Raw genomic sequence first — 107,654 nt, 5'->3', positions numbered from 1 at the left:
CGTCGACTTCGGGATCGCCCGCGCGCTCGCCACGATCGCCCAACCGGACCGCGACCGGCGAGGGACGCCCCCGTACATGGCGCCGGAGCAGGTCACCGGCGGACCGCTGGGGCCGCACACCGACGTGTTCGCGTGGGCGTCGACGATGGTCTACGCCGCGACGGGCAAGCCGCCGTTCGGGTTCAGCGACGACGACTACGGCCACGGCGTGATGTACCGCATCACGCACGACGAGCCCGAGGTCGGCGGGGTGCCCGAGCCGCTGCGCGACATCGTCTCGGTCTGCCTGCTGAAGAACCCGGCCAAGCGGCCCAGCGCCACCGACGTGGTGTCCATGCTGAACCACCGGACCACGTCGGGTTCGCTGCCGGCCGGCACGCCGATCGGCGACCCGCTGACCGGGCACACTCGTACCATCGCCTGCGCGACGTACGGGCGGCTCGGCGACCGCCCGATCGCGGTGACCGGCGGGCACGACCGCACCGCGCGGGTGTGGGACCTGGCCGCGCACCAGCAGTACGGCCCGCCGCTGCGGCACGACACCGCCGTCCTGGCGGTGGCCTGCGGACGGCTGGGCGACCGCTCGATCGCGATCACCGGCTGCCAGGACCACGCGCTGTACCTGTGGGACCTGGAGACCGGGAAGCCGGCCGGCGAGCCGCTGCGCGGCCACACCGGCGCGGTGGTCTCGATCGCGCTCGGCGTGCTCGACGGCCGCCCGGTGGCGGTGAGCGTGAGCGACGACCGGTCGGTACGCCTGTGGGACCTCACCGAGCGCCGCGAGGCCGGCCCTCCGCTGGTCCACAACAACAGCGTCATGTCGGTGGCGTGCGGCCAGGTCGACGGGCGCACCGTCGCGGTCGTCGGCGGCGCATGGGACCAGTCGGTGCGCGTCCTCGACCTCGGCGACCGGCGTCCGACCGGACTGCCGCTGACCGGGCACACGAACTCCGTCATGTCGGTGACGTGCGGACGGCTGGCGGGCCGGCCGGTCGCGATCACGGGCGGGTACGACCAGACCGTACGCGTGTGGGACCTGGCCACCCGGCATGAAACGGGCGAGCCGCTGGTGCATACCTGCGCGGTCATGTCCGTGGCGTTCGGCGTACGCGGCGGGCGGCCGACCGTGCTGACCAGCGGCGCCGACCGCGCCGTCCGCGTGTGGGACCTGACCACCCGCGAGCAGCTCGGCGACCCCCTCCCCGCCGGCCCCTCGCCCGCCGAGCCGACCGTACCGGTCGCCTTCGGCGAACTCGCCGGTCACCCGATCGCCATCACCTGCGGGGAGAACCTCGCGATCACCCTGTGGAGCCTCGGCGCCTCCTGAGGCTCCCGGCCCGGAGCGCGCCGGGCCCGCACGTCGCCGACCTCGCGCGATGCCTGTCCGAGCGGCCCGTTTACGCTCGTCACAACGGCGACAGAATCGGGGTCCACTCATGCTTACGGCCATTGCCACCGCGGTCGATGAGCCGCTCACACTCACCGAACGCGAGGTGCCCGAACCCGGACAGGGTGAGGTCCTCGTCAAGATCACCGCGTGCGGGATCTGCCACACGGACCTGGACCTGCTCCAGGGGCAGTGGCCCATCGCCCGCTTCCCGGTCGTCCCCGGCCACGAGATCACGGGCGTGGTGGCCGCCACCGGTCCGGGCGTGTCATGGCCGGAGGTCGGCGTCTCCGTGGGCGCGCAGTTCCTCGGCGACTCCTGCCGCCACTGCGACTACTGCGTGCGCGGTGAGCAGATCCTCTGTCCTCAGAAACGCATCACGGGCATCGTCATGGACGGCGGTTACGCCGAATACGCCGTCCTCAAGGCCGACTTCGTGACCCCGCTGCCGGAGGGGCTCGACCCGGTCGCCGCGGCCCCGCTGATGTGCGCGGGCCTGACCGCCTTCAACAGCCTGCGGCAGGCCGGGACCACCGCCACCTCGCGCGTCGCGGTCATCGGCGCCGGCGGCGTCGGCGCGCTGGCGGTCCGCTACGCCGTCGCCATGGGAGCCCGCGTGGCCGTCATCGGCCGGTCGAACCGGGGCGAGGGGGCGGCGAGGGAGATGGGCGCCGAGCGGTTCATCGCCACCCAGGACTCCGACCCGGCCGAGGCCCTCCGTGCCTGGGACGGCGGCGCGAACGTGATCCTCAACGCCACCCCGTCCACCGCGGCCGCGTCGGCGACGCTCACCGGCCTGGCACCCGACGGCACGCTCGTGCTGTGCGGGTACGACTCCGAGCCGCTGACCCTGCCCACCCAGCCGATGGTCCTCAACCGGCTGCACGCCATGCTCAACCCCTCCGGCTCCCCGCACGACGCGCGCGACACCCTCGCGTTCTCGGCGGCGCACGGCATCCTGCCCGAGTTCACCTCGATCGGCCTGCGCGACGCCAACACGGTGCTCGACGCCATGGCGAAGGGCCGGTCCGGCAAGCGGTCGATCATCACCTTCGACTGATCGGTGCGGACCTTCAGGGGACGCGGGACTGCTCGCGGAGGACACCGGCCACGTCCGGCGGCGTGTAGCGGGCGGACTTCATGACCTTGCCGTCCTCGCGCAGCACCGCGCGGCCGTCGGCGTCGAACTTGGTCATGTTCGAGCGGTGGACCTCGGCCAGCACCGCGTCGAGGTCGATCCCGTAGGTCACGGCCGCGCCGTAGGCGACGTAGACGATGTCGGCCAGCGCGTCGGCGATGCCCACGATGTCGCGGTCCTCGGTGGCGGCGGCGAACTCCTCGACCTCCTCGACGAGCAGGCGCACGCGGAGCTCCGCGAGGTCGGCGGGCACGTCGGCCGTGGGCGCGTCGTTGCGCGGCAGGCCGAAGGCGGCGTGGAACGCGGCGACGTCGGACGCGACGCCCCCGGAGCGAGACGATGACATGCGGAAAGCCTGGCACAGCGACGGCGGGGGCCGCTGCCGGTCGCGAATGCGAGGGGTGGCGTTCCCGTCCCTGTGGCGGGCGCGCGCTCTCAGTGGCTCTTTAGCGTCGAGCCACCACAAATTTCGCAATTCCGTACAACACTGGGTCCTGGCCGCATCGCCGAACCAACGGCCGGGAGGTCAGGATGAAACGTCCGACGAGGCGCCGTGCCTGAGGGGATCGACTACGCCTTCGGGCGTCCCTCCATGTCCGCGCTCACGTCCGCCGGTGTCAAATTCGTCTGCCGGTACCTGTCGCACAGTCCATCGAAGAACCTCACCGCGTCCGAGGCCCGCAGGCTGACCGACGCCGGCATCTGGATCGTCGTCGTCTGGGAGACCACCGCCAAGCGCGCGCTCGCCGGGAGGGCGGCCGGCGCCGCGGACGCCAGGGACGCACGCACCCAGGCGCGGGACTGCGGGATGCCCGACGGCCGCCCGGTCTACTTCGCCGTCGACTGGGACGCCTCGTCGGGCCAGCAGAGCGCCATCAACGCCTACCTCGACGGCGCCGCCTCGGTCCTCGGCCGGGACCAGGTCGGCATCTACGGCGGGTACGGCCCGGTGAAGCGCGCCCTGGACGGCGGCCACGCCACCTGGGCGTGGCAGACCTACGCCTGGTCCGGCGGAAAGTGGGACAAGCGAGCCCACCTGCAGCAGTACAGCAACGGCCACACCATCGGCGGCGTCGACTGTGACTACGACCGGGCCGAGAAGAGCGACTACGGACAGTGGCGCGTCGGCGCCACGCCGGGAGGAGACGACGACATGGCCCTGGTCTGCAGTCTCGGCGTCGACGGTACGCAGGTCATCGACGCCGGTACGAACGCCGACATCAAGTTCACCAAGGAGTACAGCGACAAGCACGGCCTCCACGGCGAGAACGGCGTGTCGGTGGCGATCGCGACCGCGGCGTACTGGGTCAACGCGGACGCGCTGTTCGAACTGCGCGGCCTCGCCCCCGGCACGAAGATCGACGTGGCGTGGACCAGGGTCAAGGACGACGGGACCTTCATCGATGACCCGTGGCGGCTCACCTACACCGCCGACGAGAACGGCACGATCCGCGACCAGATCGGCGGCCAGTTCGGCGTCGACGCCACGAACCGGCTGCGGATGTGCGTCTACAACACCTCCGACCAGGCCGTCACCGTGCAGAGCTGCCTGGCCAAGGTCTCGCTGCTGAAGTACTAACGCAGGTAGGAGGCGCCGTTGAGGTCGATCACCGCGCCGCTGGCCCACAGCGCGTCCGGCGAGGCGAGCCAGGCCACCGCCGCGGCGACCTCCTCCGGCTCGGCGACGCGTCCGAACGGGCTCTGCGCCCGGACGCCGTCGCCCGCCGGGCCGGACAGCAGTGCCTCGGCCATGTCCGTCCGTACGAACCCCGGGGCGACGGCCGCGACGCCGATGCCGTGCGGCGCGAGGGCGACCGCCAGCGACTGGGTCATCGCGTGGACCGCCGCCTTGCTCGCCCCGTACGCGACGGCGACCGGCTCGCCGCGGTAGGCGCCGCGCGAGCCGATGTTGATGATGCGTGCGCCCTCGGCGCCCTCGGGGCGCGTGCGGAGGTGGTCGACGACGCACCAGGTCACGTTCGCCGTGCCGTGCACGTTGACGTCGATGACACGCCGCCAGCCCTCGTGCCACTCCTCGTAGGAGGTCGCGTCGATCGGCCGGCCGCCGTGGGCCGCCGCGTTGTTGACCAGCACGTCCACACCGCCGAGACCGGCGATCGCCTCGGCGACGAACCGCTCGACCCGCGCCGGGTCGGCGAGGTCGCCGGAGACGACGACGTGGCCCTCGCCCGGAAGGCCGGCGGCGACGGCCCGCGCGGCGGTGAGGTCGGATCCGCAGTGGACGGCGACGGTGAAGCCGTCCGCCGCCAGCCGCGCGGCCACCGCCGCCCCGATGCCTCGCGAACCACCAGTGACGAGCGCACGCTTTCCGGACACGCGATTCCTCCCTCGAAGACGCCCGACAAACGTAGCCTGCCGCCGTGTAAGAAACCGGTCCCACCCGTCACTGCACCCATAAAGGCACCAACCACAACGAAGGGGCCCGATGGTGACAGACCCGGACGCGGTCGGCCGGTTCACCGCCCTGTACGACGAGTTTTATCCGCGCGTGCACGCCTACGCGGTGAGCCGTACGGGGCGGACGCTCGCCGAAGAGGTGACGAGCGAGACGTTCTGCGTCGTCTGGCGGCGTTTCCACGACCTGCCGGACCCGCCGCTGCCCTGGATCCTCGGCGTCGCGCGGAACCTCCTGCGGGAGAACTACCGCGCCAAGGCCCGCGAGGAGTCGCTGGCCGCCGAGCTGCGGCACTGGGCCTCCTCCGTCCCCGACATCGGAGAGGACGTGGAGGAGCGCACCTCGGTGCTGCGAGCGCTGGCGACGCTTTCTGACGCCGACCGGGAACTGCTGACGCTCGTGGCCTGGCACGGCCTGTCGACCGACGAGGCCGCGAAGGTCATCGGCTGTTCGCGGGCCACGTACTTCGTACGGCTGCACCGGGCACGCAAGCGGCTCGAACGGGCGATGACCGACGAGACGCCCGAGACCGTAGGCCGCCGGGCCGCCGCTTACCGAACGGAGACGACACGATGAAGATCCTGGATGCGCTGGCCGCGGCACGACCGGCGGACCTGGAGGCCACCCCCGACGCGGACCGCCGCTACCGTGACCTGGACAAGGCGCTCTCCCAGCCGGTCGAGACCCCGCGACGTCAGGGACGGCCGGTGAGGCGGCTGGCGATCGGCGTCGTGGCGGTCGGCGCGGCCGCGGCGGTGGCCGTCGCGATCAGCGGCCAAGGACCGGGCAGGTCGCCCGCGCCGAAGAAGACGCCAGGCGACGGGAAGGTGGGCGCCGAGCCGATCATGCTGGCCGCCGACAAGGCCGAGTCGCAGCCGCTGGGCCGGTACTGGACCTCCGACACCGTCTGGGGCGTGTCCTACATCGTCTCGGCGAAGACCGGGAACTACGCGATCACCGGTGCGGCGTGGGAGACCTTCGAGTGGACCGCCGTCAAGGCCGGGGGCGGCAACCTGTTCTACGGCCGTGACCTGCCCGCGCGGCCACAGACACCCGAGGACAAGGCGGCCTGGCGCAAGGCCGGGTCGCCGAGCAGCTTCCGCGTCTGGTCCAACGACCACTACCAGACCTACTCCCGGTCGACCGGACGCTGGGAGGCCGACCACCGGCAGGCCAGGCCCGGCGGCCGGTTCGACTTCTCCGGCATGGGCAGCAAGTCGAGCCCCAACGGCGTGACCTTCGAACAGCTAAGGCATCTGTCCACCGACCCTGATCAGCTGCGCCAGAACTATCTCCAGAACCCCCAGAACCCGGCGCAGCGGCTGCTCTCCATCTCCGAGGACCTGATGAGCGCGCCGGTGCCGCCCAAGCTCCGGGCCGGCATCATGCGAATGCTCCCGCGACTGCCGGGCGTCTACTCGGTGGGCACCGTGACCGACCCACTCCGCCGGAAGGGCATCGCGTTCGCCGCCGACTGGCCGACCAGCGGCCCGCTCTACCACGGGTACGGCAACCGTACCGAGATCGTCTTCAGCGAGGACGGGGAGTTCCTCGGCACGGAGAACGTGCTGACCGAGCCCGGCGCTGAGTACGCCGAGCAGCGTCCCGGCTTCGTGATCAATTATCACGTCGCGCGGGGATCGGCGTGGACGGACAAGAAGCCGTCCCCGCCCACCAAGCTGCCCTTCTGACTTCCAGCCGACATCGCCCGTTTGCCAAAGGACGGGCGATGCCGACATTAGCGACAATTTCCTACAATACAAAAACGATCACATTGCCATTTCTTGATCCGGGTATTGCCGACGTCGCCATGGGGTAAGTCTTTTTCCATGCAGCCTTTCGTGATGCCTGACTTCTACATGCCGTATCCCGCCCGAATCAACCCAAATCTGGAGCGTTCACGAGAGCACAGCACCACCTGGGCCCGAAAGATGGGAATGCTCGACGCCCCCAAACCCGGAGGCGGCCTCGTTTGGGACGAAACCGACTTGGCGCGGATGGACTACGGCCTGATGTGCGCCTATACCCATCCCGACTGCGACGGCCCGACGCTGGATCTGATCACCGACTGGTACGTCTGGGTGTTCTTCTTCGATGATCAGTTTCTCGAGGAGTTCAAGTACTCACGGGATCTCCCGGCCGCCAGGGCGTACGTCGACCGGCTCGAACTGTTCATGACCGAAACCCCGCCGGAGCCGGAGAACGCCGCGGAGGCCGGGTTGAAAGACCTGTGGGAGCGCACCGTCCCGGCGATGTCGGACGACTGGCGGCGCCGGTTCATCCTCAGCACCCACAACCTGATGGTCGAGTCGATGTGGGAGCTGGACAACATCGATCAGGGCCGGATCGCCAACCCGATCGAGTACGTCCAGATGCGGCGACGCGTCGGCGGCGCCCCCTGGTCGGCCAATCTCGTGGAGTACGCCGCGGGCGCCGAACTGCCCGAGCGGTTCGCCCGGACGCGGCCGATGCAGGTGCTGTCGGACACCTTCTCCGACGCCGTCCACCTGCGCAACGACCTCTACTCCTACGAGCGCGAGGTCCGGCAGGAAGGAGAGAACTCCAACGCCGTCCTGGTCTTCGAGCGCTTCTTCGGCTGCCCGACGCAGGAGGCCGCCGAACTGGTCAACGACCTGCTGACCTCGCGGCTCCAGCAGTTCGAGACCACCGCGCTGACCGAGGTTCCGAGCCTGCTCGCCGAGGGCGGCGCGTCCCCCGCCGAGCAGATCTCGGTCGCCGCGTACGTCAAGGGCCTGCAGGACTGGCAGTCCGGCGGGCAGGAGTGGCACGCCCGGTCCAGCCGGTACATGAACGACGCATCATCGCTGCCGTCCGGGCCGACCGGCCTGGGCACCTCGGCCGCCACCGTCGCGATGGGTCTGCGGCATCGCATCCGGCAGCACTCCTTCCGCCCGTACGAGCCGGTCGGCCCCCTGCCGCTGCCGGAGCCGTACATGCCCTTCACGCACCGCATGAGCCCGCACCTCGACGACGCGCGGCGCTACTCCGTGGGGTGGGCGCGGGCCATGGGCTTCTTCGACCCGGCGCCGGGAACACGGGCCGGCGTCTGGGACGAAAAGCGTTTCATCGGCCTCGACCTGGCCCACTGCGCCTCGATGATCCACGCCGACGCCGAGCCCGAGCAGCTGCACCTGTCCACCGACTGGCTGTCCTGGGGCACCTACGGCGACGACTACTTCCCCGCGGTCTTCGGATCGAGCCGCAACCTGCCGGCGGCCAAGGCCTGCAACGACCGGCTGTCCCTGTTCATGCCGCTGGAGGACGGCCTGCCGGTCCCCGAGCCGGCGAACCCGCTCGAACGCGGCCTGGCCGACCTGTGGCGCCGTACGGCCGGGCCGATGACGGACCGCGCGCGGCGCCGGTTCCGTACGGCGGTGGAGGACATGACGGCGAGCTGGCTGTGGGAGCTGGCGAACCAGGCGCTGGGCCGCGTGCCGGACCCGATCGACTACGTCGAGATGCGGCGCAAGACGTTCGGCTCGGACATGACGAGGAGCCTGGCCCGCCTCGCCCACGCCGAGACCGTCCCGGACGAGATCTACCGGACCCGCGTCATGCACGAGCTGGAGACCGCGGCCCAGGACTACGCGTGCTTCACCAACGACCTGTTCTCCTACCAGAAGGAGATCGAGTTCGAGGGCGAGCTGCACAACATCGTCCTGGTCATCCAGAACTTCCTCGGCGTCGACCGCATCACCGCCCGCGACATCACGGCCGAGCTCATGACCGCCCGGATGCACCAGTTCGAGCACATCGCGACCGCCGACCTGCCGGTGATGTTCGAGGAGCACGACCTGGACGAGGAGGCCCGCGCCGTCATCGCCCGCGACGTCCAGGACCTGAAGGACTGGATGTCCGGCATCCTGGAGTGGCACCGCCGATGCGTCCGCTACACCGAGCCCGAGCTCCTGCGCCTGCGCAGCGAGGCGATGACCCCACCACTCCCGCACCCACCCCACGCCGGCCTGGGCACCTCGGCCGTACGCGTGCCCGCACACCCCACCCGCGAGTCCCGTCCCTGACCGGGGGCCGCCGGCGTGCCCGTCCCGTGCGGGCGCGCCGGTGGATCACCGGACGGAGAAATGGGCTCGGCTACAGCGTGCGGATCGGCGCGCCGTTCAGGAAGGCGGCGATGTCCTCCACCGCGTGCGAGTAGAAGATCCGGTAGCTCTCCTCGGTGACGTACCCCATGTGCGGCGAGAGGAGCGTACGCGGCGAGGAGCGCAGCCAGTGGTCCTCCGGCAGCGGTTCGACGTCGAACACGTCGAGCCCCGCCCCGGCGATCCACCCTTCTTCGAGCGCTCTCCGGAGGGCGTCCTGGTCCACCAGCCCGGCACGTGAGGTGTTGACGAAGAACGCGCTGGACTTCATGGCCCGCAGGTCGGGCTCGCCGATCAGGCCTCGGGTACGGTCGCTCAGCGCCATGTGCAGCGACACGATGTCCGCCGAGCCGAACAGCTCACGCCTGTCCGCGAGCGTCACCTCGTGCTCGGCGGCCCGCTCCGCCGTCAGGTTCGGGCTCCACGCGATGACGTTCATGCCGAACGCCAGGCCGACCCGGGCCACCCGCGCGCCCAGCCGGCCGAGGCCCACGACGCCGAGCGTACGACCCTCCAGGTCGAGGCCGACGGCCTCCTGCCAGCGACCCGCCCGGATCCGGGCGTCGTCGGCCGCGACGGTCCGTACGAGTCCGAGGATCAGGGCCCAGGTGAGCTCGGCCGTACCCCCGGCGCTGCCGCGGGTGCCGGAGACGACGACGCCGAGTTCCCGCGCCGCGTCCAGGTCGATCGAGGCGTTGCGCATACCCGTCGTGACCAGCAGCCGCAGCCGCGGCAGGCGCGCGAGCACGTCGCGGGGAAAGGGCGTGCGCTCCCGCATCGCCACGATCACCTCGAACGGCTCCAGCACGGCCACCAGGGCGTCGGGGTCGGCGATGTGCTCGGCGAAGAAGCGCGTCGAGACGCCGGGCAGCCCCTCCCAGTCCGCCATGGAGGCGGCCACCTGCTGATAGTCGTCCAGAACGGCGACCCGAACCTCACCCACGCCTACTCCTTCGCCAAGCGACCGGGGAGCCTGCGCCCCGGAAGATGAGCGTAGGAGCCGTGGCACGACGCGCCGTCTCCGGGTCGGAGGTCCCGCCTCGGTGCCGAGGCCCGCAGCCGACGCGCCGCCCGCACGGTGCTGCCACCCGGGCCAGGGTGACAGGCCGAGCGTCGGAGCAGGCACCACGCCGACGCGGCCGGCGCCCGTGCGGGTTTACGCTGCTGGGCATGCCCCCCGCTGGACTGGACACGATCGGGCTCCCGGCGGCGTCACGGCCGATGCCCGGGCGCGGACGCTGGCTGGCCTGGTGCTGGGGCTCGTTCGCCGTGTCAGTCGCGGTGACGGCGGTCGTCGTGGCGGCCGGGTTCTCCGCGGCGTCGCTGTTCGTCGAACCGCTGGCCCAGCTCGTCGTCTTCGCGACACTTCCCGTCATCCGGCACCTGCGGCTGGCCGGCCTGCGGGGCGACGGCCGGTACCGCACCGTTCCGGCGCCCGCGCTGAGTGCCGCGATGCTGGCCGTCGCCGGGCCCAGCGGCGTGCGCGAGGTCACGGTGCGCGTCGGCCAGGTCGGTGGGTTCGCGCGCTGCTTCCGCGCCGGCGGGCGGACCGTCGTACTGGTGCACGAACGCCTGCCGGTGGTACCGGAGGCCGCGCGGTTCTTCCTCGCGCACGAGGCCGCTCACCTGGCCCGTTACGACGTCTTCCGGCGGCCGGCCGCCCTCATGACCGCGCTCGTGTGCCTCTTCGACCTGGGCGCGGTGTGGCCGCCCGCGCTGATCCCGGGCGTGGTCGCGGTCGTCGCCGTCGTCGCCGTCGTCAACCGGGCCGGTGAGCGCGACTGCGACCGGCTGGCCGTACGCTGGGTCGGCCTCGCCGCGGCCGAGCGGGCGTTCTCGGTGGTCCAGCGGGCGTACCGCCGTTCGGTACGGTCGCTGTTCGTCCATCCCACACCGGCACAGCGGCTCGCCGCCTGCCGGATCAGCGCGGAGGCGTGAAGGTCCAGCCCTTGCCGAGGAGGGTGTCGATCGCGTCGACGGCCTCGCTCAGGCGGCGCTCGTGCGGGCCGGTCACGGCGATGTGCGGGAGGCGGCGTCGCCGCAGTTCTTCGGCGAACCGCGCGGACATCGCCTCGCGGATCGTCTCGCCGTCACGCCAGCCGTCCTGCTCGAACGGCACACCGGCCGTGCCGGTGAGGATCCACAGGTCATGATGGGCACGCGCCAGCGGCGGCGCCGGCGTGCCGACGTAGCGCTCGTGCCACAGCTCGGTGGCGAACGCGTCGGTGTCGCAGACCAGCAGCGGTGAGCCGGCCCGGGCGGCGGCCTCCTCCCCGGCGAGCTGGCGTTCGGCGATCAGGGCGAACTCCTCCGAGGCCCAGCCGAGGTCGCCGAGCCACAGACGCGGGTCGCGGCGGCGGGCCAGGGCGAGCTTCTCCTCGCAGTACAGCCGCCCGTACTCCGGCACCCACCGCGTCGCCGCCCACACCCCGCCGCGCCGCGCGTAGTGGGCGGCGAGGGCGCGGGCGAGTGTCGTGGTGCCCGACGACTCCGCGCCGACGACAACGACGCGGCGTGCCAGGTACGCGCGGACGGGCGGCGACAGCCACTCCCAGCAGGCCGCCGGATCCGCGCGGACGGCCGTGCCGCTGATCGGGTGACGCGTACGCGCCGGGTCGACCGGCACGTGCTCGGCGTCGAGGCGCCGGGCCAGCTCGGGGCCGTACTCCTCGGAGCTGAACACCACGTCGACCGGGTCCCCGGCGGCGGCGCGGAACACCGAGACGTGCGCCGCCCAGACCGCGTCTGAGCCGTAGTCGACCTCGTGGTCGTCGACCGCCGCGACGATCTCGACGTGCGGCTGCGGATGGCGTTCGCGCAGCCAGGCGGCGCGCAGGGCGATCGGGATGGTCTCCGCCGGGGAGGCGGCGACCACGACGGTCAGCCGGTCGCACCGCGCGGCGGCGGTGTCGATGAGGTGGTGGTGACCGGCGTGCGGCGGGTAGAACTTGCCGACCACCAGGCCGTGGCTCACGTCGCCGCCGGCACGGGCGTCGCCGCCTGCCGCGCCGCCCACTCGCGCCGCCACGCGACCAGCCCGGCCACGCACAGCGCCAGGAACAGCACGTACAGGACGCTCGTCAGGTACAGGTGCTTGTAGGCGTACAGCGGGATGTAGATCAGGTCGGCGGCGATCCACAGCCACCACGACTCCAGCAGCTTGCGGCTCTGCCCGTACGTCGCGGCGAGCGAGATCGTGGTCGTCAGCGCGTCCCAGAACGGCACGGTGGAGTCGGTCCAGGCGCTGAGCATCCAGGTCAGCAGGGCGGTCGCGGCGACGCCGGCCACGGCGAGCCCGGCCCACTCGGCGCGCGAGGTGCGCTGGGTGACGAGTTCGGTACGCCCCTGGCCGCCGTACAGCCACTGCCACCACCCCCACGCCTGGAGGACGACGTAGACGCCCTGCAGGCCCGCGTCGGCGTACAGCCCGCCGTCCACGAAGATCAGGCCGAGCAGGAGGACGTTGGCGATGCCCACCGGCCAGTTCGCGATGTGCTGGCGGACGACGAGCCAGACGTTGACCGCGCCGGTGACGAAGCCGAGCACCTCTCCCCAGGACGTCGGCGTGCTCCCGAGAGTGAACGCCGGATGGAGCAGCGGCCCAAGAAGGTCGTGCAGCGACATGACCTTGAAATTACCTGTTGATGACGGTGGCCACCTCGACGCACTCGCCGCCGTTGCTGCCGGAGCGGCTGCTCTTACGCCACTCGTCGTAGGCCGAGGTCACAGCCGCTCCCGCGTCCGCTTGATGAGTTCGAGGGATGCCGCGGCCGTCTCCGTCACCAGGTGCAGGGCCTGGTAGACGGCGAACCAGCCGTGGACCTGCTCGGGCCGTTCCTGGAAGTGCCCGCGCTGATGGTCTTCGGTATAGGCGACGTCCGGTTCGTCGGCGAAGCTCAGGATCGTGAACGCGGACGTCAGCCCGGCGTGCGCGCCGGTCGCCAACGGGATGACCTGAACGGTGATGCCCGGGCGCTGTGCGGCCTCCACCAGGACGTCGAGCTGCGCGCGATGGATCTCCGGCCCGCCGATCGGACGCAGGAGCGCGGTCTCGTCGATGACCAGCCACAGCGTGGGAGGGTCGTCGCGGGCGAGGATCTCCTGACGCTCCAGCCGGGCGGCGAGAAGGCTCTCGACCGTCTCCGGCCGGGCGCTCGGACGACCCGCCGCGATCAGCGCACGCGCGTAGTCGGGCGTCTGGAGCAGGCCGGGCAGGACCAGCGCGTGATACTGGCGGATCACGGCGGCGCGGCTCTCGGCGTCGATGTACCGGTCGAAGGAGATGACCGGGTGCGGCTCCTCGTACCTGATCAGGTCGAAGATGTCGAGGAGGACTTTTTCCGGCAGTCCGAGTACCTTTTCCAGCTCGATGACCGCCTGCTTCTGCGGGCACAGCTGGCCGGTCTCCAGGTTGCTGAGCCACCCGTTGCTGTAGTTGACGAGACCGGCGAGATAGTCCTGTGTCATGCCGGCCGCCTCGCGGTGCCGCCGGATCGCCGCACCGAGGGTCCGGAGGGAGGGACTGATGGGCTTGTTCATGGACGGCATTATCGAGCGTTACCTGATGAGGACTCAGCGTAATCGCGAGATGGCCGGCTCTTCGCCGTCCTCTCCCCGATGAGGGCGCTGCTCTGGGTGCGCGTGCTCAACCAGGTCGGCGCGTTCGCGCTCGCGTTCCTGGCGGTGGTGGCCGGTCCGCGCCTGGTCACGCCGGTGCTCACGGTCTTCGGCGTCGCGGCGCTGGCCTCGCGCTGGGCCGGCGGCGTGCTGCTCGACCGGGTACGGCCACGCACGCTCGTGGTCGCCGGCCTCGCCGCGACCGGCGTGGCGCTGCTCGCGCTCGCCGCCGCGCGCACGCCGTGGCAGATCCTGGCCGCGACCGCGGCGACGGGCCTCGCCTTCGAGCTGTACGAGCCCGCCACGAGCGAGTTCCTCGCCCGGCTCGCCGAGGGCGATCGGCGGCGCGACGCGTACGCCCTGCTCGGCACCGCTCTCGCCGCGGCGGGCGCGGTGTCCGGGCTGCTGGCCGCGGTGCTGCTGCCGTTCGGGGTCCACCGGCTGCTGCTCGCCGACGCCGCCACCTGCCTGGCCGCGGCGGCGGTCGCGCAGGCGTTCCTGCCCCGGCCGCCGGTCGAGGCGCCCGTACGCCGGAGGGAGCGCTGGCGTCCGCCGGCCCGCCTGGTCCGGTTGACGGTCTCCGCCACCGCGTACGCCTTCGGGTACCTGGCCGTGCTGATGTTCGCGCCGTTCGTGTTGCTCCAGCGCGGCGCCCCGGCCTGGCTGCCAGGCCTCATGCTGGCGGCCGCCGCCCTGCTCGCGCCGCTGTCCCGGCGTCCGCTGTCGGGCCGACCGCGCACGGCGCTCCTGTTCTCCTGCGCCCTCGCCGTGACGATGGCCCTCGTACGGGACGTCCCGCTGACCGTGACGGCCTACCTGGCGTGGGTGATGGCGGGCAGTGCGCTGCTGGGTCACTGGCCGGCGCTGGCGGCCGACGCGGCGCCCGCCGCCGACCGGCCGCGGTGGTTCGCCTTCCTCGGGCTGTCGTGGGGTGTGGCCCAGCCGGCCGTGCCGGGCGTCGTCGGCCTGGTCGCGGCGGTCGGCGGGCGTACCGCCGCGGCGCCGCTCGCCGCCGCCGTCGCGTTCCTCGTCGCGGTCGGCGTGGATCCGCGCCGGTGACCGAATGTGGCGTGGATCACCATCCGCTCTGTCACGCCGGAGGGTGCTCCCCCGTCCTGTTGCCGTAGTCGACGCACCCGGCGTGGACGCCGGGACGGACGGAGGAGTGACCATGCGAGTTCTCGTCGCGGGAGCCACCGGAGTGATCGGCGCGCGGATGGTTCCGCTGCTGGGCGCGGTGGGCCACGAGGTGCTGGGCCTCGCCCGGCCGGGAGGCGACACCGCCACGCTGGAGGCGGCGGGCGCGGAACCGGTCGTGGCGGACGCGCTGGACCGGGACGGGCTGTGCCGGGCGGTCCGGCAGGCGGCGCCGGACGCGGTGGTGAACATGCTCACCGCGATCCCGGCCGAGATCGACCCCCGGCATCTGTCGCGTGACTTCGCGCCGACCGGCCGGCTGCGGATCGAGGGCACCCGGAACCTGATCGAGGCGGCACCCGGAGCACGGCTGATCAGTCAGGGCCTGGCCTACGGCTACCAGCCCGGAGAAGGGCTCGCCGACGAGGACGCGCCGCTGTGGCGGACCGGCACGCCCAGGCAGTTCGTGCCGGTGCTGGACGCGCTGGCCGAGCTGGAACGCCTGACCACACAGGCGGGCGGGCTGGTGCTGAGGCTGGGCCACCTGTACGGGCCCGGCTCGATCTACGCCGCCGACGGGTCGTTCGTCCGCCGGGTACGGGACGGGAAGGTGCCGCTGGTCGGCGGAGGAAACGCGGTGTTCTCCTTCACGCACGCCGACGACGTGGCGACCGCCGTGGCCGCTGCTCTGGACAAACCCGATGTCTCCGGCGTGCTGAACATCGTCGACGACCGGCCCGCGCCGCTGCGTGAGTGGCTGCCGGAGCTGGCCGCCGTCCTCGGCGCACCGGAGCCCAAGAAGGCACCCGCCGCCCTCGCGCGCCTGGCGGTCGGCGGCTGGGGCGTCGCGTTCATGAACCGGCTGCGCGGCGCCGCCAACACCCGCGCCCGGCTCCACCTGGACTGGCGTCCCCGCTACGCGTCGGTGCACGAAGGGTTCCCGGCCGAGCTGGGCGACGGAATGGCCCGGGCCGCGTGAGCGTTGCCGCGATCCGGGCGCGGATTCCGCGACGGCGGATGGGAGCCGGCATGGACACTGACGCCGATGACGAGCGCGGCGCCGTCGAGATCTTCGAGGCGCATCGGCGCCTGCTGCTGGGGCTCGGCTACCGGCTCCTGGGCAGCATGTGGGACGCCGAGGACGTCGTGCAGGAGGCGTTCCTGCGCTGGACGAACGCCGACCGGTCGCGGATCCGCGAACCGCGCGCGTTCCTGGTGACGGTCGTCACCCGCCTCGCACTCGACCAGCTGCGGTCGGCGCGTGCGACACGGCAGGCCTACACCGGGCCGTGGCTGCCCGAACCGGTCGACGGGCAGGCGTTCGGGCCGCTGGAGACCGCCGAGCTGCGCGACACGCTCTCGTACGCGACGCTGCACATGATGGAGCGGCTGTCGCCGCCCGAGCGGGCGGTGTTCGTGCTCCGTGAGGCGTTCGAGCTGCCCTACGACCAGATCGCCGAGATCCTCAACAGTCCCATCGCGACCTGCCGGCAGTGGCACCACCGAGCGGCCCAGCACCTGACCAGGGGTTCCGGGCGCTTCACCCCCGCGCCCGAGGACCACGCCGAACTGCTCACCCGGTTCCTGACCGCCGCGCGGAACGGCGACATGGCCGCCCTGACCGACCTGCTCGCCGAGGACGCGGTCGCCTACAACGACGGCGGGGGCAAGGTCCGCGCCGCCCTGCGCCCGATCGCCGGGCGCGACAACGTCGTGGCGTTCGTGGCCGGGCTGATGTCCCGCTATCCGCTACAGGAGGCCCGCCTGACCCAGGCCAACGGCGAACCGGCGATCTGGACCGTGATCGGCGGGCAGCGGCAACTGGTCACCTTCGACGTCCGCGACGGACGCATCCACGCCGTATACGGCGTCCTCAACCCCGACAAGCTCACGCACGCAGGCCGGTGAAGACGATGGTGAGGGTGCGTTCGCGCAGGTCGGAGTCCCAGCCGCCCTGAAGCGCGCCCTGGCAGGTGGCCGCCAGGAGGGCCATCACCTCATCGATCCGCACGTTCGCGCGGACGGCGCCCGCCTGCTGCGCGCGGTCCAGCAGCGCGGCGATCTGCTGCCGCAGCGGTCGTACGGCATCGGCCATGCTCAGGCCGGCGCCGGTCGCGGACAGCAGCTCGACCACGGTCTTCTTCTCGGCGGCCTGCGCGACCAGGTCGGCGAAGAACGCGAACAGCGCGGTGCCGGGATCGCCGTCGGCGGCGAGTGCGGTCGCCTGCTCGGTGAGCCGCGCCAGCACGTCCTTCATGATCGCCTGAAGCAGTTCGTGCTTGGTCGGGAAGTGCCGGAAGACGGTGCCGATCGCCACGCCCGCGCGTTCGGCCACCTCCTCGGTCGAGGCGGAGGGCCCCTTCTCGGCGAAGACGGCCTCGGCGACGGCAAGGATCCGCGCCCGGTTGCGCCGCGCGTCGGCGCGCAGGGGACGGGAGTCGTCAGGCACGCGCGTACCTCCGGAGGGTTGACAACATGAGTCGCGACTCATGATAGTTGAGAACATGAGTCGCAACTCATATTAACCGGAGGGACGGCCATGCCCGAGAACCCAGGTCCACGCGAGATCTTCGAGCAGATGCAACGGCACTGGCTCGAACCGACCGGCCGGTTCGGCGACCTGCTCGCCGACGACGCGATCGTCGAGACGCCCTTCGCACCGCCCGGCCGGCCCACACGCGTCGAGGGACGGGAGGAGTGGCTCCGCCGCACCGAGTCCGCGCGGGCGAACTTTCCGGTGCGGTTCGAGGAGGTACGCGACGTCGTCGTCCACGAGACGACCGACCCCGAGGTGATCGTCGTGGAGTACGAGCTAGCCGGGGTGATCCCCGCCACCGGCCACCGGGACTCCGCGGCGTTCATCGGCGTCCTGCGCGTCCGGGACGGGAAGGTGGTGCGCTGGCGCGAGTACCAGAACACCCTGGCCATCGCCGCGGCACTGGGCGGGCTGCCCGATCCGGCCGGGAGTTGACCGGTTTTCCTCACATGGCGCGATGGTCCACGATCGTCCTATGAGCGATGCGGGGCGGGCGGGCGGCCGGCACCTCGACGAGGGCCGCCCGCTGACCGCCTACTCGGAACTCATCCACGTCGTGTGCCCGCGATGCGGGTCACGTGCGGCGGTCATGGACCGTCCCGGCCTGCCAGAACTGCGCCACTACGGCGAGCTTCTGTTCCGCCCGCGGCGGCTGGCCTGCGACGACTGCGCCCTGACCCGCGAGTGGACCGCCGAACGCCGGGGCAACGCCCTCATCGGCGTCCGGCTCGGCGGCCCGGACGACCCGTTCTTCGGCCTCCCGCTCTGGTTGCAGACCCCGTGCCGCGGCAAGGTGCTGTGGGCGTACAACGAACGCCACCTCGACGCCCTGGCGGCCTACGTGGCGGCGACGCTCCGCGAACGCGGCGACGGCCCGGCGATGAGCATGGCCGCCTGCCTGCCCACCTGGATCAAGGCCGCGGGCAACCGGGACGACGTGCTGCGGGCCGTCGAACGCCTCCGCGCGCAGCACGCCGACCCGCACCATCGTCCCTCCTCCGCCTACGGCCGGGAGACCCCACGTCGCACGGCCGACAAGTACTTCCGGCCGCCCTACTGACCGAGATCGGCGGCGTACACCGGCGCCGGAGCGGCGGGCGGGGGCGGGGCCGGCTCCTCGCCGTGCGACAGGTTCGGCAGCCAGCCGAGCCAGCGCGGCAGGTACCAGTTCCGCTCGCCCAGCAGCCTCATGGCCGAGGGCAGCAGCACCGCGCGCACCACGGTCGCGTCCAGCAGGACCGCGACCGCCAGTCCCACGCCCATCTGCTTGAAGTCCTGCATCGACAGCGTCCCGAACACCGCGAAGACCGCGACCATGATGGTCGCCGCGCTCGTCACCGCGCCGGCCGTCGAGCGGATGCCCTCCGCGACCGCCCGCGAGGTCGGCACGCCGCGGTCGTACGCCTCACGGATCCGCGACACCACGAACACGTGGTAGTCCATCGACAGCCCGAACAGCACCACGAAGACGAACAGCGGCAGCCAGGCCTCGATCGCGCCGACGCCCTGGGTGCCGACCAGGCTCGCACCCCAGCCGTGCTGGAAGACCGCCACCATCACGCCGTACGCCGCGCCGACCGACAGCAGGTTGAGCACGATCGCCGTCGCGGCGATCGGCAGAGAGCGGAACGAGACCAGCATCAGCAGGAACGTCACGCCGAGCACGAACGCGAAGACCGGGACGATGCTGCCGCGCAACTGGTCGTTCCAGTCGTCGGAGAAGGCGAGCGTGCCGGCCACGTGCGCCTCGGCGACCCGGCCGAACGCCCCGGGAACCATGGCGCGCAGGGTCTTCAGCGCGTGCTGGGAGGTGGCGTCCGACCCGCTCCCGGCCAGCGGCACCTCGACGATCGCCACGTCCGGCCCGGCGTACACCCGGGTGCGCACCGACTGCCCGAACTCGGGATCGCCGCGCACGGCCGACTCGAAGGACGCGATCGCCGACTTCACCGCGGGCGCCTCGATGTCCTTGGCCTTGAGCACCACGGTCGCCGGGTCCGGACCGCCCGGGAACGCGGCCGTGATGTGGTCGTAGGTCTGGATCAGCGGCGTGTCGCGCGGCACCTGCTGGTCGATGCCGAGCTTCTCGGTGTGCATGCCGAGCGCGGGCGCGGCCAGGACCAGCAGCACGCCGGCGGCCAGCGCCGCGGAGATGCCCGGACGGCGCAGCACCGGACGGAGCACGGCGTCCCAGAACCGCCCGGTCGAACGCCGGCGCCGCAGGAACGGAATCCGCCCGAACTCCACCTTGTCCCCCAGCAGCGACAGGAGAGCGGGCAGCACCGTGACCGACCCGAGGACGGCGATGAGCACGACCAGGATCGTCGCCACCGCGAAGCCGTCGAACAGCAGCATCCCGGAGAAGAACATGCCGGCCATGGCCACCATCACGGTCAGCCCGGACACCAGTACGGAACGGCCGGAGGTCGCCGCCGCGATCCGCAGCGCGGTCTCCCGGTCGCGGCCCGCCGCGCGTTCCTCGCGCTCGCGGCGCAGGTAGAACAGGCAGTAGTCGACGCCGACCGCCAGTCCCATCAGCAGCATGACCGAGCTGGCCGAACCGTCCATGTGCAGGCCGTGGCTGACCACCGCGAGCAGGCCGTTGGCGGCCAGGAACGCCGTGACCGCGATGACGACGGGGACCACCGCGGCGAGCAGGGCCGCGAAGGCGACGAGCAGGATGCCCAGCGCCAGCGGCACGGCGGTCAGCTCCGCGCGGGAGAAGTCCTTGCCGAGCGTCTGGTCGAACCAGTGGTCGCCGCTGGCGTCGCCGAACTGCTCGATCCGCACCTCCGGGTGCCGTGCCCGCACCGCGGCCACGGCCTTCTGCACCGGGACGACCCGGTCGCCGGCGGTCTTGGGATCGCCGGTCATGTCGAACTGCACCAGGGCGTCATGACGGTCCCGCGAGACCAGCGGCTCGCGCGGCGCCGTCGTCCGCCCGCTGGAGCGTACGGCCCGCATCACGTCCGGCAGCGCGGCACGGAACCCGTTCACGGTCGCGCTGTGCACCAGCACCATCTCCGACGCCGGCTTGGTGATGCCCGCGTCGTCGATGATCCTCTCGGCGCGACCCGAATCGCCGACGCCGTCCTCTCCGTCGGTCAGCGACTGCTGCCCCACCATCCCGCCGATGAGAACCGCGGCCACCACGAACAGCAGCCACCCGCAGATCGCGGTCTTACGATGGCGGGCGCTCCAGCCGCCGAGCCGGGCGGCCACATTCGATTTCATCAGCGTCTCCTCGCTCGGTGAACACGCTGATGACGCTAGAAATCGCGGCCTCGCGATCCCATCCCGGCGGCCCCCGGATCACTTCGGGGGCAGGCACCGCCCCAAGAGTGGTGCCAGCACCACTGTCTCAGCGGATTCCGGCGAACCGGCCGGGATCATTGCTCGGCGAGGACGAATCGGATGTCGTGGTCGGCGGTCTCGCCCGCGGCGAAGGTGAGAAGGCGGGCGCCCTCGGCGACCAGCGCGTCGCGGGTCGTGGCGTCCAGCGGCTCGTACGGCGTGAGGTGCAGGGCGGCGGCCTTCGAGGAGCGCTCGATTCGCCAGGTGCCGCCGACGAACCCGTCGACCAGGAACGTGCCGGGGAAGACCCCGTTGGGCACGCCGAGGGTCCGCTTCCGCGCCTCCTCCGACATGATCCGACGGCGGTCGGCGTGGGACAGCAGGATGTTGTCGAACTCGGCGACGAATCGCACCGGAGCCTCGGTGTCCGGCCCGGGTCTCGGCGCGTCGGGCAGGTCGAACAGCTCCTTGCCCTGGTCGTCGCGGAACACCGCCAGACGGGACCGCAGCCGGTCCAGGACGGGTTTCAGCCGCGTGACGCCCATCCAGGTCTGCACGTCCTTCACCGTGGCCGGGCCGAACGCCGCCAGGTAGCGCAGCACGACGTCCTCGATCGACGGCTCGGAGTGCAGCGGCCGCCCCAGCCACGCCTCGGCCGAGGTGACCCGCGTCTGCCCGCCCACGCCCCAGATGCCCCGTGGCGGCACCTGCACCAGGGGTACTCCCGCCCGGACCGCCTGGGCCAGGGCGGCGGGGGCCCACCCGGTCCAGCGCGGATCCTCGGCGAGGCGAGCGCCCAGTTCGCTCATCGTGTGCGGCCGGGCCTCCACCAGGGCTCGTCCCGCCGCGAAGAGCGCCGGCAGTTCGAGCCCGTCCAGGGACCCGCGGAAGTTGGACCGCAACGCCCGGTCGAGGATCGGCTGGGTGAGAGGACGGAGCGTCCGGCAGTCCGCGGCGCTCACCAGGTGCACGGTGCCGCGCATGAGGCCGATCCGTACCACCCGGCGATCGGTGAGCAGGTGGACCAGTTCGTCCTGGTGGAAACCTGCCAGCCGCGACCAGAGCCCGTAGTACGGCGGCCATGGGGCCTGAGCCTGCAGACCCACCAGCCGCTCGATCATCTCCAGCGCGGACGCGGCCGACCGCTCCAGCAGCGACTGCCGCGCCAGGAGGGCCCGGTTGAGCTCTTGGACGCCCAGCACTTCGCTCGCGACGTTCATCTGAATCCTCCGAGGAGACCCCGCCCTTGAGGGCGGGGAGGAATCGGTCTGCTGCGGAGCAGGGCATGGGCACCGGATCGCGGTCACGGCGATTCGGCGTCCAGTCCCGAAAAACCCACATGTGGTTACACGCTGACGCGATAGTTTGCGGACTGTGACCACCCCTCGTGTGAAGCGTGCTTTCAAGTACCGCTTCTATCCCACCGATGCGCAGGCAGCGGAACTGTCGCGCACGTTCGGGTGCGTGCGGAAGGTCTACAACCTGGCGCTGGAGGCCCGCACCGACGCCTGGAAGTCGCGGCGGGAACGCGTGGGCTACAACGCCACCTCCGCGATGCTGACGGCCTGGAAGAAGACCGAGGAACTGGCGTTCCTGAACGAGGTGTCCAGCGTTCCGCTGCAGCAGGTGCTGCGGCACCTGCAGACCGCGTTCACGAACTTCTTCGCCGGACGGGCGAGGTATCCACGGTTCAAGGCGAAGAAGAAGTCCCGTTGCCGGCGTAAGGTCGCCCGGATCCACGCGCGGATCGCCGACCGGCGCCGTGACGGTCTGCACAAGCTCACCAATCGACTCGTCCGCGATAACCAAGTGGTCGTGATCGAGGACCTGACCGTTGAGAACATGCTGAAGAACCACGCACTGGCCCGCGCCATCTCCGATGCCGCATGGAGTGAGTTCCGCAGCATGCTCGAGTACAAAGCGCGATGGTATGGCCGCGAGGTGATCGTGGTCGATCGCTGGTTCCCCTCCTCCAAACTGTGCTCGGCCTGCGGAACCGTGGCCGAGGCGATGCCCCTCAACGTCCGCATGTGGACGTGTGGCTGCGGCACGACCCACGATCGGGACGTGAACGCGGCGAAGAACATTCTGGCCGCCGGGCTGGCGGTGTCGGCCTGTGGAGCCGCGGTAAGACCTCGGGTGGGACTCCTCCCGGTCGGGGCCGTCGGCACCGAAGCAGGAAACCCCACGGCGCGAGCCGTAGGAAACCCCCTCACCCACGAGGGGGAGGAAGTCAACCGCGCATTCTGCCGTGCCGTGTCACCGGGTCCAGTCGGGACGACGGCCGAGGTAGCGCAGCAGCCCGGCGACGGAGTCGTCCCCCGGCCGCGGGTCGAGGGCCGGCGCGTAGGCGAAGCCGCGAAGCGGTTCGGCGAGCGTGGTCGCGACGGGCGTCAACAGGGCGGCGAGATCCGCGCTCAGCGGTGAGGGCAGGCCGACGGCGACCGCGATGTCCCAGGCGTGCACCGCGGCGTCGAGCGCGGCGGCGCCGACGGCGGTCTCGGCCGGCAGCGGGCCCTGCGGGAGGGGTGACGGAACGGCCTGCGCACCGGGGCTCACCGTCGCGAAGGCGCGCGTCGAGCCGTCCAGTGCGGTGGCGAGCAGTGCCCGCGGGGCGTCGGGAGCATCCTCGGCGGGCTCGAAGGGATTTTCGCTCGGGCCACCGCTCCCGGTGATCGCAGCGGCGTAGGCGAGTTGGTCGCCGCAGGCGTGCCGCAGCACCTGGGCGACGTTCCACTGCTCGCACGGCGTGGGCAGCTTCCAGTCGGCGTCGGCGACCTCGGCCACGGCCGTCCGCAGCGCGCCGTGGGCCTGGTTCAGCACGTCCCAGGAGATTGCGGTCATGGTCTTCCCCTTCAGTAAAGAACGGAATGGTCCGTTCCGTTTGAATCGACTCTATCGGAACGGATCATTCCGTTCAACTGATAGAGTCCGGAACATGGAGACCAGGGCCGGCCGGCTGAGCGGACGTCGAGCCGAAGCGGCGCGCAACGACGGAGTGATCTTGGACGCCGCGCGGGAGGTGTTCATGCGGGAGCCCGGCGCACCGATCTCCGCGGTCGCCGAGCGGGCCGGCGTGGGCGTGGGTGCGCTGTACCGCCGCTACGCGGGCAAGGAAGAGTTGCTGCGGACCCTGTGCGCGGACGGGCTGCACCGGTTCATCGCCCTCGCCGAGGCCGCCGTGGCCGAGGACGGGGATCCGTGGGAGGCGTTCGCCGGCTTCGTACGGGGCGTCACCGACTCCGACGTGCACTCCCTGACGGTACGGCTGGCCGGCACGTTCACCCCCACGGCCGAGCTGCACGAGTTGGCCGCGCACGCGACCGCGCTGGCCGACCGGGTGTTCCGCCGGGCGAAGGCCGCCGGGGCGCTGCGACCCGACCTGCACGCCAATGACATACCGATGATCTTCGAGCAGATCGCCGCGATCCGTCTCGGCGATGCCGAGCGCACCGCCACGCTGCGCCGTCGTTACCTGGCGCTGTTGCTGGACGCCCTGCGCGCCCATCCGGGCGCCACCCGGCTGCCCGGCCCGCCGCCGAGCTCCGAGGAGTTCGGCGGACGGTGGCGACCCGCGTAGGTCGAGGTTGCGCCGGCCCCGCCCGGAAGGACGGGGCTCGCACGCGGGATCGTCGGTCAGCGGATCCCGGCGAACAGGTCGTCCTCGTCGTCGGGCACGGGGACGTCGCTCTTGACGCGGACGAACGCCTCGAAGCCGAGCACCTGGGGCAGGAGGTCGTCCGGCAGCCGCAGAAAGAAGATGTTGTCGGCCTGGCTCGCGTGCGCCGCGAGCGCCTTGCGCTTGCGATCGACGTACCGCCGCACGTCGATGTACGTGGTGACCTTCTCGTCCGGAGTGCCGAAGTCATCGGGCAGTTCTTCGAAGTCGAAGTCGAAGTCCACACCCGCTTCGCGCAGCATCGGGCCCATCGCACGGAACCGCGACCGGGGCATGGCCGTGTGGTAGACCTTGTGCGGGATGCCGCGTCTGTCCCGCTGTTCCTCCGCCGCGACTCTCGCGATGCGGTGCGCCTGGATGTGGTCGGGGTGACCGTACCCGCCGTTCTCGTCGTAGGTGACCAGCACCTGGGGGCGGTACTTGTCCATCAGGGCGGTGAGCTTGGCCGCCGACCGTGCCAGGGGAACGTTGGCGAAGACGTCGTCGCGGGTGTTGGCGTCCCAGCCCGCCATGCCGGAGTCACGGTAGCCAAGCAGCTCGACGTGCTCGATGCCCAGGTGCGCGACCGAGTCACGCAGCTCGGCGAGCCGCCGCTCGCGTACCGCCTGCTCGTCGTGGCCCGGCTCGCCGGGCTTGACTCCGTCCGGACCGTCGCCCTGCTCGCCGTTCGTACAGGTCACCAGGACGGTACGGACGCCCTCTTCGGCATACCGCGCGAAGACGCCACCCGTGCTCAGCACCTCATCGTCGGGATGGGCGTGCACCGCCATGAGCGTGAGTTCAGATTCCATGCGTTCAAGAATGCCGTGACGCGGTCGGCCCGCACAGCCACCGTTCTGTCCTCCGGCGGATGGGCGGCTCTATGCTCCGGCGGATGAGCGACCACGAACGCCACATCTCCGCCGCCGAGCCCGAGATCGCGCGGCTCGTCGAGGTCGTCGGTCAGGCCGACCTCGCGACACCCGTCCCCACCTGCCCCGGCTGGACCGTCGCCGACCTCATCCGGCACTACGGCACGGTCCAGCGCTGGATCACCCACATCGTGCGCACGCTGCCGGAGGAACGCGTCTCCGTTCGCGACCTCGATCTCGGCCTGCCCGACGACGTCGGCGACTATCCGCGCTGGCTCGCGGCCGGCGTACGGCCGCTGGTGACGACGCTGCGCGCGACGCCGGGCGAGACGCCGGCCTGGACGTTCGGTCCCGACCAACACGTGCGCTTCTGGTCGCGCCGGGTGCTGCACGAGACCGTCGTCCACCGCGCCGACGCCGAGCTCGCCCTCGGCCGCGAACCCGTCATCGACCGCGAGCTCGCCGCGGACGGCATCGAGGAGTTCCTCACCTCCTACCCTCACCATCCACGGGTCGCCGGCCGGATCGCGGAGTTCGGCCGGTTCGGGGCGACGCTGCACCTGCACGCCACCGACGGCGACGGGGAGTGGATGATCACGCTCGGCCCGGACGGCACGCGCTGGGAACGCGGCCACGGCAAGGGCACGGCCGCCGTACGCGGGGCAACGAGCGACCTGCTCCTCCTGCTGTACGGGCGGTACGGACCGGAGCGCTGCACGGTCTTCGGCGATGAGGACCTGCTGTCCGGCTGGCTGGCCGCCGCCGCGCCCTGACCGGCCGACGGGCCCCGGCGGCTCTCAGCGCGACCGGCGCCGCCGGCGCTTCCAGATCGCCGCGCACTCGGCGCAGGTGTCCGGTGGCGGCGAGGCCGACGACTCGCCGCGTACGGTCATGATGGCGCCGCAGTAGGCCACGACAGTCGACCCCACCGGCCGGGCGGGCGGTGGGTAGCCGTGCGTGACCTCGTCGGCGCCGCCTGCGGCAGGCCGGGGAACTGACTCGGTCGAGGACTGCGACGCCACCCCTCAAAGGTAAGCCACCCGGCCCCGCGCCGGTCCAGAACCCGGTACGGCCACCCGCGAAGACAGGGCCCGCTGACTTCGGCGCCAGCTCACCGGGCCGGGTCACGGGCTGAGATGCTTGGTCCATGGTCGATGACGAACGCTGGAAGGCACGGTTCCGCGCGGCGCGCGTGAGCCTGCCGAGCTGGGCCCATGACGCACCGCACCGCAGCGTCTACCGCTCCAACGCCACGGGCACCTGGGAGATCTACTCCTGGGACCGCGAGACCGACGTCAAACGCCAGGTGACCGACCGGCCGAACGGCACCTGGATGGGCGGTGTCGACCCGACCGGTGAGTGGATCTGGTGGTTCGCCGACACCGACGGCGACGAGTTCGGGGTGTGGCGGCGCGAGCCGTTCGGCGGCGGCGAGGACGCCGCGCCCAAGCTGGAGCCGGCGTACCCGGCCGGGCTGGCGGTGGGCTCCAGCGGGCTGGCGGTGATCGGCCGGACCACCGAGAACGGCTCGACCATCCACTGGTGCGCTCCGGGCGAGGAGCCGCGCGTCCTGTACGCGCACGACGAGGACGCCTACATCATCGACCTGTCCGAGGACGAGTCGCTCGTCGCGATCAACCACAGCGAGCACGGCGACAGCCGCCACATGGCCCTGCGCGTCGTACGGCCGGACGGCTCCACCGTCGCCGACCTGTGGGACGGGCCGGGCAAGGGCCTGGGCGCGGTCGCGTTCTCCCCGGTCGCGGGCGACCAGCGGCTGCTCGTCGAGCACGAGCGCCGCGGCCGGTCCGAGCCGCTGATCTGGGACCCGGTGAACGGCACGGTCGAGGAGATCGCGCTGGACCTGACCGGCGAGGTCGGCGCCGACTGGTACCCGGACGCGTCGGCGCTGCTGGTCTCCCGCTCCCATCACGCGCGCGACGAGCTGTACCGCTACGACCTGTCCACCAGGACCCTGCGGCAGATCGACACGCCGCGCGGCGTGATCGGCTCGGCCACCGCGCGCCCGGACGGCACGGTGGAGTTCTCCTGGTCCTCCTCGGCGTCCCCGCCGGTGATCCGCTCGACGTCCGGCGCGGTCGTGCTGACCCCGCCCGGCGAGCCCGCGCCGTCTTCGGTGACGGTCGAGGACGCCTGGGTCACCGGTCCGGGCGGCGAGATCCACGCCCTGGTCTCCAAGCCCGCGGGCCCCGGCCCGTTCCCGACCGTCTTCGACGTCCACGGCGGCCCGGCGGCCTACGACGACGACTCCTTCGCCCCGGACGCCGCGGCGTGGGTGGACCACGGGTTCGCCGTCGTCCGGGTCAACTACCGCGGCTCCAGCGGCTACGGCAGCGACTGGCGCGACGCGATCGAGGGCCGCCCGGGGCTGGTGGAGCTGGAGGACATCAAGGCGGTGCGCAACTGGGCGGTCGCCACGCATCTCGCCGACCCGGCGCGGCTGGTGCTGACCGGCGGCTCCTGGGGCGGCTTCATCACGCTGCTTGGCATCGGCGTGCAGCCGGACGACTGGTCGGTCGCGATCGGCATCGTGCCGGTGGCGGACTACGTCGCGGCGTACGAGGACGAGATGGAGGCGCTGCAGGCGTTCGACCGGTCGCTGTTCGGGGGATCGCCGGCCGAGGTGCCGGACCGGTACGCCGCCTCGTCGCCGATCACGTACGCAGACCGGGTCACCACGCCGGTGCTGGTCATGGCGGGCGAGAACGACCCGCGCTGCCCGATCCGGCAGATCGACAACTACCTGGCGCGGCTGCGTGAGCTGGGCAAGGAGCACGAGGTCTACCGGTACGACGCGGGCCACGGCTCACTCGTGATCGAGGAGCGGATCCGCCAGATGGCCGCGACCATCGACTTCGCCCGCAAGCACCTCGACCTGGTCTAGGCGCCGGGCGGTCGCCGGCACGGCCCGGCCTCGGAGACCGCCCGGCGTCCCGGGCGGTCTCCGCACGATGCGACCGGGTCAGGCGGTGGCCCGCATGTGCGTCCGCGCCCATTCCTCGAAGCCGGTGAGCGGGATGCCGAGGGCCCTCGCGTACTCCGGCCGGGCCGGCTGGCCGGACACGTTCATGTACGCGTGTGAGGCGCCCATCGCCGGCATGCCGGCGGCGAAGGCCTCCTCCTCGGTCATGTCCGGGGCGGACAGCCGCGTGCCCAGGACGCGCGAGAGGACCTCGGCGATCTCCGCCATCGACAGGTAGTCGCTCGCCAGCTCCAGCTCGACCCGGTCGAACCGCTCCGGCTCGGCGATGGCCGCGGCGGCCGCCCGGCCGATGTCCTCCGCGGCCACCAGCGACAGCCGGGTCTCGGGCTTCAGGAGGCTGACCAGGCCGCCCTCGATGCCGCGCGGGAACAGGAACGCCATGGACGGCAGGAAGTTCTCCATGAAGAAGGCCGGCTTGAGGAGCGTCCAGCGCGGGAAGCCGGCCTCGCGGAGCCGATTCTGAATCGTGGTCTTCGCGCCCAAGGGGGGTTCCAGCGCGGACCACCGGCCTTCGGCCCAGCCGGGAATCTCCGTCTGCCGTCCGGCGCCGCTGACGGACGTGTGCACGAACTGCGGCACTCCGGCCGCCTTCGCGCCCTCGATGAGGTTGACGCCCTGGGCGATCTCCCCGTCGAAGTCGAAGCCGTCCCCGGTCATGGCGGGCATCTGCACGGAGAAGACGGCGCGGACGCCTTCGGCGGCCCGGATCACGGAGTCGCGGTCATGCAGATCGCCGGTGACCAGTTCGGCGCCGAGCGCCTCGACGGCCTTGGCCGCGTCCGTGCCGGGGTCGCGCACCAGGGCGCGTACGGGAACGCCCGCCGCGCGCAGTGCGCGGGCGGTGGCCCCACCCTGCCGGCCGGTGGCGCCGGTGACCAGGACGGGCGCGGAGTCGGTGGACATGAGTGCTCCTCGGGTGCTTCGCGAATAAGTGGCGGGCCCCGCCGTTTACCCGCGATACGATACGGCGGGGCCCGCCACTTAACAACCGTGGAGATGACATGCCCGACCGTCAGCGCGCGGACGCGCGGCGCAACTACGCACGCATCCTCGCCGTGGCCGAGGACGAGATCGCCGCCCACGGCGCCGACGCCTCCCTGGAGCAGATCGCCCGTGTCGCGGGGGTCGGCTCGGCGACCGTGCGCCGGCACTTCCCCACACGGCAGGCGCTGTTGGCGGCGGTGTCACGGAAACGGATCGAGGCGTTGCAGGCCCGCGCCCAGGACCTCACCGGCGGAGACGACAGCCGGAGCGCGCTGCTGGAGTGGCTGGGCGACGTCGTCGCCTACTGCGCCTCCACGCGGGGGCTGGCGGCGGCGCTGGCCTACGACGGGCCCGAGCCCGACCCGGTGCAGGGGAACTCCTGCGCGGCGGCGCTGGAAGAGGCGGGGGATCCCCTCCTGCACCGCGCGATGCGGGACGGCGCGGTGGCCGGATCCGTCACCATGACCGACCTGCTCACGCTGATCGTCGGCATCGTCCTCGCGACGGAGCGCCACCCGGACCCGGCCGCCTCGGCGGACCGGCTGTTCGGGCTGACCGTGGCGGGACTGAGCCCGCAGCGCTGAACGTCGGCACGCCGCGGACCTGAGGGATCTACCCCTGTTTCTCCTGCCCGGTGATGCCGGCGACCATCCGTATGACCGCGTCACGGACCTCGTCGTCAGGCAGGTCGGCGGAGGGGTTGGCGGTGCTCCCGAAGGGGAAGTCGGGGGACCACGCGGTGGCGAGCGCGAGCACGGCCATCAGAAGGAGGACCGGCGAGATGTCGTCGCGTACGGCACCCGCCTCTTGCCGCTCGCGCAGGAGCGCGACCTTGCGGTCGTGTTCGCGCTCGCGCGTCGGCGGCAGGGCGGTGGTGCGTTCGAGCGTCGCCCACGCCAGCAGCCGGTAGACGCCGGGGTTGGACCGGGCACGGTCGAACACCCGGCCCGCCAGGCCCGGCAGGTCGTCGGGGTCGAACGGAACGCCGTCGTAGGCGTCGAAGAGGTGGCGCTGGAGCACCGCGCCGAACAACGTCTCCTTATTCTCGAAGTAGACGTAGATCAGGTTCTTGTTGCACCGGGCCTTCTTCGCGATCCGGTCGACCCGTGCTCCCGCGACGCCGTACTCGGAGAACTCCGCGAACGCCGCGTCCAGGATGCGGTCCTTGGTCTCGGCTGCGCTCACAAGGTCAAGAGTAGTGCCAGTTGACTAAATGGTTAGTCCTGCCCATAGTGAGTTAGGTAACCGGTTAGTTAACCGATGCGGAGAGAAGGCTCAACGTGACCACAGCTCCAGGCGGGACACTCACGCTCGCCGAGGACCTCACCATCTCGCGCCTGGGGTACGGCGCCATGCAACTCGCCGGGCCCGGGGTGTTCGGCCCACCGCGCGACCGCGACGAGGCCGTCGCGGTGCTGCGGGAGGCCGTGGACCTCGGCGTCACGCACATCGACACCGCCGACTTCTACGGCCCGACCATCACCAACGAGCTGATCCGGGAGGCCCTGCACCCGTACCCGTCCGGCCTGCACATCGCGACGAAGGTCGGGGCGCGGCGCGGGGACGACGGCTCCTGGATCCACTCACTGGACCCCGATGACCTCGTCGCCCAGGTGCACGACAACCTCGACCACCTGCGGCTCGACGTCCTCGACGTCGTGTACCTGCGGCTGGAGACGCGCACCGCGCACGGAGGCATGACGGACGACTCGATCGCCGAGCAGTTCGGCGCGCTCGCCGAGCTGCGCACCCAGGGGCTCATCCGCCATCTGGCGCTCAGCTGCGCCTCCGACGCGCAGCTCACCGAGGCGCAGGGCATCGCACCGGTGGTGGCGGTCCAGAACCTCTACAACCTCGCCGAGCGCGACGACGACGCCATGGTCGAGCGCACCGCGCGCGAGAACATCGCCTACGTCGCGATCTTCCCGCTCGGCGGGTTCTCACCGCTACAGTCCGAGACGCTGAACAAGGTGGCCGCCGACCTCGGCTTCTCCACGCAGCAGGTCGCCCTGGCATGGCTACTCCAGCGGTCGCCGACGATGACCCTCATCCCCGGCACCTCCTCTCGAGCGCACCTTCGCGAGAACATGGGCGCCGCCGAGATCACCCTCCCCGCCAACGCGCTCCGTGAGCTGGACGCGATCGCCGCTCACTGAGCGGCGAGGCCCAGGACGAGGCAGACGAAGCCGAAGGTGCCGCGGTACGCGCGCAGCCATTCGTCGCGATGCGTGGTCGCCAGCGCGAGCGCCTCGACGGCGTCGGGCTCGTCCGGGTGGTCGAGGGCCCAGGAGGTGAGGGAACCGGTCCAGGACCACTCGTAGGCGTCCAGCTCCTGACGTGTGCTGATGTGGCCGTACACGGGGACCCAGCCGTCGCCGGTGACCCGGTCCACGGTGGCCGGCAGATCCTCCAGCCCACCGAAGATCTCGACGGCGGCGGGGCCGGGCGGTTGCTCCCAGAAGCCGTCGCCGACGATGACCCGGCCGCCGGGCGCCAGGTGCCGCCGCGCCGCCGCGAGCGTGGGAAGCAGGCCGCCGAACGCGTGAGTCGCCCCCACGCTGAGCACGACGTCGAACGGCTCGGCCGCCTCGTACGCCGTGGCGTCGGCGTGGTGGAGGACCAGCCGGTCCCGTACGCCGAGTGCCGTGGCGGCCTCTCCGGCCTGCGTGAGCGCCGGAGCGGAGAGGTCGACGCCCTCGGCCCGTACGCGGGGATGGTCGGCGAGGGCGCTCAGCAGCCACGCCGCACCGCCACAGCCGAGGTCGAGGAGCCGCTCGTCGCCACGCCGGATCGTCTTCGCGATCAGCTCCCGTACGGACGCGGGATCCAGCGGAGCGGCGATGGGATGGTCGGCGTGGGCGAGCGCGGAGATCGTCTGGCGGTCCATCCGGGTCACCCTCGCAGCACCGTACGGTCCGCCGCATCTGGTTTTCCGTGCCGCCCCGACACCGCGGGTGCCTCGTCGGCGTCGTCCGGTGTCTTGGTTCCCCTCCGCGGATGCCGGTCAACCGAGCGGGCCGCGGCTGGACGGTCTTTTTACCTCCGCAGGTCGCGGTAGGTGGACAGGGCTTCGCGGACGACGCCGCGCATGCCGGGCAGGCGGGCCATGCCGACCAGCCGGTCGATCAGCGGCACGGTGCGTTCGACCAGGCGATAGGTGTTCTCCGCGTCCGGGCTGCTGTCGTAGACCCAGTAGAGGACCACGCCCATGGAGTAGAGCCACAGCAGCTCGGGGAGTTCGGCCCGGATCTCGGCGTCCGTCTTCAGCGTCGAGCCCTCCACGACCTCGCGGTAGAGCGTGATGGACGCCTCGCGGACCGGGCCGGACTCGGTGCTGAACGGGCTCAGCGGGCTCGACGGCTCGGCCGCGTACTTGAAGAACTTGCCGGCGAACTCCTTGTACGGCTGAAGCGTGTCGATGCGGGCGCGCAACACGCCGAGCAGCCGGGCCCGGAACTCGCGCTCCCCGGCCAGGACGCCGCGGGACGCCTCGGTGTGGTCCTCCTGGGAGTGCTCGAAGTAGAGCTGGATCAGCTCTTCCTTGGAAGCGAAGTAGTAATACGCGTTTCCCACCGAAACGCCCGCCTCGGTGGCGATGGCCCGCATCGTCGTGGCCTCGTAACCGCGCTCGCGAAAAAGCCGCAAAGCGGTCTTGGCGATCAGATCCCGGGTCTGCTCGGACTTGGTCGGTACGGCCACAGGCGACACTGTACGTCTCTTCACGCACCGAGTCGGCGCAGGCCAACAACGAGCCAGGGTTCCGGCCTCGTTTCGCAAAACGGCGCGTCTCCTGCCACGCGATCGCGTGACACGTGGCAGATGCTGCCGCTGGGCGCATGCGACGGCACAGGGAGGTTGGATGTCGACACGGCTGACCGTCATGACCGGCTGCGCCACGGCGTTCTTCGCCTTAACGGCCGGTACGGCCCAAGCATGGACGCACGACCGGAAAACACCGTCGGAACCCCTGCACCAGCAGGAGGCCGGCTCTCTGCTTCGTGCGGCGGGACTTCGCTGGGTCTCCTCCGGGCACTGCACGCGCCGGAGGAACCCGCACTGCACCTCGTTCGAGGGGCTACGACCGTCCACACTCGACGGCGTGCTCCGGCTGAAGGAGGCGAGCCGCTGCGGCCTGGTGATCTCAGGCGGCACCGAGAGGGGCCACGCGCACGGCCACTACAGCCATGGCGCGGGCTACAAGCTCGACATTCTGCCCAGCCGCTGCCTCAACCGCTTCGTCCGCCACCACTACCACCGCATTCACCGGCGAGGCGACGGCGCGGCGCAATTCCGGACGGCCAACCGGAGCCTGTTCGCTCGTGAGCCGTCACACTGGGACGTCACATTCATGTGATCGATGTTTCTCGTGAAACGTGGAGGCCCGGTCGGGCACCGGGCCTCCATCGCTCAGCGAGTGAACTCGGCGGGCCGAGCCGGTGAACTCAGCCGGTGAACTCGGCCGCGACCAGTTCGGCGATCTCCGCGGCGTTCAGGGCCGCGCCCTTGCGCAGGTTGTCGCCGCACACGAACAGGTCGAGGGTGTTCGGGAAGTCGATCGCCTGCCGGATCCGCCCGACGTACGTCGGGTCGGTGCCGACGACGTCCGCCGGGGTCGGGTACACGGAGTTCGCCGGGTCGTCCATGACCACAACGGTCGGGGCGGCCTCCAGGATCGCCCGCGCGCCCGCGACGTCGACCGGACGCTCGAACGTCGCGTGCACGGCCAGCGAGTGCGTCGTGATCACCGGCACCCGTACGCAGGTGGAGGAGACCTTCAGGCCGGGGATGCCGAGGATCTTGCGGGACTCGTTGCGGAGCTTGAGCTCCTCCGACGCCCAGCCGTCGTCCTTGAGCGAGCCCGCCCACGGCACGACGTTGAGGGCCATCGGCGCCGGGAACGGCGACTCCGCGTCGCCGAGCTTGTCCTCGATCGCCTTGCGCACGTCACCGGCGGTCTGGCCGAGCGTACGGTCGCCGGCGACGGCCTCGATCTCGGCGTACAGCCGCTCGGTGCCGGCCACGCCCGCACCGGAGACCGCCTGGTACGAGGCGACGACGAGGGCGCTCAGGCCGTACTCGGCGTGCAGCGCGCCCATCGCGGCCATCATCGACAGCGTCGTGCAGTTGGGCGTGGAGATGATGCCACGCGGCCGCTCGCGTACGGCCTCGGGGTTGACCTCGGGCACGACGAGCGGGACGTCCGGCTCCATCCGGAACGCGCCTGACTTGTCCACGACGACCGCGCCGCGCTCGGCCGCGATCGGCACCCAGGTCTTGGAGACCTCGTCGGGCACGTCGAACATCGCGATGTCGACGCCGTCGAAGACCTCCGGGGTCAGCTCCTGGACGACGAGCTCCTCGCCGCGTACGGGCAGGCGGCGGCCGGCCGAGCGGGCGGAGGCGACGAGACGGATCTCGCCGTAGACGTCCTCGCGGGACGAGACGATCTCGCGCATGACGGTGCCGACGGCGCCGGTGGCACCGACGAGGGCGAGAGTGGGCTTCCTGTTCGCGCTCATCGGCCGGTCCCTCCGTAGACGACGGCCTCGACCTGGTCGGAGTCGAGGTCGAAGGCGCGGTGCGCGGCGGTGACGGCGGCGTCGACGTCGTCCTGGTCGACCACCACCGAGATCCGGATCTCGGAGGTGGAGATCATCTCGATGTTGACGCCGGTGTCGGCGATGGAGCCGAAGAACTTGGCCGTCACGCCGGGGTGGGAGCGCATGCCGGCGCCGATCAGCGAGACCTTGCCGATCTGGTCGTCGTACCGCAGCGAGTCGAACCCGATGCGTTCCTTGATCTTGTTGAGGGCGGCCATCGCCGTCTGCCCGTCCGTGCGCGGGAGGGTGAAGGAGATGTCCGTACGGCTCGTCGCGGCGGCCGAGATGTTCTGCACGATCATGTCGATGTTGATCTCGGCGTCGGCGAGCGTCTGGAAGATCGTGGCCGCCTCGCCCACCTTGTCGGGCACGCCGACGACCGTGATCTTGGCTTCGCTCCGGTCGTGGGCGACGCCGGAGATGATCGCTTGTTCCATCGCGTTTCCCTCGATGCTGGACTTGACCCAGGTGCCGGTCTTGTTGCTGAACGACGACCGCACGTGGATGGGCATGGCATAGCGCCGGGCGTACTCCACGCAGCGCAGGTGCAGGATCTTGGCGCCGCAGGCCGCCATCTCCATCATCTCCTCGTAGGAGATGTCGGGGATGCGCCGGGCGGCCGGAACGATGCGGGGGTCGGCGGTGAAGATGCCGTCCACGTCGGTGTAGATCTCGCAGACGTCGGCGCCGAGCGCGGCGGCGAGCGCGACCGCCGTGGTGTCCGAGCCGCCGCGGCCGAGCGTCGTGACGTCCTTGGAGTCCTGGGACACTCCCTGGAAGCCGGCCACGATCGCGATCAGTCCGTCGTCGAGGGCCCCGCGGATGCGGCCGGGCGTGACGTCGATGATCCGGGCCTTGCCGTGGCTGCCATCGGTGATGACGCCGGCCTGGGAGCCGGTGAACGACCGCGCCTCGTGACCGAGGTTGGCGATGGCCATGGCCAGCAACGCCATCGAGATGCGCTCTCCCGAGGTGAGCAGCATGTCGAGTTCACGTGCCGGCGGCAGGGGGCTGACCTGGTTGGCCAGATCGATCAGCTCGTCCGTCGTGTCCCCCATCGCGGACACCACGACGGCGACGTCATGTCCGTCGCGTTTGGTGTTGGCGATGCGCTGGGCGACGCGCTTGATGCTTTCCGCGTCCGCGACGGAGGAGCCACCGTACTTCTGCACGACTAGAGCCACGCGTGTGCACTCCTCGGTTCAGGCGTAGTTTGACGCGCCGAGTCTACCGAGGTCAGGGGCCTGCACCGCGAAACGATATCCCGCTATGCGAGATTTGCGTCTTTCTCGGCGAGCCGCGGGAAACCTTTCGTCAACCCGCGACCTGTTCCTCCATGACGTCCAGGCGAGCACTCGCCGAAACCGCGTAAAGGGCACGCAGCGCCGCCCCGGCGTGGTTGCCCCAGTGGTTGAAGTAGCTGTACTGCCACCACCACAGCGCCTCGAGCTTGCGGTCGGCCTCGTAGTGCCGGCGGCCGTGCACCAGGTCGCTGGCGACGTCGACGAGATCGTCCGAGAGCCGGTACGGCGTCGCCTCGGTGTCCTTGTACGGGTCGAAGACCTCCATGTAGTCGTCGACCTGCGTGAGACGCTCGGCCAGCCCCTGCCGTACGGCGTCCAGATCGGGGTCCTCGCCGACGTCCGGCTCCCAGTTGTCCGGGAGGATCACGTCGGTGCTGGCACCGAGGCGCGCCCCGGCCATCGCGATCTGCGAGACCTCCAGCAGCAGGTAGGGCACGGCGTGCTCGCCGGCCTCGCCCTTGGCCACGGCCTCGAGCCCGGCCAGGTAGGTGTCGACATGCTTCGCCACTCGATCGGCGAGCGTGGTCCAGCTGTTCTCAGACATCGAGCAGCCTCCGTCCTTCGAACGCACGGCCGAGTGTGACCTCGTCGGCGTATTCCAGGTCGCCCCCCACGGGCAGGCCGCTGGCGAGCCGCGTGACGGTGAGACCCATCGGTTTCACAAGCCGGGCGAGATAGGTCGCGGTCGCCTCACCTTCGAGGTTCGGGTCGGTGGCCAGAATGAGCTCGGTCACCTCTCCGTCGGCGAGCCGCTGCATGAGCTCCCGGATCCGCAGATCGTCGGGGCCGACCCCTTCGATCGGGCTGATCGCACCACCGAGCACGTGATAGCGGCCACGGAACTCGCGCGTCTTTTCGATCGCGACGACATCCTTCGGCTCCTCGACCACACAGATCACATGCAGGTCACGGCGAGCATCCCGGCAGATCCGGCATTCCTCTGCCTCGGCCACATTACCGCAGACTTTACAAAATCTGACTTTATCTTTGACCTCCCGCAACGCCTCGGTCAGCCGTGAGACGTCCGCGGGGTCCGCCGCGAGCAGATGGAAGGCGATCCGCTGCGCGCTCTTCGGCCCGACCCCGGGCAGCCTGCCCAGCTCGTCGATGAGGTTCTGAACGACCCCCTCGTACACGGCTCCCTCCCTTCTGTCGGTGTTGTTCTGGGCGAAGATCGTAGGGTGTGCGGCACCGGCTCGTCAGAGCTCGGTGAATCGGTGCGCCAGAGCCCGTTCGTCAGGACCTGTTCATGTTCGTCACGGCCTGTTTCGTCAGGGCCTGAGCACCGGTGTCATCAGAGCCCGGGCAGGCCGAGCCCGCCGGGCAGTCCTCCTCCGGCACCGCCTCCGAGGCTGCCCAATCCCTCGGTCAGCGGCCCCATCTTGGTCTCCTGGAGCCGCTGCGCCTCCTCGCCGGCGTTGTGGATCGCGGCGACCACCAGGTCGGCGACGGTCTCAGCGGTGTCCTGCGGGTCACCCGGGTCGATCGCGGCGGGATCGATGACGAGCTTGACCAGCTCGTTCTGACCGTTCACCGTCGCCGTGACCAGCCCGCCTCCCGCGGTGCCCTCGATCTCGGCCTCCGCGAGCTCACGCTGCAAGTTGATGAGCTGCTCCTGCATCCGCTGCGCCTGCTGCAGCATCTGCTGGATATTCGGCTCGCCTCCGGGTTCCACGGCGTCTCCTCGTTCGATCGTCCGATGGCACGAGACTACGGGGTTCGCCGCCGATGCGGTACGCGCCCACCCGTGATCGAAATTCCGGGCATCTCCCGTGCCGGTGACCGCGTACGACACGCGGGACCTGATCCCGGCAGCTGCCGGGATCAGAGTGACCTACGGACGCGGCAAATGGGCTTCATCCGGAGGTCAAGCGTTGTCGATCTCCTGAATGACCTTTCCTCCGAGTACCTGCTCGATCAGCGCCATGCCGGTCAGCGCGCTGTCCGCGCCGGCGTCGGCGTCACCTTCCGGATCGACCTCGTCGGCCTCGTCCATCGGCCCCGGCGGCGGGGGCACGAAGCCCGGGGGAGCCGCCGGCGGCGGAGGCTCGGGCTGCCGGTGCTGCTGCTCGCGGGGTGGTTGCGGGGAGGCGGGAGCCGAGGGGGCGGAGGAGCCCCAGCCTCCGCCGGTGTCGGGCGGCGGCTGCGGCGGCCCCTGACGACCTCCGCCACCGCCGTTGTCGAGGACCGCGTCGATGCGCCAGTCGACGCCGAGGATCTCCTTGAGCGCATCGCGGAGCACGGCGTCCTTGCCGCCGGTGGTGAACCCCCGGCGCTTCCCCTCGTTGGCGAACGCGAGGGTGAGCACGTTACCGTCGAGGGAGGCGATCTCGACGCCTTCCATGAGGACGATCCAGGCGACCTTGCTGCGCTGCTTGACCGCCTCGAGAATGTCGACCCACATGCGGCGAATGGCGCCGACGTCGACCCCTCCTTGCTGTGGAGGGGCCGAGGGTGCCGTAGGCGGCTGCGGCTGTCCGCCCGGCTGTGTGGGCGCCGGCCAGCCGTCGTCGCCCGCCGCGCGGGAACCTCCGCGCTCACCGGCCCGGGCGGCCTGCCCGGACCGCTCCGGACGGCCTTCGTCCCGTCCCGCCGAGGCCCGCTGCCCGGGGGAGGCGCTGGGCGAGCCCCACGAGGCCGCCGCGGAAGCCACCGAAGGCGGACCCGCCGGAGCCTCCGGCCCCGAACCCGCCGGAGACGCCGAGCCGGCCGGAGATGCCGAAGCCGCGGGAGCCGCGGGAGCCGAACCCGATCCCGAGGAGCCGGAGCCGTTCGATCCGCCCGAACCGGTGGGGCCGCCGCCCGAAGCCGCAGGCGAGGACGCCGAAGGCGAGCCCGAGGAAGTCGCGGAGGTCGCGGAGGCCGCCGCGGAGTTATCCACAGCCCCTCGCGCACCTCCCCCCTCGCCGGCTCCGCGCTGGACAATGGAAGTGGGGTCGCCCCCCTGGGCGGGCGGGGGTTGGCCCTCTCCCCGCACGGCTGGGTCGGTGCGGGGGGTTCGGCCTGGGGCGTGGCGTTCGTCGGCGGGCTGGGGAGGCTGGGGGCGGCGGATCGGGGGCAGGTCCGCGGCCGGGGCGCCGTCGCCGATCGCCAGGCGACGCTCCAGGCGGTCGAGCCGGGTCAGGAGCGACGCCTCGTCGTCGTACGCTCCCGGCAGCAGGATGCGCGCGCAGATCAGTTCGAGCAGCAGGCGCGGTGCGGTCGCCCCGCGCATCTCCGTCAGGCCCGTGTGCAGCAGGTCCGCCGCGCGCGTCAGCTCGGCCAGGCCGAGCCGTGACGCCTGCGCCTGCATGCGCTCCAGCTCGTCCGGCGGCACGTCGAGCAGGCCGGTCGTGCCCGAGTCGGGCACGTTCGACAGGATCACCAGGTCGCGAAAGCGTTCGAGCAGGTCGGCCGCGAACCTCCGCGGATCCTGCCCGCCCTCCATCACCCGGTCGATCGCGGCGAACACCGCCCCGCCGTCGCGGGAGGCGATCGCGTCCACCACCTCGTCCAGCAGGGTCGCGTCGGTGTAGCCCAGCAGCGAGACCGCGCGGGCGTACGTGATGCCCTCCTCGCCGGCGCCCGCGAGCAGCTGGTCCAGGATCGACTCGGAGTCCCGCGCGGACCCGGCCCCGGCGCGTACGACGAGCGGGATCGCGGCCGGCTCGTACGGAACGTTCTCCTTCTGGAGGATCTCCTCGAGCAGCTCGCGCAGCGTGCCCGGCGGGATCAGGCGGAACGGATAGTGGTGCGTACGGGACCGGATCGTCCCGATGACCTTCTCCGGCTCGGTCGTCGCGAAGATGAACTTCAGGTGGGCCGGCGGCTCCTCGACGAGCTTCAGCAGCGCGTTGAACCCTTCGCGGGTCACCATGTGCGCCTCGTCGATGATGTAGATCTTGTAGCGCGCGGCCACGGGGGCGAAGAAGGCGCGTTCGCGTAGATCGCGGGCATCGTCCACACCACCGTGAGAGGCCGCGTCGATCTCGATCACGTCGATGTGCCCGGCGCCGGACGGCCCCAGCGCGATACAGGACTCACAGGTGCCACAGGGCTCGGGCGTCGGCCCCTGCTCGCAGTTCAGCGAACGCGCCAGAATCCGCGCGCTGGAGGTCTTCCCACAGCCGCGCGGCCCGCTGAACAGGTATGCGTGATGGATGCGCCCGTTGCGCAACGCCTGCTGAAGCGGCTCGGCGACGTGTTCCTGCCCCTTGAGCTCGGCGAACGTCGCTGGCCGATACTTGCGGTATAGAGCCAGACTCATCGGGGGTCCGTCCTCGTCAGAAGCAAAGGACCCCCCGCACACCCGCCAGAGCCTGCTTATCCTTGCTGCCTTCCGGCCCTGGGGAGGTTCACAGGATGACGCCATGCGAGGGGTCTCGACTGAGTCTATGGCATCCCGAGGACGTCTTCGGCCCGTACGCTCTCCTCGGTTCCAACGATCCCCGGGAGACCCACGCATGACGATCTTCCACATCGCCGAACGCGCCGACTGGGAGGCCGCCCGCGCGTCCGGCGGCCCGTACGAGATCTCGACCCGCGGCCAGACCCTCGCCGAGGTCGGCTTCATCCACGCCTCCCGGGACGAGGAACAGGTCCGTACGGTCCAGCGGGCGTTCTACGCGGACCTGGACGACCTGGTACTCCTGACGATCGACCCGGAGGGCCTGGACGTACGCGACGAGGCGGTCGGCGACGGCGTTTTCCCGCACATCTACGGCCCGCTGCCGATCGAGGCCGTCATCGATGTACGGCCGCTGCCGCGAACCCGGTAGGCTTCTCCGCGGAGGATTCGCCTAGTGGCCTAGGGCGCACGCTTGGAAAGCGTGTTGGGGGCAACCCCTCGCGAGTTCGAATCTCGCATCCTCCGCACTTGCCGTCAGGCAAAACGAAGGGCCCGACCGTTCCGCGGTCGGGCCCTTCGTCATTCGCAGTCTCAACTGTGGTCTCGCGGGGCTTTTCGGGGCCCTCCGAGCCCTCCCCGCCGTTGCCCTTCGCCATCTCCCAGATGAGGCCGCCGGCCCGCTTGGCCACGTCCTTGAGGATGCCGCCCGTCACGTGCCGGTACCGGGCCGCCATCGCGGTGGACGACCGATCCTGGTCTGCAGCACCACACGCTCGGAAACACCGAGGACGAGCAGCACCGTGGCGGCGGTGTGCCGAGCGCCGTACAGCCTGCCGTCCCGGGCCTGGCGTCGGCCAACAGCCGCCGTCGGCGCGCCGGTCGGTGACCTTGTCGGGCAACTCGGGCCAGGTCGTCCACGATGTCATCAGTGGCCCGGTGCACGATGTCCAGGACTCCGCCCTTGAGGGGGTGGTGGAGGGCGGCAGGGGTCACTCGACGCGCTGGGCGATTGGTGGGGCGTGTCGCGGCGGTGACCCGGCTGGGCGGTCACCATGCCGTCGTCGGCTCTGGTGCGTTGTGGGCGCGACGGTAGGCCAGTGGTGACAGGCCCAGGTACGTGTGAAAGTGCTTGCGCAGGGCGACGGGGTCACCGAAGCCGCAGGCGGGGGCGATCCGCGCGACGGGCAGGTCGGTGGACTCCAGCAGCAGGCGCGCGTGCACCAGCCGTCGCTGCGCCAGCCACTTCAGCGGGCTGCTGCCCATCTCACTGCGGAACCGCCGCGTGAAGGTGCGCACGCTCATGTGCGCGTGCCGGGCCATGTCCTCCAGTGTGATCGGCTCGGCCAGCCGGTCCAGCGCCCACTGCCGGGTCGCCGAAGTGGAACGGTCGGTGTCCTGCGGGACCGGGTGCTCAATGAACTGCACCTGCCCGCCCTCGCGCCACGGCGCCACCACGCAGCGCCGCGCGGCGGCCGAGGCCACCGCCGCCCCGTGGTCCAGACGGACCAGGTGCAGGCACAGGTCGATGCCGGCCGCTCCGCCGGCGGACGTCAGGATGCGTCCGTTGTCGACGAACAGCACGTCCGGATCGATCTCGACGTCGGGGAACAGCCGCGCCAGCGCGTCACACAGCGCCCAGTGCGTGGTGGCCCGCCGACCGTCCAGCAGACCGGCCGCCGCGAGCAGAAAGGCCGAGGTGCACAGACTGACGATGCGAGTCCGCGGCCCTATCCGGTCCAGCGCCGCGGTGAGTTCCTCGGGGAGCTTGCCGGTCGCGAGCAGGTGCTCGCCGGGCTCCTGTGTGGCGAGCACGACGGTGTGCGCGGTCTCCAGCACCGACTCGTCATGGTCGACGACGATCCGGTAGTCCTCGTGCGTGCGCACCGGCCGGGCGCCGAGGGAGCAGGTGCTGACGGAGTCAGACGGGGGCCGTCCGGGTCACAGGCCTCGTTGAAGACCCGGGGCCGGGATGCCCAGGTCCAGCGGCAGTAACTCCGTCGAGGGCGAGAACGGCAACACGCTGCGACATGGCCGGAATGGTACGACAGATGGCTTTCCGGCCACTCACCCGCCTCCGCGAGCACACGCCACTCTTTCCTTCGCCGGACCGTGGTCCCGGCGAAGGAAAGAGTGAGACGGACATGAGCGAGGACGACATGAGCGAGCACATCATGCGGGCTGTCACCATCAGTGAGTTCGGCGGACCGGAGGTGCTGACCATCGAGGAGGTCGCGCGCCCCGTTCCACTGCCGACCGAGGTGCTGGTGCGTGTGCACGCCGCCGGCGTCAACCCGGTGGACTGGAAGACCCGCGAGGGTCAGGGCATGGCGGGCCTGCAGACGTTCCCGCTGATCCTGGGCTGGGACGTCTCCGGTGTCGTCGAGGAGGTCGGCTTCGGCGTCACCACGCTCGCGCCCGGCGACGAGGTGTACGCCATGCCGTGGTTCCCGCGCGCCGCGAGCGCCTACGCCGAGTACGTGACCGCACCGGCCCGCCAGTGGGCCCGCAAGCCGGCCACCCTTGACCACGTGCACGCGGCCGCCGTGCCGCTGGCGGCGCTGACCGCATGGCAGACCGTGGTCGACACCGCTCACGTGCGGGCCGGCCAGCGCGTCCTGATCACGGCCGCCGCCGGCGGGGTGGGCCACTTCGCGGTCCAGTTCGCCCGGCACCTGGGCGCCGACGTGATCGCCACCGCCGGCGCCGCCCGCCACCCCTGGCTCAAGGAACTCGGCGCCGACGAGACCATCGACTACACCACCACCCGCTTCGAGGACGCCGCCGCCGACGTCGACGTCGTCATCGACCTGGTGGGCGACGCGCATGACCAGACCAGCACCCGCTCGCTCAAGGTCCTGCGTCCCGGTGGCCTGCTGGTCACCATCCCGGCCGGTGTCTCCCCGGAACTGGCCCAGGCCGCCAAGGCGGCCGGCATGCACATCACTCCGTACCTGGTCGAGCCGGACGGCGCGGCGCTGACCACGATCGCGGGCCTGATCGACGCCGGTCAGATCGCCGTCGAGGTGGAGGAGACCTTCCCGCTCGAGGAGGCCGGCACGGCCCACGCCCGCGGCGAGGCCGGCCGCACCCGCGGCAAGCTCGTCCTCACCGTGACCGACTGACCACGCCTGCACGCAGTTTGGAGTAGCACCGTGTATTACGAGATCCGCCGCTACCAGGCCCGGCCCGGACGCCGCAAGGAGTGGGTGCGCTACATGGAGGACGTGGTCATCCCGTTCCAGGCCTCGCTGGGCATGGACGTGACCGCTTCCTTCGTCGACGCTGAGGACGAGGACGGCTACGTGTGGATTCGCCGGTTCGAGGACGAGGCCCAGAGCGAGGCCCTGTACACGACCGTGTACGAGCACGACCGCTGGAAGAACGAGATCGGCCCGGTCGTCTACGGCCTGCTGATCCCCGAGAAGACCGTCGTCACCCGCGTGGTCCCCACCCCGGCCTCACCGCTGCGGTGACCTGGCTTACGGCCGGCTCATCTGCCACAGCACAGCACAGCACAGCAACAAAGAAACCATCATGAGCACCGAGACACTCCAGAGTCAGCCCCCGCCTCGTCCATCACCCAGGCCGCCGCCGGCGCACTCATCGCGGCGGTACACACCGCCGCTGCCCGGATCGGCTTCACGGCGTCCATCGCCGTCACCGACCAGGGCGGACATCTGAAGGCATTCGACCGCGCCGACGACGCGCCCTTTCTCACCGCCGAGGTCGCCCTCGACAAGGCCTGGACCGCGGCCTCCTTCCGCATCCCCACCCACACGTGGAACGACTTGCTCGCCAACCCGCAGATCGCGCCGCTGGGCGGCCACCCTCGTGTAATGGCCGTCGGCGGCGGCTACCCGATCATCGAGAACGGCCAGTACGTCGGAGGGCTGGGGATATCCGGTGGCACCTACGACCAGGACCAGCAGGCCGCCGAGGAGGCCCTCGCCGCCCTCGGGTTCGAACTGCCCGGTAACTGACCGGCCACCGGAGGGTCGGCCCGTGGCTGACGGGCGTCGGCCAAGCCACAGACCGACATGTGCGCCCGTGGGGCGTCGACTCAACGTGCCTCCTGGTCTCAGTTGAGGCTTGCCGGGCACGCGGCTACGCGTTCGCGAGGGCCTCGGTGGGTGGTAGCCGGGCGGCGCGCATGGCGGGGTAGAAACCCGCCAGGCCGCCGATGACCAGAGTGGCGCCGACCCCGCCGACCATCGCCCAGAACGGGACCACGGTCGTCCAGGACTGGTAGGTCGCGAAGATCGCGGTGATGCCGACGCCGAGGACGACGCCGCCGACCCCGCCGAGCAGCGAGAGCAGCAATGCCTCGGACAGGAATTGTGTACGGATCTGGCCGCGGGTGGCGCCGAGCGAGCGGCGCAAACCGATCTCCGACCGGCGTTCCAGCACCGAGATGACCATGGTGTTGGCCACCCCGACCCCGCCGACGAGCAGCGCCACGGCGCCGAGGCCGAGCAGCAGGCCGCGGAGCGTCTCCTCGGTCGCCTGCTTCGCCGTCAGCGCGTCCGAGGGACGCGAAACGTCGACCTCGCCGGGATTCTCCGGGTCCGCCGTGGGGCCGAGCAGCGGCTGCACGGTCGTCACGGCACTCTCCCGGGCTCGGGTGTAGATGGTGGTCGGGTAGCCATCGAAGTTCAGCTCCGCCTCAGCCACCGGCCACCCGATGAAGGCGCCGTTGTCCAGATCGGGGACGAGCTCGTTCGGCGCGAGGATGCCCACCACCGTGAACCACCGGCCGCCTAGCCACACCAGCGAGTCGGCTCCGGCTCGGAGCACTGCCAGCCGGTCCGCCGCCGCCCAGCCGAGCACGACGGCCGGGTAGCGCACGTTCGCCGCGGTAAGCCAGCCGCCCGAGACCACCCGCGACCCGACTACCGCCGGCAGGTCCGTACGCGCCGTGTAGACCACGAGGCCGCCGGTCTGCTCGGCCGCGATGTGATCGTTGCGATAGAGCCGGGCGTCCGTCCTGCCGACGGCGGAGACCTTCTCGACTCCGGGCATCGCGGAGATCATGCCGATCGCGGTGGCCGGCAGGTGCACGCTCTCGTCGCTGGGCGACTGCCCGGGCGACACGGTGAGCAGGTTGGTGCCGAGCGCGCTGAGCCGCTGGTCGAGCTCGTTCGTCGACGACGTGGAGATGCCGACCACGCCGACCATCGCCGCGATGCCGATGGCGATGCCCAGCGCCGACAGGAACACCCGCAGGGGCCGCGACCGCAGGCCGTACCCGCCCACTCGTACGACGTCCGCCAGCCACATCCGAGCCGGCTTCAGCGGCGGCCTGCTCATGAGCCGTCCTTCGTCGGGGGAGTTGACCGGGCGCACTGTGCTATTTGATTCACTCGCTTCGCTCGCTCATGAGGCCTCCTCGGCGAGTCGTGGCGCGGCCGTGTCGTGCTCGATACGGCCGTCTTTGAGCCGGACCTCGCGCGGCAGTGAGGCCGCGATGTCCCGGTTGTGGGTAATGACCACGACCGTCGTTCCGCCGTCGTTCAGCTCGCGCAGCAGCTCCATGACGATCGCGCCGGACCGCGAGTCGAGGGCCCCGGTCGGCTCGTCGGCCATCAGCAGCGGCGGGTCGCCGAGCACCGCACGGGCGATGGCCACCCGCTGCTGCTCGCCGCCGGAGAGCTGGTGCGGCAGGTGCAGCATCCGGTGGCCGAGGCCGACCCTGCGCAGCGCCTCCTCGGCCGCCTTCCGACGTCGGCTGCGCGGCTTTCCGCTGTAGAGCAGGCCGTCCGCCACGACCTCGATCGCGGGCACGCCCCGCGCGAGGTGGAACTGCTGGAAGACGAAGCCGATGGTCCTGGCCCGCAGCGCCGACAGCTCCCGGTCACCGAGCCCACCGACGTCGTACCCGTCGATGCGCAGGGTCCCCGACGTCGGCCGGTCGAGGGTGCCCATGATGTTGAGCATGGTCGACTTTCCGGAGCCCGACGGGCCGACGATGGCGAGCAGTTCGCCCCGCTCGATCAGCAGATCCGCGCACCGCAGGGCCGACACGTTGCCGTACCGCTTGGACACCCTGGCGAGGTGGACGATGGGCCCGGTCACTTTGGAACCCCCACGGTCAGTCCCGCGACGACGCCGGTGCCCGACACCTCCACGTAGCTGTCCGCGAACATGCCCGTCTTCACCGGAAGGTAGCGGGTGCCGGTGGCGGTGACCGCCGTCACCGCGTAGCCGCCGCCCGGCCGCGCCACCAGGGCGTTGACCGGCACGGCGAGCACGCCCCTGTGGGTCTCGGCGGCGAGGTCGACGTCGACCTTGGCCGCCTGGTACCGGCCCAGCTTCTTTTGCTGGGTCACCGTCAGCTCCACCGGCAGGGTCGCACCGTCGTCCTTCTTCTTGGAGGTCGGCGTGCCGATGTCGGTGACCCGCGCCGCCACGCTGACGCCGTCGGGCAGTCTTACGGTCGCCGTGGTGCCCGGCTTGACCAGGTCCGCGTAGTCGGTGTCCAGGTCGACCGTGACGACCCGGGTGGTGCCGGTCCACTTCAGCAGGCCCCTGGACGCGGCGGCGCCGGGCGCGCCGGTGAGCTCTGCGACGCGGCGGGGCCCCGACGCCACCACGGCGTCGCCCGGTTTCACCACGCCGGTCTCGGCCCGGCCCAGATCCTCCTGCCATTCCTCCACCGAGTAGCCCGTGGCCGAGGAGTACTCGTCGTCGACCGTGACCCCGGTGTAGCCGAGGGCGCTGAGGTTCCGCTCGAGTTGCCTCACGTCGGCACCCTCGCTGCCGACCGACAGCGTGCGGTAGAGCGGGATGGAGCCGTAGAGCAGTGGGATCTTCACCTGGTCGAGGCGGTAGACGGTGTCGCCACGCTTGATGACGTCGCCCTCGTCCGGCAGCCAGGTGACCATGCCCCTGCCGCCCGGTGGTGCCTGCACCGCGGAGAGGTCGCCGTAGCCCAGGTCTCCGCCGACCGTCTGAGTGCGGGTCAGGGTCCTCTCCTCCACCGTGGCGGTGGCCGGAGGCCTGGTGAGCACGACGCTCGCCGGGTTCGTGCCGCCTCCGCTCAGCAGCCCGGTGGCCACGGCCCCGGCGGTCGCGATGATCACCAGGGCCAGCAGCAGGACCAGCACGCGGCGCGACCGGCGGCGGCGGTACGCCCGCGCGGCCTCGTCCTCCCCATCCTCCGCCGCCAGGGTGCTCGGCTCGCGGTGAGAACTCATCACTGGTCCACGATCCGCATTGAACCGCCCGGGACGTGGGACTCGCAGGCCCGCCGGGCATTCTCGAATTCCGCGGAACCCGCCTTGATTCCCGTGCCCTGCAGCGTGATCGTGATGGTGCTTCCGCTCACATCGGCGTCGGGGAATTTCGGCAGCTTCGCGCGCATGCATTTCGTCCATTCCGCGAGCTTCGCCGAATCGACCTTGCCGTTCGGGTCGCCCGCGTCACCCTGCGGCATCTTGTCCCGGCAGGCCTCCAACGCCTCTCTCATCTCCGGCGTGTTCTGGTTCTTCCCGACGTCAACCCTGACGCCGTTGCCCTGCCGCTGTGGATCGGGGAAGTTCGGCACGCCGTTCGCCCGCATGCACTTCGAGTACGCGAGCGCCCGCTCGAAGTCCCCGTCGCTGGACGGTTTCGCCGATGACCCATGGCCGCATCCGGCGAGCAGGGAACCGAGCAGGAATGCGGAAACAATGAACACCGGACGTCGCTTTTTCGTGTTCGTCGACATGCATTCTTTTCTACACATCGACCGGTCACACGACGGGCACAGAAAACGCCTCCTCGGCGGGGAAGAGCACCTTGATGGCGAGGCCGCCGCCCGGCCGGGCACGTACGGTCAGGTCCGCCGAATGGGCCACGGCGATCGACTGGACGATGGACAGCCCGAGGCCATGATGACCGTCATCGGCCGTACGGTCGAGCCGCTGGAACGGGCTGAGCAGCCGGTCCAGCATCTCCGGTGGCACGGGCGGCCCGGTGTTGACCACCGACAGGAAAGAGCCCGCGCCCTCCGTACCCGTCGCCACCTCGACCCGCCCGTCCGGGACGTTGTAGCTCATCGCGTTGTCGACCAGATTGGCCACCAGACACTCCACGAGGGCGGGAGCGCCGGTGACCCGCGCGGGCCGTACCTCCGCCGTGACGGCCAGGTCCTGTCGTCGCGCTTCCGGCTCGGCGGCCCGCAGGACGTCGCCGGTCAGCCCGGACAGGTCGACGCTCTCCAGGTCGTCCAGGCCGCGCTCGCTGGTCGCCAGGACGAGCAGCGATTCGAGGAGCCGGGCCTGCTGCTCACTGACCACCATCAGCTGCTCGAACTGCGCACGGAACGAGTCCGCCGTCGCGTCCGGGTCGGTGACCGTCTCTTCCAGCAGGGCATGCTCCAGCGTCAGCGGCGTACGCAACTCGTGCGCCGCGTTGGCGACGAACCGCTTGTGCGAGTCGAGCGCCGCGTCCAACCGGCCGAGCAACCCGTCGATGGTGTCCGCGAGATTCTTGAGCTCGTCGCGCGGCCCGGTGACGGCCAGCCGCTCGTGCACGTTGCGCGCCGAGATGTGCTGGATGCTGTTCGTCATGGTCTGCAGCGGCCGCAGTACGCGCCCGGCCACCAGCCAGCCGAGCACGGTCGCGACGACCGCCATGATGGCGAGCGCCACGCACGACTGCACGAGCAGCTGATGCATGATCTCGGCGTGCTGCCGTACGGACTGCTCCTGGATCGCCTCGGCGACGCGCCGCTCGGCTTCGGGAAGCCGGACGTCCTTCGGAAAGGTCGCCCCCAGGAAGATGCTGACGCCCTGCTCGCCGGACGGCGACGTGCTGCGCTGGGACATCGCGATGTCCGACCCGGCGTGGCCGACCAGAAGATAGGTGATAGTCAGCAGCACGGCGCCGGAGAGCAGGAAGAGCACGCCGTACAGGAGAGTGAGCCGCAGCCGGACCCGCATGCCGGAAATCTGGGATGTCAGGCCCATGATGATTCCTCTTTCCCGCTCAGATCCGGTAGCCCGCCCGCGGGACGGTCTCGATGACGGGCGGCTCGCCGAGTTTCGACCGGAGACGGTTCATGGTGGCCTTCACCGTGGTGGTGAACGGGTCGGCGGCCGCGTCCCACACCCGTTCCAGGAGCTCCTCGGCGGAGACCACCCGGCCCTGCGCGGCGAGCAGGTACTCGAGGACGGCCAGCTCCTTGCGGTTGAGCGCCAGCCGCGTCCCGCCCCGGGTCGCGACCCGCTGGGCCGGATCCACCGCGAGGTCACCGTGGACGAGGATGGGCGGCACGGCCGGCTGCGAACGCCGGCCGAGCGCGCGGATACGGGCCACCAACTCGGGATAGGCGAACGGTTTGGGCAGGTAGTCGTCCGCGCCGAGAGTAAGCCCCTGCACCCGGTCGGCGATGGTGCCGGCCGCGGTCAGCATGAGCACCCGGGTACGCAGCGGCTCCCGCATCAGCCGGCGGCACACCTCGTCGCCGGGCACACCCGGCAGGTCCCGGTCGAGGACGACGACGTCGTAGTCCACCTCGGCGGTACGGTCGAGCGCCGCGTTCCCGTCGTACTCGACATCAACGGCCATGCCCTCGCGCCGCAGAACCCGCGCCACCGAATCGGCGAGTCGCACCTGATCCTCGACCACCAGGACCCTCATCCGTTTTCCCCCGACCGACGTGTCCGCCTCGATCCGGAGCGCAGCGTACGGTTGCGATGGTCACATGGTCGTCACAGCGGCCCTTGGTCAACCCCTCGCGAGTTCGAATCTCGCATCCTCCGCCACGCTGACCAGGCAGTGCACTGGGCCGGTACCCCGCCACGTACCGGCCCTGCTTGTTTCGAGTCTCAGTTGGTCGTCTCGCCCCACGGCCGAGGCGACGGCCCGAAGGTCATTGTGCGGGCCGAAGGTTCGATGAGAATGGCCAGATGGCATTCGAACTGCCTGTGGTCGATGCGGCGAGTCTGGCCATGTGGTGCGAGCTGCATCTAGGCAGTCCGGCGGAGAGCGAGCTGTTCCGGACGGGTCACCTTACCTGCGTGATCGGAACACGGCTGGCCGACGGGCGTGAGGTCGTGGTGCGGGTTCGCCCAGCCGCGCCGCGGCTCACTGCGTGCGCCGAGGTGCAGCGCCGCCTGTTCGAATCCGGGTATCCCTGTCCGCAGCCGCTGGCCGGCCCGGCACCGCTCGGTGAGTATGAGGCCACCGCCGAGAGCCACATCCCGGGCGGGGCCGTGCTGCCCGGCTCCGGCCGCACCGCTCAGCCCTTCGCCGCCGCGCTCGCGCGACTGGTGCGCCTGGCTCCCCCGCCCGAGCAGATGCCCTCGCTGGCGCCCGCGCCGCCGTGGGCGGCATGGAACCACGGCCAGGGCGGGTTGTGGCCCTGGCCCGAGGACCTGGACGTGGACCTGAACCAGGTGGATGGGCCGGGTTGGATCGACGCGGCGGGTCAGGCCGCCCGGGAGAAGCTGCAAGAAGATCAGGGCCAGGCCGTGATCGGGCACGGTGACTGGATAACGGACAACCTGCGCTGGCACGGCAACCGGCTGCTGGTGGCCTACGACTGGGACAGCCTGATCTCCGACAGCGAAGCGGTCATCGCCGGACTGGCCGCGGCAATCTTCCTCTACCCGGCGCCGGCCACCGTGACCGAGACCCGCGAGTTCCTGGACGCCTACGCCATCGCCCGCGGACGGCCCTTCAGCCCCGGCGAGCTACAGCGCTGCTGGGCCGCAGGCGTCTGGACGAGAGCGTACGACGCCAAGACCGGGCACGCCGCCGGACGGCCGGTAACCTGCCTGACCCAGGACGAAGCCCATGAACGCCTCCGCCGGGCCGGAAGGCGCTGACGGCTACCGGGCTGCGGGCGGATCGGAACGTCTCGCCGGTGCCAGGTCAGCCGGCGTTCGCCGGTAGCCACTGGAAGTCGTCGGTCTTCTCACGGGCCAGGGCGAGCCAGCGCAGGTAAGGATCGGCGAGGGCGAGCAGGGCGTCGTCGCGGCGGTCGGCGTCGCGCAGGGTGGCTCCGACCAGGTAGAGGGAGTTGCGCCGGGCCAGAGGGCCGTCCGGTGCGATCAGGTGGTCGGTGGTCGCAACGAGGCCGGGGGCTTCCGCGAAGACCCACGCCACCGGGCGGTGTGCGGCGGCTTGCCGGAGCTGGGCGGCGAAGGCGGTCCTCGCGTCCGGGGTGAGGTAGCTGAGCAGGGACGCGGTGAAGACGACGACGGGCTCGTTCCCCGGCAGTTCTTCGAGTAGCCGGGCGGTGTCCGTGGTCGCGTCGCCGGGCGCGACGGTCACGGTCGCGGCCGAGACGGCCAGGTCGATGGCACCTCGCAGGACGGCGAGGTCACCGACCTGTTCGGGCCAGATGAACGCTTCCAGCCAGGCCCGGGCTCCGGGATCGGCCACGTTGACCGGGTGCTGGTCGATTCCCCGCCGGCAGGTGATCTCCGGGACCGGGCCGAGGATCCCCTCTGCGGGGATGCCGCCCCGTACCTCACAGGTGATCGTCACCGGCGCGGCGTCCTCGGGGGACGCCTCCTGGCCGCCGATGCGGTAGCGGTAGCGGTCCAGAAGGAGATTCAGGCCCGCGCTGGCGCCCGCCTCGACCAGGGCGACCGGGCCCGGCCAGCGCCGATGAACGTGGTCGAGGCCGAGACGAAGAGCCACGCAGCGGCGGATCTCGTTGGTCTGGGTGGACCTGGTCCGCAGGAGCCGGCCGAGCTCGGCGCGGTGCTCGGCGCAGAACGCGGCGAAGGCCGGCATGAGCCGGCCGTCGACCGGCCGCCGGCCGCCGTGGATCGGGTAGTAACCGGCCAGCGCCGAGCCGGGATTGGACGCCAGGAGCAGGTTCACGGCCGCGAGCAGCAGGCTGGGCCGCCGCTGCTCGCCGGGCGCGGACATGAGCAGGTCCAGCAGCTCGTCGTCGCCGGCGACGCCCTCGCTCAGTGCCTCGTACACCGGGGAGCGGCCACGGCACTGCGTGGCCGCGAAGAACCGGAACAGTCGACGGAGCCGCTGAACCTCAGGGTCTCCGCCACCCGCCGAGTCGCCTGCCCCCTCTGCCACTCCCCGAACCTACCGCCGCCGGAGGTTCGGCTCGGACGCGGTGCGGTGGTGTTCGGTCAGCCGACGAGCCGCCCATAGATCGTCTTTTCTTGAAATGTCGGCCCAGCACGGACACAGCCTGCGATCATTCCGCTGCTGGAAGTAGACGCCGTCGGACGGCGCGTGCAGAGACGAGGTAGCAGGCTTGTTTGCAGCAGACCGGGCCGGTGCGCTCCTCCGGCGGCGGACGTTCGTGCCGATGACGACCGCGCTGATCGCCGGCATGGCGCTCACGGGTTGCAAGTCGTCCGACGCCGCGTCGGGCGCGTCCTCGGCCTCGCCGACGGCGAGTCCGGCTTCACCGAACGCGGTGGCCACGCTTCCGGGCACACCCGGCTCCACGCCCGCATCCGGCGCTCCCGACCAGGCGGCCATCCAGAGCGCCATGACCCGTACGGTCGAGGTGGCGGACCCGACGACGCACTTCGCGCCGGTCGGCTCGCCGGTGACCGCGTCGGACCGGAACGGCGGCACCCTCACGGCCGTGATCGGGCAGCGGACCCCGACCGCCGACGGCCACGGCCAGCTCGTCTTCTTCTGGCAGGGCAACCGCTTCATCGGGTGGGACGCCGAGACGGAGTCCATGTCCATCAGGAAGGTCACCGGGGCGAACGGGTATTTCACCGTCACCTACGTGCACTACGCCGCGAACGACCCCGCGTGCTGCCCCTCGCTGGCTCCGGTCAACGTCACGTACGTCTGGCAGGACGACGGGTTCGTCCCCTCCGGCACCCGGCCCACGTACGGCAGCGCGGTCCGGGTGAAGCTCAACGCCTGACGGGGCACGCCCGATCATCCACCGGCGGACGGCCGGGGCCATGCTCACGCCGCTCTCAGGCCGCCGTCCTCTGGCGCGCGAGCCCAGCCTTCCCGGTGCGACGGCAGATGCGCTGGAACACCGTCGGCCCCGTACCCTCCCGGGAAGGTACGGGGCCGAGGTTCACGAGCTCGCGTCAGGGGGTGATCAGGCCCTCTCGGCGATGCTCAGCGTTGGACAGGTCAGCCGGTCACCGGCAGATCGCTGTTGACCGGAGTGGGCGTGGGAGCCTCGGCGGGCGGGCTCTGCGGGGTGCCCGGGTCACCCGGGTCGCTCGGCTGAGAGGGCGGCGTAGCCGGCGGGGTCTTGCCGTGCGGGGCGCAGGTCGCGGAGGCGATGTCGATGACCTGTGACTTGCCCAGGGCCTGTACTGCCAGCTCAAGGCCGGTGACGGTCAGGCTTCCGTTGGGGTTGTGGACCTGCTTGTTGATGGTCACCCGCACGCCACCGACGCCCTGCACTGGAACGGTGACAGTGCTGTTCGGCGACGCGCCGACCTGGATGCTGCGGCCCGCGAGTTTGACGTCGACCAGCTTGGAGGAGCCGGCGCCGTCCACGCACTTGGAGGTGATCACCTTGGCGGACAGCACCGCGGTCTTCAAGATCGCGGCCTGGGCGATCTTGAGGTCCACGACGCTGGCCTCCGAGCGGTTCCCCATCGCGCGGGCGCGGAGTACGGAGAGCTGGACCAGCCGGTTGTCGGGCAGCTTGGTCAGGCTCTTGTCGTGTGGCGCGGATGCGGAGGAGACCGCTGGGGTCTGCGGGATGCTCAGCAGACCGGTGGCCGACAGCCCGAACGCCGAGCTGCCGCCGGCAGTGGTCGCGGAGGCGGGGGTTGCCGCCGCGGCCAGAGGAGCGGCGAGCGCGCCGGCGACGGCCGCGTACCTGATGAAATGCTTGCGCACTGTGTCTCCATCAATGGGAAGACTTCCCTAATCGGGAAGTCGGGAAATGACAGCGGGACGCGTATTCCGTCCCTCGAGGGAATTAGTTCGTGACGAGAACGGGAGTTCCAAGCGGGAGCTTGGACAGCCGCTTCAGCGCGTCGGCGGGCACCCGCACGCATCCGTGGGTGACCGCTTGACCGAATACCGACTTCGACGGCCAACCGTGGAACGCCACGGTCCCTGGCCCGCCTCCGTAGGAGTCGAGCGTGTCGGAGTGTGCGCCTACCGGAAGGATCAGCGGGCTGTAGGTGGCTTTGGTCGGCGCGATCAGGGCGAGCAAGAACGTGCGTCCGACCGGTGTCGGCGTTTTGGGCGCGCCCACCGCCACCGTCCATGCGCCGATCGTCTTTCCGGACTTGGACAGGGTCAGCTTGCGCGTCGACGTATCGACCCGCAGTACGTACGAGCTGTGCGCGGTCCGCACGTTGCCTGCGCCGGTGGGGATCCAACCCGTCGAACCGTTGGGGCGGCTGGGTAGCAGGATCCGCTGCCAGCCCGGCTTACTCTCGACCACCGGAACCCAGGTGGGGCCGCCCAGCTCCTTGCTGGGCAGTACGGCCACGGGCGTGCCACCTGCGGTCGCCGAGATCGGCAGTGACTTGAGCGGATGCACGACCGTGCCGTCGCTCGCCGCGGTGGGATCGGTGTCCTTGGGCACGGCCTTCAACGTCGTGAACGTCGTCGCTTGGGTCAGTTTTCCCAAGTCCGGCGGGCTGGACGAGCTCGCCGAGTGATCTGGACTCTTCCCCCCGCAACCCGTGACAAGCACCGTAGCGGCCGCAGCAAGTGCGGCACCCACGGTAAGACCACGCACACCACGCGAGGCGTACGGCGGCGCCATACACCCCACGCGGGCACGCGTAGAGCAATTGCCCACGAAAACTCCAAGAGATCGCGACAGCGGAAGATGAGTGCCATGAACCTTGCGAGAGCACATTCTCGCAGGAGTAGTCATATAACTACCACATGCGACGGCCGTGGCGGTGAGCAATGGAGACGATAGAGGTGCGACGAAAACCGATGAAAGGCCGCCGGCTACCCGGTGACTCCATGGTCAGGGACGGTTCATGGGGGGCCATTCCGTCCGCAGCGGAGTGGAAAATTACACAAACTCCGCGGTTCTCCAACCAACGGGCCGTACCGAGCGTCTAAGGCATCCGGCCGCGGCAGGCCCTCTTCCGCAGGGCCGTCTCCACGCCCGAGGGGATGGCAATACCGACATTAAGTACTTTTGCCACAAGCTATGCAAGTGCCGCGATTCCTCCCAAACGCACCGCCCGCCATCCGTGGCATCCGGACAGGCCGCGTGACGGCAGAACCTCCGCGGACCTTCGGTCGATCACGTGGGGCACGCCTGCCACTCCAGCCGTCATCCACCGGCGGACGGTGGCCTACGGGCCATGCTCACGCCGTTCTCAGGCCGCCCTCCCCTGGCGTGCCGGGGATGCCGGGGCCCGGCCTCACGCGGGACGGCGGCCGACGCGGGGCGGATGAGCGGCGCGAACGCCGAGAGCATCAACAGCCCGGCCGCGGGCAGCAGGTCCAGGTTCACGGCCGAGGCCAGGCTCGCCAGCAGGATCGCGAACGGCACCCACACCGGAGCGGCCCGCCGCGCCGCCAGGTGGACGGCCGCCGCGAGCAGACCGACATAGAACAGCGACGGACCGGCGTCGTACACGGCCAGGGTGACCCCCGGCACCTCGCTGACCCGGTCGAACATCGGTCCCATCGCGGCGTGGTCGGCCGCCCGCAGGCCGACGACGATGTCGATGGTGATCTGCGCCATGGACAGGCCCGCGCCGGCCAGGCCGACCGCGGCGGTGGCCGTGGCGAGGCGCCCCCCACCGGCGAGCCGCCGCAGGACCAGCAGCACGGGCACGAACAGCACCATCGCGCCGAGGAAGGCGAGGTGCCCGGCGGTCCAGGCCGGTCCGGGACCCCGTTCTCCGTCCAGCCCGTCCGCCAGCCGGATCAGCCCGTACGCGGTGACGAGGACCGGAGCGGTGAGGAAGGCAAGGCGTGCGTTCATGCCGACCAGCCTCGCCGCAGCGCATCACCCGGACATCGCCGACGCAGGCGATTTACCATCTCCCTCGCGAGAGCGATCTCGCCCCCGGCGCGGTCGAGGGAGGCCTCCACGACCGGCGTACGGGCCACCCTCACGCCGCCCTCTCGCGGCGCGTTGGGATGCTGGTAGGTGCCGGGCTGGCGTCGTACCGAACGGGCCGGCCGTCCGGGCGGCCCGCCGCGTTCCTCGGAGGTTTCAGATGAACAGCAGCCGTCCCCCGTTCCCGCCGTTCACCAAGCAGTCCGCGGCGCAGAAGGTGCAGGCCGCCGAGGACGCCTGGAACACCCGGAACCCGGCCACGGTGGCGCTCGCCTACACCGAGGACTCGGTCTGGCGGAACCGCGGCACCTTCCTGGAGGGGCGCGAGGCGATCGAGGAGTTCCTCGCCGGGAAGTGGCGGCGCGAACTGGACTACGCGCTGCGCAAGGAGCTGTGGGCGTTCGACGGCAACCGGATCGCGGTGCGGTTCCAGTACGAGTGCCACGACGCCGACGGCCAGTGGTGGCGCAGCTACGGCAACGAGCTGTGGGAGTTCAGCGAGAACGGCCTGATGCACCGCCGGGAGGCCAGCATCAACGATGTGCGGATCGAGGAGAGCGAGCGCCGCGTCTTCGGCCCGCGCCCGAAGAGCGAGCACGGCATCCCGTTCCCGATCCGGTGAAATTCGTTTGCGGCCCGCTCACGTGGCTGGTCGGGTGGGCCGCATGGATGCCGCAGCGGTGCTGGCCGCCTTCGACGAGCAGGTACGACGCCGGCCGCGCGCCGACGACGGGCACGTGGAGGATGACGGCGACGTCGTCCGTACGGTGTCCGCGGGCGACGGCTGGAACGGCGTCGAGTGGACCGCCCTCACCTCCGCGAACGCCGACGCCGCGATCCAGGCACAGATCCGGCGGTTCGCCGAAATCGGCCGACCGTGGGAGTGGAAGCACTACTCCTACGATCAGCCCGATGACCTGCGAGAACGCCTGGTCGCCGCGGGCCTGACCCCGGGCGAGGACGAGACGCTGCTCGTCGGGACGATCGCCGAGCTCGACCTCGCCGTACGCCCACCGGCCGGCGTCGAGTTGCGCGCCGTCCGCGACCGGGATGACCTCGACGCCCTCGTCGCGGTGCACGACGAGGTCTTCGGCGGCCACCACGCGAGCGGTCCCCTGGCGGCGGCGCTGGAGGACGGTACGGCGGCGGCCGTGATCGCCTGGGCCGGTGAGACGCCGGTCTCGGCCGCGCGTGTGGAGTTCTACCCTGGTACGGAGTTCGCGGGGCTGTGGGGCGGCGGCACGCTGCCCGCCTGGCGCGGCCGGGGCGTGTTCCGTTCCCTGGTGGCGCACCGCGCCGCGCTCGCGAAGCAGGCGGGATACCGCCACCTCCAGGTGGACGCGATGCCCGCCAGCCGCCCGATCCTGCGCCGCCTGGGCTTCACCGAGCTCGCGACGACGACCCCGTTCACTCATCCGGGCCGGTGAACGAAGAAAATCCGTCCCCGGATGTCCAGAATCGCGGGCGGCCGTTCGTCCCTATCGTGAACGCCGGCGATACGGCGCCGGCCCGGCCAAGGGAGAGACCATGCCCAAGTACATCGCCCTCACCTACACCCGCGACGTCGACTGGTCGAGCCCGGAGCAGTCCGAGGAGATGAAGGACTACTGGGAGTTCGGGGAGGCCGCCGCCGCGGTGATCAGGGGCGGCCACGCCCTCTACCCGACCGCCACCGCGACCACCGTACGGGTCGCGGGCGGCAAGGGCGGGGACGTCATCACCAGCGACGGGCCCTACGCGGAGACGAAAGAGGCCCTGACCGGTTTCTACCTGTTCGAATGCGCCGACCTCGACGAAGCCGTCGGCTATGCCGCACGGCTCCCGGCCGCCTGGGACGGCGCGGTCGAGGTGCGCCCGATCATCGAGTTCTGACCGGCCGATGGCCGAGGCCGGTGACGCGCTCGCCAGGCTGGTACGCGACGAGGGGACCCGCGTGCTGGCAACTCTCGTGCGCGTCACCGGCGACGTCGATCTGGCCCAGGACGCCGCGCAGGACGCCGTCGTCCGTGCCCTGCAGACCTGGCCGCGCGACGGCGTGCCGGACAACCCGCGCGCGTGGCTGTTGGTCACCGCCAAGCGACGCGCTATCGACATCATCCGGCGGGAGGCGCGGCGCGCCGGGAAGGAGACCGAGGCCGTCATGTTCGCCGAGCCCGGCCCCGAGTCCGCCGAGGCCGTCGACGACGACCTGCTCCGGCTGGTCTTCACCTGCTGCCATCCCGCGCTGTCGGTCGAGGCGCAGGTCGCGCTGGCGCTGCGGACGCTCGGCGGACTGTCCACCGCGGAGGTCGCCCGCGGCCTCATGGTGCCCGAGGCGACCATGGCCAAGCGGCTCACCCGGGCGAAACAGAAGATCGCCCAGGCGCGGATCCCGTACCGCGTGCCGTCCGCCGAAGAGCTGCCCGGACGCCTCGCCGGCGTCGCGGCCACCGTCTACCTGGTCTTCAACGAGGGGTACGCCGCGGGCGCCGGCGCCGACCTCGTACGCGGAGCGCTCACCGCCGAGGCCGTCCGGCTGGCCCGTCTGCTCGCCGCGCTGATGCCCGACGAACCGACCGTGCTCGGCCTGCTGGCGCTGCTGCTGCTCCAGGACGCGCGCCGCGACGCCCGCGTCGACGACGAGGGCCGGGTGCTGCTCCTGAGGGACCAGGATCGCCGCCGGTGGGACGCCTCGGCGATCAAGGAGGGCGTCGAACTGGTCGGCCGGGCGCTGCGCCGTACGCTGGACCGCCCCGACCCGTACGTCGTCCAGGCGGCGATCGCGGCGTGCCACGCGCTGGCGCCCACATACGCCGACACGAACTGGGACGCGGTCGTGTCCTGGTACGACGTGCTGCTCAGCGTGCAGGACACCCCGGTCGTCCGGCTGAACCTCGCCGCCGCCGTGGCCGAACGCGACGGACCCGAGGCCGGGATGGCCCTGGTCGAGGCGATCGAGGGCCTGGACGCCTATCCCTGGTGGCACGCGACGCGCGGTGAGCTGCTGCACCGCATGCGCCGGCCCGAGGCGGCACGGGCGGCGTACGAACGGGCGCTGGCGCTCGGCATGAGCGCTCCGCAGGCGGAGCACCTGCGCCGGCGGATCGCTGAGCTTTCCTGACGCGGCCGTCGCCAGCTGTTGCCCATCTCCGTGATTAATAGATTACTATCGGTGACGAAGGTCTTACCTCCGGCCTGGCGCTTTTTTCCTGGAAGGACCCCCGCCCGTGACTCCTCCGCTCCTTGAAGGGAGCGGCTTCTCGCTAGGCCGCTTGCGCAGCGTCGCGAAGGGCAAGCCCTGCCCTGAGAATGTTCTTGGCCGCGTTCACGTCGGCGTGGGCGGTGTGCCCGCACCCCGTACAGGCGAACCTGGCTTGGCTGACGCGGTTCTCCTTCGCTACGTGCCCGCAGCGTGCGCACGTGCGGGAGGTGTCGCGGGGCTCGACTGCGATCAGCTCTCGACCGGCGCTTTCAGCCTTGTGCGCGAGGACTCGCAGGAACACCCCCCAACCCGCGTCCAAGATGCTTCGGTTGAGGCCGGACTTGGCGGCGACACCCCGGCCGGGCTGCACGCTCGTGCCAGCGGCCGAGCGGGTCATGTTGGTGATCCGCAGGTCCTCGACCGCGATCACGTCATATGTGCGGACCAGCGTGAGCGCAGCCTTGTGCGCGCCGTCCAGACGCTGGCGGCGCACCTTGGCGTGCAGTGCGGCGACGCGGGCGACCGCCTTATGGCGGCGGTTGGAACCGCGTTTCTTGCGGGCCAGAGCCTGCTGCGCCGCCGCGAGACGACCGGCGGACGCTTGCAGGTGCCTGGGGTTGACCACGTGCTCTGCGTCGCTTGTAGTGACGAGCGAGGCCACACCCATGTCCAGACCGGCGACAGCACCGGTCGTGGGCAGCGGTTGGGCGGGTATGTCCTCGCAAGACAGTACGACGTACCAGCGGGAGCCTTCCCGCTTGATGCTGATCGTTTTCACTCGGCCCTTGACCGGGCGGTGCTGGTGGACACGGACGTGCCCGATGCCCTGAAGGCGGACGAACGTCGCGGAGGGGTGCCCGGGTTGGGAGTCCCACCGGCAACCGTCGCCATCCTTGGGCCACTCGACGGCATTGAACCGGCCTCGCCCCTTGAACCGGGGGAATCCCGGCTTCTGCCCGGCCTTGAGACGGCGGAAGAACGCCGCGAACCCCTTGTCCAATCGGCGCAGGGTGGCTTGCTGGGAGGAGAACGACCACCGGCCCTGCCCCGTCGGGTCGTCGGCGCGGATGCCCTTCAGCTCTCCGGATTGGTCACCGTACCGCACGGTGACGCCTGCTCTGCGATAGGCGGTACGCCGGTGCTCCAACGCCGCGTTGTACAGCTGCCGGTGATCCTCGAGACAGGCGGCGAACGCGATCTGCTGATGCCGGGTCGGGCGCAGCAGGAACTTATACGACCTACGCACGGCCGCTCCCCTTGTGCATGCGCTCGTACTGGGTCTCGATGTACCACTGCACCGTTTCAGCCGAGACAGCGCCGACGGTGGCCACGAAGTAGGACCGCGACCACAGCGTGGGCAGTCGGGTGCGCAGGTGCGAGAACTCAGCGCGCAGGTGGTGGGAGGTGAACGCTTTGAATTGGTTGGCCACGTACGACGGCGAACTCTTCGGGCACGCCTTGACGGACAGCCGCACGTGGTCGGGCATCACCTCAAGCGCCATGATCTCCCAGCCATGCTCGTCGGCTTTGGCGCGGATCAGCTCCTCAAGGCGGACCTTCACCCTCCCAGCCAGGACCGGACGGCGGTACTTCGAGCACCACACGACGTGGTACTCGAGCTCATACGCCGCACCGGGGGAGTTTCGCACCTGGCGAGTCACATGCTCATTATAACAACGCCGTTCATCTAATTATGAAACAAAAGGAACCCGCGATGAGACCAGCGAAAAAACCAGTCAGGGACGGCGTTCCACCGTCGTCTGAAGACGACGGTCCCCGACTGAGGCTTTGATGGATGACGTACGACACAGCCCGACCGTCCGGCGACGGCGCCTCGCCCGGGAGCTTCGCCGCCTCCGTGAAGCCGCCGGGCTCACCGCCGACGAGGCGACCAGGCGGCTCGAGTGGGCCACCGGGAAGGTCAACAAGCTCGAACGCGCCCAAGCCGTACGCCCGCGCGTGACCGACATCCGGGCGATGCTCGACGTGTACGGCGTGACCGAGGACACCCAGCGCGAGGCGCTGCTCGACCTGACCCGCGAGGCACGCCGGCGCGGCTGGTGGACGGCGTACGGGCCGCTGACGGACACCTACACCGAGTTCGAGAGCGAGGCCCGGATGATCAGCACGTTCGAGCTGTCGGTCATCCCGGGCCTGCTTCAGACGCCGGCGTACGCACGGGCGCTGCAACGCGGGTGGCTGGTGCGCGACGAGGAGATCGACCGGCTGGTCGAGCTGCGGATGCGGCGGCAGAAGCTACTGACGTACGACGACCCGCCGCGCCTGTGGGCGATCATCGACGAGAGCGCCGTCAAACGGTCGTTCGGGTCGGAGGAGACCAAGCGCGAGCAGCTCCAGCGGCTGATCGACACCGCCCGGCTCGATCATGTCGACATCCAGATCCTGCCGACGGCCGCGGGCTTTCACCCGGGCCTGTCGGGGTCGTTCGTAATCTTGGACTATGACCAGGATCCCAGCCTCGTCTACCGCGAGATCTCCCCGAGCAGCGTCTATCTGGAGGGGCCTGACCAGGTAGCGGAACGCCGCCGAGTCTTCGAGCACCTGAGCGCCCTGGCGCTCGGACCGGAGGAGTCGATCGCCCGTCTGCGGCGGTTGGCCGAACGATCCTGAAGAGGTAGCGCCCGTGCCCGACCACCCCAGCCCCGAGTGGCGTACGAGCACCCACAGCCAGGGAGGTGACGGCAACTGCGTCGAGGTCGCCATGGTCCCCGGCCGTGAACTCGCCCCGTCCTGACCCGGGCGTGACAAGGCTCCCAGGCGGCCCCTGGGGGCCTTCTCTCGCACGAGGACCGCCGCTCCCCGGGCCGGCCGCGCGGCTCTGTGTCCATTCTGTTGCCCGTCGGGTGTTTGATCACTTTTCTGGTGGAGATCTCTGGTGCATCTCGGGGGAGACGTTCGACCCTGTGGAGGAAAAGATGCTCGCCATAGTCGCCGCCATCTGCTTCGCCGTCGCCCTGCTGTGCGACTGGCTCGGCACCGGCTCGGACTTCTTCAACTACCAGACCCTCGACACCCTGGGGTTCCTCCTGATCGCGCTCCACCTCGCCGGATTCGGCGCCGCCTACGACTGGCGGGGCCGCGGCCGCGCATGGCGATCAAGACGACGCTGACAACGACGGAAAAGATCATCAACGCGGGCCGGTGTCCATACGGGCGCCGGCCCCTGTGATTCGTATGCCACACAACGGCTTATCGGCGAAAAGTGATGCAGACCTGGACCCCAACAAGTGGCGTGATCACCGGCATCGCCGCCTAAACTGCTTGGCGTGATCTTCAAGGCCGTGGGAGAGGGACGCCCTTACCCGGAGCACAACCTCAGTTCCCGTGACTGGGCGAATGTTCCGCCTCGTCAGGTGCGCCTCGACCAATTGATCACCACGAAAGCCGGGCTCGATCTCAACTCGCTGCTCGCCGAGGACTCCACGTTCTACGGCGACCTGTTCCCCCATGTCGTGCAGTGGCGTGGCCAGCTCTACCTCGAAGACGGCCTCCACCGGGCGCTGCGCGCCGCCCTGCAGCAGCGCGTGATCCTGCATGCCCGGGTCCTCGACCTGGACGTGGTCGACGTCTCACCTCCACCGGCGCCTAGATCTGGCCCGTCACCCACGTGAACATCTTCGGGAACGCCGCACGCCACGCGACGTAGTTGTGCTGGCCGCCCTTGATCACCAGGAACGGCGCCTGCGGCTGGTACTGCTTCACCAGGTCCACGAACGCCCGCGCCTGCACCATGTCGCTCTGCGCCGCGTTGCCCGACATCACCCAGAACCGCGGTAGCGGCGTCGGCGGCACCGCACGGGCCAGGATCTTCAGCGGCGAGTTGGCGGCACGCAGCGACCGGTCCCCGGCGAACGGATCCACCACGCGCGGCAGCCGGTTGGTGCGCAAGGGCTCGAAGTAGCCGCTGAGCGCCGCCGCCGCACCGTACCGGTCGGGGTGGCGCAACGCGAGGTTGGCCGCGCAGAACCCTCCCTCGGAGAACCCCGCGATGCCCCACGCCGGCCCGGGACGCTGCACCCGCAGCCGCCCGGCGACGTCGTCGGGAACGTCCGTCGCGAGGTAGGTCTCGTCCTGCTCCCCGTGGACGGTGTTCAGGCACTGGGTGGACCGGTCGAGGCCGCCGTCGGCGTCTGGAATGACCAGGACGACCGGCCTCGCCTTGTGCTGGGAGATCAGCTTGCGGAGCATGCCCGAGATCTTCAGCCGGCCCTCGTAGTCTCCCGGCGTGCCCGGCGACCCGTGGATCAGCTCGACGACCGGAAACCGTGCGGTGGCGTACGGCTTCTGGAAGTACTGCGGCGGGAGGTAGACCACACCTTGACGGCTGATCCGGCTCTGCGGCCCGGGCAACGTGGTCTCCATCGCGAACCCGTTCTTGCGCGCCTGCCGCTCGCGTACCGCTTGGCGCAGTACCTGGTCCAGCCGAGCCCCCAGGTCGGGCACCCGCGCGACGGTGGCCGGCGCCTGGTCGGTGAGGTCGCGCCAGGCGTCGTCCCAGTTGTCGTAGTAACCGTAGAAGTCATTGACGAGCGCGATGCCGAACACCATCGCGGGCGGAAACGCGAGCGCACCGGCGACCACCTTGAGCGCCACGTGCCGCACCCGGACGAGCCAGAACAGCGCAGCCGCGAACAACACCAGAAGCACAGCGAAGACGGCGAAGCCCTGCGGACCAAACATCGATCCTCCTCCGGCCGACAATCCGGACCACACCCGGACGAAAGGCCAGGTCTCCTGGCCCGCGCACCGTACCGCTCTGGTCAGGATGACGCCCGTAACAGCCGATGAGATCCCACTCAAGCCCACTCCGACCGTCAAACTTTCTTTACCGAGAGTGACGCCCCAGCCCCGTTTAAGTCAGAGAGACCCCACACCCCGAGCCAGAGGAAAGGGACCTTGTCCCCACGCGGTCGGCTCGTCGATCATGAGCTATGCCATGGAAGCCAGCCCCTGCCGACGCCAAGGTCATGGCCCACCGCGCCACACTCGCCGCGGCCGTGAGGGAGGAACTGGCCGCCGCCGGACTACCCCTGGTGCCCCAGGACGGCCACCCGTCACTCAGCACCGGCGCACATGTGTACGTCGACCCCCTGGACGACGAGAGCGGCGGCGGCGTCTTCGTCGAGTGGAAGGTGCACTACGTACTGAGCTCCGCCGCCTTGGACGCCCTGAGCGAGGGCGGCCAGGCCAACGACCCTTCCATCAGGTTCGCAGGCAGAGCCAAGGGCGCGATGCAGACCGCGATGGCCGAAATCCTGTCGGCAGCCGGCTACACGGTAGCGAAGGACAACGACGAGGCCCCCTACCAACTCATGGTGAAAGACCAAACCCCCAACCCGTCATGGCGCGCCTGGCTGCACACCCAAACCACCCGCCGCGAAGAGACCCTGAGCAAAACCTTCCACACCCAAACACCCACCGACGAAGCCGACACCCCTTGACCACAAACCCGAGACCGGCCCATGGCCATGAAAGCGGACTGAGCCCCCAGTGGCGGGCGGGGAGCGCCCCGCCGATGCCGCCCCGAAGGGGCGGCGAGCAGAACCCCCGTACGTCCGACCGCAACCACCAATCGCGGGGGCTCCGGGGGGCTCGGCCCCCCGGGAAAAAGGAGCGGGCCCACCAGCGAAGCCGCCCCAAGGCGGCGAGCAGGTAGGCCCGAGACCGCGGTGGAGGTGGGATTTGAACCCACGGATGAGTTGCCCCATCACACGCTTTCGAGGCGTGCGCCCTCGGCCACTAGGCGACTCCACCAAGACGGGAGCCTACCGGAAGCGAGGACCTCCTCAGTCCCGTCGCCGGGCGAAGAATTCGGTCAGGAGGGCTCCGCACTCCTCCGCGAGGACTCCGCCGACGACTTCGGGCCGGTGGTTGAGGCGCCGGTCGCGTACGACGTCCCAGAGTGAGCCGACGGCGCCGGCCTTGGGGTCGATGGCGCCGTACACGATGCGGTCGACGCGGGCGAGTACGGCGGCGCCGGCGCACATCGTGCAGGGTTCGAGGGTGACCACCAGGGTGCAGCCGGTGAGCCGCCACTCACCGAGGCGCGCCGCGGCCCGGCGGAGCGCGATGATCTCGGCGTGGGCGGTGGGGTCGCCGGTGCGCTCGCGTTCGTTGCGGCCGGCGCCGGCGAGCCGGCCGGAGGCGTCGAGGACGACGGCGCCGATGGGCACGTCGCCGGCCGCCATGCGGGCCTCGCGTAGGGCGAGGCGCATCGCGTCGCGCATGTCCGGCTCGCGCATCGGCGGCTACCTGAGGCGGTCGTATTCCTCGGCGAATCCGGCCCGCTCGGCGATGGCCGACAGCGCGTCGCCGGGGAGCGTGCGTTCGCCCAGCTCGGTCAGTGCGGCGGGTTCGGTACCGAGGTCGGAGAGGAGTCCGGCGTCGCCGACGGGGTCGTCGGTGGGCACCTCGTCGACGTCGCCGATCTGCTCATGGAGCATGCGCGCGAGGTCGCTGCCGAGGGCCGCCCGGGGGTCGGAGAGGAAGACGCGGGGGTCCTCGCCGTCGTCCAGGCGTACGACGGCGAACCATTCGTCCTCTTCCTCGATGAGGAGGAGGACCGTGTCGCCCGCCGTCTCGACGGCGGTCTCCCGCATGATGTCGGTGATGTCGTCGACACCGGCGACCTCGGCGAGGTCGGTCTCGGTCCCGATCCAGCCGGCGTCGCTGCGTGCGAAGGCCACGGAGAAGTACGGCACGCCTTCATTGTCTCCAAAAGACGGCGGTTATTCGATCGCGCGCTCGAAAGCGGCTCCGAATCCGAGGCGAGCGGCGATGCTGGAGAGCATCTCGTCAGGGTAGAGATCGAGATCGCCGGAGAGCGCCCCGAGCTCCATCTCGTCCAGCCCGAGGTCCGCGAAGATCGACATGTCTCCGGCCGGGAGCACCTGGTCGAGGTCCTCGTCGTCGGGAATGTCGAGCTCGAGGTACTCCACGACCTGCCCGGCCAGCGGCCAGTCGACGGAGGCCGTGACGTCGGACAGGAAGATCATCACGTCGTCCGCCAGGACCCGCAGGGCGACGAAGAAGTCGTCGCCGACCGCGGCCAGCCCGATCGTGCCCGCCATGCTGGGCTGCTGCCGGAGGGCATGGATCAGCCCTTCCAGGTCTTCGGTCAACGCGATGGGAAGCTGTTCTACTTCCCAGGCGTCGTCTTCTCGGGAGACCACGACAGCGAAATCCGCCGTGTCCAGTTCCGTCATCTTCACCCCACCGCCGCGCGTCCTGCTCGGGCATCTTGGCAGATGTGGGGCTGTCGTACTCACGGCACGGGGAAACAAGGGGGACGGCGACGCCTCTAGTTGGCGCGGAACGTCCGCATCCGCATCGCGGCGCGAGTGCGTTCCTGGCGCCATCGCCGAGGGCTGACGCGCTTGCGGAGTTCGCGCGCCTCAGCCAGTTCTCGCAGGAACACCGCCCGGCGGCGGAGTCGATCTCTTACCTCCTCCTGACTCATGCGATCGTCCATGGGAGGTACGTTCCCCGTGCTCAGATATCCATTCGGCTCCTCGGCTACCGTGATCCGACATGAGAACCCTGGTGGCCGATCACCCCCTTGTCGCCCACAAACTCACCACCCTTCGCGACGAGACGACAGACTCCCCGACCTTCCGCCGCCTGGCCGACGAGCTCGTGACGCTCCTCGCGTACGAGGCGACACGTGACGTACGCGTCGCGGATGTGACAGTGACCACACCGGTCGGACCGGCCGAGGGGGTGCGCCTGACCCGCCCCCAGCCACTCGTGGTCCCGATCCTGCGCGCGGGCCTCGGCATGCTGGACGGCATGACCCGCCTGCTGCCGACGGCCGAGGTGGGTTTCCTGGGCATGGTCCGCGACGAGGGCACGCTGAAGGCCACGACGTACGCGACGCGCCTGCCGGACGATCTGTCGGGCCGCCAGTGCTACGTGCTGGACCCGATGCTGGCGACCGGCGGCACGCTGGCGGCGGCCGTCCACCTGCTCCTGGACCGCGGCGCGGACGACGTCACCGCGATCTGCCTCCTGGCGGCGCCGGAGGGCATCGCGCACATGGAGGAGTCCTTGAAGGACCGTACGGTGCCGGTGCGCATCGTGACGGCCGCGATCGACTCCCACCTGAACGAGTCCGGCTTCATCGTGCCCGGCCTCGGCGACGCGGGCGACCGCCTGTACGGCGTCGTCTGAGCACCGGGGAGGACGCGCGAATCCGGCGCTCCGACGCGCGTCCGCCCGGCCGGGTTGCCACTCCCGCGCACATGGCCGATCAAGGCCACTCCCAGGCACTTTCCCGTACGCCCCGCACACTCTCAGCCGCCCCCGAACCGGTCGTTGGAGCGGTCCTCTCCGCGGCCGGTTCAGGCCAATTCCGCGGCGCTCCGCGGCCGGCTTGAGGGGGACGCGTTCAAGATCCGTACGCGCAGGGTAATAGCCTGCTACGGATTGTGACCGGTGTGCCCGGCGGCTTTGTCGCGGCCGCGGCGGGCTGATGCGGAGAGTGTCATGGCGTGGACGTTTGAGACGGTCGCCGAAAATCTCGCCGAAGAGTTCGGCGAGGTGCATCCGGCCGAGATGGTCATCCGGTGTGTCGAGGCGGCGCGCCACAGCGCCGAGGAAGTGATCGGCGAAGCCTCCCCTGAGCTGGTCGAACGCATCGCGCGCAAGCACCTGGAGGTGCTCGCGCTGGCGGCCGCGGAGGGACACGGCGGCGGCTGACCCTCCCGACCGCCCTTGACAGCGCGGATTCGGCCCGCAGATACGGTCACGAACCTCTTTGCAGCCCTGCTCCACGGCTGGTGTACTACTTGAGTTGGGTCAGTGCGTCAGGGCTTCGGGAGGCAAGTTCCTTGAAGAAGTACCTCACTTGGGCACTGGGGATCTTCGTGGTCTTCTACCTGCTCAATTCCCCGGGCGGGGCCGCGCGCATCGTTCACAGCGCGGCCGGCAGTCTCGCGTCGGCCGGTAACTCCCTCTCGCGCTTCGTCGACGCACTATGAGGCTCGTCACCCCCGGCGACTCCGCGCCGGCATCGATTCATCGGTACCTGCTGCCCCACGAGCAGCAGGTGATCACCGTCCGACGGCATCCGGCCGTTCTGATGACCCCCATCGCCTTCGTCCTGGGCGGGCTGGTGGTCGCGGGCGTGCTGAGCAACGTGGTCGTCGACAGCAACGGCTCGCTGGTCAACTGGATCTGGTGGGCGTGGCTCGTGCTGCTGGCCTGGTTCGTGTGGAAGGTCGCGACGTGGTCCGTCGACTACTTCGTGATCACCAACCAGCGCATGCTTCTGACCACCGGCCTGCTCACGCGTAAGGTCGCCATGATGCCGTTGGCCAAAGTGACCGACATGAGCTTTCAGCGGTCCATGAGCGGCCGCATGCTCGGCTATGGAGAGTTCGTCCTCGAGTCCGCCGGTCAGGACCAAGCCTTCCGCGTTGTTAGCTACCTGCCGTATCCTGAACAGCTGTACCTAGAGGTCTGCAGCATGATCTTTCCAACAAGCGATTCTTCGGACGACTGATCTCTACTGGGTAACTTGACCCGGACTCCTACACCTTGTCCAAGTTGTTTGGGTTACCCTCCTTGTGTGAGGTAGTGCTACTCACAATCAGGTCGTAACCCAATCCGCGTGTAGCCCTTCGGTAAGTGAGACGTGATGCCGGGTCAAGGAAGCGTTGGTGAGCGAGTCCGTAACCTGCGGCTGAGTAAGCACCTCTCTCAGGCGCAGCTTGCCGGGACCGAGTTGTCCGACAGCTACATCTCATTGATCGAGTCCGGGAAGCGCACCCCGACTCCCGCCGTCGTACGGCTCCTGGCCAGCCGGCTGGGCTGCCTGCCGGAGTATCTCTCCGAGGGCATCGAGCCCGAAGAACGCCTGCACCTGCAGGTCCGCGCGCGCCATGCCGAGCTGGCACTCCTCGGGGGCGACGCCGACCAGTCACTGATGTGGTTCAACGAGATCCTCGAGGCGGTCGACAACGACCCGGAGCTGATGAAGCGCGCCCGCTGGGGCCGCGCACGCGCTCTGGAGACCATGGGCCGCGGCGAAGAAGCGATCAAGGCGCTAGAGGAGCTGCGCGAGGAGGCCACGCGCGACCGTGGCCGCGCCGGCTGGCTGCCGGTGACCATCGTGCTGGCCCGTTGCTACCGCGCCGCCGGCGACCTCGGCCGCACGCTCGCGCTCGGCGAGTCCGCGCTGAACCGCCTGGCCGACCTCCGCCTGCTCGGCGGCGAGGACGCCGCCGAGATCGGCCGCACGCTCATCGCGACCTACCTCGACCGCGGTGAGCCCGCGCCGGCGCACGAGCTGGCCGAGCGGCTCCTGGACGCCGGTGAGCCCGACCCGTCCGTGATGATCAACGCCTACGTCGAGGCGAGCCGGCAGGCCCTGGAGGAGGGCGAGGGCGGCGAGTCGCTGTACCTCGCCGAGCAGGCGCTCGCGCTGTACGCCGGCGGCGACCAGGCCAAGGCCCAGGCCCGCCTGCGCGTCACCGCCGCCCGTACGCTCCTGCCCTCGGGCGCCTCGCCGATGGACGCCGGAAAGGCGCTCGACCTCCTCACCAAGGCCGAGCCGATCCTCAGCGGCATGGACGCGGCCGAGTGCCGGATCGAGATGGCCCGCTCGAAGGTGCTGCTCGGCGAGCCGGCCGCCGCCGTCGACATCGCCGAGGGCGTGCTGACCGACCTCACCGCCCAGCCGCGGTCGTCGGTCACGACGATCCGCGCCCGGCTGATGCTCGCGCAGGCGCTCATCGCCGACGGAAACCGCGAGAAGGCGCTCACCGCCCTGCGCGCGGCCCGCGACGAGCTGGCCGGCCTGGAGGCCTCGCGGGCCACCGCGCGGGTCTGGCGGGAGCTGGGCGACCTGTTCGGCACGGCCGAGGACTCCGCCGCGATGATGGACGCCTACCGCAAGGCGCTGGAGTCGGCCGGCCTGCGTTCGAGCCCGCAGCACTCCGACATCGTCGTCAACCTCCGCTAGGGCGTGTCTCAAAGTCCCCGTCCGTAGCGAGCGGTGTCCAGGCGTCGCGTCGCAAGGCGGAGGAGGGAGTCAGCCTGGGTTTGGCTGTCGACCGACGACAACGCGGCGAGGCGGCGCCTGGGCGCCGCGCAGTAGGACAGCGGGGCTTTGAGAAACGCCCTAGCCGGAGGTGACGAGCCCCACGCCGGCCACCGCGACGACGAGGCCGACGCGCTGGATCGGCCGGAGCCGTTCGCCGTACACCAGCCGGGCCAGCAGCACGGTGCTCGCCGGGTAGAGCGAGCTGAGCACGCCCGCGATGCTGAGCATTCCGGCGCGCGACGCCAGGACGTACAGCGCGTTGCCGAGCACGTCCAGCGTCCCGGCCAGCAGTGCGATGCCGGCGGTGACGCGGTCGCGCGACGGCGGACGGCTGCCCGTCGCCAGCGCGGCGATGACGACCATCACCACGCCGACCGCCTTGGAGACGACGAGAGGCCACAGCGTGCCGTCGTCGCCCTGCTGGATGAGCACGAAGAACGTGCCGAACCCCGTGCCGGCGAGCAGGGCCAGCAGCGGGCCGCGCAGCCCGGCGCGGGCCTGCTGCCGGTTCGGCTCGATGCTGACGAAGCAGATGGCCACCAGGCACAGCACGATCCCGGCGACGGCCATGGGCGACAGGCGGTCGCCCTGCGCCACGCCGACGACGGCGGGCACGACGGCGGCCATCAGTCCCGAGACCGGGGCGACCACGCTCATCGGCCCCTGCGCCAGGGCGCGGTAGAAGACCAGCAGGGCCCCGCCGCCCGCCACCCCGGAGGCGACGCCCCACACGAGGGGGCCGCCGCTGGACCCGTCGCCGAACGCCAGGGCCACGGCCAGGAGCAGGACCAGCCCGGCGGGCAGGCTGAGGACCAGAACTCCGGTCGATCCGCCGCGCCGCGACGCCGCCCCGCCGCAGAAGTCGCCGGCGCCGAAGACGATCGCGGAGCCCAGGGCGAGTGCGATGATCATGGCTCGATCAGCCGGGTGGTGATGGTGACCTCCGGCGTGATCGCCCGCAGCAGCCCGGCCAGCTCGTCGCCCGCCTCGACCAGCCGGTCGAGGGAGTACGGCTCGAGCCGCTCCAGGATGAACAGGGCGTTCTTGGTCTGCTCGGTGATGTGCGTGCGCGTGCACTGGCGCCAGTTCCAGCGGCGGCAGGTGACGCCCGCGTCGTCGCGCCAGATCACCTCGCCCGGCTCGGGGTGCTCGATGACCGGTTCGCCGTCCTTGACCGTGGCGAACTCCTCATCGCCCACCGCCCGGGTCAGGCGCGCCGGGCCGACGTACGTGTCGAGGTCCTCGCCGCCGATCGGCAGACCGTGGCGCACGCTGATCGCGTTGTAGGCGTCGACGACCCCGTTGATGGCGGGGAGCTCCGGGCGGCGCAGCAGGGCGTCCACGGACGGGCGGGCGCGCTTGGGGTTCACGCCGAACCCGCGGTACGCCTCGCGCCAGGCCTCCACGTGGGGTGCGGCGGCCTCGGCGAGGCCGTCGGTGCTCTCGCTTCCGGCGGACGGGCCGTTGACCAGGCCTTCCGCGCTCATCAGGAGGACGGCGAAGTCGGGGCGCAGGGCGCGTACCGCGTCATCGACGATGATTCGTTCGAGCATGGCGCCTCTCCTGGAGGGTCGGTCGGAATATAGTACCGAGGAGTTCACTATAACGACCATCGAGGGTGACCCATGACAGACACGGTCGGCGACGCGGTGGCCCGCACCGTCCGCGCCCTGCGCGCCGCGCACGGCTGGAGCCTCGACCAGCTCGCGGCGCGCGCCGGGCTCAGCAAGGGCGTGCTCGTCGCGCTGGAGCAGGCGCGCGGCAACCCCAACCTCAGCACGCTGATCCGGGTCGCCGACACCCTCGGCGTGCCGCTGACCCGGCTCGTCCAGGTCGAGGAGGAGCCGCCGATCCAGCTGTTCCCCACGAGCCGCCACGTGGTGCTGTGGAACGGCCCGTCGGGCGGCACCGGCACGCTGCTGGCCGGCAGCGACCCACGCCCGTCGCTCGAGCTGTGGCGATGGGAGCTGCGGCCCGGCGAGCGCCGCGACAGCGAGCCCCACAGCTCGGGCACCCGGGAGATCATCAGCGTCGAGTCGGGCGTGTTGTCCCTGGTCGTGGGCGAGAGCCGTACGGAGGTGGCGGCGGGCGACGCAGCCCTGTTCCACGGCGATCGCGCCCACGCGTACGCGAACGAGACCGACGAGAACGTCCGCTTCATCCTTACGGTGATGGACTGAGTCCTGCGGTATGACTCCCGCGATGGCCCCGGCGGGTGACGCGGGCCACGACGCGCGATTCCTAGCGTGACCTCCCAGTCGATCTCTACTGGAGGATCACGTGTTCACTCACGCACGAGCGCTGGGCGCCGCACTCACCCTGGCCATGGGCGTCGCGTCGTCCGCGGCTCTGGCCGGTCCGCGAGCCGCCGCCGAGCCCGCCGGCCACACCGCGGTCCAGAAGGTGTTGCACCGGCTGACCACCGACGACGGGGCGCCCGGGGCCCTCGCCGAAGTGCGGGACCGGCGCGGTGTCACCGTGCTGACCAGCGGCGTCGCCGACCTGCGCACGAACGCTCCGGTGCGAGCCAACAGCAACTTTCGCATCGGCAGCATGACCAAGCCGTACGTCGCGACGGTCGTGCTGCAGCTCGTGGGCGAACACCGCGTCGCGCTCGACGTGCCGGTGGAGCGCTACCTGCCCGGCGTGGTGCGGGGCCACGGCAACGACGGCCGGCGCATCACCGTACGGGAGCTGCTCCAGCACACGAGCGGGCTGCCCGACTACCTGACGTACCTCACGCCGCAGGACATCCTGGCCGACCGGTACGCCCACCACGAGCCCGCCGAGTTGCTCCGGATCGCGCTGGCGCATCCGCCGCTGTTCAGGCCGGGCAGGAAGTGGAGTTACAGCAACACCAACTACCTGCTGGCCTCGATGCTGATCGAGAAGGTGACCGGCCATCCGTACGGCGCGGAGATCGAGCGGCGAATCCTGAGACCGCTCGGGCTGCGGTCCACGTCCGTGCCCGGTGACGAGACCGGGATCCCCGGGCCGCACCCGCGCGGCTACGTACGGCCCGGCGCCGGTGCCGACCCGATCGACGCGACGGAGTTCAACCCGTCGGTCGCCGCCGGGTCCGGGAACATGATCTCCAGCGCGTCCGACGTGTCGCGGTTCTTCGACGCGCTCCTGCACGGGCGGCTGCTGCGCCCGGCCGAGCTGGCCGAGATGACGCGGACGCGGGCGACCGGAAGCTCGGACGGCCGCGCGTACGGGCTGGGCCTGGAGCGGCATCCGCTGCCGTGCGGCGGCGTGTACTGGGGACACGACGGCGACATCTTCGGCTTCGCGACGATGAGCGGCACCACGACGGACGGCCGGCAGGCCACGGTCATGGTCAACCTCGACCCGGGCGGCTCCGACGCCCAGGACGCCGACGTGAAGGCCGCCGTGACGACCGCCCTGTGCTCCTGACGTACCGGCTCACCGTTGCTTGCCGAGCCGACTGGTTCATTAGTATAGTGGTAAACCAGTAAAGCAACGGAGGCATGATGTCACTCCTGGATGACGGCGGGCCGATCTTCGCCCAGATCGCCGCCGAGCTGGCGAACCAGATCGCCGACGGCACCGTGGGCGAGGGAGAACGAGTCGCGTCCACCAACGAGCTCGCGGCGTTCTACCGGGTCAACCCGGCCACGGCGGCGCGCAGCCTCACCGTGCTCTCCGAAGAGGGCCTGGTGGAGAAGCGGCGGGGCGTCGGCATGTTCGTCGCGAAGGGCGCGCGCGACCGGCTGGTGCGCGCCCGGCGGCGCCGCTTCGCCGACCGCTACGTACGGCCGATGGTGGTCGAGGCGGGCCGGCTCGGAATCGGGCTGGAGGAACTGCTCAGGCTCGTACGCGAGGAGCTGGACTCGGCCGAGGTCACGGCGGGAGGACGGGCATGACGCCGGCGATCTCGGTATCCGGGGTCGGGCGCCGCTACCGCGACCACCGGGCGCTGAGCGACGTCACCTTCGAGCTCGGCACGCCGTGCATCGCCGGGCTGCTCGGCCGCAACGGCGCCGGGAAGACCACGCTGCTGCGCATCCTGGCCGGCCAGGAGTTCGCCACCTCCGGGCGCGTGCACGTGTTCGGCGCCGGCCCGCTGGAGAACGACGCGGTACTGCGCCGGATGATTCTCGTACGGGAGGACCAGACCTACCCCGACCTGCGGGTTCGGCACGCGGTCGCAGCGGCGTCGCTGCTGTACCCGAACTGGGACGCCGACCTGGCCGGCACGCTGCTGGACGCGTACGAGCTGCCGTCGACCCGGCCGATCAAGAAGCTGTCGCGCGGCATGCGGACCGCGCTCGGCATCGTCATCGGGCTGGCCTCCCGCGCCGAGCTCACCCTGTTCGACGAGCCGTACTCGGGCCTGGACGCGGTCGCCCGCACGCTCTTCTACGACCAGCTGCTGGCCGACTACACCGCCCACCCACGCTGCATCGTGCTCTCCACCCACCTCATCGACGAGGCCGCCGAGCTTCTCGACCGTGTCCTGGTCCTCGACCACGGCCGGCTGGTCCTCGACGCGCTCACCGACGACCTGCGCGGCTCCGCCACGGTCGTCACCGGCCCGGCCGACGACGTGGAGCGCTTCGCCGCCGGCCGCACGACGCTGAACCGGCGCACGATGGGCACGCAGACCAAGGCGGTGATGGTCGGCCGGCTCGACGAACGCGACCGCGAACTCGCCGACCACCTGCGCCTGCGCCTGGAGGGGCTCACCCTCCAGCAACTCGCGATCTACGCGGCCGAGCACCACGACCAGTCCGGACTCACGGCAGCGAGGGCATCCTGATGCGCCACACCCCGATCGTCACCGTCGGCCGCTACCTGCTCCTCGACCGCGTCACCTACCTCGTACTGCCCTGGGTGTGGGCGGCCTTCGGCTTCCTCCTCGACGTGGTGATCCTGCAGCTCACCCCGGCCGGCAACAGCGACCATCACCGCTGGGTCGGCGGCCTGGCCGCGCTCTTCATCGTCGTGTTCGTCGTGGGCTCGCAGTCCGTCGCCCGCGCACTGCCGTTCGCCCTCACCCTGGGGGTCAGCCGACGCACCTACTTCGCCGGCGTCAGCTCACTGGCCCTCGCCCTGGCCGCCGGCTTCGGGCTCGTGGTCGCGGTCGGCCAGATCCTCGAACGCGCGACCGGCGGATGGGGCATGAACATGGGCTACTTCCGCGTCCCCTACTTCCTCGACGGTCCCTGGTACCTGTCGTGGCTCACCGCGACGACCACGTTCGTCCTGTTGTTCGTCTACGGGATGTGGTACGGCCTGATGTATCGCCGCGGCGGCCTGTCCGGCACCATGATCTTCGGCGGGGCACAGCTCGGCGTGCTGGCCCTCGCCGCGATCATCGCGACGGGCGTGCACGGCTGGACGGCCATCGGCCGTTTCTTCACCACCATCACCGCGACCGGCGTCACCGGCCTCCTCGCCGCCGCGGTCGTCGTCATGCTCGCCGGCGGCTTCGCCACCATCCGCCGCCTGGCCGTGTGAGCCCACGTCCGCGCCGCCGGGGACCGTTGCCGGGCGACGCGGGGTGAGCCCCGATCGGCCGAATCGAGATACCGTGGTATGTCGAAATGAATGAGAGGGGCCTGTCCGTGGGTGATGAGGTCGAATCGCGGCCGGAGGAGATGCTCGAGGCGTTCAAGGCGCTGGCCAACCCCGTACGCCTCCAGATCATGCGGTGGCTCAGGGATCCGGACGGGGAGTTCGCGGACTATGAGCCGATAGCGGACCGCCAGGTCGTCGGCGTTTGCGTCAGCCACATCCAGGCCAAGAGCGGGCTGGCGCAGTCGACCGTCTCTTCCTACATGACGGCCCTTGAGCGTGCGGGGCTCGTACGGTCCACGCGCGTCGGCAAGTGGACGCACTACCGGCGAGACGAGGACCGCCTGCGGCAGCTGTCGACCGCGATCGCCGAGAATCTTTGATCGACGTATCACGATATCGCGATTTTACGATATGATCTCTCTATGGACACGCTGACACCGCGCAAGACCGCTCTGATCGTTCACGCCCACCCCGAACCCGACGCGTTCAGTACGGCGCAGATGCGGGTCGCCGCCGAGGAGCTGCGGCGCTCCGGCTACGTCGTTGAGGTCGTGGACCTCTACGCCGACGGGTGGAGCCCCGTGCTCGACCGGCACGAGTTCGAGCCGGTTCGCGGGCCGTTCAAACCGCAGGCAGAGCAGATGAGGGCCGTCCGGGAAGGGACCTTGACCGGCGAGGTGCGCGCTCACCTGGACTCGGTGCTGGCCGCCGATCTGCTGGTCTTGTCCTTCCCGATGTGGTGGTTCTCGATGCCGGCGATCCTCAAGGGGTGGATCGATCGCACCTTCGTCATGGGGGCGCTCTTCGGAGGCGACTTCGGGCTGTTCGACCGGGCCGCGCTGAGGGGGAAGCGGGCGATGCTCCTCGTGACCACCGGCGGCTCCGCCGAGTCCTTCAGCTCGGGCGGGGCCTTCGGGGCGATGGACGACTTCCTCTTTCACATCCACCGGGGAATGCTGGAGTTCGTCGGCTATGAGGTACTGGCCCCTGTCGTCACGTACGGGCCGGCCCACCTGACCGACGCCGAACGCCGCACCGCGCTGGAGGCCGTACGAGAGTCCTTCGCGGCGATCGGCAACGGTCTGGTCGACGAACCCGCACTGGCGTGAGAGCCCCACGGGCCGCAGAATCTCCTGATGGATTCCTTGCGCCGGGCCGTGCTCCAAGTCGACTGGGACGATCTCGAGCACGCCTACGGCCGGGCATCGGACGCACCGGCAAGGCTTCTCGCGCTGGTCGGCGACGATCCGCAGGCCCGCGCTGACGCGGTCGGGTATCTCGACGCCGCGATGCTGCATCAGGGCAGCGTCTACTCCGCGACAGGCCCGTTCGTCAGGATCGTCGCCGGGCTGCTCGGCGACCCCCGCACCGCCGTGCCCGTCGCCGACGTCCTGCCCTGGGACACCGCGCCCCGGCCGCTGCGGGCGGCGCTGCTGAACTACCTCGTCTTGTTCGTCGAGGCATGCCGGCTCGAGGTTCGCGACGAGGAGCTCATCCGCGACGCCCACCCCGCCGGCCGCGACGAGGCGGACCTGCAACGGATCCGCGAGGCCGTGCGCGCCTGCGACTGGCGACTCGACCCCGACCCCGCGACGCGAACGCCACCTCCGCCGGCCCTCGTGGAGGCCGCCGATGACCGGGAGTACGGCCTGGCCATGGCAGCCCGCGACCTCCTCGCCTGCCGGAAGGTCGTCCCCGACGTGTTCGACGCGATTCTTCCGCTGGTCGGCGACGCCGATGCGGACGTCCGCACTCCCGCCGCGACCGCGGCCGTGTACTGCCTGCGGCACGAATCGCTCGGCGGTCGCGAAGCGGCCTTGGCCGAGCTGCTGGAGGACACCGCCGCCCGGTCATCCGAACCCAGGGAACGTGCGGCCATCGCCCGGCTGCTCGGCATGCTCGGCCGTCGCCCCGAGTCCCTGCTCCATGACCGGCACGACGTCGTCCAGCGTTACCTATGATCGCGATGTGGGCCCGTTGGTCCGGCTGGCCTTTCCACAGCCGCTCACCGGGCAGAGCGTGCTCAACGCCGCCCAGCGAGCCTTCCTCCGCGCGCTACTGGCCAACTGGCACCCACGTATGCCGTTCGACGAAGACCTGTGCCGGACGCTCCTTCTCACCTGAGGCCGCCGGGTGGCCTCGTTCTCTCCGCGTGGTGGCCGGCGTCCTAGAGCGCGCCCTGGTGCTGCTCGGCGAGTCGTTTGAGGTTCAGCAACTGCCGTCGGGCCATGACGAGGTCGCCGACGGACAGGCCGGGAGCGGCCCAGCGGGTGGTCCGCATGGCGACCTTGAGCAGCAGACGCGTTCTGTCGTGCGGTTGGGGCACGAGGACGTAGGACATGAAGGCGCCCATGATGGTGGCCGTCAGCTGCTTCCCGGGGTCGACCGAGACGATCCGGCCCAGATCACGCCCGCCTGCGGTGGTGAACCTGTCGCCGACCTGCGGCTCCGGAAGGCCCATGAGTTTCCGGGGTGAGCGGCGGCCGAGGTTGTCGATCCAGTCGTAGGAGTAGGGAGCGAGCCTGACCTGCACCACCCACGGCCACACCGCTTCGGCGGGCGCCTGGACGTCCACGCCCCGCCATGCCTGGAGCGTGGGCGAGTCGACGAAGTCGTCGCAGGGGTAGGGGCGCAGGGTCTCGCTGTCGCTGACCCCCCATCGATCACCGATCACGCGTCCATCCTCCGCCCAAGGTGTCAGTAGCGGGCGCCGACCGGTGGCGGGACGGCGTCGAGCTCGGCGAGGTCGTCGTCGGTGAGGTCGACGCCGGCCGCCGTGGTGTTCTCGTGGAGATACTTGCGCTTCTTCGTGCCCGGGATGGGGATGACGTGCTCACCCTGGGCGAGCGTCCAGGCGATGGCGACCTGGGCCGGAGTGGCGCCGTAGTGCTCGGCGACCGTACGGACGGCGTCGACGATGCGGAGGTTCTGCTCCAGGGCGCCCTCCTGGAAACGGGACATCCAGCCGCGCATGTCGCCGTCCTCGAAGCTCGCCTTGGTCACCGCGCCGGTGAGGAAGCCGCGGCCGAGCGGGGAGAACGGCACGAACACCGCGTCGTTGACGGCACACCAGCCCACGACGTCGCCGGTCTTGGTGCCGCCGTCGGCGCTCACACCGAGCGGGTCGCGGGTCCACAGGGACAGCTCCGACTGGATCGCCGCGACCGGGTGGACGGCGTGCGCCTCCTCGGCCTGCTCGACCGTCACCTCCGAAAGGCCCAGGTGACGGACCTTGCCCTCGGTGACCAGCTCGGACATCGCACCCCACGTCTCGGCGAGCGGCACGTTGGGGTCGACGCGATGCAGGTAGTAGAGGTCGATCACGTCGGTGCCGAGCCGGCCGAGACTGGCCTCGACCGCCTCGCGCACGTGCTTCGGCGTTCCGTCGCGGGACAGGCGCTGGGACGAGGGGCCGACGAGCCCGACCTTCGTGGCGAGCACGACCCGGTCGCGTACGCCGGCCAGCGCCTGGCCGAGCAGCCGCTCGTTGTGCCCCGCGCCGTAGACGTCGCTCGTGTCGAGGAACGTGACACCGAGGTCGACGGCCTCCCGGATCAGCGCGACCGACGCATCGTCGTCACGCTCGGACTCGGTGTAGGCCCAGCTCATGCCCATGCAGCCGAGGCCTACCGCGCCAACGTAGCGGTCCGCGAACTTCCTCATGGCGGGGTTCCCTTCCGGACACGTCGACCGCCGCGTGACCCGAGCGGCGTTGAGGGAAGCCTACGACCGGCCGGCCGGGACCGGGACCGGAACTCCGGGGTCAGCGGCTCAGCGGGGCTCAGGGGAACTCACGGGATGTCGCACAATCGAGGACATTCGGCCGTGTCCAGGTAGTCGGTGACGGCCCCGTGGGGGTGTCAGACCTGGCCGTATCCGCCGTCGACCTGGTAGTCGGCGCCGTTGACGTGGGAGGCTGCGTCCGAGGCGACGAAGGCGATGACCGCCGCGACCTCTTCCGCGGTACCGGCCCGGGTCATCGGGGTCCCGGTGCCCATCGTGGCGAAGAGCGCCTCGCGTTCCTTGGCGGTGGCGGCCAGTTGTGCGATACCGGGCGTGTCCGTCGGACCCGGGCTCACCACGTTCACCCGGATCCCGCGTGGGGTTAGCTCAAGGGCCCAGGTACGGGCGAGGGCGCGGACCCCGGCCTTGGAGGCCGCGTAGAGACTCCGCCCGCGCGACGCCTTGTGCGCGGCCATCGAGCCGGTGAGGACGATGACGCCACCGTCCGCCAGCAGCGGCAGCGCCTTCTGGACGGTCATGATCGTGCCGGTGATGTTGACGTCGAAGACCATCCTGATGACGTCCTCGGTGATGGTTCCCAGCGGTGCGGTCGCGATCGCCGCCGCGTTGACGACCAGCACGTCCAGCCGGCCGCTGCGCCGCTCCACCTGCGCGAAGAGCCGGTCGAGGTCGTCGGCCGAGCGCGAGTCGGCCCGCACCCCGATGACATCACCCGATATGTCCGCGGCCGCCGCCGTCAGGGCGTCCTGGTCCCGGCCCGTGATGTAGACGGTGCCGCTCCCTTCGGCGATCTTCCGTGCGGTGACGTGGCCGATACCGGCACTCCCGCCCGTCACGACCGCGACCTTGTTGTGAAATGCGTTGCTCACGGAACTCCTCGTCCATTCATCCGGGTAGCCGCCCTGAGGGACGTCTTGCAAGACGTCCCGGGAACGTCCTGAGGAACACAGGCAGTACGAGCCTGCGCCTTGTGCGGACACCGGTTCCAGAAGCCTGCTGATACTGGTACCGGCAGCACCAGGCCGACGCCTCCCGGCTCTGGCACAGTGAACCTGTGCCGACAACCACGAACCGGACTGAACTGCGGGAGTTCCTGCGCTCACGACGCGCGCGGGTCTCACCCGAGGACGTCGGCATACCCGCGGGAGTCCGTCGGCGCACCCCCGGACTGCGCCGCGAGGAGGTCGCCCAGCTGGCCGGTGTCGGCATCACCTGGTACACGTGGCTGGAGCAGGGGCGGCCGATCAACGTCAGCTCCCAGGTGCTCGACGCGGTGGCCCGCACGCTGCTTCTGGATGCCGCCGAGCGCGACCACCTCTACCGTCTGGCCGAGGTCCCCCAGCCTCCGGTCACCAGTGATCCGCCGACCGAGCTCCCCGGCCACCTCGACACCGTCCTGGAAGCGCTGGACCCGTTGCCCGCCATGGTGGTCGACGCCCGCACCGACGTGCTGCGCTGGAACCGTGCATACGCCGCCCTGCACCCCGCTCTGGTCAGTGCTCCGCCCGGCAAGCGCAACACCCTCTGGCACCTCTTCACGGCACCGGAGGGGCAGCACCCCATCGTCAACCGCGACGAGCAGGCACCCGAGGCCGTGGCAGGATTCCGCTATCGCTACAGCCAGAACGCGGGCGACCCGCAATGGCAGGACTTCGTCACCCGTCTGTGCACCGCCAGCCCGCTGTTCTCCCGGCTCTGGGCCACGCACGACGTCGCTCCACCGCACCTGTGTGACAAGCGCTACGACGTTACGGGGATCGGCGAAGTGAGCCTGCACGCCACCGGCATGGAACTGACCGACCACCCCGGCGTCCGCCTCGTCGTCCACACCCCCACCGACAGGCGCAGCCGCGAGAACATCGACCGCCTGCTGCGCCGGGCGACGCACCTGTGACGAGTGGACCGGGGCCCGGGTGCGGGCCAAGCTCCACCGGCCGATCCGACAAACTCGGTGGCAAAACGCCCTCAACCGCCTCCAGCGCTGCTACGAACGATGCGAGAACGTCATCGACGCATTCTTCGACCTCGCCGACGCCATCATCACCCTGCGTAACCTGATCCGCCGCGCCTGGACCACTCACCGCTGGAACAACCGGCCAGCACGACGCTCCTGAAGATCGCCAATCCGCGCGACCCCTTAATCGCCTCCATCGCTCGGGAGGTCGTTGAGCGAAATAGAACCTGGTGGAGGTCGTCGCCGTGCAGGTGGGTTACGCCTGGCCTTCGAACTCGTCACGCTCGCCGACCGCGACCTCCACACAGTTGGTATTGGCGCCGTTGCTGTAGCTGGACTTGCGGAAGTCGATCATTCCATCGTCTCCATCACACGTCGGATCAGGTCTCGGGACGCCGGACGAGATAGGGCATCCGCCCCAATCTCCTCGAACCGTACAACGAACCGACGGGCTTCCACACTGTCCAGTACCAGCCTGCCTCCCTCACATGCCTCTGTGTAGCCGACGTCGCCCTCCGGATCGCAGCCCATGATCTCGAAAGCTCCGGACAAACCGACGTGGTATCCCAGATTTCGCGGGACGATCCGAATTGTCACATTAGGTAGATGGGAGAGCTCCAGTAGTCGGGCGAGTTGAGCGCGCATGACTGCAGGACCACCCACCGGACGGTCGATCACGCATTCGTCGAGGAGGAAGGAAAGACGCGTCGGCGGGTTTCTGGTCAGGATCGCCTGACGAGCCATCCGGTCGGCCACGGCCTTGTCCACGTCCGCGTCGCCTTCGGCGCTGATCGCCACGCGGGCGTAGTCCTCCGTCTGGAGTAGCCCGGGGACGGTCAGGCCCTCGAACATCCGAACCGTATGGGCACGCGCCTCGTAGTGCAGATGCTCTACGTACCAGTTTGGATTGTGGTCGCGGCGCGCGAACGTGAAGATGCGCACGAAGTGACCATTTGTCCGCCATGCACCATCAAGCGGTTTCAGATTCTTCTCTGAAGGGCGCCGGTTCATGGCTTCGAAGTTTGAAACATGTGCGCGGCTGCACCCCATGATGCCGGCGACCTTCGTAGCGCTTTCTCCTCGCGCTAACCGGTAGCGCCGCAGGTCATAGGCCAGCCAATGCCACAGTGACGCGTCAGGATTGATGCGATCAGCCGCAGGCATGAATGCGTCACCCCCGGTTTCAGCCGAATAGAAACGGTACCCAATGTAACCACTTGACGCCAGGATTGATGAAACTTCACGGAGCCCACCTCACGAGAATCGGCGGACCCATGCAAACGACCGGCGTATCGCCGTGGCCAACGCCAAATTGCCAGCAAGTCGAACAAGTGGTGTTTCCGGCGGAACCACAGCAGTGCGGTGCCGCTCGTCGTTGGACCCGCGCCTATTTCTGCCGGCACGATCTGGCCGAGCTGGGAGATGCCGCGGCCCTGGCCGTCAGCGAGACGTTCACCAACGCCCTGCGTTGTCCGATGACGGACCCGGACGGCCATCCGGTGATCCCGATTCGCATCGTTCGGTTCCCGTCCTTGTTCCGGATCGAAATCTATGACGGTGACCCGACTCCGCCTCCGGACGCGGCTCCCATACCCGCGGCCGGCGACGAACGACATCGCGGGCTGGTCGTCGTTGACGCGCTCGCGACTCAACGCGGATCGTTCCGGGCCGGCTCCGGTAAAGCCGTTTGGTTCACCCTCGCCCGCGACCTCGGCTAATGACCAGGCGCCTGACTCACGGATTGGCTTTTCCCTCATGGCATCTCCGGACTCCGGTTCTGACTTTGACGATCTGCTCACGCCGAGGGAGGCCGCGGCGCTGCTGGGCGTACGGACCACCACGCTTGCCCGGTGGGCGCGGGACGGGCTGCTCAAGCCCGCCGTGCACACGCCCGGTGGCCATCGTCGCTACCGGCGCGGTGAGGTGCTGGCCGTACGGACCGCGAACACCGCCGGGCGGCCGAAGCAGATGGAGGAGGACGCGGCCCGGCTCTACGACCAGGGCTGGCCGATCCGCCGGGTCGCGGCCGAGTTCGGCGTCAGTTACGGCCTGATGCGCCGGATACTGCTGACGCGGACCGCGTTGCGGAATCGCGGCGGGCGGGAGCGATGACCCCATTCCCTAAACTTGCTCGAATGCCTGAGGACCCGATGCTCGCGCCCGTTCTGGTGGATCACGATCCCGGTTGGCGGGCCCGGGGATTCGCCCTCACCGCCGAGCTCCAGGCCACGCTCGCGCCATTGGCGCTGCACGTCGAGCACATCGGCAGTACCTCCATCCCCGGCATGGCGGCCAAGCCGATATTCGACCTGCAGATCAGCGTGCAGGACCTTCAGGAGGCCGAGCGCGCGTTCGACCCGCCGTTGGCCGAGCGGGGATTCCGGCGTTCCGTCCATCGGTACGACCACGTCCCCGCCGGATGCGACGACGATCCGGAGCTCTGGACGAAGAGGCTGTGGTCACGGCGCGGGCACCCAGGCCCGGACGTCAACCTGCACGTCCGGCGCCTCGGCTCTCCGAACGAGCGGCTGGCTCTGCTGTTCCGCGACTGGTTCCGCGCCCACCCCGAGGCCGTCCCCGCCTACGCGCGCTTCAAGAGCGTCCTCGCGGGCACCGTCGGCGACATCGACACGTACGCCGACGTCAAGGACCCCGTCGTCGACCTCGTCATCGCGGTCGCCGAGCCCTGGGCCACCACGACCAGCTGGACACCACACTTCGAAACGGGCTGAGTAGCGACCAGCGAGGGTCACGGGTTCCAGGACGCGATTCGCTTGTGCGACCGTACGTTCCACAGTTCGCCTCCTTGGTCATCCGCAGCGGCCAGCATGCGGCCATCCGCACTGAACACGATGGCGTGCGGCTGGTCCTCAACGTCCTGGAGCGACGCGATCGACCGGTCGGTGGCCAGGTCCCGGATTTCAATGATCGGCTGCTGAGTCTCCGGGTCGTCGGCGGGGACGGCGAGTTTCTTGCCGTCGGGGCTGAAGGCCAGCGCGTCGGCGTACGCGGTGGCGCCGAGCAGGCCGGCGTCCCGATTCGCGGCGAGGTTCCACAGATGGAGGACGCTGCCCCCCTCGTCGGTGTGCACGAGCGTCCTGCCGTCCGGGCTGATCGACATGGGCTCCGGCTCGGCGTCGGGCAAGGCGGCGACCTGCCGGTCCTTCGCGGTGTCCCATACGAGGATCCCACCGTTGTCGTCATCGGAGTCCGACCCGCTGTAGTGGCCGCAGGCGGCGTAGCGGCCGTCCGCGCTCAGCGACATCCCGATGCAGAGAGCGTCTCCGTGGAGCGGAATGGTGGCGGATGCGTACTTACCGGTGCGAAGGTTCCAGTGGCCGATGGCGCCGCCCGTTCCGAGAGCGGTGACGGTCCTGCCGTCGGAACCGAACCGCAGCGCCCCGACCGTATCCTCGAAACCGGAAAGCCTCCGCTTCCTGTGCCCGGCGGTGTCCCAGATGGTGGGCGGCCCGTCGGCGGCGACGGCGAGGGTCCGACCGTCCGGGGCGAGCGCCAGCGCGTCGGTGTCCTGTATGGAGTCAGGGGACGCGTCGAAAGAGTGCTGGAGTTTGTGGGAGGCGGTGTCGTACACCTTGATCACTCCGGAGTCGCCGCCGAACGCGACACGCCTTCCGTCCGAGCTGAGGGCGGTCACCTGAAAACCGTCGTCGGCGGGGCTCGGCGAGTCGTCCGGAGGGCTGCTCGGCGTGTCAGGCGGAATCCCGGGCAGGCCGCCGAAGGGGTCGGACGGGCTCGGAGCGATGCCTGTCGGAGAGACGTTGCCAGTGCCATGCACGCAGGCGTACAACACGGCGATGCAGATGACGACGATGATCGTTCCGCCGGCCGCCCGTCCCAGCCGCGGATAGGCAGGGGCCGGAGCGGACACGCGGTGGGGCCGAGGGGAGGCGCTGGAGCGCGTGTAGTGCGGGCGGCTCGGAACGGCTCCGGAACCCGCCTTCGGCTTGGGGGCCGACGGACGGACGGCCGGCACCGACGCCGAACCTCCGTTCTGATCGCCTGCGGCGCCGCCCGAGGTGGTCGTGCCGCCGGCCGTCGGTGGCGCGGCGGTCGCGTCGCCGGTGTCCGGTGGTGCGATCGCGGGTGTCGCGGCCGACGCGTCGTCCTCGTCCTGCTGCAGGATCGCGTCGAATCGTTCCGCGGCCTCCTCAGCGGTGGGGCGGCGGTCGGGGTCCTTGCGCAGTAGGGCGGTGATGAGCGGGCCGAGCGGCCCGGCGTTCACCGGGGGCGGTGCCTCTTGAGTGAGCAGGGTCAGCAGGACGGTGGCGTAATCCGGGCCCTGGAACGGCGGCCTGCCCGTCACGGCGTTGAACAGCGTCGCACCGAGCGACCACAGGTCGGCGGCGGGGCTGGCGGCGGCGTTCTCGACCTGCTCGGGGGCCATGAACGCCGGAGTGCCGAGGACATCCTCGGCGTCGTCGGCGCGTTCGCCGACCCGCTGTGCGACGCCGAAGTCGGTGATGACCACCCGCCGATCGGTGATGAGGACGTTGGCGGGCTTCAGATCGCGGTGGACTATTCCGGCGGCATGGGCCTCCCGCAGTGCGTCGAGCACCGCAGCGCCGATCTCGGCCACGCGCCGGTATGGCAGCCGTACCTCCTCCTTAAGGATGTCGGCGAGTGAACGGCCGTCGATGAGCTCCATGACGATGACGGGAGCGTCATCGTCGTCGATGACGTCGTGGATCGTGACGATGCCGGGGTGGTTGAGCCGCGCGGTCGCACGCGCCTCCTGAAACGCCAGCGCCGTGAGCTCCGCGCGTTCCTCATCGTTCAGACCGGGGTCGAACAGGACCTTCTTGACGGCGACCTCGCGGTCGAGCATCTCGTCGTGGCCGCGCCACACGGCGCCCATGCCGCCCCGGCCGATGGTCTCGATCAGCCGGTACCGTCCGTTGACGAGTTGCTCCTCGCCGTCCGGTGCGAAGTCCACCATGATCAGGTCAGACGCGCACCCGATGACGTGGGTTCCCCCGCCACGTCGGCTGAGCCTCGATTCACGAGGCACCACAGGATCGACTTCGCTCGACCCGACTTGCTTACCTCCCACGTAATCGATCTTCCGCCGGGGCGCTGGCATCGTCATGGGTGTTCCGAACAGGAGGAAATGCCATGAACGAGCTGGTCAACCGCTACATCGACGTCTGGAACGAGAAGGACCCCGCCGCGCGGCGCGCACAGGTCGAGGCGATCTTCGCCGCCGACGGCCGGTACGTCGATCCGCTCGCCGACGTCACCGGGCACAACGGGATCGACGCCGTCATCGGCGCCGTCCAGGAGCAGTTTCCCGACTTCGTCTTCCGCCTCGGTCCGTCCGTGGACGCGCACCACGACGTGGCCCGGTTCACCTGGGAGCTGGGCCCCAAGGACGGGGAGGCCGTCGTCATCGGCTTCGACGTGGCGGTGCTCGCCGCCGACGGCCGGATCCAGAACGTCCACGGCTTCCTGGACAAGGTTCCCGCCCAGTAGTGCCGAGCCCGCGGCATCGCCGGTCCGGAACCGCTTAGGCTTTCTCTACATGCGGACTCTTGTGACCGGCGGTGCCGGGTTCATCGGCTCTCATGTGGCGGACGCTCTCGTCGCCGGCGGAGACGAGGTCGCCGTGCTCGACGACCTCTCCCGTGGGCGACCGGGGCGCGTCGACCCCTCGGTCACGCTCTTCAACGCCGCGGTCACCGACGCCGACGCGCTGGCTGAGGCGGTCGAGCAGGCCAAGCCGCAGGTGATCTGCCATCTCGCCGCCCAGATCGACGTACGGGTGTCGGTCGACGCGCCCGCGGCCGACGCGGCGGTCAACGTCGTCGGCACGGTGAACGTGCTGGAGGCCGCGCGGGCCGTCGGAGCGCGGGTGCTGTTCGCCAGCACGGGCGGCGCGATCTACGGCGGCGGCGCGTCCATCCCCACCACGGAGGACGAGCAGCCGGCTCCGGAGGCGCCGTACGGCACCGCGAAGTACTGCGCCGAGCAGTACCTCGCCCTCTACAACCGCCTCCACGGCACCGCGCACGCGGCGCTGCGGCTCGCCAACGTCTACGGCCCGCGTCAGGACCCCACCGGTGAGGCCGGGGTCGTCGGCATCTTCTGCGGCAAGGCACTGCGCGGCGAGCGGCCGACCGTCTTCGGCGACGGGCGGCAGACGCGCGACTACGTCTACGTCGGTGACGTCGCCGAGGCGTTCCTGGCCGCCGCCCGTACCGAGACCCCCGGCGTCTGGAACATCGGCACCGGGCGCGAGACCAGTGTGCTGGAGCTCATCGACGTCGTCGGGCAGGCGGCCGGACGGACCCTCGACCCTGAGTTCCTGCCGGCCCGTCCCGGCGAGGTGCTGCGCAGCGCCCTCGACGCCGAACGTGTCCGCGCCGACCTCGGCTGGAGCGCCCGCACCAGCCTGGCCGACGGCGTACGCGAGGTCTACCGCTGGATCGAGGCCGGCTCCCCCGACCGGGTCTGAGCGATCCGGTAGTGGTACCCGTGTGACCGGGTGAAACCGGCACGGGTGTAGAGCCGCTGCGCGGTGTCGTTGTCGTCCTCGACCTGGAGGTACAGCCGGGTCGCCCCCTGGCGGGCGGCCCACCGCGCCCCGGCGCCGAGGACGGCGGTCGCGATGCCCTGGCCGCGCAGATCGGGCCGGGTCGCCATGGCGAAGACCCCCGCCCAGCCCGAGTCGGCCGCGAACAGGCCCATCCCCGCCGGTCGCCCGTCGTGGCTCACGCTCAGGAAGGCCGCGGGCGCCGCGATGCGGGAGATCACCTTCTCCGCGACCCGCACGCTGTCGGCGCGCGCGTTCAGCTCGGCGAAGATCTTCAGCCACGCGTCGGGCGCCTCGGCCACCTCGACGGCCGGTGAGGCGGTGCCGGAGGCGTCCACGACCTGCGACGTCACGGCGGTCATGACGGACGTGGGCGCGTCCCTGCGGTAACCGCGCTGGGCCAGTGCCGCGTCCAGGTCCCGGTGTCCGGGGCCGAGCTGCACCATCGCGGGCAGGTCGCGGGCCCGGTAGAACGCCTCGAGGTGGTCGATGGACGGCTCCGCGACCGGCATCGCCGAGTTCGAGCGCCGCCGTCCGACGCCCGGGGTGTGCCGCAGCAGCCAGCCGCCCTCCTCCACCACCGTGCCCGCGGGCCAGGCGGCGAACGCCCGCCGCTCGATCTCTCGTACGACCGAGGCCGCGCACGCCTCCACCACCGGGCCGACCAGACCGGCGAGCGTCTCCTGGTCCTGTGGCCGGGCGGGCTCGTACTCGGTGATGCCGAGTCCGGCGATCTCGAAACGGTCGGCGAGGGCGGTGACCATGCCGATGACCTGGCCGGGTGTCAGCCCGCCCGCCTCGGGCGTGCCCACCGAGGCGAACACGCCGGGGTCGAGGACGTCCAGGTCGATGTGGACGTACACCGCGTCCGCGTCGCCGACCGCCTCCAGCAGGGACGCGGCGTCGGTCACGACGGGCAGCCCCTCGGCGTACGCGCGCTCGGCCGGATCCAGTGCCCGTACGCCCGCGAGCACGACCTGGTCACGTCGCAACGGCCGGTCGGGGACCAGCGCGGACGGGCCCTCGCCGAGGAGGGTACGGAGCACCATGCCGTGGAAGGCGCCGGACGGTGAGGACTCCGGCGTGTTGAGGTCCCCGTGCGCGTCGAACCAGACCACCGCCAGCCGCTCGCCGTGCCGCCGTACGGCCGCGGCGACCGGCGCCAGCTCGACGCCGCAGTCGCCGCCGACCGTGACCGTCAGGCGTCCCCGGGTACGGTCGAGCGCGGCCCGCACCTTTGCGGCGTTGTCCGCCAGCACGTCACCGGGCTCGGCCGGGACGTCCACGTGCAGGTGCTCGGCCGCCGGCACGAGATCGGCGAGCAGCCGGGCGCCGTCACGCAGCCGCCGTGCGGTCGCCGCGCCCGACCCTTGCCACTGGGGCACCTCCACGACCGCGATCTCCGACACCGGTATCCCCCTCTTTGTCCGGATAGCTCGTCCGGAGCCTAACAACGGGCCTCGTCGCCCGGACACCGGGAATTCCGCTGTGACGAGGGCTTCCTCCGACGTCGGCCCGCCCTGTGTGTCACCCGTCGGCGTACGACCAGATGTCCACCTGGGGAACCGTGCCGTCACCGTAGTCCGGCGTAGCCTGAGAACGATCGGGTGGCTTTCACGAGCAGGGTCCGCGCTCCGGGGTCGGTCACGCCGACCGGGGCGCGCCGTGGAAGGACCGGGGGGTCTCCATGAAATTCCGGACACGCGCGGCGACGGCCGTCGGCGGCGCCGCCGTGGTGGGCATGACCGCGTTCGCCGTCGGCGCCGCGGCTCCCGCCGGCGCACAGCAGGCCAAGCCCGCCGTTCAGGCGGCGAGCGTCACACCGCATCACGGCACGGCCGCCCAGGGCTGCTGGGACGACTGCTGGGGCTGGGGCGGCGACCACTGGGGCGGCGGCTGGGACGAAGGTTGGTACAGCAGCTGGCACAGCTGGGGCTATGGATGGTGACGCACCGGCCTGACCTCTGGTGAGCTCGTCCGGGCACCGGCGCGCGGCGTGGTGCGTCATCCGTGCGGAACGCGCCCCGCCGGGCTGAGTCGTGCCACGGTGCCGAGCAGCCCGGGGAAACGCCGCTCGAACTCCGCGCGACGAAGCCGCACGAACGTGCCGTTACCGGCGTCTCGTTGCACGATGAGCCCGGCCTCGCGGAGCGCCCGCCAGTGGTGCGTCTTGGTCGACTTGGCCACCGGCATGGCGAACGAGGCACAGGCGCGCTCGGCGTCGGCGTCGTCGGCCACCAGCTCGGCGACCACGGCCCGGCGCAGCGGATCGGCGAGCGCGCGGAACACCTGACCGAGGTCGACCTCGTCGATCGGCGGTACGGGGAAGGCCATGTCTTCATTCTCCTCGACAAGGTACGACACTTGCCGTACCTTCTCCTGGTACGAGACTTATCGTACCTCTTGGGAGGCCTGTCATGCTGTGCGTGTTCGACGTGAACGAGACTCTGCTGGACCTGGCGGGGCTCGACGACCTGTTCGGGTCGGTCGTCGGCCACCCGGACGCCCGGCGCGAGTGGTTCGACCTGGTGATCCACAACGCGCTGGCACTGACCGCGGCGGGCGCCTACCGTCCGCTCGGCGAGATCGTGACGGCGTGCCTGCCACCGATCGCCGAGCGGTACGGCCGGAGCGTCACCGCGGAGGACCAGCGGGAGCTGGGCCTGCGGATGCGCCGGCTGCCGGCCCATCCCGACGTCGCGGAGACACTGCGACGGCTGCGTGACGCCGGGCACCGGGTGGTGACACTGACCAACTCGACCGGCGACTTCGCCGAGGACCAGCTGCGCAACTCCGGTCTGCGCGACCTGATCGACGCGGCGTACTCCGCGGACCAGGCCGGCCGGCTGAAGCCCGCCCCCGAGCCGTACCGGTTCGTACTGGAGGCCGAGGGCGTGGCACCGTCGGACGCGGTGCTCATCGCGGCGCACGGCTGGGACATCGCCGGCGCCCGCCACGCGGGCCTGAAGACGGCCTTCGTCGCTCGCGACGGTGCGACTCCGCTGTCGGCCGACGCGGCTCCGACGATCTCGGGCCCCGACCTGACCACGATCGCCACGCGGCTCATCGGGTGAAACAGTCGGCCGTTTCATTCCGACACGGCGGCCTCCGGGCGGGGAACTGACCACGAGACCGTGAAGTGACCGCGCGACCAGGCTTATCCTCGCGGCATGCGGTTGGTCCGGCGTCGTTCGGCGACCGCCAGTACGCGGCGGGTCGCCAGCGGGAGTTGGTCGTCCAGTTGGCGCCGCAGGCTCTGGACCGTGGCCTCGGCGCGTTCTTCACCAAGCTCGGCGACGAGCTCGGCCCGGTGCGCGATCATGCCCTCGCTGGTGGCCTGCCAGCGGTTTCTCCAGTCGGTGGTCTCCTGGTAGGCGAGCACGTCGAAGCCGGCACGGTCGAGGAGCGGGCGGTGATCGGCGACCTGGGGCGGCCGGTTGTCGGGGGTGCGGCGGTAGTCCCAGCTGGTGAAGACCAGCCGACCGCCCGGGGTGAGGATCCGGGCGATTTCCCTGAGTGCCTGCTGCTTGTCGGGGGCGAAGGTCAGTGCGTCCACGCTCATCGCGGCTTCGACGCAGCCGTCCGGCAGGCCGGTCGCCGCGATGTCGCTTCGGCGGAACTCGGCTGGCGAGCTGAGGCGGAAGCGTTCCGCCGCGCGCCGGGCGTCCGCGATGGCCACCTCGGAGAGGTCCAGGCCGATCAGGCGGGCGCCAGTGCGGGCGGCGACGATGAGTCCCGGGCCCCCGCGCCCACAGCCCAGATCGGCCAACGTGTCCGACGGGCCTACCCGCAGGTATTCCGCGAACATCTCCAGCTCCGAACGGGAGACATAACTGTACGGCTCGGCGTGCTCCGCGTACTCCGGCCCGTACACCTCACGCCAGACCCGCTGCCTGGTGGACCGCGAATGCTCCGCGTAACTGCGGTCGAAGACGCGCGACCAGTCCTGATCAGACACCTGTGGGTCCCCGGGGCCTTACAGGGTGAGGCCGGGTTCGAGGTGGGCGATGGCCTGGTCGATGAGCGCGGCGAGGTCGGCGTGCGGGTCGTCGGCGACGGCGGCGGAGACCGCCATGGCGGCACCGACGATGGCGCCGGCGACCGTACGGACGGTGAAGTCGTCGGGCCGGCGGCCGGCGCGTTCGGCCATGGCGCGGGCGACGAGCTGCATGGCCTGGGAGACCTGGTCGAGCATGGCGGCGCGCAGCTTGGGGACGGCGAAGACGAGCGCGATCCGTTCGTTCTGCTCGGCCCGCTGCTCCGCGCTCATGCCGGCGAAGGCCGAGGCGAACGCCGCACGCAGGGCGGCGACCAGAGGCAGCTCGGGCGGCTGCGCCTGGAAGGCCTCGATGAGCATCGGGTCGTAGTCGTCCTGCAGGACCACGTCTTCCTTGGTGGGGAAGTAGCGGAAAAAGGTCGTCTCGGAGACTTCGGCGGCCTCGATGATCTGCTCGATGGTGGTGGCGTCGTAGCCCTGCTCGCGGAACAGGCGCATGGCGCAGGCCCGGATCGTGGCGCGGGTCCTGGCCTTCTTGCGCTCGCGCAGTCCTGGCCTGGTCCGGCCGGTGCTTGATTCGGTCACTGTGCTCCTCCGAGGCAAGAATGCCAGGGTCAGGAGCGCGCCTGCGACGTCTGTCCCGGCGGACACGGCCGGTGAGGCGCCCATGCCGCCCGGTCACATCCACGGGGCACCACTTCCCAGCCAAGGACCGGGCCCACTGACCATGCACTACCTCGTCACCGGCCCCGGGGCTTCGTCATGAGCGTCCTGATCAAGGAACTGCTCACCGCCGAGCCCGACGCCCTCGTCACCGCAGTCGACCTGCACGCACTCGACGACGTTCTCACCGGTTACCTCGGCGGGTACGAGGGACGGGTGAGCCAAGGACCAGGGCGACGAGTACGTCGAATGGGCGCGACAGCACCCGGACTTCTTCCCGGCGGACCAGTGACCGCGGCGGGAGTACGGCGCGGGGGGCTCGTCACCTTCGGCGAGGCGATGGGACGTATCACCGCCGACCAGATCGGCCTTCTGGACTCCTCCCAGACCTTCACGCTCTCGGTCGGGGGAGCCGAGAGCAATGTCGCCGTCGCCGCGGCTCGGCTTGGCGCGGACGTGACGTGGGCGGGCCGTCTGGGTCGCGACAGCGTGGGAGACCTCATCGAGCGGCGCCTGCGTACGGAGGGGGTGCGCGGCCGGATCACGCGCGACGACGGCTTCACCGGGCTCATGGTCTGCTCTCGCAGGACGAACGCCGGCATCCGGGTCGACTACCACCGGTCCGGGAGCGCCGGTGCGCGCCTGACACAGGACGACGTGGGCGAGGACCTGATCCGTCAGGCGGCGGTCCTCCACGTCACCGGTATCACGCCGGCGCTGAGCGATACGGCGCGGGCGACGACGTTGTGGGCCGTACGCACCGCGCGGGCGGCCGGCGCGACCGTTTCCGTGGACGTCAACTACCGCAGCAAGCTCTGGCCTGCCCAGGAAGCGGTTCCGGTGCTTCGCGAGCTGGTCGCGCAGGCCGATATCGTCTTCGCCGGTCCCGACGAGACCGCGCTCGTCCTCGGAACCGAAGACGACTCCGTACAGGATCAGGAGCCGTTGGCGCTCGCCCGTGCCCTGGCCGCGCTCGGCGCGCAGGAGGCGATCGTCAAGGACGGCCCGCGAGGCTGCGCCGCCGTCACGACGACCACGAGTACGTGCGAGCCGCGGTCCCGGTGGAGACGGTGGACCCGGTGGGCGCCGGCGACGCGTTCGTGGCGGGCTACCTCGTCGAACGACTCGCCGGCAGCGACGCCGAAACGCGCCTCACCACCGCGACACGCGCCGGCGCCTATGCCGTCACGGTCCCGGGAGACTGTGAGGGCCTGCCGTTCCGCCACGAACTCGACTCCTTCGCCGCAGTGGACGACGTCACTCGATGACACGCCCCCGCCCTCATCAGAAAGCCACCACCATGCCCCTCAAGACGGCCGTTGCCGGCGGGGCATGCCGCACTGATCTCGCAGGAGGGGTGAGATCAGGCGTCGCCGAGGGAGCGGGCGAACGTCAGCCATACGCGCCCCCGCCACACGAGCAACGCTCCCACGAGGACGACTCCGAACAGGGCGGGCCCGAGGTTGGCGGCTCCTGCACCCGCCGCGAACACGGCCCCGCCGCTGACCAGCGCGCTCAGTACGCCGGTCATGACGTAGATCCAGCCGACCCTGGCGACCGTACGAGGAGCGAGGCCGCCGGACATCGCCGCGCGCAGCAGCGGCCACCAGACGACCCCGGCGATCAGCGGGACGGCCGACAGACCACACCAGACCAGCAGTCCCTCGGTGACCGCGTCATTGTGGTCGAAGCGGAGGGTGCCGAGCGCGACCGACAGGAAGAACGCCCCGGCCGTCGAGCCCAGCAGCGACATCGGCAGGGCCCGGGGAAACCGGACGCCCGCCTCGCCCAGGTCGACGGCGCCCGGTCGGACCACCTGCCGGCCGAGGGCACGGGCCGTCGGCGTCGCGGGGTCGACGCGCCGGGCCACCCGCGCCACCCAGGCCCCCGTCCACCCCAGTACGGCCGCCACCGGGATCGCGCCGAAGGCCACGGCCCGGAACACGTACCCGGCGTCGGCCATCAGCTCCGCCGGAACGGCCGCGGCGCTGCCCGCCAGACTCACCGCCGCGGCGACGACCGCCAGCGTCACGTACGCCCGGGCCGCTCTGCGCAGGGCGGGCGGTCGCAGCGGCTCACCGAGCGTCCAGCCGAGCAGCAGCCGGCTGCCCAGGTCGGCCGTGCGCAGTCCGTCTCCGGTCGCCCGCATGCTGGAAGGGAGCTCCCACTCGCGGCTGTCGGACAAGTACGGACCGTCCGGGCCGGCATTCGTGTGCACTGTCCGATCGTCGCGCATTGGCGGTGAGTCGTCCCCCTATTCGCTTCCGGCAACCGCCGCCTCGCGCCGCACGTTTCCCATATTTTGGCGCAATGGCCTTTTGTCGCGATTTCGTGGAGAGCGGGACGGGGCGATGAAGACAGGGCAGAGCGCCGGCTTGGTGACCTTCGGGGCGACGCGGCGACAGCTCCGCGGCCAGCAACTGTGGGCAATTCCTCTGGTCATCGTCATGTGGGCCGGGGTCGCGGGTTTGGCGGCGGCGCGCGGCATACTGACGGGCGACGCCGCGATCGACCTCGGCGTTCTGCTCGTCGTGTCGGTGGCAACCCTGCTCACCGCCCCCTTGTGGGTCGCCCGCACGGCGGCCGACCGTTCCGGGATCAGGGTGAACCACCGCCGGCCGCGGAGCCTCGTCCCCTGGGCGGACATCGCCGAGATCCAGACGATACGCAAGCGAAACACCGAACGCGTGGCCTTGAAGCTGCGCGCGGGGGGCGTACGCCGCCTGCACGCCCCCTACTCCGGATTGTGGCTCGCCAACGATCCGGACTTCGACGACAAGGTCGACACCCTCCGCACCATGTGGCGGCGGCACGGCGCGCCGGCGTAGCGGCGATCTCGACAACGAGCGGGAACTCGGTTCTCGTGCGAGCTGAGCGAAGATCGCCCGAACCGCCGGATCGAAATCGGCCGGCAGCAACCGGGCCGGCTCCAGACGGCCCTCCTAGACCACGTGCCCGCCCGTCGTCGCAGAATTGCTCATGATCACCGGATTTGCTCGGACAGTGCTCGTGATCGGCCGCCGGTGCTCACGAAACGCGGACCCTGCGTCCGAGTGGACGGTCAGTGGGCCATGTCCACGAAGCGGCTGTAGTGCCCCTGGAAGGCGACGGTGACGGTCGCGGTCGGGCCGTTACGGTGCTTGGCCACGATCAGGTCGGCCTCACCGGCGCGCGGTGACTCCTTCTCGTACGCGTCCTCGCGGTGAAGCAGGATCACGACGTCGGCATCTTGTTCAATCGATCCCGATTCACGCAGATCGGACACCATCGGCTTCTTGTCCGTTCTCTGCTCAGGACCTCGGTTGAGCTGGGACAGCGCGATGACCGGTACTTCCAGCTCCTTCGCGAGGAGCTTCAGTGACCGGGAGAACTCCGACACCTCGACCTGGCGGCTTTCGACGCGCTTGCCCGACTGCATGAGTTGCAGGTAGTCGATGATGACCAGGCGCAGGTCGTGCTGCTGTTTGAGGCGCCGGCACTTGGCGCGGATCTCCATCATCGACATGTTCGGCGAGTCGTCGATGAACAGCGGCGCCTCGGCGACCTCGCTCATGCGGCGCGCCAGGCGGGTCCAGTCCTCGTCGTTCATCGAGCCCGAACGCATCGCGTGCAGCGCGACCCTGGCCTCGGCGGACAACAGACGCATGGTGATCTCGTTGCGTCCCATTTCGAGCGAGAAGACCACAGTCGCCAATTGGTGCTTGATCGCCGCAGCCCGCGCGAGGTCCAGTGCCAGGGTCGATTTCCCGATGGCCGGGCGGGCGGCGATGATGACCATTTGGCCGGGGTGGAGGCCGTTGGTCAGTGCGTCGAGGTCGGTGAAGCCCGTCGGGACGCCGACCATCTGGCCGCCGCGGCTGCCGATGGCCTCGATCTCGTCCAGGGCGCCCGGCATGATGTCGCTCAGCGGCGCGTAGTCCTCGCCGGAGCGCTTGTCGGCGATGGCGTACACCTCGGCCTGCGCGCGGTCGAGCAGGTCGTCGGCGTCGGCGCCGTCGGTGCTGTAGCCGAGCTGCGCGATGCGCGTGCCGACCTCGACCAGCCGCCGCAGGACGGCCTTCTCCTGGACGATCTTGGCGTAGTAGCCGGCGTTGGCCGCCGTGGGCACCGACGCGACGAGGGTGTGGAGGTAGGGCGCGTCGCCGATGCGGCTCAGCTCGCCGCGCTTGAGCAGCTCGTCCTTGATGGTGATCGCGTCGACCGGGTCGCCGCGGCCGTACAGGTCGAGGATGCGGTCGTAGATGGTCTGGTGGGCGGGACGGTAGAAGTCACGGGTCTGGACCAGCTCGATGACCTCGGCGACGGCGGTCTGGGACAGCAGCATGCTGCCGAGCACGCACTGCTCGGCCGCCATGTCGTGAGGCGGCGTGCGCTCGAACTCGCTCTCGTGTGACGACATCTCGGTGACACTCACATCCACACCCCCCTGTCGCCCCCGTGTTCACATCTATCTCACCGCTCCGACAGTTTGGGTGCTGTCCCGTGCTTACGCAAAGGCGGTTGTGGAGGGACCTGTGGACGGCCTGTGCATACACGCCGAGGCGGCTGTGCACAGCACCTGTGGACAACCTGTGGATTTCCGCCCCACCCTTGAGGACAACCGGTGTGAGCTGGGGAAACGTCGTCCACCGGCTGTGAGTTGAAGAAACCGTCAAGCCGCGTCATCCACAGCCTGCCCACAGCACCCGGTAAGCGACAACAGCGCTTTGTGGGTTACGGTGGCGAATCGTGGCATTCCGGCACCCGCACGACGCGGAGATCCTGCGGCTCGCGCTGCCCGCGTTCGGCGCGCTGGTGGCCGAGCCGCTGTTCCTGCTCACCGACTCGGCGATCGTCGGGCATCTCGGCACCGTTCCGCTCGGGGCGCTCGGCGTGGCCGGCCAGATCCTGTCCACGTTCGTGAGCGTGTGCGTCTTCCTCGCGTACGGGACGACGGCGTCGGTCGCGCGGCAGATCGGTGCCGGGAACCTGCGCGAGGCGATCCGCCAGGGTGTCGACGGCGTCTGGCTCGCCGCGTTCATCGGCGCCGTCGTCATCGCGGTCGGCTGGCCGCTGGCACCGGTCGTCGTCGACGCGTTCGGAGCGTCGGCCGCGGTCGCGCCGCAGGCCGTGACGTACCTGCACATCAGCCTGTGGGGGGCGCCCGGGATGCTGATCGTGCTGGCCGGCACCGGCGTACTGCGCGGCATGCAGGACACCCGCACGCCGCTTTATGTGTCCGTGGGCATGTTCGCGGTCAACGCGGCGCTCGGCGCGGTCTTCGTGCTCGTGCTCGGCTGGGGTATCGCGGGGTCGGCCTGGGCGACGGTGCTGGCGCAGACGGGCGGGGCGATCCTGTACGCCGGAGCGGTCGCGCGCGGCGCCCGGCGGCACGGCGCGCCGCTCCGGCCGGACGCGCGGGGCGTACGCGCATCGGCGAGCGCCGGGTTCAACCTGATGATCCGCACGCTGAGCCTGCGGGTCGTGCTCATCCTCGGCACGGCGGTCGCCGCGCGGATGGGCGACGTCGAGATCGCCGCCCACCAGATCGCCTCGAACGTCTGGAACCTGCTGGCCTTCGCGCTCGACGCCATCGCGATCGCCGGCCAGGCGATCACCGGCCGGTACCTGGGCGCCTCGGACGCCGCCGGAGCCCGCGCGGCGACCCGGCGGATGGTCCAGTGGGGCGTCGCCGCGGGTGTGCTGTTCGCCCTGCTCGTGCTGGCCTTCCGCCCCTGGCTGCCGACCCTGTTCACCTCCGACCCGTCCGTACGGTCCCAGTTGCTCGCCGCGCTCGTGGTGGTGGCGCTGCTGGAACCGATCGCGGGCGTGGTGTTCGTGCTGGACGGCGTGCTGATCGGCGCGGGCGACCAGGGCTACCTGGCGGTCGCGGGGCTGATCCAGACCGTGGCGTTCCTGCCCGCCGCCTGGCTCGTGCACGCCTACGGCGGCGGGCTCGTGGCGCTGTGGCTGGCGATCGCGGTGTGGATGGCCGCACGGCTGGTCACGCTCGGCCTGCGCGCACGCGACGACGCGTGGCTCGTCATGGGCGCCGTGCGTCGCTGACCTGGGCGCGCATCCCGTCGAGCAGGCGCTGCAGGCCGTACTCGAACAGCGTGTCGCGGTCGAGGGCGATCCTGCCTCCGGAGGCGAGGAGGGGGAACTCCTCAGGATCGAGCGCGGGCGGTTCGTCGTCCGCACGCTCGGCGTCGCCCTGCTCGTCGAGGACGAACCCGCTCACGTAGTGGCCGAGGACGAGGACGGCGCGTATCGCGTCTTCGGGGGTGAACCCGGCCTCGACCAGCACGCCGAGCGTGCGCTCGATGCGCGGGAAGCTGTCGGGCGTGGGCCGGTTGCCGGACGCGAGGCGCGCCCCGTCGCGGTGGGCCAGCATCGCGCGCCGCCGTGCGCGCATGCCTTCGGCGAGCCAGTCGTCCCAGGTCTCGCCGGGCGCGGGACGGCCGGCCGTGCCCGCCTCGGCGCGTTCGTTGGTGACGCTGACGAGGTGGTCGAGCAGGTCCTTCTTGCTGGAGAAGTGCCAGTAGAGAGCCGGCGCCTGGACGCCGAGCTCCTTGGCCAGCCGGCGCAGTGAGAAGCCGTCCAGCCCAACCTCGTCGATGAGTCGCAAGGCCGTGTCCAGCACCTTTTCGCGGTCGAGCGCCATCGTCACCTCCCTCGATTGACAACTTAACACCGTTCAGGGATCCTTAACACCGTTAAGGACTTAACGGCGTTAAGGGGGCACTGATGTACGACGTGATCATTTCGGGGGCCGGCCCCATCGGGCTCTTCCTCGCCTGCGAGCTGCGCGCGTACGGAGTCCGTACGGTCGTGCTCGAACGCCGCGAGGCGATCGATCCGACCCTCAAGGCGGGCGCGGTGAGCGGCCGGGGAGCCGACATCCTCACCCGCCGGGGCGTCGTCGACCTGCTCGGCGACCTGCCCTCGATCGCCGACCTCATGAAGGGTCGCAAGCCCGGCGCGGGCAGCCTGCAGGCGAAGACCGCCCAGGACGGCGCGATGCCGCGCGGCCACTTCGCGGGCCTGTGGATCCTGCGCGGCGGATCGTCCACGTCGAGCGCGTTCGTCCTCGCGCCACAACAGCGCATCGAGGAGGGGCTGGAGGGCCGGGCGCGCTCGACGGGCGCGGAGATCCGGCGCGGGCATGCGGTCGAGGCGATCGACCAGGACGACGCCGGCGTCACGGTGTCCGTCTCGGGACCGGACGGCCCGCACGAGCTGCGGGCGCGGTGGCTCGTGGGCTGCGACGGAGGACGCAGCGTGGTGCGCAAGACCGCCGGCTTCGACTTCCCGGGCCTCGACGGCATCATGACCGCGTACCAGGCGATGGCCGACTTCGACGACCCGGAGTTCGCGCCCATGGGCTGGCACCGGATGCCGCGCGGCCTCATGGTCCACGGACCGCACCCGCAGCGGGTCCTCGTCGCGGAGTTCGACGGGCCGCCGGCCGACCGGAACGCCCCGATCACCCGCGAGGAGCTGGAGGCCGCGGTACGGCGCGTGTCGGAGACGTCGGTGACGGTCACGGCGGTGCACTCGGTGACGAGATTCACCGACAACACGCGGCAGGCCTCGACGTACCGGCGGGGCCGGGTGCTGCTGGCGGGCGACGCCGCGCACGTCCATCCGCCCTTCGGCGGCCAGGGCCTGCACCTCGGCCTCGGGGACGCGATCAACCTCGGCTGGAAGCTCGCCGCCACCGTACGGGGCTGGGCCCCGGCGGACCTGCTGGACACCTACTCCGCCGAACGCCACCCGGTCGCCGAGCGGGTCCTGCACAACACGCGGGCGCAGGTGGCGCTGCTGCGACCGGGGCCGCGTGTGGACGCGCTGCGGGACATCTTCACCATGCTGGCGGAGACCCCGGAGGCGAACCGCCTGCTCACGGACCTGATGGGCGAGCTGGACGTACGGTACGGGGGCACCGGCGACCATCCGCTCACCGGCCTGTACTGCCCCGATCTGACGCTGAAGACCGCCGCCGGGGACACGCGGGTCGCCGACCTGTCGCGACGGGCGGGGGCGCTGTTGCTCGACCTGTCCGACCACGCGGACGTCCGCGACGCGGTACGGCCGTGGGCGGATCGGGTCGAGGTCGTCACCGGCGTCGCGTCCTCGGACGACGGCGAGGCCGGGGAGCTTCCGGACGCCCTCCTGGTACGGCCCGACGGCCATGTCGCCTGGGCGGGTTCCGACCTCGCCGGGCTCGGTGAGGCCGTACGGCGGTGGTTCGGCGAGCCGGCGGCTCCGGCCAGGTGACGGGCGGGACCGGTCCCGGGCCGGACTCCGGACACCCGGCGGTTCGCCGCGTGTCCGGAGGTCACGGCCGATCTGTCGGTGCCGGAGGGCAAGCTGGTCCTGGCCATGGGGTCACTGGACGGCCGGTCGGCTCCACCCGAGGCTGAAGGTCGCTTCACCGGTCTCATAAAGCCACTCGAATGTCGGTGAACCACGCTAGACTTCGAACATGTGTTCTACTCATGGCGAGCGGCTGGCCAGCCTCACCCGGGCGATCGACGACCTCGCGGCCGAGGGCCTCGGCGGTCTCCCGCCCGACGCCTGGGCCGAGCGGGTCGCGGGCATCTGGGCTCTCGTCGAAGGCCTCGACCCCGAGGTCGCCCGGCGACGCGCCCGCTACACCACCGTCGAGTCCTGACCTGACATGCGTACGGCGACGAGCATGACGGGGGCCGTCGGCGTACGGCGTGCGCCGGGCACCGCCCTTGAGGCGTGTCCCGGCGTACGGGGTCCTGCACAGAAATGATCAGCGCCGCGCTTCGGGGCAGCATGTCAGCGCGGGTCGCATGGTAGGAGTCAAACGGTCGACGCCGTCGGCCACGGGGGTGAGCAGGCGCTCGACATGCCGGACGTTGAAGCGGCATGGAGCCGCCGCACCAGGTCCGCCGTCCCGGTCACGACAGGCCCGCGATGATGTCGGCGACGGTCTGCGGCTGCGACAGGAACGGGTGGTGGCCGGCCTTCACCTCGATGACCTTGTCCGCGCGGCGGGAGAACTCGCGTTGCGCCGCCGCCGGGGTGCCCCGGTCCTCGGTGCACACCACGTACGTCGTGGGCAGGTCGTGCCACGCCGCCCCCCGTACGGGCTGCTGGGTCACGGCCAGCGTCTGCCGGACCAGAAGGGCCGCCGCGTCGCGGGCGATGTCCGGCGGGCAGTCCTGGACGAACGTCTCGGCGAACACCTCGGGCCGTGCGCCGAACGTGCCGCCGTCGGGGTCGAAGTCCAGGAACGGCGGCGGAGCGTCGGCGCCGAACGTCGACAGCGACTCGCCGGGCTCGGGCAGGTAGCTCGACACCAGCACCAGGTGACGCACCGCCCCGACGCCCACCGCCGCCTCGGCGGCGACGATGCCGCCGTAGCTGTGCGCCACGACCACGATCGGCTCGTCCGCCTCGGTCAGGACAGCGCGCACCGCGGCGACGTCCTCGGGCAGCCCGGGACCCCGCGGTCCGGCCGGCCGGTCGCCCTCGCCGCAGCTCGGCAGCGCCGGGGCGACGCTGTCGATGCCGCGCTCCCGCAGAGCCGCGGCGGCCAGGTGCCACCACCACGATCCGTCCCGAACACACGCCCCGTGCACGAAAACAACACGCATCTCTTCTCCTTGATCCCGGTGTCGCGACCACTGGGACCAACGGTAGACGTACCGCCAGTTACGTGAAAAAGTGTGGCGATGGGACGCCACAAGCAGCCCGAGATCCGCGACCGGATTCTCGACGCCTGCGTCGACTACGCGCTCGCGCACGGGCTGCCCGACCGCCTCGAGCCGTTGGCGGCGGCGTCCGGCACCTCGACCCGCATGCTGATCTACCACTTCGGCACCCGGGACGCGCTGCTGCGGGAAACCCTGGGACGGGCGCGGCAACGCCAGCGCGACTTCTTCGGCGAACTGGTGTCCCCACGACCCGACGAGCCCTATCCGAGCACTCTGCGACGGGCTTGGCGGGTCATGACCGGCCCGGCCGGCCGCCCGTACCTCACCATGTTCGGCAGGCTCCGGGAGGACGCCGAGCAACAGCTGTGGCCGGGCTTTCGCCGCGAGGCCACCACCGACTGGCTGCGACCGCTCGAGGACGGCATGCGGAGCATCGGCCGTCCCGAACTCGGCACCCTCGTGCTCGCGGTCGTCCGCGGTCTCATCATGGACCTCGAGGCCACGGGCGACGCGTCGCGAGCCGACCAGGCCTTCGACGATTTCCTGGCCGCACTCGCTCTCGTCACCACCACGGGGACTTTCGTCGTTCCGGCGGTCAGACGGTGAAGAGCAGGGCGGCGTTGACGAGGACGATTACGGCGGTGGCGAAGTGGATGCCGAACGCGACCGCCTTGGTGCCGCCGTTGCGCAGCACGACCACGGTGTCACCCAGGGGGTTCAGGGCGACGATCAGCATGAACCATGCCTCGGCGTGGGCGCCGGCGAAGGCCAGCAGGGCCAGGCCGAGCAGGCCGTAGCTGCCGTCACGCAGCCCCTTGATCGTGAGGTAGGCGGGGTCGCCCTCCTTCTTCGCCGGGACGCCGTAGCCGGCGGCCGCGGCGCGGGGGACGAGCAGGAAGCGGGCTCCGATGAACACGCAGAACAGGTTGAGGACGATCGCGAGGCCGTAGGCAAGGGGGGTGAGCATCTTCTTCTCCGAATCTAGCAACGCTAGGAACGAGTGTGACGCTAGCAGAGCGCCGACACGAACGCTAGCGCTGCTAGGGTTGACGCATGTCGATCCAGACGCGCCGACAGCGCGAACGTGCGGAGCGGGAGCGGATGATCATCGCGGCGGCCCGGGAGCTGGCCGAGGCCGAGGGCTGGGAGGCGGTGACGACCCGGCGGCTGGCCGAGCGCATCGAATACAGCCAGCCGGTGCTCTACAGCCACTTCAAGGGCAAAGACGCGATCATGGCGGCCGTCGCGGTGGAGGGCTGCGCCGACCTGGCCGCCGATCTGCGTGCGGCCCGGACCTCGGCGCCGGACGCGAGCCGTGCCATCGCCGAGGTGAGCAGGGCCTACAGCGCGTTCGCCGACCAGCATCCGGCACTGTACGACGTGATGTTCAATCAGGCCGTCGATCTGCCGTTCGCGACGCCCGGGGCCCCGGCCGCCCTGCACGCGGCCTTCAACGAGTTGGCGGAGGCCGTCCGTCCGTACGCGGGCGACGACGATCTCGGCCTGCTGACCGAGACCTTCTGGGCGGCCCTGCACGGCCTGGTGACCCTCATGCGCGGCGGCAGGCTGCCCCGCGAGGCTCATGACCGCAGGCTGGCGCTGCTTCTGGCCCGCTTCAGTCAGTAGTGGACGGCGGCAGTGGGAGTTCGAGTTCGAGCTCGTGGCGGATCGGGATGCCGTCGAGACCGATCTCGGGGATCGACGGCTTGAGCGCCCGGGATCCGGCGACGGCGTTACGGTGCACGCCGACGAGGTCGAAGCCGTACCGCTGGTAGAACCGCAACGCCCGCGTGTTGTCGTTCGTGGTGATCAGCCAGAGCCGTATCACGCCGGCGGCGCGGGCCGCCTCGACCACGGCGTCAACGAGAGCGGTGCCCGCGCCCGTCCCTTCCCGCACGGAGTCGAGAGTGACGAGCTCGCACTCCCGGTCGGCGACCCGGTAGGTGGCCACGCCCGCCGGTTCGCCGTGAAGGTGGGCGACGAATCCGGGAAGCGCGGTCGTGTCGTGGGCGACGCCGCGGCTCACCGAGATGGTCCCTCCCCATCGCCGGGTGAACAGCCGCCGTACCCATGCGAGGTCCGTACCGGTGAGCGGTCGTACGGTCAGGCCGCCGTCGTCGCGTGATGGCTCGCGGTCCATGCTGCTCCTCACCCGCCGGGGTCCGGACGTCACGCCGGGCACGGGTGGCTCAGAGCCGCCGGTACATGATGTGGAGTCCGACGTAGCCGTGCACCGGATGGTGAAAGCCCGCCGGGAGGGTGGTCATCACCTCGAAGCCCAGTGACCTCCACAGCGCCACCGCCCGGGTGTTGGTCTCCACGACGGCGTTGAACTGCATCGCTCGAAAGCCGTCCTTGCGCGCCTGCTCCAGGACATGCTCGCCGAGCGCCCGGCCGACGCCCCGGCCGGAGTGACGCGGATCGACCATGAAGCTCGCGCTGGAGATATGCGCGGCGCCGCCACGGTGGTTGCGGACGCTGTTGGCCGTACCCAGGACGGTGCCGTCCGGGTCAACGGCGACGAAGGTACGGCCCGGAGGCGCGGGGAACCACATCTGCCTGGCCAAGGCTTCGGTGGTGTCCCGATCCCACGAGAACGTCTCACCGGCCCGGACGATGCCCTCCATGAACGCCCACATCGCGGGCCAGTCGTACGGCATCGCTTCCCGGATCAGCATGGCCGCCAGCATGCGTCAGCCGCTCAGGGCTCGCAACCGAGTTTCACAGCGCGGCTAGCGCCGATGCCTTCTGCCTCGGTGCCGGTGCTGCGCGAGAAATGATCGCCTGCTGGCCTCCGCGTCCAGGTCGTCGTCGTCCTCCGGCGGGCCGGTGTCGGAGCCGATCCTTCGGGCGACCTCCCGGCGGAGGCGTGGCAGTCGGCGATAGAGCACGTCACCGGGGCAGTCGGTGGCGTTGTAGTCGCGGTGGCCGACGATCGCGGTGGCGGGATCGAGGTTGTGTGCCGTACACAGCCAGGCGCACGTCTCGACGAGTGACCTCCACAGCTTCGCGGGCACCTCGTCCTTCATGTACGTGCCTTCGTTCTCGATGCCGAGCGTGTGCCGGTTGTGGTGCAGCGACTGCGCACCGACGACGAGTTCGTTGCGCGCGATGGCCCGCAGAGTGCCCGCCCGGCCCTCCATGACGTAGCCGCCCCGGCTGATCGTCAGTTGTTCGCCGATGTCGTCCCAGCCCCGCGTCCCCATGTGAAACCGCTGGATCTGCCGCGACAGCGCGAACGCGTGCCCCCGCGAGGTGTCGCTCACGTTCGGAGAGGCGGTGTGATGGACGATGATGTGGTCCGGCGGCCGGTCGAGCACACGGGGTGGCCGCCTCGGTGCGTCCGCACCCCAGTCCCTCCGCGTATAGACCTTCGGCATATCGTCCGCATTTGCTTGCATAGAACCCCCGGCAAGCATCACATCCGCAGCGGCGACTCCGATAGCCGTACGCAGCAGATGCCGGCGGAGTATCCCCTCGGCACCGATCGCGATCACCCCCGGTCCGCGACTGGACCGCAAGCGTAACCGCGTGATCACAAAATGCGAGCACATCCGGTGAGGGCGTTTCACGTGGAACGACGGGTAAACCCGAAAAGGGCCTCACCCAAACCTCATCTAGGCGATTGCGAACACCCGCATCGCACCGAGCCGGTGGGGGCGTTGCGGCGAGGCGGAGAGGTGGGCGTCGCGACCCCCTCCACACGCGGTATCGCGGAGTTATCCACAGTCCAAGGCCGAGTTACCCACAGCCCTTGCGCTCTCAATCCACAGTCCCCTGATCGAAGAGCCACCGGCCCAGAACCATCGCCCCTCGGCCGCCTTCCTCGTCTCCCTGGCCGGCGGCCGACATGAGCCTCAACGACGGTGGGTGTGAACCACACGGCGACCACGTCCCAAGGCCGCCGAACTCACCGAAGCGCTCGCGCATCCCCCTCCTCAGCGGCTCAGGGCGGTGATGCCATGTCCCTGGCATCAGCCAGGAGGAGAAGGCCACTTCTCCGGTTTGTCGCTTGCGGTAGATCGAGACAGTGTTTCGTCAAGGGCGGCTTCACCTGCGGATATGCGGGCAGAAGCAGGCGTACACCACCCCAGCTGACGCCCCAGTGAGGCGAAAAGGCCGCGAGGGCGGCGCGGCGTCGCACGTCGATGAGTCGGCGAGCACGCGGAGGTCGTCGGCGAGCACGCCGGCCGAGCGGAAACGGGGTCCCCAGGAGAGTCCGCCGCTGATATTCCGGAGAGCGACCGGCTCGGCGAACGTGCCCTGGCGAGACGGGGGGCCGCGGCACCGCCTGGGCTACGACATGGATTCCGGCTCCGGACAGCGGGGACACCACGCCGTGGCCTCCCGCCGTTCCACACCTCTCAACACCACCCTCCCGACGATGTTTTCCACAGATTGTGGAAAACGCTCCCGGAGGCACGAAGCTTCGCCTGTCACCGGCCGCACGCGCCGAACAGGCACCGACCGGCAGTGCTTCCCCCGCCGCCACGAACAGGACAGGCCGGGCGCGTGCCCGAAACGCCGCCCGCGACCGGCGGGACCCGCCGAGCGGAGCACCCGCCGTGCAGACTCACCGGCGAGCCGCAGACCTCGCTTGGCGGTGGGCAGCCGAAGGGCCGGGTCCGTTCGGGGACCCGGCCCTTCGATCAGGTGCTGTCGGCTGTCAGCCGGCGAGGACCTCGATCTTGATCGTGGCGCTGACCTCAGAGTGCAGGCGGACGGCGACCGAGTGGGCGCCGACCGTCTTGATGGGGTTGGCGACCTCGATGCGGCGCTTGTCCAGCTCCGGGCCGCCCGACGCCTTCACCGCGCCCGCGATGTCGGCCGGGGTCACGGCGCCGAACAGGCGGCCGCTCTCGCCGGCGCGGGTGCGCAGGCGGACCTTGAGACGCTCCAGCTCGCCGCGGATGGACTCCGCCTGCTCGATGCTGGCGATCTCGCGGGCGG

At 70.6% G+C, this 107,654-nt stretch carries 123 protein-coding genes, 2 tRNA genes, 1 other RNA gene and 3 pseudogenes (2 of these 129 running past the window's edge); 65 read left to right on the top strand and 64 right to left on the bottom strand.

Annotation, left to right across the window (positions count from 1 at the left end):
• Both ABEA10_RS40580 and ABEA10_RS40575 read left to right on the top strand, forming a co-directional pair.
• Positions 1–1,327: the 3' portion of a protein kinase domain-containing protein gene (locus ABEA10_RS40580; RefSeq protein ID WP_345473293.1), read on the top strand. The gene continues 461 nt to the left of window position 1, outside the view; the window shows 1,327 of its 1,788 coding nt (coding positions 462–1,788); the start codon falls outside the window, past its left edge; it ends in the stop codon at positions 1,325–1,327.
• Between the two features lie 109 nt (positions 1,328–1,436).
• Entirely contained in the window at positions 1,437–2,447 is a 1,011-nt protein-coding gene (locus ABEA10_RS40575; protein WP_345473291.1) for an alcohol dehydrogenase catalytic domain-containing protein, read from the top strand.
• 13 nt (positions 2,448–2,460) lie between these two features.
• Here the strand turns inward: ABEA10_RS40575 and ABEA10_RS40570 are convergent, their stop codons facing one another.
• On the bottom strand, positions 2,461–2,871 hold the full coding sequence (locus ABEA10_RS40570) for a pyrophosphohydrolase domain-containing protein (RefSeq protein ID WP_345473289.1): 411 nt from the start codon (positions 2,869–2,871) through the stop codon (positions 2,461–2,463).
• A gap of 207 nt (positions 2,872–3,078) precedes the next feature.
• Here ABEA10_RS40570 and ABEA10_RS40565 point away from each other — a divergent pair, with 207 nt between their 5' ends.
• Positions 3,079–4,104 carry a glycoside hydrolase domain-containing protein gene (locus ABEA10_RS40565; RefSeq protein WP_345473287.1) on the top strand — a complete coding sequence of 342 codons (1,026 nt, stop codon included), beginning with the start codon at positions 3,079–3,081 and terminating at the stop codon, positions 4,102–4,104.
• Here the strand turns inward: ABEA10_RS40565 and ABEA10_RS40560 are convergent.
• A complete protein-coding gene (locus ABEA10_RS40560; RefSeq protein WP_345473286.1) occupies positions 4,101–4,862 on the bottom strand; it encodes an SDR family NAD(P)-dependent oxidoreductase in 762 nt (253 codons plus the stop codon). The two genes, ABEA10_RS40565 and ABEA10_RS40560, sit on opposite strands and share 4 nt — an antisense overlap.
• A gap of 109 nt (positions 4,863–4,971) precedes the next feature.
• Here ABEA10_RS40560 and ABEA10_RS40555 point away from each other — a divergent pair, with 109 nt between their 5' ends.
• The 3 genes from ABEA10_RS40555 to ABEA10_RS40545 all read left to right on the top strand — a co-directional run bounded on the left by ABEA10_RS40555 (position 4,972) and on the right by ABEA10_RS40545 (position 8,984).
• On the top strand, positions 4,972–5,517 hold the full coding sequence (locus tag ABEA10_RS40555) for an RNA polymerase sigma factor (RefSeq protein WP_345473284.1): 546 nt from the start codon (positions 4,972–4,974) through the stop codon (positions 5,515–5,517).
• A complete protein-coding gene (locus tag ABEA10_RS40550) occupies positions 5,514–6,632 on the top strand; it encodes a hypothetical protein (RefSeq protein ID WP_345473282.1) in 1,119 nt (372 codons plus the stop codon). The genes ABEA10_RS40555 and ABEA10_RS40550 overlap by 4 nt, the downstream gene beginning before the upstream one ends.
• 138 nt (positions 6,633–6,770) lie before the next feature.
• Positions 6,771–8,984: a terpene synthase family protein gene (locus ABEA10_RS40545; protein WP_425551024.1), complete on the top strand. Its 2,214-nt coding sequence runs from the start codon at positions 6,771–6,773 to the stop codon at positions 8,982–8,984.
• Between the two features lie 70 nt (positions 8,985–9,054).
• Here the strand turns inward: ABEA10_RS40545 and ABEA10_RS40540 are convergent, their stop codons facing one another.
• Entirely contained in the window at positions 9,055–10,005 is a 951-nt protein-coding gene (locus ABEA10_RS40540; protein WP_345473280.1) for a D-2-hydroxyacid dehydrogenase family protein, read from the bottom strand.
• A 227-nt stretch (positions 10,006–10,232) separates the two neighbouring features.
• On the opposite strand from ABEA10_RS40540, the gene ABEA10_RS40535 reads away from it, so the two are divergent.
• A complete protein-coding gene (locus ABEA10_RS40535) occupies positions 10,233–11,000 on the top strand; it encodes a M48 family metalloprotease (protein WP_345473278.1) in 768 nt (255 codons plus the stop codon).
• Here the strand turns inward: ABEA10_RS40535 and ABEA10_RS40530 are convergent.
• Genes ABEA10_RS40530 through ABEA10_RS40515 form a run of 4 tightly spaced genes read right to left on the bottom strand, consistent with a single transcriptional unit; the run spans position 10,984 to position 13,601 of the window.
• The gene (locus tag ABEA10_RS40530; protein ID WP_345473275.1) at positions 10,984–12,090 is read right to left on the bottom strand and encodes an AAA family ATPase; all 1,107 of its coding nucleotides are present in this window, start codon (positions 12,088–12,090) and stop codon (positions 10,984–10,986) included. The genes ABEA10_RS40535 and ABEA10_RS40530 overlap by 17 nt on opposite strands.
• Positions 12,033–12,686: a nicotinamide riboside transporter PnuC gene (gene pnuC, locus ABEA10_RS40525; protein ID WP_345473272.1), complete on the bottom strand. Its 654-nt coding sequence runs from the start codon at positions 12,684–12,686 to the stop codon at positions 12,033–12,035. The genes ABEA10_RS40530 and pnuC overlap by 58 nt, the downstream gene beginning before the upstream one ends.
• 10 nt (positions 12,687–12,696) lie before the next feature.
• On the bottom strand, positions 12,697–12,789 hold the full coding sequence (locus ABEA10_RS40520; RefSeq protein ID WP_345473270.1) for a DUF397 domain-containing protein: 93 nt from the start codon (positions 12,787–12,789) through the stop codon (positions 12,697–12,699).
• Positions 12,786–13,601: a helix-turn-helix domain-containing protein gene (locus tag ABEA10_RS40515; RefSeq protein WP_345473268.1), complete on the bottom strand. Its 816-nt coding sequence runs from the start codon at positions 13,599–13,601 to the stop codon at positions 12,786–12,788. The genes ABEA10_RS40520 and ABEA10_RS40515 overlap by 4 nt, the downstream gene beginning before the upstream one ends.
• A 78-nt stretch (positions 13,602–13,679) precedes the next feature.
• Between ABEA10_RS40515 and ABEA10_RS40510 the strand changes: the two genes are divergently transcribed.
• The 3 genes from ABEA10_RS40510 to ABEA10_RS40500 all read left to right on the top strand — a co-directional run bounded on the left by ABEA10_RS40510 (position 13,680) and on the right by ABEA10_RS40500 (position 16,724).
• Positions 13,680–14,738: an MFS transporter gene (locus ABEA10_RS40510; RefSeq protein ID WP_345473266.1), complete on the top strand. Its 1,059-nt coding sequence runs from the start codon at positions 13,680–13,682 to the stop codon at positions 14,736–14,738.
• Between the two features lie 112 nt (positions 14,739–14,850).
• Complete coding sequence (locus ABEA10_RS40505) at positions 14,851–15,795, top strand: NAD-dependent epimerase/dehydratase family protein (protein WP_345473264.1); 945 nt, start codon at positions 14,851–14,853, stop codon at positions 15,793–15,795.
• Between the two features lie 50 nt (positions 15,796–15,845).
• Positions 15,846–16,724: an RNA polymerase sigma-70 factor gene (locus tag ABEA10_RS40500; RefSeq protein ID WP_345473262.1), complete on the top strand. Its 879-nt coding sequence runs from the start codon at positions 15,846–15,848 to the stop codon at positions 16,722–16,724.
• Here ABEA10_RS40500 and ABEA10_RS40495 read toward each other — a convergent pair.
• Positions 16,705–17,265 (bottom strand): TetR/AcrR family transcriptional regulator, encoded by a 561-nt coding sequence (locus ABEA10_RS40495; protein WP_345473260.1) that lies wholly within the window; start codon positions 17,263–17,265, stop codon positions 16,705–16,707. The two genes, ABEA10_RS40500 and ABEA10_RS40495, sit on opposite strands and share 20 nt — an antisense overlap.
• 90 nt (positions 17,266–17,355) lie before the next feature.
• Between ABEA10_RS40495 and ABEA10_RS40490 the strand changes: the two genes are divergently transcribed.
• Together ABEA10_RS40490 and ABEA10_RS40485 are read left to right on the top strand one after the other, a co-directional pair.
• Positions 17,356–17,787, top strand: coding sequence for a nuclear transport factor 2 family protein (locus ABEA10_RS40490; RefSeq protein ID WP_345473258.1), 432 nt, complete (start codon positions 17,356–17,358; stop codon positions 17,785–17,787).
• Between the two features lie 40 nt (positions 17,788–17,827).
• Positions 17,828–18,412, top strand: a complete 585-nt coding sequence (locus ABEA10_RS40485; RefSeq protein ID WP_345473256.1) for a hypothetical protein — start codon at positions 17,828–17,830, stop codon at positions 18,410–18,412.
• On the opposite strand, the gene ABEA10_RS40480 is transcribed toward ABEA10_RS40485, so the two are convergent.
• Both ABEA10_RS40480 and ABEA10_RS40475 read right to left on the bottom strand, forming a co-directional pair.
• A complete protein-coding gene (locus ABEA10_RS40480) occupies positions 18,406–20,586 on the bottom strand; it encodes an MMPL family transporter (protein ID WP_345473254.1) in 2,181 nt (726 codons plus the stop codon). The two genes, ABEA10_RS40485 and ABEA10_RS40480, sit on opposite strands and share 7 nt — an antisense overlap.
• A 155-nt stretch (positions 20,587–20,741) precedes the next feature.
• Positions 20,742–21,866 carry a winged helix DNA-binding domain-containing protein gene (locus ABEA10_RS40475; RefSeq protein WP_345473252.1) on the bottom strand — a complete coding sequence of 375 codons (1,125 nt, stop codon included), beginning with the start codon at positions 21,864–21,866 and terminating at the stop codon, positions 20,742–20,744.
• 154 nt (positions 21,867–22,020) lie between these two features.
• Between ABEA10_RS40475 and ABEA10_RS40470 the strand changes: the two are divergent.
• Positions 22,021–22,849: pseudogene (locus tag ABEA10_RS40470) on the top strand (RNA-guided endonuclease TnpB family protein).
• A gap of 56 nt (positions 22,850–22,905) precedes the next feature.
• Here ABEA10_RS40470 and ABEA10_RS40465 read toward each other — a convergent pair.
• Positions 22,906–23,490, bottom strand: a complete 585-nt coding sequence (locus ABEA10_RS40465) for a TIGR03086 family metal-binding protein (RefSeq protein ID WP_345473250.1) — start codon at positions 23,488–23,490, stop codon at positions 22,906–22,908.
• A gap of 94 nt (positions 23,491–23,584) precedes the next feature.
• Between ABEA10_RS40465 and ABEA10_RS40460 the strand changes: the two genes are divergently transcribed.
• Positions 23,585–24,226 (top strand): TetR/AcrR family transcriptional regulator, encoded by a 642-nt coding sequence (locus tag ABEA10_RS40460; protein ID WP_345473248.1) that lies wholly within the window; start codon positions 23,585–23,587, stop codon positions 24,224–24,226.
• Positions 24,227–24,282: 56 nt separating this feature from the next.
• Here the strand turns inward: ABEA10_RS40460 and ABEA10_RS40455 are convergent, their stop codons facing one another.
• A complete protein-coding gene (locus ABEA10_RS40455; RefSeq protein WP_345473246.1) occupies positions 24,283–25,116 on the bottom strand; it encodes a PIG-L family deacetylase in 834 nt (277 codons plus the stop codon).
• A gap of 83 nt (positions 25,117–25,199) precedes the next feature.
• On the opposite strand from ABEA10_RS40455, the gene ABEA10_RS40450 reads away from it, so the two are divergent.
• Positions 25,200–25,949 carry a maleylpyruvate isomerase family mycothiol-dependent enzyme gene (locus tag ABEA10_RS40450; protein ID WP_345473244.1) on the top strand — a complete coding sequence of 250 codons (750 nt, stop codon included), beginning with the start codon at positions 25,200–25,202 and terminating at the stop codon, positions 25,947–25,949.
• A gap of 24 nt (positions 25,950–25,973) precedes the next feature.
• Here ABEA10_RS40450 and ABEA10_RS40445 read toward each other — a convergent pair whose 3' ends face one another.
• Positions 25,974–26,198: a hypothetical protein gene (locus tag ABEA10_RS40445; protein WP_329248407.1), complete on the bottom strand. Its 225-nt coding sequence runs from the start codon at positions 26,196–26,198 to the stop codon at positions 25,974–25,976.
• Positions 26,199–26,323: 125 nt separating this feature from the next.
• On the opposite strand from ABEA10_RS40445, the gene ABEA10_RS40440 reads away from it, so the two are divergent.
• Entirely contained in the window at positions 26,324–28,081 is a 1,758-nt protein-coding gene (locus tag ABEA10_RS40440; RefSeq protein WP_345473242.1) for a S9 family peptidase, read from the top strand.
• Positions 28,082–28,159: 78 nt separating this feature from the next.
• Here the strand turns inward: ABEA10_RS40440 and ABEA10_RS40435 are convergent, their stop codons facing one another.
• Complete coding sequence (locus ABEA10_RS40435) at positions 28,160–29,083, bottom strand: NmrA/HSCARG family protein (RefSeq protein ID WP_345473240.1); 924 nt, start codon at positions 29,081–29,083, stop codon at positions 28,160–28,162.
• Positions 29,084–29,181: 98 nt separating this feature from the next.
• On the opposite strand from ABEA10_RS40435, the gene ABEA10_RS40430 reads away from it, so the two are divergent.
• Positions 29,182–29,748: a TetR/AcrR family transcriptional regulator gene (locus ABEA10_RS40430; RefSeq protein WP_345473238.1), complete on the top strand. Its 567-nt coding sequence runs from the start codon at positions 29,182–29,184 to the stop codon at positions 29,746–29,748.
• 28 nt (positions 29,749–29,776) lie between these two features.
• On the opposite strand, the gene ABEA10_RS40425 is transcribed toward ABEA10_RS40430, so the two are convergent.
• Positions 29,777–30,349, bottom strand: coding sequence for a TetR/AcrR family transcriptional regulator (locus ABEA10_RS40425; RefSeq protein ID WP_345473236.1), 573 nt, complete (start codon positions 30,347–30,349; stop codon positions 29,777–29,779).
• Between the two features lie 95 nt (positions 30,350–30,444).
• Between ABEA10_RS40425 and ABEA10_RS40420 the strand changes: the two genes are divergently transcribed.
• A complete protein-coding gene (locus ABEA10_RS40420) occupies positions 30,445–31,320 on the top strand; it encodes an oxidoreductase (protein ID WP_345473234.1) in 876 nt (291 codons plus the stop codon).
• On the opposite strand, the gene ABEA10_RS40415 is transcribed toward ABEA10_RS40420, so the two are convergent.
• Positions 31,314–32,051, bottom strand: coding sequence for an SAM-dependent methyltransferase (locus ABEA10_RS40415; RefSeq protein ID WP_345473232.1), 738 nt, complete (start codon positions 32,049–32,051; stop codon positions 31,314–31,316). The two genes, ABEA10_RS40420 and ABEA10_RS40415, sit on opposite strands and share 7 nt — an antisense overlap.
• Before the next feature lie 149 nt (positions 32,052–32,200).
• A complete protein-coding gene (locus ABEA10_RS40410) occupies positions 32,201–32,863 on the bottom strand; it encodes a TetR/AcrR family transcriptional regulator (protein ID WP_345473230.1) in 663 nt (220 codons plus the stop codon).
• A gap of 160 nt (positions 32,864–33,023) precedes the next feature.
• On the opposite strand from ABEA10_RS40410, the gene ABEA10_RS40405 reads away from it, so the two are divergent.
• Positions 33,024–33,518 carry a hypothetical protein gene (locus ABEA10_RS40405; protein WP_345473228.1) on the top strand — a complete coding sequence of 165 codons (495 nt, stop codon included), beginning with the start codon at positions 33,024–33,026 and terminating at the stop codon, positions 33,516–33,518.
• An 88-nt stretch (positions 33,519–33,606) separates the two neighbouring features.
• Here the strand turns inward: ABEA10_RS40405 and ABEA10_RS40400 are convergent, their stop codons facing one another.
• The 7 genes from ABEA10_RS40400 to ffs form a co-directional block, all read right to left on the bottom strand.
• Complete coding sequence (locus tag ABEA10_RS40400; RefSeq protein WP_345473227.1) at positions 33,607–34,683, bottom strand: aspartate-semialdehyde dehydrogenase; 1,077 nt, start codon at positions 34,681–34,683, stop codon at positions 33,607–33,609.
• Positions 34,680–35,948, bottom strand: coding sequence for an aspartate kinase (locus ABEA10_RS40395; RefSeq protein ID WP_345473226.1), 1,269 nt, complete (start codon positions 35,946–35,948; stop codon positions 34,680–34,682). The genes ABEA10_RS40400 and ABEA10_RS40395 overlap by 4 nt, the downstream gene beginning before the upstream one ends.
• Before the next feature lie 130 nt (positions 35,949–36,078).
• Positions 36,079–36,612: a DUF5063 domain-containing protein gene (locus ABEA10_RS40390; protein ID WP_329248443.1), complete on the bottom strand. Its 534-nt coding sequence runs from the start codon at positions 36,610–36,612 to the stop codon at positions 36,079–36,081.
• A complete protein-coding gene (recR, locus tag ABEA10_RS40385) occupies positions 36,605–37,204 on the bottom strand; it encodes a recombination mediator RecR (protein ID WP_329248446.1) in 600 nt (199 codons plus the stop codon). The genes ABEA10_RS40390 and recR overlap by 8 nt, the downstream gene beginning before the upstream one ends.
• A 158-nt stretch (positions 37,205–37,362) precedes the next feature.
• The gene (locus ABEA10_RS40380; RefSeq protein ID WP_345473224.1) at positions 37,363–37,743 is read right to left on the bottom strand and encodes a YbaB/EbfC family nucleoid-associated protein; all 381 of its coding nucleotides are present in this window, start codon (positions 37,741–37,743) and stop codon (positions 37,363–37,365) included.
• Positions 37,744–37,935: 192 nt separating this feature from the next.
• A complete protein-coding gene (locus tag ABEA10_RS40375) occupies positions 37,936–40,314 on the bottom strand; it encodes a DNA polymerase III subunit gamma and tau (protein WP_345473222.1) in 2,379 nt (792 codons plus the stop codon).
• Between the two features lie 22 nt (positions 40,315–40,336).
• An RNA gene (gene ffs, locus ABEA10_RS40370) (signal recognition particle sRNA small type) lies at positions 40,337–40,432 on the bottom strand.
• A gap of 78 nt (positions 40,433–40,510) precedes the next feature.
• Between ffs and ABEA10_RS40365 the strand changes: the two genes are divergently transcribed.
• Positions 40,511–40,825, top strand: a complete 315-nt coding sequence (locus ABEA10_RS40365; protein ID WP_329248453.1) for a DUF952 domain-containing protein — start codon at positions 40,511–40,513, stop codon at positions 40,823–40,825.
• A gap of 10 nt (positions 40,826–40,835) precedes the next feature.
• Positions 40,836–40,920 (top strand) — tRNA-Ser (locus ABEA10_RS40360).
• Between the two features lie 522 nt (positions 40,921–41,442).
• On the opposite strand, the gene ABEA10_RS40355 is transcribed toward ABEA10_RS40360, so the two are convergent.
• Positions 41,443–42,279 (bottom strand): GlxA family transcriptional regulator, encoded by an 837-nt coding sequence (locus tag ABEA10_RS40355; RefSeq protein ID WP_345473220.1) that lies wholly within the window; start codon positions 42,277–42,279, stop codon positions 41,443–41,445.
• A gap of 257 nt (positions 42,280–42,536) precedes the next feature.
• Here ABEA10_RS40355 and ABEA10_RS40350 point away from each other — a divergent pair, with 257 nt between their 5' ends.
• The 3 genes from ABEA10_RS40350 to ABEA10_RS40340 are packed head-to-tail and all read left to right on the top strand — an operon-like array spanning position 42,537 to position 44,375.
• Positions 42,537–43,517: an NADP-dependent oxidoreductase gene (locus tag ABEA10_RS40350; RefSeq protein WP_345473218.1), complete on the top strand. Its 981-nt coding sequence runs from the start codon at positions 42,537–42,539 to the stop codon at positions 43,515–43,517.
• A gap of 30 nt (positions 43,518–43,547) precedes the next feature.
• The gene (locus ABEA10_RS40345; protein ID WP_345473216.1) at positions 43,548–43,868 is read left to right on the top strand and encodes an NIPSNAP family protein; all 321 of its coding nucleotides are present in this window, start codon (positions 43,548–43,550) and stop codon (positions 43,866–43,868) included.
• A 21-nt stretch (positions 43,869–43,889) separates the two neighbouring features.
• Entirely contained in the window at positions 43,890–44,375 is a 486-nt protein-coding gene (locus ABEA10_RS40340; protein WP_345473402.1) for a GlcG/HbpS family heme-binding protein, read from the top strand.
• Between the two features lie 124 nt (positions 44,376–44,499).
• On the opposite strand, the gene ABEA10_RS40335 is transcribed toward ABEA10_RS40340, so the two are convergent.
• From ABEA10_RS40335 to ABEA10_RS40310, 6 genes are all read right to left on the bottom strand, one after another.
• Positions 44,500–45,702, bottom strand: a complete 1,203-nt coding sequence (locus ABEA10_RS40335; RefSeq protein WP_345473214.1) for an ABC transporter permease — start codon at positions 45,700–45,702, stop codon at positions 44,500–44,502.
• 66 nt (positions 45,703–45,768) lie between these two features.
• The gene (locus ABEA10_RS40330; RefSeq protein WP_345473212.1) at positions 45,769–46,467 is read right to left on the bottom strand and encodes an ABC transporter ATP-binding protein; all 699 of its coding nucleotides are present in this window, start codon (positions 46,465–46,467) and stop codon (positions 45,769–45,771) included.
• On the bottom strand, positions 46,464–47,588 hold the full coding sequence (locus ABEA10_RS40325) for a peptidoglycan-binding protein (protein WP_345473211.1): 1,125 nt from the start codon (positions 47,586–47,588) through the stop codon (positions 46,464–46,466). The genes ABEA10_RS40330 and ABEA10_RS40325 overlap by 4 nt, the downstream gene beginning before the upstream one ends.
• Positions 47,588–48,100 carry a hypothetical protein gene (locus ABEA10_RS40320; protein ID WP_345473209.1) on the bottom strand — a complete coding sequence of 171 codons (513 nt, stop codon included), beginning with the start codon at positions 48,098–48,100 and terminating at the stop codon, positions 47,588–47,590. Before ABEA10_RS40320 ends, ABEA10_RS40325 begins: the two co-directional genes overlap by 1 nt.
• A gap of 25 nt (positions 48,101–48,125) precedes the next feature.
• Positions 48,126–49,343: a sensor histidine kinase gene (locus ABEA10_RS40315; protein WP_345473207.1), complete on the bottom strand. Its 1,218-nt coding sequence runs from the start codon at positions 49,341–49,343 to the stop codon at positions 48,126–48,128.
• A 19-nt stretch (positions 49,344–49,362) separates the two neighbouring features.
• Positions 49,363–50,016: a response regulator transcription factor gene (locus ABEA10_RS40310; RefSeq protein ID WP_345473205.1), complete on the bottom strand. Its 654-nt coding sequence runs from the start codon at positions 50,014–50,016 to the stop codon at positions 49,363–49,365.
• A 269-nt stretch (positions 50,017–50,285) separates the two neighbouring features.
• On the opposite strand from ABEA10_RS40310, the gene ABEA10_RS40305 reads away from it, so the two are divergent.
• Positions 50,286–51,206, top strand: a complete 921-nt coding sequence (locus ABEA10_RS40305; protein ID WP_345473203.1) for a phosphotransferase — start codon at positions 50,286–50,288, stop codon at positions 51,204–51,206.
• A gap of 46 nt (positions 51,207–51,252) precedes the next feature.
• On the opposite strand, the gene ABEA10_RS40300 is transcribed toward ABEA10_RS40305, so the two are convergent.
• Complete coding sequence (locus tag ABEA10_RS40300; RefSeq protein WP_345473201.1) at positions 51,253–52,425, bottom strand: DUF2332 domain-containing protein; 1,173 nt, start codon at positions 52,423–52,425, stop codon at positions 51,253–51,255.
• Positions 52,426–52,663: 238 nt separating this feature from the next.
• On the opposite strand from ABEA10_RS40300, the gene ABEA10_RS40295 reads away from it, so the two are divergent.
• Positions 52,664–53,242: an LppP/LprE family lipoprotein gene (locus ABEA10_RS40295; protein ID WP_345473199.1), complete on the top strand. Its 579-nt coding sequence runs from the start codon at positions 52,664–52,666 to the stop codon at positions 53,240–53,242.
• A 221-nt stretch (positions 53,243–53,463) separates the two neighbouring features.
• Here the strand turns inward: ABEA10_RS40295 and ABEA10_RS40290 are convergent, their stop codons facing one another.
• The 3 genes from ABEA10_RS40290 to ABEA10_RS40280 all read right to left on the bottom strand — a co-directional run bounded on the left by ABEA10_RS40290 (position 53,464) and on the right by ABEA10_RS40280 (position 56,257).
• Positions 53,464–54,186, bottom strand: coding sequence for a choice-of-anchor P family protein (locus ABEA10_RS40290; RefSeq protein WP_345473197.1), 723 nt, complete (start codon positions 54,184–54,186; stop codon positions 53,464–53,466).
• Between the two features lie 82 nt (positions 54,187–54,268).
• Complete coding sequence (locus tag ABEA10_RS40285; protein ID WP_345473195.1) at positions 54,269–54,931, bottom strand: L,D-transpeptidase; 663 nt, start codon at positions 54,929–54,931, stop codon at positions 54,269–54,271.
• A gap of 666 nt (positions 54,932–55,597) precedes the next feature.
• Positions 55,598–56,257, bottom strand: a complete 660-nt coding sequence (locus tag ABEA10_RS40280; protein ID WP_345473193.1) for a hypothetical protein — start codon at positions 56,255–56,257, stop codon at positions 55,598–55,600.
• Between the two features lie 238 nt (positions 56,258–56,495).
• Between ABEA10_RS40280 and ABEA10_RS40275 the strand changes: the two genes are divergently transcribed.
• The 4 genes from ABEA10_RS40275 to ABEA10_RS40260 all read left to right on the top strand — a co-directional run bounded on the left by ABEA10_RS40275 (position 56,496) and on the right by ABEA10_RS40260 (position 59,435).
• A complete protein-coding gene (locus ABEA10_RS40275) occupies positions 56,496–56,957 on the top strand; it encodes a nuclear transport factor 2 family protein (RefSeq protein ID WP_345473191.1) in 462 nt (153 codons plus the stop codon).
• A 43-nt stretch (positions 56,958–57,000) separates the two neighbouring features.
• Positions 57,001–57,762 (top strand): GNAT family N-acetyltransferase, encoded by a 762-nt coding sequence (locus ABEA10_RS40270; RefSeq protein WP_345473189.1) that lies wholly within the window; start codon positions 57,001–57,003, stop codon positions 57,760–57,762.
• 100 nt (positions 57,763–57,862) lie between these two features.
• On the top strand, positions 57,863–58,207 hold the full coding sequence (locus ABEA10_RS40265; protein ID WP_345473187.1) for a YciI family protein: 345 nt from the start codon (positions 57,863–57,865) through the stop codon (positions 58,205–58,207).
• Positions 58,208–58,214: 7 nt separating this feature from the next.
• The gene (locus ABEA10_RS40260; RefSeq protein WP_345473185.1) at positions 58,215–59,435 is read left to right on the top strand and encodes an RNA polymerase sigma factor; all 1,221 of its coding nucleotides are present in this window, start codon (positions 58,215–58,217) and stop codon (positions 59,433–59,435) included.
• A gap of 142 nt (positions 59,436–59,577) precedes the next feature.
• Here the strand turns inward: ABEA10_RS40260 and ABEA10_RS40255 are convergent, their stop codons facing one another.
• Entirely contained in the window at positions 59,578–60,762 is a 1,185-nt protein-coding gene (locus tag ABEA10_RS40255; RefSeq protein ID WP_345473183.1) for an RNA-guided endonuclease InsQ/TnpB family protein, read from the bottom strand.
• Positions 60,755–61,165, bottom strand: coding sequence for an IS200/IS605 family transposase (gene tnpA / locus ABEA10_RS40250; RefSeq protein ID WP_425551026.1), 411 nt, complete (start codon positions 61,163–61,165; stop codon positions 60,755–60,757). The genes ABEA10_RS40255 and tnpA overlap by 8 nt, the downstream gene beginning before the upstream one ends.
• Before the next feature lie 142 nt (positions 61,166–61,307).
• Here tnpA and ABEA10_RS40245 point away from each other — a divergent pair, with 142 nt between their 5' ends.
• From ABEA10_RS40245 to ABEA10_RS40230, 4 genes are all read left to right on the top strand, one after another.
• Entirely contained in the window at positions 61,308–62,147 is an 840-nt protein-coding gene (locus ABEA10_RS40245; protein ID WP_345473178.1) for a helix-turn-helix domain-containing protein, read from the top strand.
• A 13-nt stretch (positions 62,148–62,160) separates the two neighbouring features.
• On the top strand, positions 62,161–62,271 hold the full coding sequence (locus ABEA10_RS40240; RefSeq protein ID WP_345473176.1) for a DUF397 domain-containing protein: 111 nt from the start codon (positions 62,161–62,163) through the stop codon (positions 62,269–62,271).
• Between the two features lie 181 nt (positions 62,272–62,452).
• Positions 62,453–62,647, top strand: coding sequence for a hypothetical protein (locus ABEA10_RS40235; protein ID WP_345473174.1), 195 nt, complete (start codon positions 62,453–62,455; stop codon positions 62,645–62,647).
• A gap of 156 nt (positions 62,648–62,803) precedes the next feature.
• On the top strand, positions 62,804–63,148 hold the full coding sequence (locus ABEA10_RS40230; protein ID WP_345473173.1) for a type II toxin-antitoxin system VapB family antitoxin: 345 nt from the start codon (positions 62,804–62,806) through the stop codon (positions 63,146–63,148).
• On the opposite strand, the gene ABEA10_RS40225 is transcribed toward ABEA10_RS40230, so the two are convergent.
• The gene (locus tag ABEA10_RS40225) at positions 63,123–64,217 is read right to left on the bottom strand and encodes an alpha/beta hydrolase (RefSeq protein ID WP_345473172.1); all 1,095 of its coding nucleotides are present in this window, start codon (positions 64,215–64,217) and stop codon (positions 63,123–63,125) included. The genes ABEA10_RS40230 and ABEA10_RS40225 overlap by 26 nt on opposite strands.
• Before the next feature lie 317 nt (positions 64,218–64,534).
• Here ABEA10_RS40225 and ABEA10_RS40220 point away from each other — a divergent pair, with 317 nt between their 5' ends.
• Positions 64,535–64,978 (top strand): hypothetical protein, encoded by a 444-nt coding sequence (locus tag ABEA10_RS40220; protein WP_345473170.1) that lies wholly within the window; start codon positions 64,535–64,537, stop codon positions 64,976–64,978.
• A 226-nt stretch (positions 64,979–65,204) separates the two neighbouring features.
• Here the strand turns inward: ABEA10_RS40220 and ABEA10_RS40215 are convergent.
• From ABEA10_RS40215 to ABEA10_RS40195, 5 genes are all read right to left on the bottom strand, one after another.
• Positions 65,205–65,291: transfer RNA gene (locus ABEA10_RS40215), tRNA-Ser, on the bottom strand.
• Between the two features lie 32 nt (positions 65,292–65,323).
• On the bottom strand, positions 65,324–65,779 hold the full coding sequence (gene tadA / locus ABEA10_RS40210; protein ID WP_329248503.1) for a tRNA adenosine(34) deaminase TadA: 456 nt from the start codon (positions 65,777–65,779) through the stop codon (positions 65,324–65,326).
• Positions 65,780–65,785: 6 nt separating this feature from the next.
• Positions 65,786–66,238: a tRNA adenosine deaminase-associated protein gene (locus ABEA10_RS40205; protein WP_329248504.1), complete on the bottom strand. Its 453-nt coding sequence runs from the start codon at positions 66,236–66,238 to the stop codon at positions 65,786–65,788.
• Positions 66,239–66,265: 27 nt separating this feature from the next.
• Positions 66,266–66,742 carry a tRNA adenosine deaminase-associated protein gene (locus ABEA10_RS40200; RefSeq protein ID WP_345473167.1) on the bottom strand — a complete coding sequence of 159 codons (477 nt, stop codon included), beginning with the start codon at positions 66,740–66,742 and terminating at the stop codon, positions 66,266–66,268.
• Between the two features lie 95 nt (positions 66,743–66,837).
• Positions 66,838–67,008 carry a hypothetical protein gene (locus tag ABEA10_RS40195; protein WP_345473166.1) on the bottom strand — a complete coding sequence of 57 codons (171 nt, stop codon included), beginning with the start codon at positions 67,006–67,008 and terminating at the stop codon, positions 66,838–66,840.
• 59 nt (positions 67,009–67,067) lie between these two features.
• On the opposite strand from ABEA10_RS40195, the gene upp reads away from it, so the two are divergent.
• The 5 genes from upp to ABEA10_RS40170 all read left to right on the top strand — a co-directional run bounded on the left by upp (position 67,068) and on the right by ABEA10_RS40170 (position 70,500).
• Positions 67,068–67,706, top strand: a complete 639-nt coding sequence (upp, locus tag ABEA10_RS40190) for a uracil phosphoribosyltransferase (protein WP_329248512.1) — start codon at positions 67,068–67,070, stop codon at positions 67,704–67,706.
• 315 nt (positions 67,707–68,021) lie between these two features.
• Positions 68,022–68,234, top strand: coding sequence for a hypothetical protein (locus ABEA10_RS40185; RefSeq protein ID WP_345473163.1), 213 nt, complete (start codon positions 68,022–68,024; stop codon positions 68,232–68,234).
• 131 nt (positions 68,235–68,365) lie between these two features.
• Complete coding sequence (locus ABEA10_RS40180; RefSeq protein ID WP_329248517.1) at positions 68,366–68,515, top strand: hypothetical protein; 150 nt, start codon at positions 68,366–68,368, stop codon at positions 68,513–68,515.
• Entirely contained in the window at positions 68,512–69,039 is a 528-nt protein-coding gene (locus ABEA10_RS40175) for a PH domain-containing protein (RefSeq protein WP_329248520.1), read from the top strand. Before ABEA10_RS40180 ends, ABEA10_RS40175 begins: the two co-directional genes overlap by 4 nt.
• A 135-nt stretch (positions 69,040–69,174) precedes the next feature.
• Positions 69,175–70,500 (top strand): helix-turn-helix domain-containing protein, encoded by a 1,326-nt coding sequence (locus tag ABEA10_RS40170; RefSeq protein WP_345473161.1) that lies wholly within the window; start codon positions 69,175–69,177, stop codon positions 70,498–70,500.
• A 159-nt stretch (positions 70,501–70,659) separates the two neighbouring features.
• Here the strand turns inward: ABEA10_RS40170 and ABEA10_RS40165 are convergent, their stop codons facing one another.
• Both ABEA10_RS40165 and ABEA10_RS40160 read right to left on the bottom strand, forming a co-directional pair.
• Entirely contained in the window at positions 70,660–71,493 is an 834-nt protein-coding gene (locus ABEA10_RS40165) for an EamA family transporter (protein WP_345473159.1), read from the bottom strand.
• Complete coding sequence (locus tag ABEA10_RS40160) at positions 71,490–72,134, bottom strand: B3/B4 domain-containing protein (protein WP_329248528.1); 645 nt, start codon at positions 72,132–72,134, stop codon at positions 71,490–71,492. Before ABEA10_RS40160 ends, ABEA10_RS40165 begins: the two co-directional genes overlap by 4 nt.
• Positions 72,135–72,206: 72 nt before the next feature.
• Between ABEA10_RS40160 and ABEA10_RS40155 the strand changes: the two genes are divergently transcribed.
• The 9 genes from ABEA10_RS40155 (at position 72,207) to ABEA10_RS40115 (ending at position 78,249) form a co-directional block, all read left to right on the top strand.
• Positions 72,207–72,761, top strand: coding sequence for a helix-turn-helix domain-containing protein (locus ABEA10_RS40155; RefSeq protein WP_345473156.1), 555 nt, complete (start codon positions 72,207–72,209; stop codon positions 72,759–72,761).
• 100 nt (positions 72,762–72,861) lie between these two features.
• Entirely contained in the window at positions 72,862–73,998 is a 1,137-nt protein-coding gene (locus ABEA10_RS40150; protein ID WP_345473155.1) for a serine hydrolase domain-containing protein, read from the top strand.
• 77 nt (positions 73,999–74,075) lie between these two features.
• A complete protein-coding gene (locus ABEA10_RS40145; RefSeq protein ID WP_345473153.1) occupies positions 74,076–74,468 on the top strand; it encodes a GntR family transcriptional regulator in 393 nt (130 codons plus the stop codon).
• Positions 74,465–75,364, top strand: coding sequence for an ATP-binding cassette domain-containing protein (locus tag ABEA10_RS40140; RefSeq protein WP_345473151.1), 900 nt, complete (start codon positions 74,465–74,467; stop codon positions 75,362–75,364). Before ABEA10_RS40145 ends, ABEA10_RS40140 begins: the two co-directional genes overlap by 4 nt.
• Positions 75,364–76,065 (top strand): hypothetical protein, encoded by a 702-nt coding sequence (locus ABEA10_RS40135; protein WP_345473149.1) that lies wholly within the window; start codon positions 75,364–75,366, stop codon positions 76,063–76,065. The genes ABEA10_RS40140 and ABEA10_RS40135 overlap by 1 nt, the downstream gene beginning before the upstream one ends.
• Positions 76,066–76,172: 107 nt before the next feature.
• On the top strand, positions 76,173–76,505 hold the full coding sequence (locus ABEA10_RS40130; RefSeq protein WP_345473147.1) for an ArsR/SmtB family transcription factor: 333 nt from the start codon (positions 76,173–76,175) through the stop codon (positions 76,503–76,505).
• Positions 76,506–76,547: 42 nt separating this feature from the next.
• Complete coding sequence (locus ABEA10_RS40125) at positions 76,548–77,234, top strand: NAD(P)H-dependent oxidoreductase (protein WP_345473145.1); 687 nt, start codon at positions 76,548–76,550, stop codon at positions 77,232–77,234.
• A 27-nt stretch (positions 77,235–77,261) separates the two neighbouring features.
• A complete protein-coding gene (locus ABEA10_RS40120) occupies positions 77,262–78,086 on the top strand; it encodes a hypothetical protein (protein ID WP_345473143.1) in 825 nt (274 codons plus the stop codon).
• Positions 78,087–78,093: 7 nt separating this feature from the next.
• Complete coding sequence (locus ABEA10_RS40115) at positions 78,094–78,249, top strand: hypothetical protein (protein WP_345473141.1); 156 nt, start codon at positions 78,094–78,096, stop codon at positions 78,247–78,249.
• A 43-nt stretch (positions 78,250–78,292) separates the two neighbouring features.
• Here ABEA10_RS40115 and ABEA10_RS40110 read toward each other — a convergent pair whose 3' ends face one another.
• The 3 genes from ABEA10_RS40110 to ABEA10_RS40100 form a co-directional block, all read right to left on the bottom strand.
• Complete coding sequence (locus tag ABEA10_RS40110; protein WP_345473139.1) at positions 78,293–78,799, bottom strand: hypothetical protein; 507 nt, start codon at positions 78,797–78,799, stop codon at positions 78,293–78,295.
• Between the two features lie 23 nt (positions 78,800–78,822).
• On the bottom strand, positions 78,823–79,788 hold the full coding sequence (locus ABEA10_RS40105) for an aldo/keto reductase (RefSeq protein WP_345473137.1): 966 nt from the start codon (positions 79,786–79,788) through the stop codon (positions 78,823–78,825).
• A gap of 197 nt (positions 79,789–79,985) precedes the next feature.
• A complete protein-coding gene (locus tag ABEA10_RS40100; protein WP_345473135.1) occupies positions 79,986–80,738 on the bottom strand; it encodes an SDR family NAD(P)-dependent oxidoreductase in 753 nt (250 codons plus the stop codon).
• A gap of 185 nt (positions 80,739–80,923) precedes the next feature.
• On the opposite strand from ABEA10_RS40100, the gene ABEA10_RS40095 reads away from it, so the two are divergent.
• Both ABEA10_RS40095 and ABEA10_RS40090 read left to right on the top strand, forming a co-directional pair.
• Entirely contained in the window at positions 80,924–81,763 is an 840-nt protein-coding gene (locus tag ABEA10_RS40095) for a helix-turn-helix transcriptional regulator (protein ID WP_345473133.1), read from the top strand.
• A gap of 46 nt (positions 81,764–81,809) precedes the next feature.
• A pseudogene (locus ABEA10_RS40090) lies at positions 81,810–81,983 on the top strand (IS5/IS1182 family transposase); the annotation flags it as partial.
• A 96-nt stretch (positions 81,984–82,079) separates the two neighbouring features.
• Here ABEA10_RS40090 and ABEA10_RS40085 read toward each other — a convergent pair.
• Both ABEA10_RS40085 and ABEA10_RS40080 read right to left on the bottom strand, forming a co-directional pair.
• Positions 82,080–82,178 carry a DUF397 domain-containing protein gene (locus tag ABEA10_RS40085; protein ID WP_345473131.1) on the bottom strand — a complete coding sequence of 33 codons (99 nt, stop codon included), beginning with the start codon at positions 82,176–82,178 and terminating at the stop codon, positions 82,080–82,082.
• Entirely contained in the window at positions 82,175–82,987 is an 813-nt protein-coding gene (locus tag ABEA10_RS40080) for a helix-turn-helix domain-containing protein (protein WP_345473129.1), read from the bottom strand. The genes ABEA10_RS40085 and ABEA10_RS40080 overlap by 4 nt, the downstream gene beginning before the upstream one ends.
• 110 nt (positions 82,988–83,097) lie before the next feature.
• Here ABEA10_RS40080 and ABEA10_RS40075 point away from each other — a divergent pair, with 110 nt between their 5' ends.
• From ABEA10_RS40075 to ABEA10_RS40065, 3 genes are read left to right on the top strand one after another with little or no spacing between them, the layout of a single operon-like run.
• A complete protein-coding gene (locus tag ABEA10_RS40075; protein WP_345473127.1) occupies positions 83,098–83,541 on the top strand; it encodes an ATP-binding protein in 444 nt (147 codons plus the stop codon).
• 37 nt (positions 83,542–83,578) lie between these two features.
• Positions 83,579–83,935, top strand: a complete 357-nt coding sequence (locus ABEA10_RS40070) for a helix-turn-helix domain-containing protein (RefSeq protein ID WP_345473125.1) — start codon at positions 83,579–83,581, stop codon at positions 83,933–83,935.
• Between the two features lie 23 nt (positions 83,936–83,958).
• The gene (locus tag ABEA10_RS40065) at positions 83,959–84,555 is read left to right on the top strand and encodes a GrpB family protein (protein ID WP_345473123.1); all 597 of its coding nucleotides are present in this window, start codon (positions 83,959–83,961) and stop codon (positions 84,553–84,555) included.
• Between the two features lie 17 nt (positions 84,556–84,572).
• Here the strand turns inward: ABEA10_RS40065 and ABEA10_RS40060 are convergent, their stop codons facing one another.
• Entirely contained in the window at positions 84,573–86,780 is a 2,208-nt protein-coding gene (locus ABEA10_RS40060) for a WD40 repeat domain-containing serine/threonine protein kinase (protein WP_345473121.1), read from the bottom strand.
• 176 nt (positions 86,781–86,956) lie between these two features.
• On the opposite strand from ABEA10_RS40060, the gene ABEA10_RS40055 reads away from it, so the two are divergent.
• Positions 86,957–87,313, top strand: a complete 357-nt coding sequence (locus ABEA10_RS40055; RefSeq protein WP_345473119.1) for a nuclear transport factor 2 family protein — start codon at positions 86,957–86,959, stop codon at positions 87,311–87,313.
• 49 nt (positions 87,314–87,362) lie between these two features.
• Entirely contained in the window at positions 87,363–88,295 is a 933-nt protein-coding gene (locus ABEA10_RS40050; RefSeq protein ID WP_345473117.1) for an NAD-dependent epimerase/dehydratase family protein, read from the top strand.
• On the opposite strand, the gene ABEA10_RS40045 is transcribed toward ABEA10_RS40050, so the two are convergent.
• Positions 88,256–89,782, bottom strand: a complete 1,527-nt coding sequence (locus ABEA10_RS40045; RefSeq protein ID WP_345473115.1) for a GNAT family N-acetyltransferase — start codon at positions 89,780–89,782, stop codon at positions 88,256–88,258. The genes ABEA10_RS40050 and ABEA10_RS40045 overlap by 40 nt on opposite strands.
• Before the next feature lie 278 nt (positions 89,783–90,060).
• Here ABEA10_RS40045 and ABEA10_RS40040 point away from each other — a divergent pair, with 278 nt between their 5' ends.
• A complete protein-coding gene (locus ABEA10_RS40040; protein WP_345473113.1) occupies positions 90,061–90,321 on the top strand; it encodes a hypothetical protein in 261 nt (86 codons plus the stop codon).
• Between the two features lie 56 nt (positions 90,322–90,377).
• On the opposite strand, the gene ABEA10_RS40035 is transcribed toward ABEA10_RS40040, so the two are convergent.
• Positions 90,378–90,707, bottom strand: a complete 330-nt coding sequence (locus ABEA10_RS40035) for an ArsR/SmtB family transcription factor (RefSeq protein WP_345473111.1) — start codon at positions 90,705–90,707, stop codon at positions 90,378–90,380.
• Positions 90,708–90,790: 83 nt separating this feature from the next.
• On the opposite strand from ABEA10_RS40035, the gene ABEA10_RS40030 reads away from it, so the two are divergent.
• Complete coding sequence (locus tag ABEA10_RS40030; RefSeq protein ID WP_345473109.1) at positions 90,791–91,447, top strand: haloacid dehalogenase type II; 657 nt, start codon at positions 90,791–90,793, stop codon at positions 91,445–91,447.
• Between the two features lie 83 nt (positions 91,448–91,530).
• On the opposite strand, the gene ABEA10_RS40025 is transcribed toward ABEA10_RS40030, so the two are convergent.
• Positions 91,531–92,331: a class I SAM-dependent methyltransferase gene (locus ABEA10_RS40025; RefSeq protein WP_345473107.1), complete on the bottom strand. Its 801-nt coding sequence runs from the start codon at positions 92,329–92,331 to the stop codon at positions 91,531–91,533.
• A gap of 18 nt (positions 92,332–92,349) precedes the next feature.
• A complete protein-coding gene (locus tag ABEA10_RS40020) occupies positions 92,350–92,955 on the bottom strand; it encodes an acyl-CoA-like ligand-binding transcription factor (protein ID WP_345473105.1) in 606 nt (201 codons plus the stop codon).
• 177 nt (positions 92,956–93,132) lie between these two features.
• Here ABEA10_RS40020 and ABEA10_RS40015 point away from each other — a divergent pair.
• Positions 93,133–94,301: pseudogene (locus ABEA10_RS40015) on the top strand (sugar kinase).
• A 95-nt stretch (positions 94,302–94,396) separates the two neighbouring features.
• On the opposite strand, the gene ABEA10_RS40005 reads toward ABEA10_RS40015, so the two are convergent.
• Positions 94,397–95,182: a hypothetical protein gene (locus ABEA10_RS40005; RefSeq protein WP_345473103.1), complete on the bottom strand. Its 786-nt coding sequence runs from the start codon at positions 95,180–95,182 to the stop codon at positions 94,397–94,399.
• Between ABEA10_RS40005 and ABEA10_RS40000 the strand changes: the two genes are divergently transcribed.
• Positions 95,181–95,861, top strand: a complete 681-nt coding sequence (locus tag ABEA10_RS40000; protein WP_345473101.1) for a hypothetical protein — start codon at positions 95,181–95,183, stop codon at positions 95,859–95,861. The two genes, ABEA10_RS40005 and ABEA10_RS40000, sit on opposite strands and share 2 nt — an antisense overlap.
• Positions 95,862–96,094: 233 nt before the next feature.
• Here the strand turns inward: ABEA10_RS40000 and dnaB are convergent, their stop codons facing one another.
• Positions 96,095–97,432 (bottom strand): replicative DNA helicase, encoded by a 1,338-nt coding sequence (gene dnaB / locus ABEA10_RS39995; protein WP_329262073.1) that lies wholly within the window; start codon positions 97,430–97,432, stop codon positions 96,095–96,097.
• Between the two features lie 329 nt (positions 97,433–97,761).
• On the opposite strand from dnaB, the gene ABEA10_RS39990 reads away from it, so the two are divergent.
• Complete coding sequence (locus tag ABEA10_RS39990; protein ID WP_345473099.1) at positions 97,762–99,078, top strand: MATE family efflux transporter; 1,317 nt, start codon at positions 97,762–97,764, stop codon at positions 99,076–99,078.
• Here ABEA10_RS39990 and ABEA10_RS39985 read toward each other — a convergent pair.
• The gene (locus tag ABEA10_RS39985; RefSeq protein WP_345473097.1) at positions 99,056–99,676 is read right to left on the bottom strand and encodes a TetR/AcrR family transcriptional regulator C-terminal domain-containing protein; all 621 of its coding nucleotides are present in this window, start codon (positions 99,674–99,676) and stop codon (positions 99,056–99,058) included. The two genes, ABEA10_RS39990 and ABEA10_RS39985, sit on opposite strands and share 23 nt — an antisense overlap.
• Positions 99,677–99,759: 83 nt before the next feature.
• Between ABEA10_RS39985 and ABEA10_RS39980 the strand changes: the two genes are divergently transcribed.
• Positions 99,760–101,292, top strand: a complete 1,533-nt coding sequence (locus ABEA10_RS39980; RefSeq protein WP_345473095.1) for an FAD-dependent monooxygenase — start codon at positions 99,760–99,762, stop codon at positions 101,290–101,292.
• Positions 101,293–101,500: 208 nt separating this feature from the next.
• Complete coding sequence (locus ABEA10_RS39975; RefSeq protein ID WP_329248659.1) at positions 101,501–101,689, top strand: hypothetical protein; 189 nt, start codon at positions 101,501–101,503, stop codon at positions 101,687–101,689.
• A 256-nt stretch (positions 101,690–101,945) separates the two neighbouring features.
• On the opposite strand, the gene ABEA10_RS39970 is transcribed toward ABEA10_RS39975, so the two are convergent.
• Entirely contained in the window at positions 101,946–102,644 is a 699-nt protein-coding gene (locus ABEA10_RS39970) for an alpha/beta hydrolase (protein WP_345473090.1), read from the bottom strand.
• Between the two features lie 78 nt (positions 102,645–102,722).
• On the opposite strand from ABEA10_RS39970, the gene ABEA10_RS39965 reads away from it, so the two are divergent.
• The gene (locus ABEA10_RS39965) at positions 102,723–103,310 is read left to right on the top strand and encodes a TetR/AcrR family transcriptional regulator (protein ID WP_345473088.1); all 588 of its coding nucleotides are present in this window, start codon (positions 102,723–102,725) and stop codon (positions 103,308–103,310) included.
• Here ABEA10_RS39965 and ABEA10_RS39960 read toward each other — a convergent pair.
• Positions 103,300–103,671: a DUF4267 domain-containing protein gene (locus ABEA10_RS39960; protein WP_345473086.1), complete on the bottom strand. Its 372-nt coding sequence runs from the start codon at positions 103,669–103,671 to the stop codon at positions 103,300–103,302. The genes ABEA10_RS39965 and ABEA10_RS39960 overlap by 11 nt on opposite strands.
• A gap of 86 nt (positions 103,672–103,757) precedes the next feature.
• On the opposite strand from ABEA10_RS39960, the gene ABEA10_RS39955 reads away from it, so the two are divergent.
• The gene (locus ABEA10_RS39955; RefSeq protein ID WP_345473084.1) at positions 103,758–104,330 is read left to right on the top strand and encodes a TetR/AcrR family transcriptional regulator; all 573 of its coding nucleotides are present in this window, start codon (positions 103,758–103,760) and stop codon (positions 104,328–104,330) included.
• On the opposite strand, the gene ABEA10_RS39950 is transcribed toward ABEA10_RS39955, so the two are convergent.
• The 4 genes from ABEA10_RS39950 to rplI form a co-directional block, all read right to left on the bottom strand.
• Positions 104,320–104,844, bottom strand: coding sequence for a GNAT family N-acetyltransferase (locus ABEA10_RS39950; RefSeq protein WP_345473082.1), 525 nt, complete (start codon positions 104,842–104,844; stop codon positions 104,320–104,322). The two genes, ABEA10_RS39955 and ABEA10_RS39950, sit on opposite strands and share 11 nt — an antisense overlap.
• Positions 104,845–104,893: 49 nt before the next feature.
• Positions 104,894–105,382, bottom strand: coding sequence for a GNAT family N-acetyltransferase (locus ABEA10_RS39945; protein ID WP_345473080.1), 489 nt, complete (start codon positions 105,380–105,382; stop codon positions 104,894–104,896).
• A gap of 54 nt (positions 105,383–105,436) precedes the next feature.
• Positions 105,437–106,084, bottom strand: coding sequence for a peptidoglycan recognition protein family protein (locus tag ABEA10_RS39940; protein ID WP_345473079.1), 648 nt, complete (start codon positions 106,082–106,084; stop codon positions 105,437–105,439).
• Positions 106,085–107,370: 1,286 nt separating this feature from the next.
• Positions 107,371–107,654: the 3' portion of a 50S ribosomal protein L9 gene (gene rplI / locus ABEA10_RS39935; RefSeq protein WP_329248684.1), read on the bottom strand. 163 nt of this gene lie beyond the right edge of the window; 284 of the gene's 447 nt are visible here — the last part of the coding sequence; its start codon lies beyond the right edge, outside the window; it ends in the stop codon at positions 107,371–107,373.

Source organism: Actinoallomurus oryzae, assembly GCF_039541955.1.
In the GTDB taxonomy this organism is placed as follows: Bacteria; Actinomycetota; Actinomycetes; order Streptosporangiales; family Streptosporangiaceae; genus Actinoallomurus; species Actinoallomurus oryzae.
Note: the sequence above shows the minus strand (reverse complement) of the source record. Positions and strands in the feature narration are given on the sequence as shown.

Excerpts from the sequence above, each read along its gene's own strand:
- ABEA10_RS40125 (WP_345473145.1), top strand. The coding sequence starts at position 76,548 with ATGGACACGCTGACACCGCGCAAGACCGCTCTGATCGTTCACGCCCAC.
- ABEA10_RS40165 (WP_345473159.1), bottom strand. The coding sequence starts at position 71,493 with ATGATCATCGCACTCGCCCTGGGCTCCGCGATCGTCTTCGGCGCCGGC.
- ABEA10_RS40365 (WP_329248453.1), top strand. The coding sequence starts at position 40,511 with ATGACGATCTTCCACATCGCCGAACGCGCCGACTGGGAGGCCGCCCGC.
- upp (WP_329248512.1), top strand. The coding sequence starts at position 67,068 with ATGAGAACCCTGGTGGCCGATCACCCCCTTGTCGCCCACAAACTCACC.
- ABEA10_RS40400 (WP_345473227.1), bottom strand. The coding sequence starts at position 34,683 with ATGAGCGCGAACAGGAAGCCCACTCTCGCCCTCGTCGGTGCCACCGGC.
- ABEA10_RS40480 (WP_345473254.1), bottom strand. The coding sequence starts at position 20,586 with ATGAAATCGAATGTGGCCGCCCGGCTCGGCGGCTGGAGCGCCCGCCAT.
- ABEA10_RS40145 (WP_345473153.1), top strand. The coding sequence starts at position 74,076 with ATGTCACTCCTGGATGACGGCGGGCCGATCTTCGCCCAGATCGCCGCC.
- ABEA10_RS40070 (WP_345473125.1), top strand. The coding sequence starts at position 83,579 with ATGGCATCTCCGGACTCCGGTTCTGACTTTGACGATCTGCTCACGCCG.
- ABEA10_RS40260 (WP_345473185.1), top strand. The coding sequence starts at position 58,215 with ATGGCCGAGGCCGGTGACGCGCTCGCCAGGCTGGTACGCGACGAGGGG.
- ABEA10_RS40245 (WP_345473178.1), top strand. The coding sequence starts at position 61,308 with ATGGATGACGTACGACACAGCCCGACCGTCCGGCGACGGCGCCTCGCC.
- ABEA10_RS40485 (WP_345473256.1), top strand. The coding sequence starts at position 17,828 with ATGAGCGATGCGGGGCGGGCGGGCGGCCGGCACCTCGACGAGGGCCGC.
- ABEA10_RS40065 (WP_345473123.1), top strand. The coding sequence starts at position 83,959 with ATGCCTGAGGACCCGATGCTCGCGCCCGTTCTGGTGGATCACGATCCC.
- ABEA10_RS40170 (WP_345473161.1), top strand. The coding sequence starts at position 69,175 with ATGCCGGGTCAAGGAAGCGTTGGTGAGCGAGTCCGTAACCTGCGGCTG.
- ABEA10_RS40160 (WP_329248528.1), bottom strand. The coding sequence starts at position 72,134 with ATGCTCGAACGAATCATCGTCGATGACGCGGTACGCGCCCTGCGCCCC.
- ABEA10_RS39965 (WP_345473088.1), top strand. The coding sequence starts at position 102,723 with ATGGGACGCCACAAGCAGCCCGAGATCCGCGACCGGATTCTCGACGCC.
- ABEA10_RS40005 (WP_345473103.1), bottom strand. The coding sequence starts at position 95,182 with ATGCGGGCGACCGGAGACGGACTGCGCACGGCCGACCTGGGCAGCCGG.
- ABEA10_RS40535 (WP_345473278.1), top strand. The coding sequence starts at position 10,233 with ATGCCCCCCGCTGGACTGGACACGATCGGGCTCCCGGCGGCGTCACGG.
- ABEA10_RS40550 (WP_345473282.1), top strand. The coding sequence starts at position 5,514 with ATGAAGATCCTGGATGCGCTGGCCGCGGCACGACCGGCGGACCTGGAG.
- ABEA10_RS39940 (WP_345473079.1), bottom strand. The coding sequence starts at position 106,084 with ATGCCGAAGGTCTATACGCGGAGGGACTGGGGTGCGGACGCACCGAGG.
- ABEA10_RS39970 (WP_345473090.1), bottom strand. The coding sequence starts at position 102,644 with ATGCGTGTTGTTTTCGTGCACGGGGCGTGTGTTCGGGACGGATCGTGG.
- ABEA10_RS40475 (WP_345473252.1), bottom strand. The coding sequence starts at position 21,866 with ATGAACGTCGCGAGCGAAGTGCTGGGCGTCCAAGAGCTCAACCGGGCC.
- ABEA10_RS39960 (WP_345473086.1), bottom strand. The coding sequence starts at position 103,671 with ATGCTCACCCCCCTTGCCTACGGCCTCGCGATCGTCCTCAACCTGTTC.
- ABEA10_RS40060 (WP_345473121.1), bottom strand. The coding sequence starts at position 86,780 with ATGGTGGACTTCGCACCGGACGGCGAGGAGCAACTCGTCAACGGACGG.
- ABEA10_RS40350 (WP_345473218.1), top strand. The coding sequence starts at position 42,537 with ATGAGCGAGGACGACATGAGCGAGCACATCATGCGGGCTGTCACCATC.
- ABEA10_RS40185 (WP_345473163.1), top strand. The coding sequence starts at position 68,022 with ATGGCGTGGACGTTTGAGACGGTCGCCGAAAATCTCGCCGAAGAGTTC.
- ABEA10_RS40280 (WP_345473193.1), bottom strand. The coding sequence starts at position 56,257 with ATGAACGCACGCCTTGCCTTCCTCACCGCTCCGGTCCTCGTCACCGCG.
- ABEA10_RS40040 (WP_345473113.1), top strand. The coding sequence starts at position 90,061 with ATGAAATTCCGGACACGCGCGGCGACGGCCGTCGGCGGCGCCGCCGTG.
- ABEA10_RS40050 (WP_345473117.1), top strand. The coding sequence starts at position 87,363 with ATGCGGACTCTTGTGACCGGCGGTGCCGGGTTCATCGGCTCTCATGTG.
- ABEA10_RS40135 (WP_345473149.1), top strand. The coding sequence starts at position 75,364 with ATGCGCCACACCCCGATCGTCACCGTCGGCCGCTACCTGCTCCTCGAC.
- ABEA10_RS40430 (WP_345473238.1), top strand. The coding sequence starts at position 29,182 with ATGCCCGACCGTCAGCGCGCGGACGCGCGGCGCAACTACGCACGCATC.
- ABEA10_RS40105 (WP_345473137.1), bottom strand. The coding sequence starts at position 79,788 with ATGAGGAAGTTCGCGGACCGCTACGTTGGCGCGGTAGGCCTCGGCTGC.
- ABEA10_RS40460 (WP_345473248.1), top strand. The coding sequence starts at position 23,585 with ATGGAGACCAGGGCCGGCCGGCTGAGCGGACGTCGAGCCGAAGCGGCG.
- ABEA10_RS40310 (WP_345473205.1), bottom strand. The coding sequence starts at position 50,016 with ATGAGGGTCCTGGTGGTCGAGGATCAGGTGCGACTCGCCGATTCGGTG.
- ABEA10_RS40335 (WP_345473214.1), bottom strand. The coding sequence starts at position 45,702 with ATGAGCAGGCCGCCGCTGAAGCCGGCTCGGATGTGGCTGGCGGACGTC.
- ABEA10_RS40435 (WP_345473240.1), bottom strand. The coding sequence starts at position 29,083 with ATGTCCACCGACTCCGCGCCCGTCCTGGTCACCGGCGCCACCGGCCGG.
- ABEA10_RS40080 (WP_345473129.1), bottom strand. The coding sequence starts at position 82,987 with ATGCCTGCGGCTGATCGCATCAATCCTGACGCGTCACTGTGGCATTGG.
- ABEA10_RS40450 (WP_345473244.1), top strand. The coding sequence starts at position 25,200 with ATGAGCGACCACGAACGCCACATCTCCGCCGCCGAGCCCGAGATCGCG.
- ABEA10_RS40120 (WP_345473143.1), top strand. The coding sequence starts at position 77,262 with ATGGATTCCTTGCGCCGGGCCGTGCTCCAAGTCGACTGGGACGATCTC.
- ABEA10_RS40030 (WP_345473109.1), top strand. The coding sequence starts at position 90,791 with ATGCTGTGCGTGTTCGACGTGAACGAGACTCTGCTGGACCTGGCGGGG.
- ABEA10_RS40320 (WP_345473209.1), bottom strand. The coding sequence starts at position 48,100 with ATGTCGACGAACACGAAAAAGCGACGTCCGGTGTTCATTGTTTCCGCA.
- ABEA10_RS40305 (WP_345473203.1), top strand. The coding sequence starts at position 50,286 with ATGGCATTCGAACTGCCTGTGGTCGATGCGGCGAGTCTGGCCATGTGG.
- ABEA10_RS40195 (WP_345473166.1), bottom strand. The coding sequence starts at position 67,008 with ATGGACGATCGCATGAGTCAGGAGGAGGTAAGAGATCGACTCCGCCGC.
- ABEA10_RS40075 (WP_345473127.1), top strand. The coding sequence starts at position 83,098 with ATGCAAACGACCGGCGTATCGCCGTGGCCAACGCCAAATTGCCAGCAA.
- ABEA10_RS40465 (WP_345473250.1), bottom strand. The coding sequence starts at position 23,490 with ATGACCGCAATCTCCTGGGACGTGCTGAACCAGGCCCACGGCGCGCTG.
- ABEA10_RS40000 (WP_345473101.1), top strand. The coding sequence starts at position 95,181 with ATGCTGGAAGGGAGCTCCCACTCGCGGCTGTCGGACAAGTACGGACCG.
- ABEA10_RS40225 (WP_345473172.1), bottom strand. The coding sequence starts at position 64,217 with ATGTTTGGTCCGCAGGGCTTCGCCGTCTTCGCTGTGCTTCTGGTGTTG.
- ABEA10_RS40200 (WP_345473167.1), bottom strand. The coding sequence starts at position 66,742 with ATGACGGAACTGGACACGGCGGATTTCGCTGTCGTGGTCTCCCGAGAA.
- ABEA10_RS40275 (WP_345473191.1), top strand. The coding sequence starts at position 56,496 with ATGAACAGCAGCCGTCCCCCGTTCCCGCCGTTCACCAAGCAGTCCGCG.
- ABEA10_RS40415 (WP_345473232.1), bottom strand. The coding sequence starts at position 32,051 with ATGGACCGCCAGACGATCTCCGCGCTCGCCCACGCCGACCATCCCATC.
- ABEA10_RS40545 (WP_425551024.1), top strand. The coding sequence starts at position 6,771 with ATGCAGCCTTTCGTGATGCCTGACTTCTACATGCCGTATCCCGCCCGA.
- ABEA10_RS40055 (WP_345473119.1), top strand. The coding sequence starts at position 86,957 with ATGAACGAGCTGGTCAACCGCTACATCGACGTCTGGAACGAGAAGGAC.
- ABEA10_RS40085 (WP_345473131.1), bottom strand. The coding sequence starts at position 82,178 with ATGATCGACTTCCGCAAGTCCAGCTACAGCAACGGCGCCAATACCAAC.
- ABEA10_RS40505 (WP_345473264.1), top strand. The coding sequence starts at position 14,851 with ATGCGAGTTCTCGTCGCGGGAGCCACCGGAGTGATCGGCGCGCGGATG.
- ABEA10_RS39980 (WP_345473095.1), top strand. The coding sequence starts at position 99,760 with ATGTACGACGTGATCATTTCGGGGGCCGGCCCCATCGGGCTCTTCCTC.
- ABEA10_RS40555 (WP_345473284.1), top strand. The coding sequence starts at position 4,972 with ATGGTGACAGACCCGGACGCGGTCGGCCGGTTCACCGCCCTGTACGAC.
- ABEA10_RS39950 (WP_345473082.1), bottom strand. The coding sequence starts at position 104,844 with ATGGACCGCGAGCCATCACGCGACGACGGCGGCCTGACCGTACGACCG.
- tadA (WP_329248503.1), bottom strand. The coding sequence starts at position 65,779 with ATGCGCGAGCCGGACATGCGCGACGCGATGCGCCTCGCCCTACGCGAG.
- ABEA10_RS39975 (WP_329248659.1), top strand. The coding sequence starts at position 101,501 with ATGTGTTCTACTCATGGCGAGCGGCTGGCCAGCCTCACCCGGGCGATC.
- ABEA10_RS40325 (WP_345473211.1), bottom strand. The coding sequence starts at position 47,588 with ATGAGTTCTCACCGCGAGCCGAGCACCCTGGCGGCGGAGGATGGGGAG.
- dnaB (WP_329262073.1), bottom strand. The coding sequence starts at position 97,432 with ATGTCGTCACACGAGAGCGAGTTCGAGCGCACGCCGCCTCACGACATG.
- ABEA10_RS40375 (WP_345473222.1), bottom strand. The coding sequence starts at position 40,314 with ATGAGTCTGGCTCTATACCGCAAGTATCGGCCAGCGACGTTCGCCGAG.
- ABEA10_RS40035 (WP_345473111.1), bottom strand. The coding sequence starts at position 90,707 with ATGGCCTTCCCCGTACCGCCGATCGACGAGGTCGACCTCGGTCAGGTG.
- ABEA10_RS40490 (WP_345473258.1), top strand. The coding sequence starts at position 17,356 with ATGCCCGAGAACCCAGGTCCACGCGAGATCTTCGAGCAGATGCAACGG.
- ABEA10_RS40175 (WP_329248520.1), top strand. The coding sequence starts at position 68,512 with ATGAGGCTCGTCACCCCCGGCGACTCCGCGCCGGCATCGATTCATCGG.
- ABEA10_RS40155 (WP_345473156.1), top strand. The coding sequence starts at position 72,207 with ATGACAGACACGGTCGGCGACGCGGTGGCCCGCACCGTCCGCGCCCTG.
- pnuC (WP_345473272.1), bottom strand. The coding sequence starts at position 12,686 with ATGTCGCTGCACGACCTTCTTGGGCCGCTGCTCCATCCGGCGTTCACT.
- ABEA10_RS40235 (WP_345473174.1), top strand. The coding sequence starts at position 62,453 with ATGCTCGCCATAGTCGCCGCCATCTGCTTCGCCGTCGCCCTGCTGTGC.
- ABEA10_RS40140 (WP_345473151.1), top strand. The coding sequence starts at position 74,465 with ATGACGCCGGCGATCTCGGTATCCGGGGTCGGGCGCCGCTACCGCGAC.
- ABEA10_RS40390 (WP_329248443.1), bottom strand. The coding sequence starts at position 36,612 with ATGTCTGAGAACAGCTGGACCACGCTCGCCGATCGAGTGGCGAAGCAT.
- ABEA10_RS40440 (WP_345473242.1), top strand. The coding sequence starts at position 26,324 with ATGGTCGATGACGAACGCTGGAAGGCACGGTTCCGCGCGGCGCGCGTG.
- ABEA10_RS40295 (WP_345473199.1), top strand. The coding sequence starts at position 52,664 with ATGACGACCGCGCTGATCGCCGGCATGGCGCTCACGGGTTGCAAGTCG.
- ABEA10_RS40315 (WP_345473207.1), bottom strand. The coding sequence starts at position 49,343 with ATGGGCCTGACATCCCAGATTTCCGGCATGCGGGTCCGGCTGCGGCTC.
- ABEA10_RS39955 (WP_345473084.1), top strand. The coding sequence starts at position 103,758 with ATGTCGATCCAGACGCGCCGACAGCGCGAACGTGCGGAGCGGGAGCGG.
- ABEA10_RS40515 (WP_345473268.1), bottom strand. The coding sequence starts at position 13,601 with ATGAACAAGCCCATCAGTCCCTCCCTCCGGACCCTCGGTGCGGCGATC.
- ABEA10_RS39945 (WP_345473080.1), bottom strand. The coding sequence starts at position 105,382 with ATGCTGATCCGGGAAGCGATGCCGTACGACTGGCCCGCGATGTGGGCG.
- ABEA10_RS40270 (WP_345473189.1), top strand. The coding sequence starts at position 57,001 with ATGGATGCCGCAGCGGTGCTGGCCGCCTTCGACGAGCAGGTACGACGC.
- ABEA10_RS39985 (WP_345473097.1), bottom strand. The coding sequence starts at position 99,676 with ATGGCGCTCGACCGCGAAAAGGTGCTGGACACGGCCTTGCGACTCATC.
- ABEA10_RS40500 (WP_345473262.1), top strand. The coding sequence starts at position 15,846 with ATGGACACTGACGCCGATGACGAGCGCGGCGCCGTCGAGATCTTCGAG.
- ABEA10_RS40570 (WP_345473289.1), bottom strand. The coding sequence starts at position 2,871 with ATGTCATCGTCTCGCTCCGGGGGCGTCGCGTCCGACGTCGCCGCGTTC.
- ABEA10_RS40265 (WP_345473187.1), top strand. The coding sequence starts at position 57,863 with ATGCCCAAGTACATCGCCCTCACCTACACCCGCGACGTCGACTGGTCG.
- ABEA10_RS40405 (WP_345473228.1), top strand. The coding sequence starts at position 33,024 with ATGTCGACACGGCTGACCGTCATGACCGGCTGCGCCACGGCGTTCTTC.
- ABEA10_RS40510 (WP_345473266.1), top strand. The coding sequence starts at position 13,680 with ATGAGGGCGCTGCTCTGGGTGCGCGTGCTCAACCAGGTCGGCGCGTTC.
- ABEA10_RS40575 (WP_345473291.1), top strand. The coding sequence starts at position 1,437 with ATGCTTACGGCCATTGCCACCGCGGTCGATGAGCCGCTCACACTCACC.
- ABEA10_RS40455 (WP_345473246.1), bottom strand. The coding sequence starts at position 25,116 with ATGGAATCTGAACTCACGCTCATGGCGGTGCACGCCCATCCCGACGAT.